The sequence below is a fragment of the Micromonospora sp. DT31 genome (assembly GCF_049841795.1).
In the GTDB taxonomy this organism is placed as follows: Bacteria; Actinomycetota; Actinomycetes; order Mycobacteriales; family Micromonosporaceae; genus Micromonospora.
In genome coordinates this window covers 110653-222611 of the sequence record NZ_JBNCKZ010000009.1, presented here as the reverse complement: position 1 = coordinate 222611, position 111959 = coordinate 110653, and the positions used below count along the sequence as shown (strand labels likewise).

Below are 111959 nucleotides of genomic sequence, written 5' to 3'. Positions count from 1 at the left end.
CCTCCGCCTCGGCGGCCTCGATCAGCGCCGAGGCGGCGTCGAACGCCGCGCCCACGCCGGTGAGCCGGCGCGGCACGGCGAGCACCGCGTCACGCCGCTGCCGGGCGTCCGGGTCGCGGGCCAGCCGCCGGGCCCGGCCCACGTGCCCCTGCGCGGCCGCCGCGGCCCATCCGGCCACCTCCGGCGTGACGCCGTCGCGGCGCACCAGCACCTCGACCACCGCGGCCGCCGAGGGCTGGCGCAACGGTACGACCCGGCACCGCGACCGGATGGTCACCGAGATGTCGTCCGGGTGGGTGGACGGGGCGCAGAGCAGGAAGACGGTACGCGGTGGCGGCTCCTCGATCGCCTTGAGCAGCGCGTTGCCGGCGGCCTCGGTGAGCCGGTCGGCATCCTCGATGATCACCACCTGCCACCGGCCACCGGAGGGCGCGCTCGCCGCCCGGAGCACCAGGGAGCGCATCTCGCCGACGCCGATGGACAGCCCGTCGGGCACCACGAGGCGAACGTCGGCGTGGGTGCCGGCCAGCGTGGTGTGGCAGCCGGGGCAGTGCCCGCACCCGGTGCCCTGCGCGCACTCCAGGGCGGCGGCGAAGGCGCGGGCGGCCACCGACCGGCCCGACCCGGGCGGCCCGGTGAAGATCCACGCGTGGGTCATCCCGGCGCCGGGATCGGGGGTCGCCGCCGGGCCCGGCCCGTGGAGGTCGTCGGCGAGCGCGTCAAGGTCGTCGTACCCGTCGGGGCCCTCGGCGCCGGTCGGCGCGCCCGCGGGGACCGCCGCCGCGGGGGCGGGGGCGCGCAGCAGCGCGGCGGCCGAGGCCGCGGCCCGCCGCAGCACGGCCACCGCCTCGTCCTGCCCGACCAGGTCGCTGAAGACGTCGGTCATCGGTGGGGTGGCTCCATCGTCACCAGCTCCGCGTCGGATAACTCGGGCTGGACCGAGGTGTCCGGGCCCTGCGCCGGACGGGGGTGCACGATTCCGGCCGGGTCGGCGAGGAACTCGCCCACCCGGCGGGCGATCGCGTCGGAGATCTCCCCGACCGGGCCGGACGCGTCGAGCACCAGGTAGCGCTTCGGGTCGCCGGCCGCCAGGTCGAGGAAGGCGTACCGGACGCGGTCGTGGAACGCGACCGACTCGGCCTCCAGCCGGTCGGCGCCCTCGTTGCGGGCCGCCACCCGGCTCAGGCCGGTGCGCGGCTCCACGTCGAGCAGCACCACCAGGTCGGGCTTCAGCCCACCGGTGGCCCAGGAGGAGAGCCAGGAAACCTCGTCCACCGGCAGCGTCCGGCCGGCCCCCTGGTAGGCCAGGGACGAGTCGACGTACCGGTCGCTGATCACCACCGCACCGCGCGTCAGGGCCGGGCGGACCACGGTGGCGACGTGGTGTGCCCGGTCGGCGGCGTAGAGCAGCGCCTCGGCGCGCGGTGACGGCGCCTCGTCGCCTGTGGTGCCCAGCACCAGCGAGCGGATCCGCTCACCGACCGGGGTGGCACCGGGCTCACGGGTGACCACCACCTCCCGGCCCTGCCCGCGCAGCCGCTCGGCGAGCGCGGCGAGCTGGGTGGACTTGCCGGCGCCCTCGCCGCCCTCGAAGACCACGAAGAGGCCGCTGGAGACGAACGGCTCGGACGGCATCAGCGGGCGACCCCGGATCGAGCCCCACAGGTCGGCGAGAACCGGAACGCCCTTCTTGTCGTCCATCTGGCCGAACGCGCTGACGCCGGCGATGATGCCGGCCGCGCCGGCGGCGAGCAGCAGCAGGCGGGTGGAGGAGACGGAGATGCCCAGGTCGGCGATGGCGAACTGGCGGGAGCCGCCGACGCCGACCAGGAGGCTGCTCAGTGCGATGGCCAGGATCAGCACCAGCCGGGTGCCGATCTGCACCACCGCGAAGACCCGGCCGCGCACCTCGTCGGCGATCTCGCCGCCGAGCAGCGTGGTGCCGGCCAGGAACGCCATGCCGGCGCCGGCGCCGACCAGGATCGCGCCGAGGATGGCCATGGACAGGTGGATGGCGAACGCGAGCACCAGCACCGAGGCGCTGGCCAGCACGATGCTCATGCCGAACCAGCGACGCCGGGACATGTCCCGCACGATCATCGGGCCGAGCCCGATGCCGAGCGCCAGGCCGACGAAGATCGCGCCGAACAGCAGCGAGAAGGCGGCGTCTCCGGCACCGAGGGAGTTGGCGAAGAACTTGGCCGTGCCGACCACGATGCCGCCGCCGGCGAACGCGCCGAAGATCCCCAGCACCAGGCCGCGTACCAGCGGGGTCTGGCCGATGTACTTCCAGCCGTCGGAGAACTGGCGGAGCATGCTCTGCTCGGCGCGCTCCGCCTCGCCGCGCTGGGCGTGGCTGATCTCCTTGATGCCGAACGCCACCACGAGCGCGGTGGCCAGCCGGGAGAAGGCGTTGAACCAGAGCGCGAGCTGTGCCGGTTCGGCCCAGCCGGGCAGGTCGCCGCCGACCGCGCCGCGTACGCCCCGGTCCAGCACCGCCAGGGCGATGGCGGCGGCCACCGGGGTCAGGCCGTACGTGGTGATCAGGGTGAGCTGGTTCGCCGCTTCCAGCCGGGTGCGCGGGATCAGGTTCGGGACCGCGGCCTCCTTGGCCGGGATCCACAGCAGCGTGAGCGACTCGATCAGGAAGGTGGCGATCAACGCCCAGCCGACCACCAGACCGCCCGCCGCGCCGGTGAGCGCGTAGAGCGGGATCGAGGCGAACAGCACGAAGCGCAGCACGTCGCAGATGACCATGGTCCACCGGCGGTCGAACCGGTCGGCGAAGACGCCGGCCACCGGCCCGAGGACCAGGGCGGGGAGCAGCCGGATCGCGGTCACGCCACCGAACGCGGCGCCCTGGGCAGTGCTGCCGGAGACCTGGGAGGCGGCGAAGAGCGCGGTGGCGAGCAGGCCGAGCCAGTCGCCGAAGGAGGCGGCGCTGAGCACGATCCACAGCCTGCGGAACGGCCGGATGCGCAGCACCGAGCGGATGGCGGCGATGCCGGAGTGGTCCGCCGTCGTCCCGGGCGACGACACGCCGGGCGACTCGCCGTTGTTCTGGCTTTCGATGGCCGTACCTCCACGTGCCTGTCCAGAGCTGGGCATTCCCGGTGGAACACTCTAGTCGCGCAGGAGGCGCCGCCCCCCGCGACATTCGCCTGCTCGCCGAGCCTAGGCCGCCGGTACCACCGTCCGCAGCCCAGACAGACGCGAGGGTGTTTCGCATTGCCGTCCCGAGAGTTAGCGTGCACACGTGGCCATCGACCGTGACGAAACTCGCGATCGCCTCGACCGGGCGACCGCTCACCTCGACCCGCCGTACGCGGTGGTCGACCTCACCGCCTTCGACGCCAACGCCGACGCCCTGACCGGCCGGGTCGGCGGCAAGCCGCTGCGCGTGGCGAGCAAGTCGATCCGGGTCCGGGCACTTGTCACCCGGGCGCTCGCCCGTCCCGGCTGGCACGGTGTGATGGCCTTCACGCTGCCCGAGGCGGTGTGGCTCGCCAGATCCGGGATCAGCGACGACGTGCTCGTCGCGTACCCGACCACGCACCGTGGCGGGCTCGCCGACCTGGCCGCCGACCCGGCGCTCGCCGACGCGGTGACGCTGATGGTCGACGACCCCGCCCAACTCGACCTGATCGACCGGGTGTGCCCGCCCGCGCGCCGGCCCGCGCTGCGCATCTGCCTCGACCTGGACGCCTCCTGGCGCCCGCTGCGCGGGCGGGTGCACGTCGGGGTCCGCCGCTCCCCGGTGCACAGCGCCGCCGCGGCCGGCGCGCTCGCCGCCACGGTCACCGGTCGGCCGGGCTTCCGGCTGGTCGGCCTCATGTCGTACGAGGCGCAGATCGCCGGTCTCGGTGACGCCCCGCCCGGGCAGGCGGTGCTCGGCTCGGCGATCCGGGTGGCGCAGCGCGGGTCGTACCGGGAACTGCTGACCCGCCGCGCCGCCGCGGTCGCCGCCGTGCGGGAGCACGCCGACCTGGAGTTCGTCAACGGAGGCGGCACCGGCAGCGTGGCCGCCACCAGCGCCGACCCCGCGGTCACCGAGGTCACCGCCGGCTCCGGCCTGTACGGGCCGACGCTGTTCGACGCGTACCGTGCGTGGCGGCCGACCCCGGCGGCGTTCTTCGCCTGCGCGGTGGTCCGCCGACCGGCCCCCGGGCTGGCCACCGTGCTCGGCGGCGGCTGGATCGCCTCCGGTCAGGCGGCGGGCAGCCGGCTGCCCCGGCCGTGGCTGCCGGCCGGGCTGAAGCTGCTCGGCGCGGAGGGCGCCGGTGAGGTACAGACCCCGCTCGCCGGGGCCGCCGCTGACGGCCTGCGCGTGGGCGACCGGGTGTGGTTCCGTCACGCCAAGGCCGGCGAGCTGTGCGAACACGTCAACGAGGTGCACCTGGTCGACGGGGACGCGGTGGTCGCGACCGTGCCCACCTACCGGGGCGACGGGCACGCCTTCCTCTGACCCTGGGCATGACGACGGCGGGCCCCGGCACCCGGGAACCCGCCGGTCGGCGTGCCGCTCAAGCCTTCTGGGCGACCTCGGTCGGGGCGTCGACCTGCCGGTGCAGGTATTCGCGGATCAGCGCCTTCGCCTCGACCAGCACCCGCTCGTCGCCGTCGGTCCGGCGACGGAAGGCCAGCTTGATCAGGGCGTCCGCGGCCTCCACCGCGACCTCCAGGTGGAACCGCAGGTCGGGCACGCCGGCCAGACCGAAACGCTCGGTGAGTACGCGGGCGAGTTGCTCCGCGATGACGCCGTTGTTGTCCCGCTGGTCGTCCAGCAGGTGCAGGTCGACCACGTCGCCGAAGTGCAGGGTACGGAAACCGGGGACGGTGCGGTGCATCGAGATGTACTCGTCGATCGCCGCGTCGACCCCGTCCCACCAGTGGGTCAGGTCGTCCGAGGCGAACCGCTCGTCGAGCCGCTGGAGGTAGGACTCCATGGTGCGCAGCGTCAACGCCTGCACGATGGCCCGCTTGTCCGGGAAGAACTGGTAGACCGACCCGATCGCCACCTCGGCGCGCTCGGCGAGCAGGGTCGTGGTCAGCCCCTCGTACCCCACCTCGTCGACGAGCTCGGCGCAGGCGTCCAGCATCCGCTGGACCCGCGCGACACTTCGACCCTGCACCGGTACCCGGCGCAGCGGCCCGGTCGTGGCGGCTGGTGTGGACACTCGGCGCCACCCCCCTTCGACGGATGAAGATATCTACACGTCACGTGCGTGTGACTACCGGTACAACGAGTCGGGCTCGATTGCGGTATTTACCACGAACAACGTTCCTGATATGAATTCACTTCATATTCATGTCGAGGAGTGGCCGCGATGACCGGTACCACCGCCGCCTGGTCCAACTGGGCCGGCAACCAGCACAGCACCCCACTGCACACCGTGCGCCCCCGCACCGTCTCCGACATCGCCGACGCGGTCCGCCGGGCCGCGACCGCCGGGCAGACCATCCGCGCCACCGGCAGCGGCCACTCCTTCACCGCCACCGCCGTCACCGACGGGCACCGCATCGACCTCGCCGACCTGGAAACCGACATCAGCGTCGATGTGGCACGCCGCCTGGTCACCGTACCGGCCGGGATGACACTGCACACGCTCAACGAACTTCTCGCCGGCCACGGGCTGGCCGTGCCGAACCTCGGCGACATCGACGCCCAGACCATCGCCGGTGCGCTCTCCACCGGCACCCACGGCACCGGGGCGACACTGGGCTGCCTGTCCACGTTCGTGGCCGGGCTGACGCTGGTGACCGGCACCGGCGAGGTGCTGCGCTGCTCGGCCGAGGAGAACCGCGACGTGTTCGACGCCGCCCGCGTCGGCCTCGGCGCGCTGGGCGTGCTCGTCGAGGTCACCCTGCGCTGCGTGGACGCGTTCGTGCTGCGCGCACACGAGCGCCCGGCGCCGCTGGCCGAGGTGCTCGACGACCTCCCCGGCCTGTACGGATCCCACGACCACGCCGAGTTCTACTGGTTCCCGTACACCGACCGGGTGCAGGTCAAGACCAACGACCGGGTGGCCGCCGACGACCGGCCGCTGCCCCGCTGGCGCGGCTGGCTCGACGACGAGTTCCTCGCCAACACCGTCTTCGCCGGCGCCTGCCGCCTGGGCCGCGCCGTGCCCGCCCTCGCCCCCCGGATCAGCGCCGTCTCCGCCCGCGCGCTCACCGAACGCACCTACACCGGCCGCTCCGACCACGTGTTCTGCACGCCACGCCGGGTCCGCTTCGTGGAGATGGAGTACGGGCTGCCCCGCGACGCCCTGCCCACCGCGCTGGCCGGGTTGCGCCGGATCATCGACCGGCTGCCGTTCAAGGTGCTGTTCCCGGTCGAGGTGCGGTTCACCGCCGCCGACGACATCTGGCTGTCCCACTCGTACGGGCGGGACTCCGCGTACGTCGCCGTCCACCAGTACGTCGGCATGCCGTACGAGCCGTACTTCCGGGCGTTCGAGCAGGTGGCCACCGAACTGGGCGGCCGGCCGCACTGGGGCAAACTGCACTGGCGCGACGCGGAGTCACTGGCCACGGCGTACCCGAAGTTCGCCGCCTTCCAGTCCCTCCGCTCCCGCCTGGACCCCGCCCGCCTCTTCCAGAACCCCTACCTGAGCCAGGTCCTCGGTTCCTGACGGTCTTGGAGGGAAAGGGCCCACAGACGGGCCATTTCCTTCCACGATCACTCCTTGGTGGAAGTCGCCTTCTTGGGGGCGGCCTTCTTGGCGGGGGCCTTCTTCGCGGCTGTCGCCTTCGCGGCCGTCGTCTTCTTGGCGGCCGTGGTCTTCTTGGCGGCCGTCGTCTTCTTGGCGGCAGTCGTCTTCTTCGCCGGGGCGGCCTTCTTCGGGGCAGGGCCCTTCGCGCGCTTCTCGGCGAGCATCTCGGACGCCTGCTCCAGCGTCAGTTCCTCCGGCGTCTGCCCGCGCCGCAGCGACGCGTTGAACTCGCCGTCGGTGACGTACGGCCCGAACCGGCCGTCCTTGATCACCAGCGGCTTCTCGGTCAGCGGGTCGGCGCCCATCTCCCGCAGCGGCGGCGCCGCGGCCCGACGCTGACGGGCCTTCGGGGCGGCCAGCAGCGCCAGCGCCTCGTCGAGCGTCACCGTGAACATCTTGTCCTCGGAGTCCAGCGAGCGGAACTCGTCACCGCGCTTGACGTACGGGCCGTAGCGGCCGTTGTTGGCGAAGACCTCGGTGCCGTCCGGCGCCAGCCCGACCAGCCGGGGCAGGCTGAGCAGTCGAAGCGCCTCGTCCAGGGTGAGGCTGTCCGGCGACTGCGAGCGCAGCAGCGACGACTTGCGCTCGCCGCTTGCCACGTACGGGCCGAACCGGCCGGACTTGAGCACGATCGGCTCGCCGGTCGACGGGTCGTCGCCGAGCTTGCGCTCACCCCCGCCGCCGAGGAACAGCCCGTGCACCTTCTCCGGGGTCAGCTCGTCGGGGGCCAGCCCTTCCGGGATGGGTGCCCGGTCGCCCTGGCTGCCGCCCTCCTCGCCCTCGGCGGAGGACGCCGGCTGCTCGCCACCCGGCAACTCCCGCTGCAGGTACGGCCCGTAGCGGCCGACCCGGACGACGACCTCGCGCCCCTCGTCGTCGGTGAACAGCGGGATGGAGTTGACGCTGCGCGCGTCGATCTCGCTGAGGTTCTCGGTGACCAGCTTCTTCAACCCGCCGGCGTGGGCGATGGCCTGGTCGCCGGTGCCGTTGGTGCTGCCGAAGTAGAAGGCGGTGAGGAAGTCGACCGCGGCGTGGTCACCGCCGGCGATCTCGTCCAGCTCGTTCTCCATGCTGGCGGTGAAGTCGTAGTCGATCAGGCGCGGGTAGTGCCGCTCCATCAACCCGATCACCGCGAACGCCAGGAACGACGGGATCATGGCCTGCCCACGCTTGACCACGTATCCGCGGTCCTGGATGGTCTGCATGATCGACGCGTACGTCGAGGGCCGGCCGATGCCCAGCTCCTCCAGCGACTTGACCAGCGACGCCTCCGTGTAGCGCGACGGCGGCTGGGTGTGGTGGCCCTGCGCGTTCAGCTCGTCGGCGGTCAGCGGCTGGTCCTTGACGAGCGTGGGCAGCCGGCGCTCGGCGTCCTCGGCCTCGGCGTTCTCGTCGTCGCTGGACTCGACGTACGCGCGCAGGAAACCCGGGTCTGTGATGGTCTTGCCGGTGGCCCCGAAGTCGGCCTCCTCCTGGGCGGAGGACACCGCGCGGATGCGCACCGAGACGCTGGAGCCGACCGCGTCGGTCATCTGCGAGGCGATGGTGCGCCGCCAGATCAGTTCGTAGAGCTTGAACTCCTCGGCGGACAGCTCCTTGGCCACGTCGCCCGGGGTGCGGAAGTTGTCCCCCGCGGGGCGGATCGCCTCGTGCGCCTCCTGCGCGTTCTTCACCTTGCCGGTGTAGCGGCGCGGCTCCGGCGGCACGCTGCGCTCGCCGTACAGCTCGACGATCTGCCGGCGGGCCGCCGTGATGGCGGTCTCCGACAGGTTGACCGAGTCGGTACGCATGTAGGTGATGTAGCCGTTCTCGTACAGCCGCTGCGCGGTGCGCATCGTCTGCTGGGACGAGAACCGCATCTTGCGGGCCGCCTCCTGCTGGAGGGTGGAGGTGATGAACGGCGCGTACGGGCGGCGGCGGTAGGGCTTCTCCTCGACCCGGGTGACCGTGAACGGCCGGTCCGCCAGACGGGCGGCCAGCCCACGGGCGCCACCCTCGTCGAGGTGGACCACGCCGGCGCCGGGCCGCACGCGACCGGTGGTCGGCTCGAAGTCCTTGCCGGTGGCGATCCGGTCGCCGTTGAGCGCGACGAGCGTGGCGTGGAACGTACGCGGGCCGTCAGCCGGCTTGCCCACCGCCAGCGTGGCCAGGATGTCCCAGTACTCGGCGGTGCGGAACGCCATCCGCTGGCGCTCCCGCTCGACCACGATCCGGGTCGCCACGGACTGCACCCGGCCCGCCGAGAGCTTCGGCATGACCTTCTTCCACAGCACCGGGGAGACCTCGTAGCCGTACAGCCGGTCGAGGATGCGCCGGGCCTCCTGGGCGTCGACCAGGTCGCGGTCGATCTCCCGGGGGTTGGCCACCGCGGCCTGGATGGCCGGCTTGGTGATCTCGTGGAAGACCATCCGCTTGACCGGCACCTTGGGCTTGAGCGTCTCCACCAGGTGCCAGGCGATCGCCTCGCCCTCGCGGTCCTCATCGGTGGCCAGGAAGATCTCGTCGACCTCCTTGGCCAGCTTCACCAGCTTGTTGATCTGCTGCCGGCGGTCGGCGGAGACCACATAGAGGGCGTGGAAGCCGTTGTCCACGTCGACGCCGAGCCGCGCCCACGGCTCACCCTTGTACTTCGCCGGCACGTCTGCGGCATTGCGGGGCAGGTCCCGGACATGGCCGAAGCTGGCCTCCACGACGTACCCCGGGCCCAGGTAGCCCGAGATCGTCTTGGCCTTCGCCGGTGACTCGACGATGACCAGACGGGTGGTTCCAGCTTTGCTCGGCACGTCTCTCCCCGACCTCACTTCCTCGCCATGCCCGCTCCGGGCCGTGTTGCGTCGCCCGGACCACGGGCGCTCCGGATGTCCAACGTAACGCGCCGTCCGCGTCCCCGGTTTCGTGGGCGGCAGAACGGGTGGTCTTCCGGCGACCGCCGGCCGCACCCTGCCGGACGGCGTCACCGTACACCGTGGGTAGGGCGGCAGGCGGGTCACTGTGACGATCGCGCGCACCCGGCGTAGCCGTCAGCGGGCGTTTCGCCGCGCGAACCGCCGCCGTCCGATGTCCGGCTTCGGACAGCAGGCGGTGCGGGTCGATCAGCCGGGCGCACCCGGCCACTCGCCCGCCGGCGCGGCCGCCGGCCGCTCCCCCACCAGCTCCGCGAGCCGGGTCACCCGCCGTCCGCCGATCCGGTACGCGGGACCGCCCTCGCCCGGCTCCACGAACGCGGCCGGCAGACCGACCGTGGCCAGCGCGGCGCGTACCGTCGGCCAGCATTGCTCGTCGGCCGGGCCGAGTCCCAGCCGGAACCCGGCCGGCTCGGCGGTTCCCGCGGTGGCCACCCACAGCCGCAGCCGCCGCCCGTCCAGGTGGAAGCGGGCCGGCGGCCGTTTCGCCGTGCCGCGCAGCCAGGCCCGCGCGAGCGGCGCCAGCATGCTCGTGTACGCGGTACGCACCCGGTGCCGCCCGTCCCCGGTCGGCTCCCAGCTCGCCGGCACGCCCCGGGCGCCCAGCTCGGCCACCAGCACGTGCACCCGCCAGGCGGCGTCCACCACCACGGAGAGCCGGGCCGTGCCGCCCATCCGCCCCACCTCACCCGGCCCGGCGAGCAGGCCGGCGAGGTCGGCCAACGCCGGGTCGGCCGCCTCGGTGGAGAACAACGAGGGCTGGCGGGCCGGGTTCGGGGATGCAGGCGTCAGCGACACTCCGGGACCTCGTCGAAGGCCTCTTTCAGCTCGGTCGAATTGAGTTTGCTGGTGTCCAGCGCACTCGCGTCGTACTCCTTGTTCAGCGTGGCCACGGCGGCGCGCACGCCGTCGTAGAACGGGCCGGCCTGTGCGGTGTCGAGCCCGTCGACGGTGTCCCGGGCCCGCCCGTACGCGTCGCGCATCTTGCTCAGCGAGCCGAGGAACCCGGCGGACACCTCGGCGCCACGCTCGGCCTCCGGCACCCCCGCCTCCTCGACCTTGCGCCGGGCCGTCTCGCTGGCCTGCTCGGCGCCGGCGAACAGCCGGACCAGATTCTCCTTGGCCTGCGCCGGGGTGGTCTGCGCGGTCATCTGCTGCTGGGTGCTGCTGGTCAGCTTGGAGATCTCCGCGCGCCACGGGGTGAGCGCCTGGCAGACCGACGAGGCCCAGGCACGAGGGCTGGGGCCGCCACCGCACCCGGCGACCGCGAGGACCAGCGTGGCCAGGACCACCGTGAGCTTTCCGGCGGTTGCCGCCCGGCGCGTACGCATGCGTTGCAGAGTACGACGTCCGGGCGGAACCGCCACCGTTCAGGCTTGTCACGCCGAGCCTCGACGGCACGGTTCCCGGTCGGCGACGGCCGACCGGGAACCGTGGCACCGATCAGGCGTTCACCGTCTCCGGCCGCTGGTCGGAGCTGCCGGCGTCGGTGTCCGAGTCGGTCATCACCACACCCTTGCGCTTGCTGAACACCACCGCCGCCGCGATGATCAGCGCGGCCGCCACGGCGATCGCGATCCGCAGCGGGTTGTTCTTGTCGTCGCCCACGCTCCAGGCCACCACGGCCGGCGCGATCAACAGCGAGACCAGGTTCATCACCTTGATCAGCGGGTTGATCGCCGGGCCGGCGGTGTCCTTGAACGGGTCGCCGACGGTGTCGCCGATGACGGTGGCCTCGTGCGAGGCGGAGCCCTTGCCGCCGTACGCGCCGTCCTCGACCAGCTTCTTGGCGTTGTCCCAGGCGCCACCGGAGTTGGACAGGAACACCGCCATCAGCGTGCCCGCACCGATCGCGCCGGCCAGGTACGCGGCGAGCGCGCCGGGGCCGAGGCCGAAGCCGACCGCGATCGGGGCCAGGATGGCCAGCAGACCGGGCGTCAACAGCTCGCGCTGCGCGTCCCGGGTGCAGATGTCGACGACCTTGCCGTACTCGGGCCGCTGGGTGCGGTCCATGATGCCGGGCAGCTCACGGAACTGGCGGCGGACCTCCATCACCACGGCCCCGGCGGAGCGGGACACGGCGTTGATGGCCAGGCCGGAGAAGAGGAAGACCACCGCCGCACCGATGATCAGGCCGACCAGGTTGCGCGGGTTGGCCACGTTCAGCGCGTTGAGGATCTCGTTGCCGATGTCGCCCACGCCCGCGTCCTCGTACGCGGTGCGGAGCGAGTCGGTGTACGAGCCGAACAGCGCGGTCGCGGCCAGCACGGCGGTGGCGATCGCGATGCCCTTGGTGATCGCCTTGGTGGTGTTGCCGACCGCGTCCAGCTCGGTGAGCGTCTGCGCCCCGTGCTCGTCGATGTCACCGGACATCTCGGCGATGCCCTGGGCGTTGTCGGAGATCGGCCCGAAGGTGTCCATCGCGACGATCACACCGACGGTGGTGAGCAGGCCGGTACCGGCCAACGCCACCGCGAACAGCGACAGCGTGATGGAGCTGCCGCCGAGCAGGAACGCGCCGAAGACGCCGGCACCGATCAGCAGTGCCGAGTAGACGGCCGACTCCAGGCCGATGCTGATGCCGGCGAGGATGACGGTCGCCGCGCCGGTCTGCGAACTCTTGCCGATGTCCTGCACCGGACGCCTGTTGGTCTCGGTGAAGTAGCCGGTCAGCGCCTGGATCGCGGCGGCCAGCACGATGCCGATCACGACCGCGCCGATGGCGACCATCCGCGGGTTGCGGTCGACGTCGGTCAGCCCGCCCTCAAGCTCGGCGAACGTGGCCGGCAGGTAGACGAACGCGGCGATCGACACCAGCACCGCGGAGAGCACCGCGGAGATGTAGAAGGCCCGGTTGATCGCGGTCAGGGCGTTGCGGTCGGAGGCGCGCAGCCGGGTGATGAAGACGCCGATGATCGCGACCAGCACACCGATGGTGGAGATGATCAGCGGGAAGACCAGGCCGGTCTCGCCGAACGCGGCCCGGCCCAGGATGAGCGCCGCGACGAGCGTGACCGCGTACGACTCGAAGAGGTCGGCGGCCATGCCGGCGCAGTCGCCGACGTTGTCGCCCACGTTGTCGGCGATGGTGGCGGCGTTACGCGGGTCGTCCTCCGGGATGCCCTGCTCGACCTTGCCGACCAGGTCGGCGCCGACGTCGGCGGCCTTGGTGAAGATGCCGCCGCCGACCCGCATGAACATGGCGAGCAGCGCGGCGCCGAAGCCGAAGCCCTCCAGCACGGTCGGCGCGTCGCCCTTGTAGAGCAGCACGACGAGCGCCGCCCCGAACAGGCCCAGGCCGACGGTGAGGAAGCCGACCACGCCGCCGGTCCGGAAGGCGATCTTCATGGCGCCCTCGCGGCCGCCTTCGCGCTCCCGGGCGGCGGCGGCCACCCGGAGGTTGGCGCGGGTGGCCAGCCACATGCCGGCCCCGCCGATGAACGCGCTGAACAGCGCACCGACCACGAAGAACGCCGAGCGGCCGACCTTCACCAGCGTCTCGTTGCCGTCGGTGTCGTGCACCGGCAGCAGGAACAGCAGCACGACGGCGATCACCACGAAGATCGCCAGGGTGCGGAACTGTCGCAGCAGGTACGCCGAGGCGCCTTCCTGCACCGCCCCGGAGATCTCCTGCATGTTTGTGGTTCCCGTACCGGCCGCCAGGACCGCCCTGGTGAGGGCGGCCGCGAAGACGAGCGCCACCAGCGCGATGACCGCGGCGATGACGACGTACGTCACGTTGGCTCCGGTAAGGGACAGTGCGCCGCCGTCGGCGGCCAAGGTCCCGGACATCTATGTCCTCCTGTACCGAACACTCGCGTCGGCTCGTGGAGACGCACGGCCGACGCCTGGATGCGAACTGCAAGCGCGCGCCGACCCACCGCGGCGGACCAGCGATGAACACCCGTTTCCGCTGGCTGCGGAACGCGATCACTTGCTGACAACCCGGGTACTGTAGCCGTCGCCCGTGGTGGAGGTCACATCGAGGGGCCACCCCGCCTCGATGATCTTCATAACTGTGTTATGAAAACAAATCTGATATAGAGGTCGGCCAACACGAAGAGGCCGCGCCCCTACGGGAACGCGGCCTCCACGAGCGCACAGGTCAGGCGCGGCCCGCCGGCCAGGACATCCGCACCTCGGTGCCGACACCGTCGTCGACCGGCCGGACCTGGAGGTCCTCCACGAAACCGGCGAGCAACGCGAAGCCGACGCCGGTGGTCAGCGCGTCCTCGCTGAGGGACTCCTTGGCCAACTCGTCCGGGCCGAGCGCGGCCAGGCCCAGACCCGCCTCGATCGGCGCCCGGTCCACCACCCGCACCGTGTAGCCGCCGCCGTCGGACATCTCCACGTACACCGGTTCGGCCACGCCGTACTGCCGGTGCAGGGCGACCGCCCGGGTGCACGCCTCACCGATGGCCAGGCGCACCTCGTCCAGCAGACCCTCCCGCACGCCGGCCCGGCGGGCCACCGCCACGCCGACCAGGCGGGCGGTACGCACGTGCACCGGAGCCGGGGAGAAGGACAGCTTGACGGTGGCCATCACGCGCCGGTGGAGTCGGCGGCGATGGCCGCGTCGACCGTCGGGTGCAGCGGGAAGACCTGGTCCAGCGCGGTGATCCGGAAGATCTTGAGCAGCGGCTCCTTGTCGCAGACCAGGGCGAACGAGCCCCCTGCCGCGCGCAGCCGCTTGAGCGCGCCGACCAGCACACCCAGCCCGGTCGAGTCCAGGAAGTCCACCCGGTCCAGGTCGACCACCACGCGCCGGGCCCCGCCGTCGATCAACTCCAGGAGCCGTTCCCGCAGGCGGGGGGCGGTGTAGACATCCACCTCACCACCGACCTCGAGCACCGTGTGCTCCCCCACCACGCGGGTCGCCAGCGACAGCTCCATCGGCCCCTCCTCGGTAAACTCTCCTGGGAATCTAACCATCCCCCCGTGTGGCCCTTCGGGTCACCGGTCGGACCCTCCCCATACCCCCACCCCGCGGTTCCCAATTCCGAACACCAGTGCGAGAGTGCAGAACGTGACCGACGACAGCTCCGGCCCGCGGCGTGCCCCGGTCGAGCTGCTGCGTCACCTGCGGCTGCGCCACCCCACCGACCCGGTCACCCACGTCGAACGGGTCCCGGCCCGCGTCGGCGAGCCCGTCGGGTGGCCCGACTGGGCCCCCGAGGACCTACGGGCGGCGTTCGCGCGGCGCGGCGTCACCGCGCCGTGGCGGCACCAGGCCGAGGCCGCCGAGCTGGCGTACGCGGGCCGGCACGTGGTGGTCGCCACCGGCACGGCGTCCGGCAAGTCCCTGGCGTACCAGCTGCCGGCACTGAGCACGCTGCTGGCCGACCCCCGCGCCACCGTGCTCTACCTCGCCCCGACCAAGGCGCTCGCCGCCGACCAGCTCCGCGCCGTCGCCGGCCTGGAACTGGACGGAATCCGCCCGGCCACCTACGACGGGGACACGCCACGCGCCGAACGGGAGTGGATCCGCCGGCACTCCCGGTTCGTGCTGACCAACCCGGACATGCTGCACCACGGCATCCTGCCCGGGCACGCCCACTGGTCCGGGTTCCTGCGCCGCCTCGCGTACGTGGTGGTCGACGAGTGCCACACCTACCGGGGCGTCTTCGGCTCACACGTCGCGCACGTGCTGCGCCGGCTGCGCCGGCAGTGCGCCCGCTTCGGGCGTACCCCCGGTCCGGCGGTCGCGGGCTCGCGCAGCAACCCGACGTTCCTGCTGGCCTCGGCCACGTCCGGCGACCCGGCGACGGCGGCCGGGCGGCTCACCGGCCTGCCCGTCACCGCCGTCACCAAGGACACCTCGCCGCGCGGGGGCGTGACCTTCGCGCTGTGGGAGCCGCCGCTGCTGCCGCCGCACTCCACCGACCCGGCGGTCGCCGACCTGGCCACGGTCCGCCGGTCGGCGCTGCGGGAGACCGCCGACCTGCTCGCCGACAGCGTGATCGAGGGGGTACGCACGCTCGCGTTCGTCCGGTCCCGCCGGGGCGCCGAGGTGGTCGCGGCGAACGCGCGCCGGGCACTCGACGAGGCGGTCCCCGGGCTCGGCGACCGGGTGGCCGCGTACCGGGCCGGCTACCTGCGGGAGGAACGGCGGGAGCTGGAACGGGCCTTGCTGCGCGGCGAGCTGCTCGGGCTCGCCTCCACGAACGCGCTGGAACTCGGCGTCGACCTGGTCGGGCTGGACGCGGTGCTGATCTGCGGCTGGCCGGGCACCCGGGCGTCACTTTGGCAGCAGGCCGGGCGGGCCGGACGCTCCGGCGACGAGGCGCTCGCCGTGCTGGTGGCCCGGGACGACCCGCTCGACACCTACCTGGTGCACCACCCCGAGGCGCTGTTCGGGCGGCCCGTGGAGGCCACCGTCCTCGACCCGGCCAACCCGTACGTGCTCGCGCCGCAGCTTGCCTGCGCCGCGCACGAGGCCCCGCTCACTCCGGCCGACCTGGAGCTGTTCGGCGACGGGGCGAAGGAGGCGGTGGACTCGCTCGTCGAGACGGGGGCGCTGCGGCAGCGGCCCACCGGCTGGTACTGGCGGCACCGGGAGCGTCCCGAGGTGGACCTGCGCGGCGAGGGCGGCGCCCCGGTCTGCGTGGTGGAGGAGTCCACCGGCCGGCTGCTCGGCACCGTCGACGGCGGCTCCGCGCACTTCCTGCTGCACACGGGCGCGGTCTACCTGCACCAGGGCGTCTCCTACCTGGTCGACTCGCTGGACCTGGCCGACGGGTGCGCGCTGGTGCACGCCGAGGAGCCGGACTGGTCCACCCACGCCCGCGACGTGACCTCACTGTCCGTGGTGGCCGTGCGCTCGTACGTGGACGCCGGGCCGGTCGGGCTCTTCCTCGGCGAGGTGGACGTGACCAGCCAGGTGGTGTCGTACCAGCGGCGGCGCATCGCCACCGGTGAGGTCATCGACACCCGTCCGCTGGACCTGCCGGCCCGGGAGCTGCGTACCGTCGCGGTCTGGTTCACGCTCTCCCCCGGGTCGTTGGCCGCCGCAGGTGTCGCGGCGGCGGACGTGCCGGGCGCGTTGCACGCCGCCGAACACGCCGCGATCGGCCTGCTGCCGTTGATGGCGACCTGCGACAGGTGGGACATCGGCGGCCTGTCGACCGCCCTGCACCCGGACACCGAGGCGCCGACCGTCTTCGTCTACGACGGGCACCCCGGCGGGGCGGGTTTCGCCGAGCGGGCGTACGCGACGGCCGCCGCCTGGCTGCGCGCCACCCGGGACGCCATCGCCGAGTGCGGGTGCGAGACCGGCTGCCCGTCCTGCGTGCAGTCGCCGAAATGCGGAAACGGCAACAACCCGCTGGCCAAGCCGGAGGCGGTCACGGTCCTCGACGTGGTGCTGGCCAACCTCGCCACGACCACGGCGGGCCCCGCCAGCGCGGTTCCGGGTGGCTCTGGTCCGGGTGGCTCTGGTCCGGGGCCGGGCGGTTCGGGAGCGTGCGCTGCGGACGGCCTGCCCGACGACTCCGGGGCGGACGACCGTCCCGATGAGGTCGACCCCGGCGCGGGGCCGGCCGGGGTGCTGCCCCGGCAGGGGGAACGGGCGGGCCGGGCGTCGACGACCGGCGCTTCGGACTGATCCGCTCGCCGGCACCCGAGTTGGGGCCGGCTCACCGGCACCCGAGTTGGCCGGCTCACGGCACCCGACTTGAGGGCCGGGCATGTCGGTCGTGTGGGGCCAGGTATCTGGCAGGTGAGAAGCGTGCATGACCATGGCACCGTTGGGGCATTGATGTATGGGAGCGCTTCCATGCATCATTTCGGTAGCGCAGAGGTGACCCAGATCCGTCCCTCCGGAGGTGCCGCCGTGGCCGACACGATCGCCGAGACCGTCGAACTGCTCTACACGATCGACCAGGAAAGCCTCACCCCCGACCAGCAGATCGCGCTGGGTACGGCACTGGCGAACCTGGCGCAGGCAGAACGACTGGAACAGATCAACGAGCGCCTGCGCGGCATCCATCAGGTGTTGAACAGCTGGGCCATGAAGGCGACAGTCGACGGACGTTGATCGTGTTCGCGCGGCGAACGCCCCGGGCGCGCCGGCTCGCCGAGACGGTGGTGCCCGCACCGCCCGAAAGCACCACCTCGGCGAGCCGGGCGCATTCCCGCCGCCGTCCCGGCGAGCCGGCGCACCTGGCCGGTGCCGGTTGCGGGCGGTCGGGTGCCGGGGGCGGGCGGTCGGGGTGCCGACCCCGCTCGTCCGGGCGGGGAATCGGGGTCGGCACGCCTGTGGTCTTGTGTGCGAGACTCCGGCGGACCCCTGAAGGAGATCGCATGTCGCTCGACAATTTGCAGGCCCAGCACCGTTTCATCGTCCGTCAGCGGCTCCGCATGATGGTCAACCAGTACGAGGTGCACGCGGTGGCACCCGACGGCTCGGAAGGCGGATTGCTGGCGTTCGCGCAGCAGAAGCGGATAGCCTTCAAGGAGCAGGTGACCATCTACACCGACGACACCAAGCAGTACCCCCTCCTCGGCTTCAAGGCCCGGCAGCGGCTCGACCTCGGCGCCACGTACGACGTGACGGACCACGCCGGCAACCCGATCGGCCTGTTCCGCAAGGACTTCGCCCAGTCGCTGCTGCGCTCGACGTGGCACGTCGAGCAGCCCGGCCTGCCCCAGGCGACCGGCCAGGAGCGCAACGTGCCGGTGGCAATCCTGCGCCGGTTCGTCGACTCGCTCTCCTGGCTGCCCTACCACTTCGACTTCGCAGCCGGCGGCCAGCCGTTCTTCTCGGTCGACAAGCAGTGGGGCCTGCGCGACAAGTACGTCGTCGACATCCAGCACCCGCAGATCGACCGCCGGCTGGTCATCGCCATGGCGGTGGGCCTGGACGCCCTCCAGTCCCGCTGACCGTCGGGCACCACACCGACAGCGCTCCGCCCGGCCCGGGGGCACCGGCCGGTGCCGTCGTTCGGTACCGGTCATCGGTCGGTCTCCCCGTCCGGTACCGGTCTTCGGTCGGTGTCCCGGCTCGGGCCGGCCCGGGAGGTCGCGGTGGCCTCCCGGGCCAGCCCGGGCAGCGGCACCACCCGTACCCGCGCGGTGACGATCACGTCGAGACCGTCGGCCCGGCAGTCGGTCATCCGGCCGCCGTTGGCCGACACCAGCGCCCCGGCACGTCCACACGCGTCGCCGGTGCCGCCGAGAATCCCGCGTGCACCGGCCAGCGCACCGAAGTCGGCCGCGTTACGCGCCTCGTGACGTGCGCACCGGGCCGCTCCCACCGCCGCACCGAAGCTCCCGACCAGCACGAACACCAGCCCGACGGCGAGCAGACACACGGTCGCTCCACCCCGGTCAGCCGACGTCGGTCCGCCCGTGCCCAGCCCTGACCGGGCAACCGGGCCCGTCGGCGTCATCTCGCCCGTCGGCGGCATCGCACCCGTCGCGGGGATATCGCCTCCAGGGGTCCTCCCGCGCCTCACGGCACCGGCCCCGGTGCGCCCGGCTCCACGGCGGCCACCGCCTCGGCCGACACGGTCAGCCGAGGCAGTCGGGCACCGCCGGTCCGGACGGGGGCTCGAACGGTCGCCGTCACCCGGTCGCCGTCGACCGTCACCGACACCTCCGCGCCGGCGGGGGCGTACCGGGTGCCGGCCACCGAGCCGGACTCACCCCGGGCCGCGGCGAGTGCCGCCTCCCGGGCCGCGTCGACACAGCCGACCCGGGTGGTCACCGCGTTCACCGCGGTGAGGCCGGCGAGGAGCAGCAGCATCAGCGCCGGCAGGCCGGCCGCCAGCTCGGCGGTGAAGGAGCCTCGTTCCCGGAGGTCTCCCCGGCGGTGCGCACCGGCGACACCGCCGCAGGCAGCCCAGGGGACCCACCGAACACGACCGGCCCACCGGCGCCCGGTCACTTCAGGGCCCGGTCGATGACGGCGGTCAGCGCGGACTGCACGTTGCCGGACGTGAGCACCTTCAGCAGGATGCCGGCGAAGGCGACCGCCGCGAGCGTGCCCACGGCGTACTCGGCGGTGTTCATTCCGGCGTCGCCCCGCAGGCGGGCGAGGACTTTACGCATCTCGTACGTCCCTTCTCGATGATTCACAGCACGTCGCCGAGGACGGCGACGATCACCGGCACCAGACCGGCGAGAATGAAGGCGGGCAGGAAACAGAGCCCCAACGGCAGCACGATGAGCACACCCGCGCGCCGCGCCGCCGCCTCGGCCGCGGTCGACCGTTCGGCGCGCAGGTCGTCGGCGAGCCGGGTGAGCGCGCGAGCCAGAGCCGCACCGCTGTTCGACGAGCGGACCGCCGCCCCGACCAGCGGGCCCGACCCGGGTACCGGCTCCAGGTGCGACCACGCCTCGGCGGCGGTACCGCCCAAAGCCAGCGTGCGGCCGACCCGGCCGAGCCGGTCGGCGAGCGGCCCGCCGAGCGCCTCGGCGACGGCAAGCGCCGACCGGTCCACCGGCGCACCCGCCCGCAACGCCGCGGCCAGCAGGTCGGCGGCGAGCGGCAGATCGGCGGTTTCCCGCAGCCGCCGATCCCGGACGGCACGGGGCTCGATCCGCCGGAGCAGACGGTCGGCCGCTACGCCGGCCAGCAGCCCGAGGCACAGGCCCGTCCCGCCGCCGACGACCACCGACACGGCCACCGCGGCCAGCGCCGCGCCCAGCCGTATCCGATCCGGCCACCATGCCGGCCGGCGCCGGTCAGGCGCCGGGGCGAGACGGCGTAACCGGCGTGCCGGGCGGACGACCGGCCTGGTGACGACCAGGAGCGACGCGGCGCCGCCGAGGCAGACCGCGGCCAGCACCTGGCGGGACATCAGGCCACCCGCCCCGGCGTGACGCCGAGTCGCTCGGCCCAGAGCAGCCCGCCGACCTGCAGGGCGACCGCTGCCGCGGCGCTGCCGCCACCCACCGGCGTGTGCAGGAGCACGGCCACCGGGTCCACCCCGATGCCGTAGCCCAGGCCGATCCCGCCCAGCGGCAGCGCGGCGAGCAGCCAGGCGGTCGCCCGGGCGCCGGCCGCCTGGGCGGCGGCAGCACCGAGGCCACGCTCTGTCGCGCGGGCGTCGGCCTCGATGCGCTCAAGCAGCTCGGCCAGGGGCGCACCGGTGCGGTCGGCCAGCTTGCCGGCGGCCCGGGCCAATCCGGCGAGCCGTCCCGGGCCGTCGGCCGGACTCCCGTCGGCCGGCAACCCGGCCCGCAGGTCGGCGGCGACCGCAGCCAACCGGTCGAGGTCACGGCGGTGCGCCAGCGCGGCGGCCCGGTGGTGACGCCGACGCAGCACCGCGCGGACCGCCAGCGCACCGTAGGCGGCCAGCACGAAGGCGGCCACCGGACCGCCCAACAGCGCCCCGAGCCCACCCGCGACCAGCACCGCCAGCGGCAGCGCACGCCGGACGGACCGCATCGAGCCGGCGTACAGCACGGACCCGACGGACCGCATGGATTCGACGGACAGCAAGGACCCGGCGGGCCGCATGCTTCGGGTGCCCGGCACAGGGCCGCGCCCAGCCTCCCGGCCCGTCCGGCCGGCGCCTTCCCCGCGTGTGCGGGGCGTCGAGGCCGCCGGCTCCAGCACCACCCGCCGCCTGGCCCGGCCGGCGCGTACCGGCCAGGCGACCACTGTGGCACCGGCCAGCAGCAGCACCGCCGGCCAGAGTTCGCCGGTCACGACGGCCGCACCTGATCGGACGGGACGGCCAGCAGGACCGGCGGCACCGGCACACCACGCTCCCGTAGCAGCGTGCCGAGCGCCCGGGCGGCCGGACCGAGGCCCCGCGCCCGGGTCCAGGCGGGAAGCACGGTCACCACCCGGTCCGGCCCCTCCGGCAGCAACAGGCCGACCGAGTCCAGTACCCGCCCCTGGCCTGTCCGGCGCAGCTGCAGGACGACCTGCAACGCGGCGGCGACCTGGGCGTGCAACGCGGGCCGGGGCAGACCGCCGAGCATCCCCAACGCCTCCAGCCGGGCCGGCACGTCACCCGGGGCGTTGGCGTGCAGCGTGCCCGCTCCGCCGTCGTGGCCGGTGTTCAACGCGGCGAGTAGATCCACCACCTCGGCACCCCGGCACTCGCCGACGACCAGCCGGTCCGGGCGCATCCGCAGCGCCTGCCGCACCAGGTCGCCGAGCCCGACCGTGCCGACGCCCTCGACGTTCGCGGTGCGCGCCTGCAACCCGATCACGTGCGGATGCACCGGGCGCAACTCGGCGGCGTCCTCCACCAGCACGATCCGCTCGGTGCCCGGCACCAGACCGAGAAGCGTGTTGAGCAGGGTCGTCTTGCCCGAACCGGTGCCGCCACTGACCAGGTACGCGAGACGGGCGGCCACCACGGCGGCGAGCAGCGGGGCGAGCGGCGCGGGCACCGTGCCCCGGGCCACCAACTCGTCCACGGTGAACGGCCGCTGACGGAAGGTGCGCAGCGACAGGTAAGGGCCGTCGGTCGCCACCGGAGGCAGCACGGCGTGCAGGCGGGTGCCGTCGGGCAGCCGCGCGTCGGCGTAGGGCGAGGCGTCGTCCAGTCGGCGACCGGCCGCGGCGGTCAGCCGCTGCGCCAACCGGCGTACGTCGTCGACCGTGCCTAGCGGAATGGCGACCTGGTGCAGCCCTTCCCCCCGGTCGACCCACACCCGCACCCCATTGACCAGCACGTCGGTGATCTGCGGGTCGGCCAGCAGCGGAGCGAGCGGACCGGCGCCGATCAGGTCGTCGTGCACCCGGTCGGCGATCCGCAGCAGCGTGGTGTCGCCGAGGACGGCCGTCGCCGGCTCGGCGCGTACGGCGGAGACGATCGCCGCGGGCGTGACCGGGGTCGCGTCGGCGGCGAACCGGTGCCGGACGCGGGCGACGAGCTCCTCGGGATCGGTCTGCCCGCTCACGCCGCACCCGCCGTCGACGGCCCGGTCAGCTCGTCGACGAGTCGCTGGCAGAGCACGGCGAGCGGCCCCTTGCCGCTCGCGCCGGGTGCCTCCCCGCGCTCCAGCCCTCGGCACAGGCCGGGCTCGGGTCGCAGCGTGCCGGCGAGCGGCAGCCCGAGCGCCCGGGCCACCTCGGCCGCGCGGAGGCGGCCGGGCGCCGGGCCGCGGACGATCACCGACAGGTCGACGCAGTGCGGCGCCGCGACCGCGGCGACCCGGGCCGCCGCGGCAGCCGCCCGCAGCTCAGCCGGTACGACGAGCAGGGCGCGGTCGGCGGCCTGGAGCGCCACCACGGCCGCGTCGTCGAGGTGTCGGGGCAGATCGAGCACGACAAGGTCCCGCCCCCGCCGGCCGGCGTCCACGGTGGCGGCCATCGCCTCGGCCGGCAGGTGCCGCAGATCGCCCCGATCCCAGGAGAGCACCACCAGGTCGCCTCGGCTGGGCAACGCACGGACCAGCGACGGCGGGTCGACCCGCCCGCCCGTGCCAGCCAGCTCGGGCCACCGCAGCCCGTCGAGCTGCTCCCACCCGAGCACCAGGTCGACACCACCGCCCAGCGGGTCGGCGTCGACAAGCAACGTGCGCAGCCGCGCCCGGGCGGCGCTGACCGCGAGCCCGCCGGCCAGCACACTGGCGCCGGCCCCACCGCGCCCGCCGAGCACCGCCACCACCCGGCCCGGCCCCGAGCCGGCGGGATCGGCCGTGCACTCGGCGAACCGGTCGACCAGCCACGGCTCCGCCGCCGGCAGCGTCGCGACATGCTCGGCGCCGATCAGCTCGGCCAACTCCGTACCCGGATCGAGCTGGCCGGCGCGACCCACCAGGACCGTGCGTGCGCGCCGGGGCAGGCGGGCCCGCAGGCAGGCCGCCGCCTGGTCGGCGCCGACCAGCACCAGCGGCGCCGGCGACCAGCGGGCCCGGGCGCCCGCCGGATCAGCGGCCAGCTCGACCTCGGTGCCGCCGGCCGCCGCGAGCCGCAACAGTTCGTCCAGGAGGTCACCGTCGGCGGTGACGAGCAGGGGCAGCCGACGGTACGGCGGGATCGGGGTGCGGGGCGCCATGGCGGCCTCCATCGGTCGGACTCGGACGTGCCGGGTGCAGCCTGCCCGGGTCGACCGGCCGAACGAGTCACCCAGCTGCCTGCCTGTGGACAACGGAGGTGGTTGTGGACAGACCTCGGCAACAAAGTCGATCTGCTATGCGCGCGCACCCGTCCCGTCCGGCGATCACGGCGCCAGCGCGGGCCGGGGAGGGTACGTCCGTGTTCACCGTCCTCACCGAGAATGGGTCGATGACAGCTGCCACGAGGACCGGTACGTGATGACCCGGAAGGACTCGACGCCGGACGGTCCCGTCCGCGAGCAGAAGTACGCGCGGGTCGAGCGGGAGAGACGGTTCCTGCTGGCCAGGTCGCCGTTGGCGTCGACCGCCGTCGCTCGCCGCCGCATCACCGACCGGTACCTGGCAGGGACCCGGCTGCGCCTGCGGCGTGTCGAGAGCCTCCCCGGCGGGGCCTGCGAACTCAAGCTCACCCAGAAGGTCCCCGCCCGGCGACCGGGCCACGTTCAAGGCCTGATCACGAATGTCTACCTGTCCCGGGCCGAATACGAACTGCTCGCCCACCTGCCCGCCGCGACGCTGTCCAAGACCCGCCTGAGCGTGCCTCCGCTGGGCATCGACGTGTTCGACCCGCCGCTTCACGGGCTGATCCTGGCGGAGGCCGAGTTCACCACCGACGAGGCGGCGCGCTCGTTCCTCCCACCCCCGCAGGTCGTCGCCGAGGTCACCGACGACACCCGCTTCACCGGCGGGTCACTGGTCCACGCGCACCGGGACGACGTGCTCACCTGGCTCGCCGAATACGGCATCACGCCAGCCCCCGGCATGCCACAGATTCCCTGAGCCACACCGCCGCTTCGCTGCCCGGCGGCTCGCCTGCAACCTCTGCGCGTCGTGTCCGCTCGTCTCCGGCGACGGTGGCGGCGGGGCCGGCGTCCTGGCCGGGCCGTCGGGGAGGTGCCGGGCTGGTCGCGGGAGCGGGATGCGTCAGGTCGCGGCGAGTGCTTTGGTGATGTGGTGCTCGGCCAGGTCCAGCATCCACTCGCGGTCCGGGAAGTCGGTGTCCGCGATCCGTAGTGGGCCCTCGACCAGGGACAGCGTCTGCGCGTACCGGTAGAGCTTCTTGCTGCCGCCCGTCACCCGCTCCAGGACGGCGACCCGCCGGTCGCCGCCGAACTGTTCCACCACCAGCGCGTGCAGATCACCCGGCCGCAGGAACACCCGCGGCATGGTCACCTCTCCTCAGGTCGAGCAGCGACGTACGTGTCAGTCCCCACCGCCTCCACCGCCGCCTCCGTCGCCGCCGGCCGCGTCCCCCAGGACGCTGTTCTCGACGATGGCACCGGAGTGCCGATCCGGCACACCACGGCCCCGCTCGAAGATGTCCCGGTTCGGGCGCAGTGCACTCCCTCGTATCGACCGCGCCGCCCGCGCCGCCTCCCGCCGCTGCTGTTCCCTGGTACGCGGCCGGTCTCGCCGGGCTCGCCGGAGCCACGCCATCGAGCCCGACGCGACGACGGTCGCGATGACGAGGCCTATCCACCCGTACGTCGACATGAGTCGATGCTATGGCCGGGGCGCAACCATGCTGCGGTCAGTCAGCCGGCTCAACCATCCCGCCCGTCGCGCGTGGCGGCACGCACCGGATCATCCGGCTCGGGCTCGCCGGCCCAGACCCGTAGCTCAAGTCCCGTCCTGGGCGGGTACGAGGAGGCCGGGACGCTGATCTGGTAGGTGGACGCGCCGGCTACCCGGCCCTGCGCATCCTGGTACGACTCGTTGTCGTCGCCGGCATCGCACCACACATCCCGCGCGTGGAAGAGGTTGAAGTCGACGCTCAGGGCAACGCGCTGCACGGCAAGGAGCTTCATGCCCCCAGAGGCTGGCACCACCGTCCGACATCTGGATGTGGTCGCGCATCCCGCCAAGCCCTCGCTCGCGCTTGCCGCCCCTCCGCCCGATCGGGCTCTACCGGAGAGGACGGTCTGGCAGGATCCGATCGTGGTCTCCAACGTTCATCGACTCCGGCGTGCCTTCGACGAGACCGAGGTAAGCGCGGATGTTGACATGCTGAACGCACTGCTCGCCGACGATTTTCGGTCCATTGGCGAGCAGGGCTATGTGCTTGACAAGGCACAGTGGATTGGCAAGTTCGCCGAGTTCGCCTACACCAGTTTGGAGAGCCGCGAAGTAGAGGTGTCCTTCTACGGCCACGCGGCCATCGTCCGGTGCGTGCAGCGCAGCCGATCGAGCTGGCGCGGTCAAGACTTGGCGTTGACCGTTCGCGTCAGCCAAACCTGGATCGAGTTGCCCGAGGGCTGGCGGCTGGCCGGCATCCAGTTCAGCTCCCTTGCCGGCGAGTGACGGCCACACTCCACGTGCTGCGATCGCGCGGCAGGCGCGGACTAGCTGCCGGACAACTGAACATGGTGTCCTGTGTCTCGGCCAGGTCGGGCAGCACCTGGTTGACGGGGTGCTGCGCTCAGACGCGCGCCAGGCGTTGCACGTCCTCGGCCCGTACGATCCGGCGATGACCGACGAGCGGGTGGAGCCCGGTCCGCTGGCCTCTGGGCGGGAGCCGCTGCGGCGGCCGTCCAGCGTCGTCGGGGCCGTACTGCTGCTGGCGTTCTGGTGGGCCTACACCCTTGCCGTGGATGTGGCGCTTCTCGCCGAGGTCGGAGGCGCGGGTAACTGGCTCGCCCTGGCCGGGTGCACGGTGGCGGTGGTGGCCGTGCTACGTGGGCTCTGGCACGGCAGCCCGACCGCCTGGTGGGTGGTGCACGGCTTCGCCGTGTCTTTCGCCCTCGCGTTCCTGGTCGGGGCCGGCGTCATGCTGCTCGTCGGACCGCGCCTCGGCTCCCTGATCACGACCCCGCTCGCCCCGGTTTTCGTGGTGGCGATCGCGGGCGGGCTGCTGGCGGTCCTGGCGCCGTTGGCCGGCGGCATCCTGGTCCGCACCGCGCCGGCCCGCGTCTGGTGCGGTCGCCCATCCACCCGCCGCCCGGCGCGCGTTCGGTGAAAACCGTCAGGTCAGGACCGTCGCCATCGCAACCGACGAGGACGGCGGGCTGCACACGGCCTTCATCCGCGCCGGTCACCCGCAAGACCAACCAGTGCCGGTGAGCGGGCGACCGGCGCGTCGCGGAAACCGCCGGGCCGTTGCCGGGCAGCGCCGGCCGGCAGATCAGCGTCGGCATGCCCCTTGCCGGCCGACGCGTCCGGATCCGCCTCGACGGCATCCTCCTGCACGTCATCGACGACGCCGGGCACCTACGCCGCACCCTGCGCTGCCCACTGCCGCCCACCTCGCTCGGCCGCATCCGCGACGCCCGACCCGCCTCCCCGCTCCCGTCACCCGCCGCCACGCCTGCGGTCGAGCGGGTCGTATCGATCACCGGAAGCATCCAAGTCGCCGGGCAACGCATCCAGGTCGGCGTCGTGCACGGCCGCAAGCTCGTCACCGTCGTCCTGGACGAACACACCGTCACCGTCTACGACGCCGACACTCCGATCAAGGCCGTCCCCCGGCGCAGCACCACCGACCTGAACCGCACCAAGGCCAAACACCAGATCACCACGAACGCTCAGCCATGAGGCCATCGAGCGGTGCTGCCGTCTTCCATCGAAACTGGTGGTCGGGCTCGTCGCGGTACTCCAGGACGCCAGCCTTCACCAACGCATGCAGCATGCCCCAAAGCGACTGACCGAGCAGATTGTTCGACCAGAACACCCACTTGACCTGCAAAAACGTGAGATCCGTAAACAAGCCCACCGCTCGGCCCAACTCGTACTGAGCGCCGTCCACGTCCGTCCACTCAGCGAGAGCATCCGCTAGGCCCATGGCCACATCCTCGCATGCGGACAGGGCCACGCCTGATACCTCTACGATCGCCTCAACACCAGGACACGACAAGTATTCGATCATGACCCGGTGTCAAGCGTCCTCCGACGCCGTTCCGTCAACCATCATGCGAGACCAGGCATGGTCGGTAGCCGGCTTGTCCTCCGTCGACTGATGCGCGACACGCGTCCGCCAACTGATCTGCGACACCTCCGCGCGCTGATAGCGGTGGAAAACGATGTCTGCATCGATCAGTAGAGCCACCGGTCGAGCACTCCGGGCCAGAAGTAGGTTGTATGGCCGCCGTCCCCGAACGCGGGCGGGTCAAGGGCCGTGATCCGCTCCAAAAGGTCGGCGAGCTCCGCGAGCGCTTGCTCTTCGGCCTGTCCGTCTTCGTCCCAGCGGTCGATAACGGTTGAGCTGGCCAGCCAGCTACCAACCATGTGCAGCGAACACAGCCAGTGGATGATCGTTGAGTTGACGAACCCCGCGCTGCCGTCCGACGACCATATCTGCACCTCACCGGTCCCCGGCGCGCCCCCGTACACCCAGTGCAGGTCGTCGAAGTTCGCCAGCCGGTACATCGTCGGCTCTGCGCGGAATGACACCGCGTTGACGAGGTCATCGATCAGCGGTACGCCAGAGGAGACCAGCGCGGCCTTCTGCGGCTCGGGAAGCCGCCACGTCGCCACGTCCAGCTCGGTAGCACGCACCACTCGCCCAGTACCAGCCCAGGCCGTGACCGCTTCAAATGCGGGAGGCAACGGAAGATCGTCAACGGGCACGCCGATGAAGGTAGTCCGGGCAAGCTTCCAGCACCACTGTTCGGATACCAGCAGGGCATCCGATCATCGGAAGATCAGCAGGTCGCGAGGCGCACTGATGAGCCCCTAGATTCATCGCGCTGTCGCGCATCACGTGGCGAAGATGTGTCGCACATCAGCTGCCGGATCACACGCAGCCGGCTGACCTGTGCCGGTTCCGGGTTGACACGTGGTCGTTGAGGAGGGACTACACGATCGCCACCACGACGCGATCCAGCGGCTTGAGCGGACGCTCATCCTCGTGACCCTGGCAGGTTCTTCTGTTCCTGGACTGTCGGGTATCCGGCAGCCAGCCCATCTGAACGCCTGACATCCTCCTGAATTGAAGAATGACCCAGCAACGCGAGCTTGGCAATGGACAGACGGCGGCTTCCAAGACGGTGGTTTCCGAGCAAGGACTCCTAGCCCTAGCCAGCCGCCGGACGGCCTTACCCTTAAAGGAGGCTCTTACCACCTTTCGAGAGCTTGTTTCCGCCGATATGGAATGGGCGGATTCTCGAAAGACACGTTTTCGTCGTCGTTCAACGTGGTCCAAGGGGCTATCGCTCGGTTTGACCGCCTTGTCGACGGTGGTTCTAGGGATTCCGCAAATCCCGTTTAATGCGTCGATCGCGTTGCCGATGGTCGCAGCAGTAACGCTACTGGGATCACTCGAATTGTTCCATAGCTGGCGATCGCGGTGGATTTTAATGGAGGAGACGCGCTACCGCCTCAATCGCCTGCGCGACGAAATTGACTACCTCCTCGTAGCTAATCCGTCGAACGAGATCACACGTGAGCGCATAGATCGGTTCTTTTCCGATCAGCAACAGATCTGGGCGGACGTTAGCCGGCAGTGGGTGGAGTTTAGACGGCAGGGCGATGCCCAACAGCCCGGCCCGATTTCCCAAGCAACTGTCGGGTAGCATCGCGGTGTCGCAGACGGATACGGCGGAGTTGATCGGGGACGGTAGCCGGGTAGACCAAGCGACGCCCGTCTAGCTCAATGCGAGACCAGATGCCGCCGGCAGCCGGCCCGTTAGAACTGTTCCTTCGAAGTGCCGGCGTTCGTGGGTAACCCGCGTCTCAGCCGGCAGCGGGTAGGTCGCCCTCTTCGAGGTAGGCGGTGTGGCGCTGCTTCCGGGCCTGCATGCTCGCTCGTAGCCGTCGCGCGAGTCTGGGGATTGTCAACTCGTCAAGCTGGTGGTCTTCCACGAAGGCCCACTCTGCGATCTCGCCATCTCGAAAGGCGACGGAGGCGAGCTGGTCAGCCGTGAGCGTTCCGCCATCGAAGACAAATAGCATCTTGTCCCCCTCGTCTGGCCTCGGAGCCCAGTCGACCGTCAGGAGAGCGCCGATCGCCACTCGCAGGCCCAGCTCCTCGTAGACCTCCCTGCCGCAGGCCGACAGCGGGCTCTCACCTACTCCGTCACCTTCCAACTCCTGCGCGACACCCGCGTCGCGTTCCGGCGCCACGAGCACCAGGACCACGAGCACCCCAGCGCCGGTGGACCACCCACCGGCCAGCTCGTCGAGGACACCACGCTCATCGTCGGCACCCTCACCTTCGCCGGAGTCGGCTGGCACACCTCAGGTGACGCGCTGCTCGCCAACACCGCCGCCGCCCTCGCCCGCGAGCGACGAACCACCGGCCGCGAAGAACTCGCCCACGAACTCACCATCACCCCGGCCGGCACCGTGCCGGTCGCCGCCTGACCCGACAGACCTGAGGAAGTCACCGTTCATGAACACCATCGCCCGCCCCAGCCCGGTCTCCGGCTCGTCCCTCGTACCGGCGCGACCGTCGTCGAACCGGTCACCTACACCGTCCGCGAGGTCGCCAAGCTCCTCGGCATCTCACTCGGCAGCACGTACGCCCTCGTCCGCGACGGCACCATCCCGGCGACCCGCCTCGGGGGCCGTTGGCTGATCCCCCGTGCCCGGTTCCACGCCTGGCTTGACGGCGTCACCGAGCAACCCGCCGCCACCGGTACCGAGCACGGTCGGAGGCGCTGAGGGGCTTCGTCCGTAAGACTCCGGCTGGCACCTTCCGCGCCTGCTGGCGTGACCCTGCCGGTGACCAGAAGTCCAAGAGCTTCCGCACGAAGCGGGAGGCCAATGCCTTCCTCGCCGAGGTCGAGGGAAGCCTCAATCGAGGCACCTATGTGAACCCGCACGCCGGTCGTACCCGTTTCGGTGATTTCGCTCAGCAGTGGCTCGCCACCCGGGCGGTCGAGGCGCGTACGACTGAGCGGACTGTCTCCATGCTCCGCACGCACGTCCTGCCGAAGTGGGGTGACTGGCCACTCGGGAAGGTCGACTTCATGTCGGTGCAGGAGTGGGTGACCGGTCTCGGTCGGGATCTCGCGCCCGCCACCGTGGCCAAGTGCTACCAACTGCTGTCGATGATCCTCAAGACGGCGGTACAGGCACGGCTGATCGCCACCAACTCCGCTGAGGGGGGGTGAAGCTGCCGCGTGATCGGTCCCGCGACGTCAAGCCGGTGACGATCAGCCGGGAGGACTTCTTCGGTCGGCTGCTTCCGGCGCTCCCACCTCGGAATCGGGGGATCGTCTCCGCTGCCGCTGGGGCCGGTCTCCGCTGGGGCGAGTGCGCCGGGCTCACGTGGTCGTCGGTCGACCTCGACCGGGCATCGCTGCGCGTGGTCCAGGTGGCCGAGGAGACGCACGGCGGCATCGTGCTGCGTCCGTACCCGAAGAGTCGCGCCGGGGTCCGGACCGTGCCGCTGCCCGACTTCCTCCTGGTGGCGCTTCGCGAGCTGCGCGCCGCCAGCGACAATCCGGATCCGCGAACCCTGGTCTTCCGCGACCGGGTCGGCCGGCCGCTGCGACGCTCGAACTTCCGTCGCCGGGTGTGGCGACCGTCGCTGGTCCGCGCCGGGCTGCTCGGCCAAGTCGCCAACACCGGGCGCACCGGTACAGCGCCACCTGGCCAGACCGGGAAGGCGTCGAGTGGTCCGCCGAGTTCACCACCGAGCGGGAAGCGGTCGCCTGCATCGCGGCCAAGGCAGCCGGCGGAATGCGGTTCCACGATCTGCGGCATGCCTACGCCACCTGGCTGGTCACCGACGGCGTGCCGATCAACCTGGTGCAGCGGGTCATGGGCCACGAACAGGCGTCGACGACGCTCAACCGCTACACCCACACCCCGGCCGACTACGCCGCCCGCGTCCTGGAGGCGTTCAACGGCTCTGCTGCCTTCCTGCTGCCTCCGGCCAAAGAATCGCCCTCGGGGAGCCTTCTCGACGGGGAGGGAGACGAGCTGTGACCTGCGGCGGAACGCTCATCCCGCAAAGGGACGACCCCCGTCGGGGGGAGACGGGGGCCGTCGTGTGGTTCGGCTCCGGGGGGGTCGAGCCGAACCGACTCAGCGGTCACGGGGGGTGCAACCGCCGAGGGCTGAGCGGCGACGAGAGGCGACTCCTATCGCGAGGACAAGCATGCCGCAGCGGACCCTTATACGTCGAGTGGTGTTCACTCCACGCAAAGCTAATTTCCGGCCCGTCGAGCGTGACGGGCATCACTCCCTCGGGTACGTCTCGTCGCCGGCAACCCGGGCGGTCACCTTGGAGCCGCCGGTCGGGCTAGACTTTCGCGCCGTGGGCCGCAGTGCCGCTTTCTTCGATCTCGACAAGACCGTCATCGCCAAGTCGAGCGCCCTGGCGTTCGGTCGGCCGTTCTACCGGGACGGACTGATCACCCGGCGTGACGTGGTCAAGTCGGCGTACGCGCAGTTGATGTTCCGACTGGGCGGCACCGACGAGCAGACCATGACCCGCACGCGGGACTACCTGGCCACGCTCTGCAAGGGCTGGCCGGTGGAGCAGGTCCGCCAGATCGTCGCGGAGACGCTGCACGAACTGATCAACCCCTACGTGTACGCCGAAGCGGCGGTCCTCATCGAGGAGCACCGGTCCGCCGGCCGGGACGTCGTGCTGGTCTCCGCCTCGGGCGAGGAGATGGTCCGGCCGATCGGCGAGCTGCTCGGGATCACCGACGTGATCGCCACCCGGATGAGGGTGGTGGACGGCCGTTACAGCGGCGAGGTCGAGTTCTACGCGGCCGGCCCGCGCAAGGTCGAGGCCGTCAGCGAACTGGCCCAGGAACGCGACTACGACCTGACCGACTCGTACGCCTACTCCGACTCGTACAGCGATCGGCCGCTGCTGGAGTGCGTGGGGCATCCCAGTGTGGTCAACCCGGACCGGACGCTGCGCCGGCTGGCGGTGGAGAACGGATGGCCGGTGCTGGAGTTCCGGCATCCGATTCCGCTGGGCCGGCGGCTGCGTGAGCGGCCGGCGGTGCCGGTCGCGGCGGCGGCGCTGGGCGTGGGTGTCGGCGTGGCCATCGGCATCGCCTGGTACGGCCGGCACCGGCGCACCCGCGCCACCGCGCCGGCCTGAACCGGCCCGGGCGCACGGTCGTGCCGTAGGCGCACCCGCCCCTGCCGTCGCGTGGTCGCCGTGAATGCGGCGCGTGCCCGCCCTTTCCTGATCCGGTGAGCATCGACGCGGCGCCACCCTCTTGAGCAATCGCTCAAATAGTTCTACGCTCCGTCCAGCAGTTTGAGCGACCGCTCAATACGGGGAGATCCGCATGACGTCTCTGGACGATCAACCACCACCGCAGCGGACCCGGGCACACCTGATCCTGGCCGCCCTGATCGGCCTCTTCGGGCTCGTCGTCTTCGTCGGAGTGGTCCGCGAGGGCCGCGCCGACAGCGCCGTACTCTTCGTGGCGCTCCCGGTGCTGCTGGCCGCCGCCATCGCACTCACACCCAGCCGGACGGCGCACGGCAGAGTCTTCGCGGCCACCACGGTCGCCCTGTTGCTGGCGGCGGTGGCACTGCACGAGGGCGCGATCTGCGTCATCCTGGCCGCCCCGCTGGTCTACGCGGTGGCGCACGGCACCACCGCGCTGATCCGTGCCCTGCGCGAGGCCAACCGGCCGTACGTGATCGTGGCCGTGCCACTGCTGCTCCTGCCCGGCCTGGAAGGCAGCGGCCTCGCTCCCCGGGTGGCCCCGGAGCAGACCGTCGAGGCGACCCGGGTCGTCGCCCTCCCCGCCGACCAGGTGGCCGAACGACTCGCCGCCGGCCCCCGTCCGACCGCCGTCCGGTCCGTGCCGCTGCGCCTGCTGGGCGTGCCCACGCCGGGCCAGGTCAGTGGGGACGGGCTCGATCCCGGCGACCGGTGGATGTTCGGCTACCACGGCAGCGCGCACGGTCCGGGAGGCCACCTGCTCGCCGAGGTGGACGAGGTCGCACCCGGCCGGCTCGGCTTCCGGTTCGCGGAGGACAGCTCCATCACCGGACGCTGGTTCACCTGGCGGCACGCAGAGCTGAGCTGGCAGGCCGTCGACCCGGAGCACACCGAGGTGCGGGTCCGGGTCGACTACACCCGCGGGCTGGATCCGTCCTGGTACTTCGGGCCGGTGCAGCAGGTGCTGCTCAGCGCCGGTGCCGGACATTTGCTCGACATGCTGGCGTTGAGATGACGGTCGCCCGCTGGCTGAGCCTGGCACTGCCCCTTGCCGCCGTGGTCGCCGCCGGGTTCCGCGAGCGGGGCCCGGCGGTGCGGGCTGCCGGGCTGCTGGCATTCGTCACCGCCGGCATCGGTATCGCCGCGCTGCACGAGGTCGCCGGCCTGGCCGGCTGGTACACCTTCGCGCCTGTGGACGGCGCGTACCGCGGGCTGCCGGTGGACCTGTGGATCGGGTGGGCCGTCCTCTGGGGTCCGCTGCCGGTGCTGCTGCGCCGAGTGCTGTCGGTGCCGGTCGCGTTGGGTCTGCTGCTGTGGGTCGACGCGGTGGCGATGCCGGCGCTGCACCCACTCGTGCGACTCGGCCCGCACTGGCTCGTCGGCGAGGTGGCAGGCCTGCTCGCGGTGGCGCTGCCCGCGCAACTGCTCGGCCGGTTCTGCGCGGACGGCCGGCGCCTGACCGCCCGGGGGCTGCTCCAGGTCGGCGTCTTCACCGCCCTGCTGCTCTGGTTCCTGCCCAGCCTGGCATTCGAACTCGGCGACGGCTCGTGGGCCGGGCTGACCGGGTTGGACCGCACAGGGCTGCTGCTGGTGGCGCAACTGGCCCTGCTGGTGGCCACGCCGGCGCTGGCCGCCGTCACCGAGTTCGTCGCCCGGGGCGGCGGCACGCCGTACCCGTGGGACCCGCCGAGGCGACTGGTGACCACCGGCCCGTACGCCTACCTGGCCAACCCGATGCAGCTCGTCGCGGTGGTGTTGCTGCTGCTCACCGCCGCCCTCGCCCGCAGCGTCACCCTGGCCCTCGCGGCCGTGTCGGCCGGGGCGTTCGCAGCCGCGGTGGCCGGCCCGCACGAGCGACACGACCTGCGGACACGGTACGGCGACTCCTGGCGCTCGTACCGGCGGCAGGTGCGCGACTGGTGGCCCCGCTGGCGGCCATACTCCGACGGCCCACCCGCGGTGCTCTGGCTGGACGACGACTGCGGACCCTGCGCGGCGACCTGGCTGATGCTGGCCCGGCGGCATCCGGTCGGGCTGCGGATACGGCCCGCACGAGAGCACGAGCGCGTGCTGTGGCGGGCGGAGTACGTGGGCGGCGACGGTCACACGGAACGGGGGGTGGCCGCCGTCGCCCGCGGCCTCGAACACGTCCACCTCGGCTGGGCGGTGGTCGGTTGGACACTGCGACTGCCCGGGGTCGCATGGTTCGCCCAACTGGTCACCGATGCGATGATCACCCCGCCGCACCCGGCCCGCGAGAGGCAAGAGCCATGTCCGACACCAAGCAGCGTCTCCTGGACGGCACCATCGCCGCCATCCGAGAGCACGGCATCGCCGGCGTCTCCGCCCGTACCATCGCCGCCGCCGCCGGGGTGAACCAGGCGCTGGTCTTCTACCACTTCGGTACGGTCGACGAGTTGCTGTCGGCGGCCTGCCGGGCGGCCACCACCGAGCGTGTCGCGCACTGGTCGGCGCGGTTGGCCTCGGCCGGGTCGCTGCGCGACCTGCTCGTGGTGGGTCGGGCCCTGCACGAAGAGGAACGCCAGCTCGGAAACGTCACCTTCCTGGCCCAGATGCTGGCGGGGGCGCAGGCGGACCAACGGATGGCCGCGCCCACGGCCGCTGCCCTCCAGCTCTGGGTCGACGAGATCGAGGTGGTGCTGCGCCGGCTGCTGGCCGGGTCGCCGTTCGCCGAGTTCGCCGACGTGCCGGGCCTGGCCCGGGCCGTCTCGGCGGCGTTCATCGGGCTGGAACTCTACGACGGCGTGGACCGGGCGGGCGCCGACCAGGCGATGGCCGCGCTCGATCAGCTCGCGCTGCTGATGGAGATCGTCGATGACCTCGGGCCGATCGCCCGCCGGGCGCTGCAAGCCAAGGTCAACCGGGCCACCCGGCGGGACTGACGACGGGTCACGCGGCGGGTCACGCGGCGGGTCACGCGGCGGCGAGGATCTCGTCGCCGATGACGGTGAGCTGGTCGGCGCCGACCTCCACGGCGCTCATGTAGTGCCGCAGCCAGGAACGCAGCCCGTCGGGGGTGCCGGTGGCGAACGCGCCGGCCGCGCCGACGTACTCCGGTTCCCGCTCGCGGTGCCCGACGTCCACGGCGACCAGACCGCGGGGGTCGAACCCGGTGGAGATCAACACCAGTCGGGCGGCGGCCCGGGCCACCACACCCGACGGGCCGGGGAACGGGCGCAGGTTCAGCAGCTCGCCGTGGACCACGGCGGCCAGCACCAGCGGTGGCACCTTCGTGCCGCCGGCGATCAGGGCGGCCAGCCCGTCGAGGCGGGCCGCCACCACCGGGTCGGCGACCGGGCGGCCCAGTTCGTCCTCGGTCACCACGTCCCGGGCGGCGAGCACGTGCAGCCGGGCGAGCACCTGCCGGGGCGCCTTCGGCCAGAGGTCGCTCAGTCCGGGCAGCGCCCCGGCCACCCGCAGCGCGCCCTGGAGCACCGGATCGGTGACCGTACCGGCGCGCACCTCCTCGCGGTCGTGGTCGCGGCCCTCCAGGGCGGCGCTGGCCACGGCCGAGCGGAGGCTCACCTCGGCGGCGACCTGGCCGCCCTGGCGGCGCAGCGCCCGGTGCCGGTGGGCCTGGTCGACCCGGTCGCGGGCCTGGTCGACGGCGGGTGCGACGTCGGCGAGCGCGAGCAGCGGGGCGAGCGGATCGGTGGTCACCCCGTCACGCTAGCGACCGTCGCCCCCGGCCCATGCCGGGGGTGTTAAGAAGGGGCCCTTCCTCTACCGGAAACGTTAATAAGGGGCCCCTCCTTACACCTCAGCGCGGGGGGAGGGCCGCTGGGCGCGCGGCGGTGAGCGACGGTCGCGGGCGAGATGCGTGCGGGACTAACCTTCCCCGGAGTAGGAGACGCAGGTCACGCGACGAAGGAGTCACCGCATGAGCGAGGCATTGGCCAATCTGCTGAACGAGACGCGCCAGTTCCCGCCGCCGGCCGAACTCGCCGCGAACGCCAACGTGACCGCCGAGGCGTACCAGGAGGCGGCCGGCGACCGGCTGGCCTTCTGGGAGCGCCAGGCCGGCCGGCTGGCCTGGGCGCAGCCGTGGGAGCAGGTGCTCGACTGGTCGAGCGCGCCGTTCGCGAAGTGGTTCACCGGCGGCCGGCTCAACGTGGCGTACAACTGCCTGGACCGGCACGTCGAGGCGGGCCTCGGCGACCGGGTGGCGATCCACTGGGAGGGCGAGCCGGGGGACACCCGCACCGTCAGCTACGCGGACCTGCACCGGCTCACCTGCCAGGCGGCCAACACGTTGACCGAGCTGGGCGTGACGGCCGGCGACCGGGTGGCGATCTACCTGCCGATGATCCCGGAGGCCGCGGTGGCGATGCTCGCCTGCGCCCGGATCGGCGCCACCCACAGCGTGGTGTTCGGTGGTTTCTCCGCCGACGCCCTGACCAACCGGATCCAGGACGCCAGCGCGAAGGTGGTCATCACCGCGGACGGCGGTTTCCGGCGGGGCAAGCCGTCGGCGCTCAAGCCGACAGTGGACGAGGCGGTGGCGAACTGCCCGTCGGTGGAGCACGTGCTCGTGGTCCGCCGCACCGGCGCGGAGGTCGCCTGGTCGGCGAAGGACCACTGGTGGCACGAGACGGTGGAGACGGCGTCCCCGCAGCACGAGGCGCAGCCGTTCGACGCCGAGCACCCGCTGTTCATCCTCTACACAAGCGGCACCACCGCCCGCCCGAAGGGCATCCTGCACACCACGGGTGGCTACCTGACCCAGGCGTCGTACACCACGCACGCGGTGTTCGACCTGAAGCCGGAGACGGACGTCTACTGGTGCACGGCGGACATCGGCTGGGTGACCGGGCACTCCTACATCGTCTACGGCCCGCTCTCCAACGGCGCCACCCAGGTCATGTACGAGGGCACCCCGGACACCCCGCACAAGGGCCGGTTCTGGGAGATCGTCGACAAGTACCGGGTGAGCATCCTGTACACCGCGCCGACGCTGATCCGCACCATGATGAAGTGGGGCGAGGACATCCCGGCCGGGTACGACCTGTCGTCGCTGCGGCTGCTCGGCAGCGTCGGCGAGCCGATCAACCCGGAGGCGTGGATCTGGTACCGGCAGTACGTCGGCCGGGGTGAGCTGCCGGTGGTGGACACCTGGTGGCAGACCGAGACCGGGGCCATCATGATCTCGCCGCTGCCCGGTGTCACCGAGGCGAAGCCGGGCTCGGCGATGACCGCGCTGCCGGGGATCGCCGCCGACGTGGTCGACGACCAGGGCCTGTCGGTGCCCAACGGCGGGGGCGGCTACCTGGTGCTGACCGAGCCGTGGCCGTCGATGCTCCGCACGATCTGGGGCGACGACAACCGGTTCATCGAGACGTACTGGTCCCGGTTCGGGGCCGGCGCGAACACCGGCGACAAGTGGGTCTACTTCGCCGGTGACGGCGCGAAGAAGGACGACGACGGGCACGTCTGGCTGCTCGGGCGGGTCGACGACGTGATGCTGGTGTCCGGGCACAACATCTCCACCACGGAGGTCGAGTCGGCGCTGGTCAGCCACCCGTCGGTGGCGGAGGCGGCGGTGGTCGGCGCGACCGACCCGACCACCGGGCAGGCGATCGTCGCGTTCGCCATCCCGCGGGGCAGCACGGAGATCTCGGGCGACGCGGGCGAGCGGCTCATCACGGAGTTGCGTAACCACGTGGCGAAGACGCTCGGCCCGATCGCGAAGCCGCGGCAGATCATGCTGGTCCCGGAGCTGCCGAAGACCCGCTCCGGCAAGATCATGCGCCGGTTGCTGCGGGACGTGGCGGAGAACCGGTCACTCGGCGACGTGACCACGCTCCAGGACTCCTCGGTGATGGAGCTGATCTCCTCGGGGATGAGCGGCGGCCGGTCCGACGAGGACTGACGAGGACAACGACGCAGGGGGCGGGCCGTAACGGGGCCCGCCCCCTGCGTCGCGCACGGGGGTCGATCCTGGTCGATCGGGGGACCCGGCACCGACCTGATCGGGCAGAGGGGACGCTCACCACTGTCGATGGCGTCGCACGTCGGTTACGTTCAGCCGCACCGGCGTATTTCGATGAGTGCCAGTGAGACGGCCGGTCCCTCACCATTCCCGACGAAACGGAGTGGCATGCTCCCCATTTCGCAGTCCCGGGCACGTCGACGTCTACTCGCCGCGCTGCCCGCCATCGCCCTCGTGGCCACGTCGCTGACCGTGACGGGCAGCGCGGCGGCCCAGCCGGCCCGATCCGCGCCCGCCACCATCGGCGCGGACGAGCACTACATCAACTACGCCGAGCCGGAGGTGCAGCCGGACACCGGCGGCAAGGAGACCAGGGGCAGGGACGGGGTCTTCTCCTCCCCCGCGGACGAGGCCCGCGCCTACGACCGCAAGTTCGCCGGCGGCAACCCGGTCACCGCCCGGGAACTGGCCAAGCTGGAGGCCAAGTCGATCCGGACCGGCCAGAGCCCCCGGAAGATCAAGAGGGCCAAGAAGACCCAGACCGCCAAGCTGCTCACGCTGCTCGTCGAGTTCAACGACAAGGCCAACGACGACTTCACCGGCGTGATGGTGCCCAAGACGGTCTTCGAGGACCGCACCTGCGTGCCCGGCACCGTGCAGAACGGTCCGCGGCACAACACGATCCCGAACCCGGCGACCCTGCCGCACAAGGACAACAACTCGATGTGGGTGCCGGACTTCTCACCGGCCCACTACGACAAGATGCTCTACAGCAAGACGGGCATCACCGAGCGGGTCCGCAAGGACCTCCGGGGGCCGGACGGCAGGCCGGGCGTCAACCTGGCCGGGCGGACCATGCACAACATGTACCTGGAGATGTCCAAGAACGCGTACACGGTGGACGGCCAGGCCAGCCCGTGGATCACGGTGCCGCACTCGGAGGGCTGGTACGCCGCGTCCCGCTGCTTCCAGGACGAGAACGGCAACTGGGTCGCCGGGCGGCAGCAGTCGATGAACGGCCACCCGGACAACCCGCAGGGCGCCGGCCGGCTCGCCACCGACGCGATCGACTCGCTGGCCGCCAAGGACCCGAGCTTCCCGTGGGCCGACTACGACATCGAGGACCAGAGCGACCGGGACGGCGACGGCAACTACCACGAGCCGGACGGCGTGATCGACCACCTGGTGCTGGTGCACGCCAACCAGGGCAAGTCCCGCGGCGGCGGGGACGTCGGCATCTACTCGGTCTGGGCGCACTCGTCGACCGTGACCGGCGGCTACACCATCCCCGGCACCAACCTGAAGGTGTCGAACTACATCGTGCAGCCGGAGGACGCCGGCGTCGGTGTCTTCGCCCACGAGTTCGGTCACGACCTGGGCCTGCCGGACCTCTACGACACCTCCGGCAACGCCGACTCGGACGTGGACTTCTGGGACCTGATGGCGTCCGGCTCGCACTCCGGTGAGATCTTCCAGGCGCTGCCCACCCACATGGGCCTCTGGGACAAGTGGGTGCTGGGCTGGGCCGAGCCGAAGACCTTCGGGCCGGGCGACCGGTCCAAGCTGGTCAAGCTCGGCCAGACCTCGCGTACGCCGGTGGGCACCGAGGACGGCATCAAGATCGACCTGCCGGACAAGGTGATCGCGCTGGCCGAACCGCACAGCGGCGCGAACATGTGGTACTCCGGCGCCGACCAGGGCTGGGCGGACGTCAAGCTGAGCCGCACGGTGACGGTCCCGAACGCCGCCGACGCGAAGTTCTGGATGTGGAACAACTACGTCATCGAGGAGGACTGGGACTACGGCTTCGTCGAGGTCTCCACCGATGGCGGCGCCACGTGGACCGAGCGGAAGGTGTACGCCGAGTCCGGTGACCTGGTCTCCACGGACGACGGCTACGCCGACCCGAACGGGCGGATGGTCGACTTCGGCAACAAGAAGTACGGCCTGACCGGCAGCACCGACGGCTGGCGGCACGACTACGTCGACCTGTCGGCGTACGCCGGGCAGACCGTGCAGGTGCGGCTGCGGTACGCCACCGACGAGGCGTTCCAGGAGCGCGGCTGGTTCGCCGACGACTTCTCGGTCACCGGCGGCGGCGCGACCACGTGGAGCGACGACGTCGAGGGCGGCACGGCGGGCTGGACCCAGACCGGTGGCACGTTCACCGACACCAGCGGCGCGGGTTGGCACATGGACTCGGGCACCCAGGTCAAGTCGCACTACTACCTGGCCGAGTGGCGGAACTTCGACGGCTTCGACAACGGGTTGAAGTACACCTACGACACCATCTACTCGCACGAGGCGTGGAAGGTCGACCGGGTCTCCTACAACGCGCCCGGCATGCTGGTCTGGTACCGGGACACCCAGCTCGGCGACGTCAACCACGTCACCGCGCAGATGACCGCCCTGCCCAGCTACGGCGCCAAGGGCGGTCTGCTGATCGTCGACTCGCACCACGACCCGCTGCGTCGCAAGGGTGTGGCGGCGGAGAAGGACCCGTCGGTGCTGGACAACCTGCCCAGCCGTCCGCAGTCGTCGAACGCGGCCTTCTCGCTCCGGCCGACGTACCCGTTCAAGGAGTGCCTGGAGGCGGCGGACGAGCCGTACAGCGAGTACTGCACGAAGTTCGGCGCGCAGGCGCCGGTGCGCGGCTTCACCGACTCCAAGGGCTGGTACCCGGGCATCGAGATCCGCGACGGCGCCGCGTACGCGCGGGACAACGACGCCTCGGTGGTCGTTCCGTCGCGGGGTAACCAGCAGTACACGACCCGGGTGGTGAACCCGGACGGTAGCCCGGCCAAGGACTGGTACGGCGAGGAGCTGGGTGGCGGGGCGATCGTGCTCGGCACCGGCAACCCGCGTGACTCGCGCGTCCAGTACGGCGTCTCGATCGGCATCGTGTGGGCCGCACGGGACAACGCGTACGCAATGGTGTACGTGGTTCCGGCGCGGAGCTGAACGAACCGACGGGGGCGGGCCGGGAGCGACAAACGCGCTCCCGGCCCGCCCTCGTCGCATTAATCCATGACTGTCACTGTAATTGTCGGTTCGCGCATCGCCGCAGGTCAGCCACCCGATGACAATCGATCATGTGACGGCAAAGGTCGCCGCGAACAAAAAGTTGCCACAAATCGACGCAGGCATCTTCCCACCGGTCTCAGCAGTGTCTATGTTCACCATTGGTCCCACTCGTGGGACGTTTCCGCCGGCCCGTACCCCCAGTCGGGCCGGTTCCCTCACACCGGAGGTACCACGTGCGCAAAGTCGCAGTGGGTCTGCTCGGGCTTTCGCTGACCGCGACGGGGCTGATGGCAGGCACGGCCGCCAGCGCCGCGCCGACGCCGACGTTGCCTACCGCCGCTCCGTCGGTGGCCGAGCCTGCGCAGGCTGAGCACGACCTGCCCAACCCGCTCGAGGAGAAGCGGCGCGCGCTGCGTCAGGAGGGCCTCAGCAAGGTCCTGTCCGGCAGGGCGAAGGCCCGAAAGATCAACGGCAGCACGGTCGTCAAGGTCGGCGAGCGGGCTACCAGCGGTGCCGCGGCGGGCAAGGCCGCCCGGAGCACCGCGACCGGCACCGGTCCGACCGAGGACCAGTACGTCGAACTCTCCCGCGAGCGGACTGACAAGATCTTCGTCATCCTCGCGGAGTTCGGTGACGAGCGGCACCCGAACTACCCGGACCAGGACACCGACCCGGACACCCCGGGCCCGACCCGGTTCGACGGTCCGCGCGTCAACCAGATCCCGCAGCCCAACCGGGCGGTGGACAACTCGACGGTGTGGCAGGCGGACTACAGCGCCGACCACTACCGGCAGCTGTACTTCGGCACCAACCCGGGTGACGAGTCGGTGAAGCAGTACTACGAGGCCCAGTCCTCGGGTCGGTACAGCGTCGACGGCGAGGTCACCAACTGGGTGAAGGTCAAGTACAACGAGGCCCGCTACGGTCGTTCCGACGGCTACCCGTGCGCCTCGAACGTCTGCAACAACACCTGGGCTCTGGTCCGCGACGCCGCCAACCAGTGGGTCGCCGACCAGAAGGCGCAGGGCCGCTCCGACGCGGAGATCGCCGCGGACGTCAAGGCGATGGACGAGTGGGACCGGTACGACTTCGACGGCGACGGCAACTTCAACGAGCCGGACGGCTACATCGACCACTTCCAGATCGTCCACGCCGGCGGCGACCAGGCCGACGGTGACCCGTACCAGGGCGAGGACGCCATCTGGAGCCACAGGTGGTACGCCTTCGCCAGCGACCAGGGCAACACCGGCCCGGAGAACTTCCCGGCCGGCGGCACCCAGATCGGCAACACCGGCGTCTGGATCGGTGACTACACGATCCAGCCGGAAAACGGTGGCCGCAGCGTCTTCTACCACGAGTACGGCCACGACCTCGGTCTGCCGGACGACTACAACGTGGTCAGTGGTGGGGACAACAACAACGAGCACTGGACCCTGATGGCCCAGAGCCGGCTCGGCGCCAAGAACGACGCCGGCATCGGCGATCGCGGTGGCGACCTGGGCGCCTGGAACAAGCTCCAGCTCGGCTGGCTCGACTACGAGGTGGTCGTGGCCGGTCAGCAGCGCACGATGCAGCTGGGCCCGCAGGAGTACAACTCCGACAAGGCCCAGGGTGCCGTGGTGGTGCTGCCGCAGCGGGAGTACACGTTCCAGAACGGCAAGCCGTTCGAGGGTACGAAGCAGTTCTTCTCGGGCAACGACGACGACCTGAACAACGCGATGACGCGCACTGTCGACCTCACCGGGAAGACCAGCGCCGCGCTGTCGATGAAGGGCCGTTACAGCATCGAGGCGGACTACGACTACCTGTTCTTCGAGGCGTCCACCGACGGTGGCCAGACCTGGGCCTCGCTGCCCGGTACGGCAAACGGCGCCCCGCTGAAGGAGATCTCCCCCGGGCGCTACGCCCTGGACGGCTCCAGCAACGGCCAGTGGGTCGACATCAACATCCCGATGGACGCGGTCGCCGGCAACGTCGTGCAGTTCCGGCTCCGCTACCAGACGGACGGCGGCGTCTCCGAGGGTGGCTTCTACGGTGACGCGATCACCGTGACCGCCGACGGTCAGACGCTCCTCACCGACGGCGCCGAGGCCGGTGCGAACGGCTGGACCCTCAGCGGCTTCAGCATCGTCGAGGAGACCTACACCCGTAAGTTCGACAACTACTACATCGCGGGCAACCGGTCGTACGTCTCGTACGACAAGTACCTCAAGACGGGCCCGTACTTCTTCGGCTACGCGAACACCCGCCCGGACTACGTGGACCACTACGCGTACCAGGAGGGTCTGCTGATCTCCTACTGGAACCTCCGGTTCGCGGACAACGACACGTTCGCGCACCCGGGTGAGGGTCGGAACATGATCATCGACGCGCACCCGCGGCCGATCTACAACCTGACGGGCCAGCCCTGGCGGGCCCGCGTCCAGGTCTACGACGCGCCGTTCAGCCTGAAGAAGGCCGACTCGTTCACGCTGCACCTCAACAGCCAGCCGCAGTACATCCGCGGCCAGGCGGCGCAGCCGCTGTTCGACGACACCAAGCAGTACTGGTACCCGGAGCTGCCGAACCACGGCGTCAAGCTCCCGGCCACCGGCACCAAAATCAAGGTTCTGGAGCAGAACGGCACCTCGGTGAAGGTCCGCTTCTCCTGATCCACTGATCGACGCACGACACGATGCCCGGGCGGTTCCCCCGCCCGGGCATCGCCCGTTCCGGGAACCCGACGTACCCCGCCCGCGTCCCATCCGCTCGACACCCGCACCACGCTGCCGGCCGCCCCGCGATGGCGCTGATCGCCGGCGCGGCCGAGACGGAGGATCCGTGTCCGACGACCACCAGCCGGCCGCGAGCGGCCCCGCCTCGCCCGCCGATCGCCCCACGCCGCTGTCCGCCACCGACCTGCCGACGCTTCGCCGGCCCACCGGGCCGCCGAAGACGCCGACCGACAACCGGCCGACGGGCGTCGTCGCCGGCTGGATCACCCGGGGCGGGTCCGGGCCGTGCTACGGGCTGATGGACGAGAACGGCACGGAGTACGCGGTGTACGGCCCGAACGCCGGCGAACTGCGCAAGGGCGACCTGGTCACGCTGCGGCTCACCGCGCGGGACCGCTCAGTCGACTGCGGGCCCGGCATGCCGATGCGGATCATCAACGACTGACGCCCGGTAGCGGCGTAGTCACCAGTCGATGAGCGGGGCGGCGTACGCGACCCTTGGTCCCCGCCCGGAGAAATCCCTGATCCTGGTCACCTGCGGGTCCGGTCTGCGACCGGCGGCCCTAGGCTGTGCCCCATGACCGACCAGCGCGGCGGGTTCGCCGACGAGTCCTGCGTCCTGCCCGAAGGGCCGTGGACGCACCGGTTCGTCGGCGCCAACGGCAGCCGGTTCCACGTTGTCGAGGCCGGCACCGGCCCGATGGTGCTGTTCCTGCACGGCTTCCCCGAATACTGGTACGCCTGGCACGAGATGCTCCCGGCCGTCGCCGACGCCGGCTTCCGCGCCGTCGCCGTCGACCTGCGTGGCTACGGGGCGAGCGACAAACCACCCCGGGGGTACGACGGTTACACGCTCGCCGCCGACGTCGCCGGCCTGATCCGCGCGCTTGGCGAACGCTCCGCCACGGTGGTCGGCACCGGCGCGGGCGGGCTCATCGCCTGGACCGCCGCGTCCTTCCACCCCACCCTGGTCCGGCGGCTCGTGGTGCTCGGCGCACCGCACCCGCTGCGGCTGCGCGCCGCCATCGTCGCCGACCCGCGCGGCCAGTTCGCCTCGGCCACCGCCACCCTGAAGTTCCAGCTCCCCCGCTACGAGCACGTGCTGACCCGGGACGGCGCCGCCGAGGTGGAGGAGATGCTGCGCCGGTGGGGTGGGCCCCGCTGGGTGTCCGGCCCCGACTTCGCCGACTACGCCCGCTGCTGCCGGGTGGCGATGCAGATACCGCAGGCCGCGTTCTGCGCACTGGAGGGTTACCGCTGGGCGTTCCGTTCGGTGCTGCGGCTGCACGGCTACCGGTTCGTGAAGCTGATGCAGAAGCCGCTCGTCACCCCGACCCTGCAACTGCACGGCGCGCTGGACCAGGCCTCGCTGCCCCGCACCGCGCAGGGCTCCGGCCGCTACGTCACCGCCCCGTACGAGTGGCGGCTGCTCGACGACGTCGGGCACTTCCCGCACGTGGAGGCCCGGGAGCTGGTGCTCGGCGAGATCCTGCGCTGGGCGAAGTCCTGACTCAGACCCGCTGCTCACCCAGGTCGGTCACCTCGGCCGCGGGTGCCCAACCCTGGTAGACGCCGAAGTCGAACGCCTCCAGCCCCATCGCCTCGGCCACCGGCCAACGCCCCCCGGTGTACTCCAGCCGCAGCCAGCCGTCGTGCTCGGCCAGCACGATGAACGGCTGCCCCTGCCACCTACAGGTGGTCCGCACGTACGCCAGGTCGTCGACCTCGACGGCCGGCACCACCCGGACGTGCCGTCCGGGGCGTACCTCGGTGAAGCCCGCACCCGGGTCGGGCTGGTAGAGGCGCACGTCGTCGCCATCCGGGCTGGCCTGGTACTCCCGGCCCTGCCAGCGGGCCACGTAGCCGTCGCGGCTCACGCCTCGTCCGCCTTCCGCCAGAGCAGCGCGTCGGTGTCCAGGACCGCGACCAGCCGGGTGCCGCCGTCCGCGCCGACGCGCCACAGCTCGGCACCGTGCGGGAGCCGGGCACTGTCCACCTTGAACTCGGCGATCACGTCGCTGCTCTCACCAGGCGCGAAGCCGTTGCCGCGGAACGGGGGGCGTTCGATCACCCAGCCCTCCATCGCCCGCATCGCGGACTCGTTCTGCCCGCCGTACGGGATCCGGTAGAGACTCGGCCGGTAGGCCGGCCAGCGCAGCAGGTAGATCTCCTCGGCGTCGCGGGAGAACGGCGAGCCCGGGTGGCCGAGCCCGAGCGCGTCGAACAACTGCGCCGGGGTACGCAGGTGCGCCAGCTCGCCGGCCCGGTGCACGAAGCCGGAGACCCGGTCGTAGCCCCGCTCCAGGTAGTAGGAGAGCTGGCTGGCCGGGATCGCCTTCTGCATGGCCACCGGCCGGTTCCCGCCGACCGGCGCCGCCGGCCTCGAACCCGCGGCCGGTTCGGGCGCGGCGGGCGCCGGCTCCGGCTCGACGTCGTCGCCCAGACCGACCTCGGCGGCCCAGTTGGCAAGCGCGAGGACCTGCTCCCCGGGGTAGGTGGCACCGACCGGGCTGCCCGGGTTCACCTGGAACGACCAGTTCACGTCCGGCCACCGGCGGATGAGCTGGACGAACTTGACCCGTACGGTCTCGACCGGGCCGGGGGCGTGTTCGGCGAGTCGCTGGGTGGAGGTGTAGACCGAGACGCACGGCTGCCCGTCGACCGGCTCGGTGCGCCAGACGAAGCCGGGGTCACCGAGCCGGCTGCCCGGAATCGAGTCCGCCGAGACCGGCAGCAACACCCGGGCCAGCAGCAGGGTGGTGAGGAAACCGTCGGTACGACCGCTGCCGGCCGCGGCCAGCAACTCCTCCTCCACCTCGTTCGCCGGCACGAACTCCGCCTCCTCGACGGGGGTGGACGGTGCGGGGTCGACGGGCGCGGGCTCCGGCGCGACCGGCCTCGGCTCCGGCGCCGGCAGCGACGCGGTCGGCGTCGGTTCCGAGGCGGTCGGCATCGGCTCGGGCAGCGGGGCGGTCGGTTCGCCGGACGCGAACCGCGTCGTGCGCTCCGATTCGGGCTGCGTGGTCGGTTCGAACAGCGACACGGTCGACTCGGCGGACTGCGACCTGGACGCCGTCGGCTCGAACAACGACATCGTCGGCGCGGTGTCCGGGGCCAGCGGCACGGTTTCCTCGTCCGCCGTCAGTGACGGGGCGAACAACGGCACCGTCGGCTCGACCGGCGACCCGAGCGGCACCGTCGGCTCGACCGGCGGCGAAGCGGGCTCGAACAGGGAGATCGTCGGCTCCACGTCCGACCTCGGCGGTGCCGACGCCTCCTCCGCGGGCTCGAACATCGACACCGCCGGCTCCGGCCCCGGGCTCAGGGGGACCGTCGGCTCGAACCGCGAGCCCAGTGGCACCGTCGGCTCCCCGAACCGGGTCGCCCTCTCGTCGGGTGGCGGTGCGGTGTCGAGCGGGCGGGTCGCGGCGCTGTCCGCGATAATCGGGTCTGCCCCGTACCCCCAGGAAGTCTGCGGTGGGCCCACCGGGACCGGCGCGGCCTGGTCGACGGACGCCGGAGGTTCGGTGGCCGGCGGCTCGGTCAGGTCACGCGCCTCGATGACGGTGCCCTCGATGACGATCGGGGTGAAGTCGCGGCGCGGCAGGGGCGGGGCGGACACCGGCTCGGCGACCGCCGGGGCTTCGACCACCGCGGTGTCGTCTAGCCCTGCCCAGCGGGAGGCGTCGGGGTCGGCAGCGTCCGCCGGGCTGGTCCACGCCTCCGGGGCGGGCACGGCCGGCGCCGGTACGACAGGTGGGGGCGCGGCCGGGGCGGTGTGCCGCCGGGGCAGTGTCCCGGCGGTGTCCTCAGGGCGGGTCGGTCGGAACGTCGTCGCCGGCTCGTCCGGCCGGGGTGCCGGAGCCGGTGCGGGCACCTCCGCGGGGAACGCCCGGGTCGGGTCCTCCCGTACCGGCTCGTTGAGGGGCCGGCGGCGCGGGAACGGCTGGCCGCCGGCGAACCGGGAGGGCAGGGCCGCCCGGTCGGCGGGTCGGTGGGGGTCGTCAAGCGGTGAGGCGCGCCGGGGCGAGCGTCCGGAGGAGGGTTCGAAGAAGGAACGCGCGGGTGCGGGCGGCACGGGCGTCGACTCGTCGGTCGGCGCGGACCCGGCGGCCGCGAAGGGATCCGGCTCGTCCGGCCGGCGACGCAGATCGGTCAACCACCCGTCGAGGGCGTCGGCGTCGGCGGCCCGGCCCGGGTCGCCGGTCTGCCGGTCCCGGCGGCGGGGCGGCGTGGTCGGCAGGCGCCGACCCAGGAGCGAACCGGTGCGTGACGGCACCGTCGCCGGCTCGTCCCCGTCGGCCGCCCGGCCGCCACGCGCCGGGGGCACCGCGGGCGGCGGAACAGCGGGTGGCGGCACCGCGAGTGGCGGAACAGCGGACGGCGGGACGGGCGGAGGTGGCAGCGGCATGCCGGGGACGGCGGGAGGTGGGCGGTCGGGCACCCCGTTGCGGGCCGCGGCCTCCACGCGTTCCAGACGAGCGCGGGCGCCCATCGTCCGGCCGGGCAGCCGCACCTCGCCCCGGGACAGCTGCGAGACGTACCAGGCGGGCAGGTAACCTTCGATCGGCAGGCCGGGGTTCACCGCCAACCACCACTCCGGGTCGGGCCAACCACCAGCCAGGTCCGGGTAGGGGACGCGGCGGGTCGCGCCCGCGTGCTCCCCCATGCTGGCCCGCAGCGCGGTGGCTGAGGTGAAGGCCAGCACGTGCGTACGACCGCCGGACGTCCAGGTGCCCCAACCGTCGGGCGACCCACCGGTGACCGGCAGGAGCAGGTCGACGCGCGTCAGGACGTGGAAGTATCGCTGCTGGTCCTGCGCGCGCAACGCGTCCCACATCGCCACCTCGGCCTCGGTGGCCGGTTCCCATCCGGTCACGGCCACCTCTCCTTCCGTGAACAGGCCACAGGCATCGGCTACAACCTACAAGGTGACGGCCAGATCGCGACCTCCGGCCATCGACGGACGCCCGCGAACCCGGCGAGGCGCTAACATCCCGTTCCGGAGTTGACACGTTACGGAGGTCGTCGATGTATCGGCCGGTCGCCCACCCCGCCCTGGCCGCCGTGGCGACGCTTCTCGTCGCCGCTGCCCCGGTCGCCCCGGTGGCGGCGGCGCCGGCCGGCTGCACCACGCCGCCCGCGCCGGCCCGCCCGGTGGCGGAGCAGCCGTGGCCCCAGCAACGGTACGCGCCGGACCGGCTCGCCCCGCTCGCCACCGGCGCCGGGGTCGTGGTCGCGGTGGTCGACTCCGGGGTGGACCGGTCCCATCCGCAGCTCACCGGCCGGGTGCTTCCCGGTGCCGACTTCCTCGACCCGGGCGGGGACGGCAGCCGGGACTGCGCCGGGCACGGCACCGGGGTGGCGAGCATCATCGCCGCCGCCACCCGGCCCGGCGTCGCGTTCCGCGGGCTGGCGCCGGACGCGCGCATCCTTCCGGTACGGGTCAGCGAACAACAGGTCGTCGACGGGCGGGAGTCGGGGCGCACGGTCGACGCCGCCGACTTCGCCCGGGCGATCCGCTGGGCGGTGGACCACGACGCCGACGTGCTCAACCTCTCGGTCGTGCTGTACGCGGACGACCCGGCCGTGCGGGCCGCGGTCGCCTATGCGGTACGGCGGGACGTGGTGGTGGTGGCCGCCGCCGGGAACCTGCACGACAACGGCGACCCCCGGCCCTACCCGGCGGCGTACGACGGGGTGCTCGGGGTCGGTGCGATCGGGCGGGACGGGGCCCGCTCCGTGTTCTCCCAGACCGGCCCGTACGTGGACCTGGTCGCCCCGGGCAGCGAGGTGCTGATGGCGGCTCCCGGGCAGGGGCACCACCGGGCGGAGGGGACCAGTTACGCCACGCCGTTCGTGGCCGGCACCGCGGCGCTTCTGCGGGAGTATCGGCCCCGGCTCAGCGCCGGCGAGGTGGCCGGGCGGATCGTGGCCGCCGCCGACCCGGCGCCGGGGCGCGCCGCGGCCTACGGGGCGGGGGTGCTTAATCCGTACCGCGCGGTGACCGAGTCACCCGGTGGCCCGGACGGTCGGCCCCGGCCCGGCGCGGCGCTTCCCGCCGACCGGCCGGACCCGGCCGCGCTCGCCCGGCAGTCCCGCCGGAGCACCGCCCGGTACCGGGCGGTGCTGGTGGCCGGCGTGACCGGCGGGGCGGTGGCGCTCGTGGCGGCGCTCGCCCTGGTGCTGCCGCGCGGGGCACGGCGACGCTGGCACCCGGCCGATCCCGCCTGAACGCCACGCGGCCCGGGTCGGACACCCGGGCCGCGTGGGTTCACTGGAACAGGTTGGTGTTGCGCTTCTCGGTGTCGAGGTAGTCGGCCGCGGAGTCGTCCACGGCCAGCTTGATGTCACGCAGCATCGCCTGCAGGTCCTGGGAGGCCGACCGCCAGCGGGCCTGCCGCATCTCGTACGCCTCTCGGGCCTCGCCGTTCCAGGTCGCCACCAGCGGGGCGGCGTCGCGTTCGAGCTGACCGAGCTGGCTCTCCAGGGTGGACAACGCCCGTTGGATGTCGCCGCCTGCCTGCTGCAGGGCGGCGAAGTTGACGACCAGCACACCGTGCTCCATGTGATCAATCCTTCCGGTAGTCAGAGCGGCAGCTGGATGCCGCGGTTGGTGCCCGCCACCCGACCAGCGGCCTCGGTGTCGGAGGCGTCGTAGTGCGCTCCGGCGGTGCGGATCGCGGTGGCGGTCTCACGCAGCGCACGCTGCAGCGTCGCCTGATCCTGCGCCCACTGCTGCTTGACCTGCTCGAACGAGCGCCCACCGGCGCCTCGCCAGGCCTGCTGCAACACCTCCAGCTCGGCCATCAGGCCGCTGAGCATGCTCTGCAGTGACTGGTCGACCTGTTCGAACTTCGCGGCGGTCTGCTGCATCACCGCTGCTTCTGCCTGGGTCTGGGACATCCCGGGCGTCACCTCGTCTCCTCGGTCGTGGCTGGCCACCTGGAGTGACCACCGTGGACTCGTCGGCGCACACCCCGCGGACGACGACGGGGAAAGCGGGGGCGGCGGGCGTGCGGGCTCAACGATTTCGTCGCTGACGGTAGCCGCCCTGGTTCGGTTCTGCTACCCCCCGGGCTCCCCTGTGGACAACCTGCACACTACGATGAGCCACTCTGATGCCACGGCGAGTCCGACGGGAGGTGCGGTGACCGCGACCACCACCGACCGGCCGGCATCCGATTCCGCACCCTCGGCCCGGTGGGCACGACGGCCGGCTCTCCGGCTGGGCGCCGGCCAGGTCGTGGCGACCCAGGCCGCGGCGGCTCTGCTGGTGGCGACCCTCGGGCGGGGGATGGTGGTGACCGCCGTCGCGCTGCTGGCCGCGGCGCTGCTGCTGCCCGCCACCTGGGTCCGGGTGCGGGGCCGGTGGCTCCACGAATGGCTCGCCGTCGCTGTCGCGTACCTGGCCCGTCGGCGCGCGCTGCCGGCGACGGCCGAGCCGACGGCCCTGCTGGAGCTGCTCCGGCCCGGCGCCGTGCTGGGCGCCACGGAACTGACCGGCGGTCCGGCCGCCGTGCTGCACGACGCCGCCGGCCTGACCGTGTTGCTGGAGCTGGGCGACCCGGACGACCTGCTGGGCGACCGCGCCGGTGAGCTGCCCGCACCGATGGACCTGCCGCCCCCGGTCGGCCCGGAGGCGCCGGCGATCCGGCTGCAACTCGTCTTCGCCGCCTCCGCCGCGCCCGTGCCGGCGGTCGCGGCCGGTCCGGTCGGCACGTCCTACCGGCAGCTCACCGACGGCGCGTTGGCCGGGCGGACGCGTGTGGTGCTGGCCGTGCGGGCGTTGCGGGCCGACGGCTGGTCGGAGGAGCAACTGCTGCGGGCGCTCTCCGGGACGGTCCGGCGGCTGGTCCGCCGGCTCGGTCCGCTCGCCACCCGGCCGTTGGGCGGCCCGGCGGCGCTGCGGGTGGTCGCCGAGCTGGCCCACCACGAGCCCGGCGCACCGGTCAGGGAGACCTGGCCGGTGCTCGCCGTGGGCGGGTTGACGCAGGCCACCTGGCGACTGCGCCGGTGGCCGGACGCGCGGGGCGAGGCCGCCCGCGGGCTGGTGTCCCGGGTCTTGGCCGTGCCGGCGGTCGCCACCACCGTCGCGTTGACCATCGGGCCCCGCGAGGACTCCACGCCGGCCCCGGCCGACCTGACCGTACGGGTGGCCGCCGGGAGCGCGGCGGAGCTGGCGGCGGCGGAACGCACGCTGCGCCGGGTCGTCGGTGACCTGGGCGGGGAGCTGCGCCGCCTCGACGGGGAGCACCTCCTCGGGCTGGCCGCCACGCTGCCGCTGGCGGTGCCCGGTGGGGCCACGCCGCCGGCCGGGTCGCCGCCGCCCGTCCTGGAACTGCCGGCGGGCGCGTCCGGCCTGATGGTGGGCGCCAATCGGCACGGTGCGGCGCTGGCCGTGCGCCTGTTCCGGCCGGCGCCGACCCGGGTGCTGTTGGTCGGTGGCGTGCGCACCGCCCAGCTGCTCGCGTTGCGGGCGTTGGCGTTGGGTGCGCGGGTGGTGGTGCAGACCGGCCGGCCCCGGGCCTGGGAGTCGTTCGTACGCGGGGTCGGTGCGGTGGGCGGCGGAGTGCCGCTGCTGCCGCCGGGGCGGCCGGTCGACGGTGGGCCCGGTTCGCCGTTGCACCCGTTGCTGCTGGTGGTCGACGTCGGCCCGGTGGCGCCGGAGGTGGGCGCGGGCCGGGCCTGGCAGTCGGTCCTGGTGGTGCGCGACGAGCTGACCCCGGCGGACACGCCCGCGCTGGCACGTGCCGATCTGGCGATCCTGCAACCGCTCGATCCGGCCGAGGCCACCCTGGCCGGCACGGCGCTGGGCCTCGGCGGCTCCGCCGACTGGCTGACCCGCATCCGCGAGGACATGGTGGCGGTGGTCAACCGGCGGGCGTTGCGGTGGGCTCTGCTCTCGCCGACGTCGATCGAGTCGCAACTGGTCGGTCGACCGGCGCGCCACTGAGCCACCGGCGTGGGTTTCGCCTGTCGAACCGGCGTGGCACGATCCCGGCCATGGATTTCCTGAAGGGTCTTCTGATCCGGGTGGCCTCGACGGCGGTGGCGTTCTGGCTCGCCACGTTGATCATCCCGGGTATCACGCTCGATTCCGAGTCGACCACCGAAACGGTGATCACGCTGGTGCTGGTCGCGGTGATCTTCGGGGTGGTCAACGCCGTGCTCCAACCGATCATCAAGAACGTGGGGTGCGGGTTCTACCTGTTGACCCTCGGCCTGATCGCGCTCGTGGTGAACGGACTGCTGTTCCTGCTGACCAGTTGGATCGCCGGCGAGGCCGGCCTGCCCTTCCACGTGGACGGTTTCTGGCCGGCCGCGGTGCTGGGTGCGCTCTTCGTCGGCATCGTCACCTGGATCCTCGGCGCCGTCCTGGACCGCGACTGAGGCTCCCCGTCGGTCCCGGCCGGTGCGCCCGGCCGGGACCGACGGGCCACATCGCGGGAATTGGCCGGTGAGCGGACCGGAGGGCGACGCTAGCGTCGGTCGGGTGTTCACTTTGACCCGCGCCGACGGCTACCAGATCAGCACCGACCCGGACCGCATCGACCTGGAGCGGGTGCACACCTGGCTCGCCACGGACTCGTACTGGGCGGTGGGGCGGGACCGGGAGACGATCGAGCGCTCCTTCGCCGGCTCGATCGGTTTCGGCGTCTACCGGCCCGGGGACGGCTGCCAGGTCGCGGTCGCCCGGGTGGTCACCGACCGGGCCACGTTCGGCTGGCTTTGCGACGTCTACGTCGACCGCGCCGAGCGGGGTCGAGGGCTGGGCACCTGGCTCGCCGGGGCCGCCCGCGACCACCTCGCCGAGCTGGGCGTACTCCGGCTCGTCCTGGCCACTGTGGACGCGCACGGGGTGTATGCGAAGCTCGGGTTCCAGCCGACCGCGCCGGATCGCTGGATGGAGCTGGACATGCGGGTGACGCCGGTCACCGGAAAGGATCCGCTCGCCGATTCGCCCCTTACGGTGGAGGGGTGAACCAGCTCCGGCTCGGCTACCTGTACGGCATCGGCGCATACCTGATCTGGGGCTTCTTCCCGATCTACCTCAAGCTGCTCCGGCCGGCCGGGCCGGTGGAGATCCTGGCGCACCGGATCCTCTGGTCGGTGGTGTTCGTGGCGCTGCTGCTGGCCGCGACGCGGCACGTCGCGTTCCTGCGGACGATGGCCCGACGGCCCCGCACCCTCGCCGCCATCGGGCTCGCCGCCGCACTGATCGCGGTCAACTGGGGCACCTACATCTACGGCGTGAACTCCGCCCGGGTGGTGGAGACCGCACTCGGCTACTTCATCAACCCGCTGGTGTCGGTCCTGTTCGGCGTCTTCCTGCTGCGGGAGCGGCTGCGCCCGGCGCAGTGGGTGGCGTTGGCCGTCGGCACGCTCGCGGTCGCCGTGATCGCCGTCGACTACGGCCGGCTGCCCTGGCTGGCACTCACCCTGGCGTTCAGTTTCGCCGGCTACGGCCTGCTCAAGAAGCGACTCGCCCTGCCCGCCGCCGAAGGGCTCTTCGTCGAGTCGGCGGTGCTGGCGCTGCCCGCCCTGGCATACCTGGGCTGGCTCACCACCCGGGGTGGCCTGACGTTCGGGCACGTGTCGGCGGGACACACCGCGTTGTTGGTGCTGGCCGGCGCCGCCACCGCGATCCCGCTGCTGATGTTCGCCGGGGCGGCGAACCGGCTGCCGCTGTCCACCGTCGGCATGTTGCAGTACCTCGCCCCGATCCTGCAGCTCGGCTGCGGCGTGCTCATCTTCCACGAGCCGATGCCGCCGGCTCGGCTCGCCGGCTTCGCGCTGGTCTGGCTGGCCCTGATGATCTTCTCCGCGGACGCCCTGCGCCACACCCACCGCACCCGCGCCGCCGCCCGCCACCCCGTACCCGCGCTCTGACCCCGCGCCTCGTCGCCGACCTTGCGCTATGCGCCCCGGCGAGACGGCAGGCAGCCCGCGTGCAGGGCCGAACCCGCACGATTCGCCGCAGCGGGGGTGGGGTCAGCGGAGGTCGTAGGCGAGGACGGGGGTGGCGTTGCCGCGCAGCAGTTCCAGGCGGACCAGTTCGCCCTTGGTGAACCGGGTGACGCCTGTGAAGCGCAGGTCGTCGCCGGGGGCCGCCAGCCAGGAGCCGATCTGCTCGGTGGCGCCGTCCGGGCCGTGCGCGACCAGCCGGAACGTGTACGCCTCCCGGTGCCCGGCCCGTCTGTCGTAGCCGCAGCGCATGGTGACCTCCGTGCCCCACGGCGTCTCGGTCAGCCCCACCTCGGCGTGCACCGGCGCCGGGCCGGCCACCGGACGCATGGCGGTCAGCGCCACCCGCGGCTCGGCCGGCTGAGCCGGCGGCTGCACCAGCGACACCCCGAGACCGGTCAGCACCGCGAGCGCGGCGGCGGCGAGCGCGGTCAACGCGTACCGGCGGCGGGAGCGCGACCGGTCCCGGAGCCGCCGTTCCCGCGCGGCGTCCAGCAGCGCGGGCACCCGTGACGTCTCCGGCCCGACGTCGAGGAACTGCTCCAGCCCGGCCGGGTCGAGGCGGCCCAGCAGGCCGGGCAGCACGGCGATCTCGGCCACCGCCTCCCGGCACCGCGCGCAGCCGCCCAGGTGCCGCTCGTAGGCCACCCGGTCGGCTGGGGCGAGGGCGCCCAGCACGTACGCCCCGTCGTCGTGCGCGAACTCGCAGCGGGTCATCCGGTCACCCCCATCTCCGCCAGCGCCAACCGCAGGGAGCGCAGCGCGTAGTGGGTGCGCGACTTCACCGTGCCGGGTGGCACGCCCAGCCGGGCCGCCGCCTCCGCCACCGACCGTCCCTGGTAGAAGCACTCGATCAGCACTTCCCGATGGGTCGGGCTGAGCCGGTTGAGCGCCTCGGCCACGGTCCACGCCTCCACCGCGCGCTCCGTCTCGTCCACCGCCTCGGCGTTTTCCGGCAGCTCGTCGGTGTACACCTCGCCGACCCGGGCGGAGCGGCGCCGCCAGGCATCGATGGCCAGGTTCCGGGCGGTGGTGAACAGCCAGGCGCGTACCGAGCCGCGCCGCGGATCCAGGGACTCCGGATGCCGCCAGGCCCGCAGCAGCGTCTCCTGCACCAGGTCCTCCGCCCGGCTCCGGTCGCCGTTGACCAGCCGCAGGGCGTGCGCGAACAGCGCGTCGGCGTGCTCGTCGTGCAGCGCGCGGAGCAGTTGGGCGTCGTGGTCGCTGATGGCGGTGCCTCGCTTCCGGCGGCGGGAACCGGCGATGCGTTCGCCCTTCCATACGTGCCGCGACGCCGAACGGTTCAGCCGCAGGTCAGCTCAGTTCTCGGTGGCGATCCCGTCGGCGATGGCCCGGGCTGCGGTGAGCAGCTTCGCCCGGACCACCCGGGCGGAGGTCATCATCTCGCCGGCCGGCAGCGCGCAGGCCAGCACCACCCGCCGCTCCATGTCCTTGTCCGGGGCGACGAGCACGGCGGCGCACGCCACGCCCTGCCGGAACTGCCCCAGCTCCAGCTGCATGCCACGCCGGTCACCGGCGGCCAGGTCGGCCTCGAACGCCTCGGTGGTGGTGAGGGTCGCGGTGGTGAACGGGCGCATGCCGTACTCGCGCAGGTAGCGGGAACGCTGCTCGGCGGTGAGCGTGGCGAGCAGGCTCTTGCCCAGGGCGGTGGCGTGTGCGCCCTCGTCGAAGCCGGGCACCAGGTCCTCCAGGTACGGCGACCTCGGCCCCTCGGCGGACGCGGTCACCGCCACCTGCCCGCCCACGAAGCGGCCCAGGTAGTGGCTCCAGCCGGTGTCGGCGGCGGCCCGCCGCAACGCCTCGCCGACCGCGGGCGGCCCGCGGAACGCGGTGACCAGCTCGCGGTAGCGGTCGGCCACCTCCAACCCCACGATGTACGTCCCGTCCTCCCGACGGATCACGTAACCCTCGTAGGCGAGCGTGCGCACCAGGTGGTAGGTGGTGGCGACGGTCAGCTCGCAGCGGCGGGCGATCTGCTTCACGGTGAGCCCTCTCGGCGCACGGCCGACCGATTCGAGCACTCGAAGCGCGCGGGAGACACTGCGGATCAGGTCCGAAGGCTCCGCCAGAGGGTCGCGCACAACCACCTCCGCCGCCGGGGACTTACACCATATGAAAAACAGGCCGAGTGCGAAATGCCTGTTCGGGTGGAGGATGCCAGATTGTCGGGCACAGACGGTACCGCCGCGGACACGATCAGCAGCGAAAACGTCCTGGCGTAGGTTTACCGGCGATGACCGAAACAACTTCACGGTCCGCCCCGCCCGCGGGCCGCCGCGCGGTCACCGTGGGCGCGGGCGCCACTGTCACCACGATCGCCTGCGTGCTGCCCGTCTTCATGGTCGGTGGCCTCGCCGTGCAACTCGGCGACGAACTCGGCTTCAGCCCCGCCGGTCTGGGCCTGCTCGTCTCCGTCTACTTCGGCGTGAGCGCGCTCACCTCGGTGCCCTCCGGGGCCCTGGTCGAGCGGTACGGGCCGGCGCCGGTCGCCCGGGTGGCCATCCTGCTCTCCGCCGGCTCGATGCTGGCCGTGGCCGGACTGGTCCGCTCCTACCCCGTGCTGATGACGCTGCTCGCGCTCAGCGCCGCCGCCAATGCCCTCGGCCAGCTCGCCAGCAACGCCGCGCTGGCCGAGCACGTACCGGCCCGCCGGCAGGGGCTCTCCTTCGGCGTGAAGCAGGCCGCGGTGCCGGTGGCCACGCTGCTGTCCGGCGTGGCGGTGCCCACGGTCGCGTTGACCGCCGGCTGGCGCTGGGCGTTCGTGGTGGCCGCCGGGGTGGCGCTGGCTGCGCTACCGGCCGTACCCCGCTCCGGGCGGGACCGGCGCACCCGGACCGCCTCCGGCGGCCGCTACGGCGGCACCGGACCACTCGTGGTGATCGGGGTGGCCGCCACGCTGGCCGCGGCCGCGGCGAACGCGCTGGGCACGTTCCTGGTCGACTCGGCCGCCGGGCGGGGTCTCTCCCCCGGCCTCGCCGGCCTGACGCTGACGCTCGGCAGCGCGGTGTGCGTCCTCGCCCGCGTCGGCGTCGGCTGGCTGGCCGACCGGCGGACGAGCGGACACGTCGGCCTGATCGCCGCGATGCTGCTGACCGGGTCGGTGGGGTTGGTCCTGCTCGCGGTGCCCGGCCCGGCGCCGCTGGTGGCGGGCGTGGTGCTCGGCTTCGGACTGGGCTGGGCCTGGCCCGGGCTGATGAACTTCGCGGTGGTCCGCCTGCACCCGCAGGCGCCGGCCGCCGCCACCTCGATCACCCAGACCGGCGTGTACGCGGGCGGCTGCCTGGGCCCGCTGGGACTGGGCGCGCTGGCCGGTGCCGCCGGCTACCCCGCCATGTGGCTGACGGCGGCCGCCGCCATGCTCCTGGCCGCCCTGCTCATGCTCCTGGGCGCCCGCCTGCTCGCCGGCACCCGCGAGGTGCGCGGCGGCGGGGATCAACTGGTGCGGTCGGCGATGTAGTCGCAGAGGGATTCCAGGGCGCGGCGGGCCGGACCCTCGGGAAGCGGAACCAGGCGGGCCCGGGCGTCCTCGGCATAGCTGCGCACCGTCTCCCGGGCGCGCTTGAGCGCCGGGGACTCGCGCAGTAGGCCGAGCGCCTCGGCGTGCAACGCGTCGTCGACGAGCGGGCCGGTCGCCAGGATCTCCCGCAGCCGCACGCTCGCCGCGTCCGCGTCGTCGGCCGCGAGCGCGTACAGCACCGGCAGGGTGGGCACCCCCTCCCGCAGGTCGGTGCCGGGCGTCTTGCCGGACTGCACCGACTCGCTGGCGATGTCGAGCAGGTCGTCGGAGAGTTGGAAGGCCACGCCGATGATCTCGCCATATTCGGCCAGGGCCTCGATGTGCTCCCTGGACGCGCCGCCGAACATGCCGCCGAAACGGGCCGAGGTGGCGATGAGCGAACCGGTCTTCTCGGCGATCACGTGCAGGTAGTGGGCCACCGGGTCGGTGTCGCGCGGGCCGACCGTCTCGGCGATCTGGCCGTGCACCAGCCGGGCGAACGTACGCGCCTGAAGGCGTACCGCCTCCGGGCCGAGGTCGGCGGCGATGTCCGCCGCCCGGGCGAAGAGATAGTCGCCGACCAGGATGGCCACCGAGTTGGTCCAGCGGGAGTTGGCGCTCGGCGCCCCCCGCCGCACGGCGGCCTCGTCCATCACGTCGTCGTGGTAGAGCGTCGCCAGGTGGGTGAGTTCCATCACCACGGCGGCCGGGACGACGTGGGCGGCTTCCGGATCGCCGAACTGGGCGCCCAGCGCCACCAGCAACGGGCGGAACCGCTTCCCGCCGGCCTCGACCAGATGCCGGGCCGCCTCGGTGACCAGCGGGTCCGCGCTCGCCACGCTGGCCCGCAGATCCACCTCGACCCGGTCGAGCACGCCCAGCACGGACGCTTCGACGCGCGGGTCGGCCAGGTGCAGGCCGAGCGCGCCGAACTGACCTGAACGCTCGCCAGCCGGGTTCACCACGTCCTCAACCATGCCACACCCGTTCGACCTGCTCGTCGAGGGGGATACGGGCCGAGGGCCGGCACGCCACGGCGTACCGGCCCCCGCAGAGATCACCTCTGTCATCGCACGAATTCGGCGGCACCCGTGGTCAGGTCGAGCAGCGGGCCGGGAACCACACCGAGCGCCAGCGTGGCCAGCACGCCGATGACCAGGGCCGCCGAGGTGAGCGCACCCGGCACGGTCACCGTCGGGGTCGCCTCACCAGGCTCGGACAGCCACATCATCACCACGACCCGCAGGTACGGGAAGGCCAGCACCATGCTGGTCAACACGCCGGCGATCACCAGCCAGGTCTGGTTCGCCTCCAGCGCCGGGCCGAAGACCGCGAACTTGCTGGTGAACCCGCTGGTCAGCGGAATACCGGCGAACGCCAGCAGGATGAAGGTGAAGATCGCCGCGAAGAACGGCGACCGGCGCCCCAGCCCGGCCCAGCGGGACAGGTGGGTGGCCTCGCCGTCGGCGTCGCGCACCAGCGTCACAACGGCGAACGCGGCGAGCACCGAGAAGCCGTACGCGGCCAGGTAGAACATCGTCCCGGACAGCCCCTCCCGGCTCGGCGCCAGCACCCCGACGAGCAGGTAGCCGGCGTTCGCGATCGACGAGTAGGCAAGCAGCCGCTTGATGTCCGTCTGGGTGACCGCGAGCACCGCGCCGACCAGCATGGTCAGCACCGCCACCGTGCCCAGCACCGGGGTGAAGTCCCACGACGCCCCGGCGAACGCCACGTGGAAGACGCGCAGCAGCGCGCCGAACGCGGCGACCTTGGTGCAGGCGGCCATGAAGCCGGTCACCGGCGTCGGTGCGCCCTGGTAGACGTCGGGCGTCCAGACGTGGAACGGCGCGGCGGCGGCCTTGAACAGCAGGCCGATGGAGAGCAGCGCCATGCCGGCGAAGAGCAGCACCGGGCTGGACGACGACTCGCTCACCGCGGCGTGCACGGTGGCGAAGTCCACGTCGGCCCCGCGACCCGGGATCCCGGACGTGAAGCCGTAGATTAGGGCCACGCCGAACAGGAAGAACGCCGAGGCGTACGCGCCGAGCATGAAGTACTTCAGCGCGGCCTCCTGGCTCAGCAGCCGTCGGCGGCGGGCCAGCGCGCAGAGCAGGTAGAGCGGCAGCGAGAAGACCTCGAGCGCGATGAACATGGTCAGCAGGTCGTTCGCCGCCACGAAGATCAGCATGCCGGCGATCGCGAACGACATCAGCGGGTAGACCTCGGTGGCCCCGCCGACGCCGTCGGCCTGCTTGCGGTCCTCCGCCGACTCGGCGGTGACCGCGGCGTGCGCCACGAACGCGCCACCCCGCTCCACCGTGCGCTCGCCGACCAGCAGCAGCGCCATCGCGGCCAGCACCAGGATGGTGCCCTGGAGGAAGAGCGTCGGCCCGTCCACCGCGATCGCGCCACCGGCGGTGATCAGCCGGTCGTCCGAGTTGAGGATCACCATGGTGGTCGCCGCGAGCACCGCCAGCAGCGCGAGCCCGAGCTGCACCGGGTTACGCAGGCGGCGCGGCACGAACGCCTCGACCAGGACCCCGAACAGGGCCGCGCCCAACATGATCAGGATGGGAGCGAGCGCCGCGTAGTCGATCGACGGCAGCTTGAGCTCGGTCATTTTGCGGCCTCCTGGACGCCGCCGACCTCAGGGGCGGGGTCGGACTTGCCGACGTCCTGCATGGTCGCCTGGACGGCGGGATTGATGACATCGGTGACCGGCTTCGGATAGAAGCCGAGCAGCACGATCAGCGCGATCAGCGGTGCGACGACGACCTTCTCGCGCAGGCTGAGGTCCCGACGCATGCCCTCGACCTCGGTCAGGGCCGGGTTCAGCGTGCCCTGGGTGGTGCGCTGCACCATCCACAGCACGTACGCCGCCGCCAGGATGATGCCGAGCGTGGCGATCACCGCGACCGGCTTGTTCACCGTGAACGTGCCGATCAGCACCAGGAACTCGGAGACGAACGGCGCGGTGCCCGGCAACGCGAGCGAGGCCAGACCGGCGAAGAAGAGCACACCGGCCAGCACCGGAACCAGCTTGCCGGCGCCGCCGAAGTCGCTGATCAGCGACGAGCCACGCCTGGCGATCAGCATGCCGACCACCAGGAAGAGCAGGCCGGTGGCCAGGCCGTGGTTGAGCATGTAGAGCACCGCGCCGGTGCCGGCCTGGGTGGTGAACGCGAAGATACCCACGCCGATGAACCCGAAGTGCGCGATCGAGGTGTACGACACCAACCGCTTCAGGTCGTTCTGGCCGACCGCCAGCAGCGCGGCGTAGATGATGCCGATCACGCCCAGCGCCAGCGCCCACGGGGCGAACCACTGCGCCGCCTCCGGGAACAGCGGCAGGCAGTACCGCAGGATGCCGAACGTGCCCACCTTGTCCAGCACGCCGACCAGCAGCGCGGCGGCACCGGCCGGCGCGGCACCACCGGCGTCCGGCAGCCAGGTGTGGAACGGGAAGAACGGCGCCTTGATCGCGAAGGCGACGAAGAAGCCGAGGAACAGCCAGCGGCCCGTGTCCGTGGCGAACTCCGCCTGGGTGAGCGCCTGCCAGTCGAAGGTCTTCCCGCCGACCACCCACAGGCCGATCACCGCGGCCAGCATGAACAGGCCACCGACGAGCGAGTAGAGGAAGAACTTCACCGCCGCGTACTGCCGCTGGTGGCCGCCGTAGCTGCCGATCAGGAAGTACATCGGCACCAGCATGACCTCGAAGAACACATAGAACAGGAAGATGTCGGAGGCCGCGAAGACACCGATCATCGTGCACTCGAGGACGAGCAGCAGCGCGAAGTATGCCGGCACGGACCGCTTCGACGCCTCGGCGTCGTGCCAGGACGCCAGGATCACCAGCGGCACCAGGATCGCGATCAGCATCAGCATGACGAGCGCGATGCCGTCCACCTCGAGGGTGAAGTTGACGCCCCAGTTCGGGATCCACGGGTACGACTCGCGGAACTGGAACCGGTCACCACCGGCGGAGAAGGCGAACCACATCACCACCGAGAGCACCAGCACCAGCAGCGACCAGCCGAACGCCACCAGCTTGGCCAGGTCCGGCCGGCTGCGTGGCAGCAGAGCCACCACCAGGGCGCCGACCAGCGGCGCCACGGTCAGCACCGAGAGGAACGGGAAGTTGGACATTATTCGGCCTTACCTCCGTCGTGACTGCGTGGCCCACCGGCGGGGGCGGCCGCGTTGAGGTCGATCACGCCAGCCACCCCGCCTGCACCGCCAGGAACGCCGCCACCACGAGCAGCGCACCGGCCAGGATCGAGGTTGCGTACGACCGCACGAAACCGGTCTGCAGCCGCCGGAGCCGGCCCGAGCCACCGCCCACCCCGGCGGCCAGGCCGTTGACCAGCCCGTCGATGCCCCGGTTGTCGAGGAAGACAAGCGCCCGGGTGAGGAAGATGCCCGGCTTCTCGAAGACCGCCTCGTTGAAGGCGTCCGTGTAGAGGTTGCGGCGGGCGGCGGTGACCACCACACCGGCCGGCTTCGGCTCGGTGGCCGTGCCGGTGCGGAACAGGAACCAGGCCAGCCCGGCCCCGAGCACGGTGATCAGGATCGACAGGACGGTGATCACGGTGTGCGAGAGCACGCCGTGCGCCTCACCGGTGGCCTCGTCACCGAGCACCGGGGTCAGCCAGGACACCACACTGTCGTTCAGGGTCATCAGACCACCGGCCACCACCGAGCCGACGGCGAGCAGGATCAGCGGGATCGTCATCAGCTTCGGCGACTCGTGCGGGTGCTCGATGTCCTCGGTCCACCGCTTCGGGCCGTGGAAGGTGAGCACGAACAGCCGGGTCATGTAGAACGCGGTGAGCCCGGCGCCGAGGAGCGCGGCGCCACCGAAGAGCCAGGCGGTCCAGCCCTCCCGCTCGAACGCGGACGCGATGATCGGCTCCTTCGAGAAGTAGCCGGACAGCGGTGGGATGCCGATGATGGCAAGCCACCCCATCATGAACGTCAGCCAGGTGACTTTCATGTACTTCGACAGCCCGCCGAATCGGCGGATGTCCACCTGGTCGTTCATGCCGTGCATGACCGAGCCGGCGCCGAGGAACATGTTGGCCTTGAAGAAGCCGTGCGCCAGCAGGTGGATGATGGCCAGCGCGTACGCGCCGCCACCCAGACCGACGCCCAGGAACATGTAGCCGATCTGGCTCACCGTCGACCAGGCCAGCACCCGCTTGATGTCGTCCTTGGCCGCGCCGATGATGCAGCCCATCAGCAGGGTCAGCGCGCCGACGCTGACCACCACGAGTTGCAGCGTCTCGTTGGCCGAGAAGATCGGGTTGGAGCGGGCGATCAGGTAGACGCCGGCGGTGACCATGGTGGCCGCGTGGATGAGCGCGGACACCGGCGTCGGGCCCTCCATGGCGTCCGGCAGCCACGCCTGCAGCGGGAACTGGCCGGACTTGCCGGCCGCGCCGAGCAGCAGCAGCAGACCGAGCACCAGCACGGTGGTCGAGGTCAGCGAGCCGACCCCGTTGAACACCTCGTCGTACTGGGTGGTGCCGAGCATGGCGAACAGGACGAAGATGCCGATGGCCAGACCGGCGTCGCCGACCCGGTTCATCAGGAACGCCTTCTTACCGGCCGTGGCCGCGCTCGGCCGCCCGTACCAGAAGGAGATCAGCAGGTACGACGCCAGACCGACGCCCTCCCAGCCGAAGTAGAGCATCACGTAGTTGTTGCCGAGCACCAGCAGGAGCATCGCGGCGACGAACAGGTTGAAGTACGCGAAGAACAGTCGCCGGCCCGGGTCGTGGGCCATGTACTCCACGGCGTAGAGGTGGATGAGGAAACCCACCCCGGTGATCAGCAGGACGAACACCGCGGCGAGCGGGTCGAAGAGCAGACCGAAGTCCACCCTCAGGTCGCCGACCGTGATGAAGTCCCAGAGGCTCAACTCGACCTGCTTGTTCTCCAAGCCGCGAAGCTGGAAGAAGTAGGTAAGCCCGAGCAGGAAGGCGGCACCGACGGACGCCACGCCCAGCCAGTGGCCCCAGCGGTCCGCCCGCTTGCCGAGCAGCAGCAGGATCGCCGCGCTGAGCAGCGGGATCGCCACCAGCAGCCAGACACTGCCCAGGAGTCCGTCCGCCGTCGCGAAGGTGACGGTTCCGGCCGGCTCAGCCTGGGCGATCGTCAGAATCTGTTCCACGACTGGCCCCTCAGTACTTCAGCAGGTTGGCGTCGTCGACGCTGGCCGAGCGCCGGGTCCGGAAGATCGACATGATGATCGCGAGCCCGACCACGACCTCGGCCGCCGCCACCACCATCACGAAGAACGCCATGATCTGGCCGTTCAGGTCGCCGTTGATCCGGCTGAACGTGACCAGTGTCAGGTTGGCCGCGTTGAGCATCAGCTCGATGCACATGAACAGCACGATCGCGTTGCGCCGGACCAGCACGCCGACTGCGCCGATGGTGAACAGCACCGCCGCGAGGATCAGGTAGTAGTCCGGGGTCATGGCTGCGCTTGCCTTTCGTTCGCGACTGCGGGGCTCCGCTCCGCTGCACTCCTCGCGCTCACCGTGCCGGCCTTTCGTTCGCGACTGCGGGGCTCCGCTCCGCTGCACTCCTCGCGCTCACCGATCAGTCCCCTTCAGTGCGGTCTCCTCAGCCGTCAACTCGCGCACCGGCATGATCTCCGGGATGCTGCGCTCGGTGAGCCGGCCGTCCGGCAGGCGGGCCGGGGTGGCCACCGAGGACGACGTGGCGAAGACACCCGGGCCGGGCTTCGGACCGGGGTAGTTGCCGGGGCGGAACCGGGCCTTCATGGTGGCGACCTGATCCATCCGGTCGGCCTTGCGGCGCTCCACGTGCGCCAGCACCATCGCACCCACCGCGGCCGTGATCAGCAGCGCCGAGGTCAGCTCGAAGGCCAGGACGTACTTGGTGAAGAGCAGCCGGGCGATGCCCTCCACGTTGCCTTCGGCGTTCGCCCGGTCCAGCCCGACCGGCTGGACACCGTCGAGCGCGCGGTAGAGACCGCTGCCGACCAGACCGGCGAAACCGAGCCCGAGGACCACCGCGGCGATCCGCTGACCGCGCAGCGTCTCGATGAGCGAGTCGGACGCGTCGCGGCCGACGAGCATCAGCACGAACAGGAACAGCATCATGATCGCACCGGTGTAGACGATGACCTGCACCATGCCGATGAACGGCCCGGCCTGGAGCACATAGAACACGCCCAGGCAGAGCATGGTCAGCACCAGCCACAGCGCGGAGTGCACCGCGTTGCGGGCCCACACCATGCCGACGGCCCCGAGCAGGGCCAGCGGGGCGAGGATCCAGAAGGTGACCTCCTCACCCCCGGAGACCTCGCCCGCCGCGGCGAGCACCGTAGCCGAGGTCATGACTTTCCTTCCTGGCCCGTCGCCGAGGCGGCGGCCCGCTGCTCGGCCTGCTCGGCGCCGGGGAAGGTGACACCTGGGTGTTCCTCCACCCGGTACCGCCCGGGGCCCATCGACGAGTGCTCCGCGCCGGCCGAGGTGCCCGGATTGGTCAGCGCACCGACGTAGTAGTCCTTCTCGCTGTCACCCAGCCGCATCGGGTGCGGCGGCTGCTCCATGCCCTCGAGCAGCGGTGCGAGCAGCTGCTCCTTCGTGAAGATCAGATCCTGCCGGTTGTCCCGGGCCAGCTCGTACTCGTTGCTCATGGTGAGCGACCGGGTCGGGCAGGCCTCGATGCAGAGCCCGCAGAAGATGCACCGGGCGTAGTTGATCTGGTAGGTGCTGGCGTACCGCTCACCGGGAGAGAACCGCTGCTCCTCGGTGTTGTCGCCACCCTCCACGTAGATCGCGTCGGCCGGGCAGGCCCAGGCGCACAGCTCGCAGCCGATGCACTTCTCCAGCCCGTCCGGGTGCCGGTTCAGGATGTGCCGGCCGTGGTAGCGCGGCGCCGAGACCGGCGGCTTGAACGGGTAGTCGGTGGTGACGACCTTCTTGAACATGTGCGAGAAGGTGACACCGAAGCCCTTGAACGTTCCGGTGATCGCGCCCACGTCACACCTCCCTGGAGTCCGAGCCGGCGGCGACGTTGGCCGGCTCCCGCTCGGCGACCACGCGCTTGGTACGCGGGCTCGGCGGAACCTGAAGATCCATCGGTGGCAGCGGGAAGCTGCCGTACGGCCGGCTGTCTGCCTGCTCCTGGAGCGACGGCTTGGGCTGCTTCTTGCGGCTCGGCCAGAACAGCGCGACCAACAACACCACGCCCGCGCCGACGGCGGTGACGAGCAGCCGGTCCCGGGTCTGCCAGTCCTCGATCGAACGCAGTCCGGCGAGCACCAGGATCCAGACCAGGTTCAGCGGCAGCAGCACCTTCCAGCCGAACCGCATGAACTGGTCGTACCGCAGGCGGGGCAGCGTGCCGCGCAGCCAGACGAAGACGAAGACCAGCATGATCACCTTGCCGAAGAACCACAGCATCGGCCACCAACCCTCGTTGGCGCCCGACCAGAGCGTGATCGGCCACGGCGCGTGCCAGCCACCGAGGAAGAGCGTCACGGTGAAGGCGGACATCGTCACCATCGCGACGTACTCGCTGAGCATGAACAGCGCGAACTTCAGCGAGCTGTACTCCGTCTGGAAGCCGGCCACCAGCTCCGACTCCGCCTCCGGCAGGTCGAACGGCGCCCGGTTCGTCTCGCCGACGATGGCGATGAAGAACATGACGAAGCTGGGGAGCAGCAGGACCGCGTACCAGCCCGGGGTCGGGATGTCGAAGCCGCCGATGCTCAACCGGGTGCCGTCACCCTGGGCGGCGACGATCCCGCTCGTCGACATGGTGCCGGCGGTCATGAAGACCGCGACGACGCTCAGGCCCATGGTGACCTCGTACGAGACCAGCTGGGCGGCGGATCGCAGACCGCCGAGCAGCGGGTACGTGGAGCCGCTGGCCCAGCCGCCGAGCACGATGCCGTACACGGCCAGCGAGGAGAAGGCCAGCACCACGAGCACCGCCACCGACACGTCGGTGACCTGCAACGGCGTCCGGTGCCCGAAGATGCTGACCATCGGCCCGAACGGCATCACCGACAGCGCGGTGACCGCGCAGACCACCGAGATGACCGGGGCGAAGAAGTAGACGACCTTGTCGGCCTTCTTCGGGAGGATGTCCTCCTTGAAGGCCAGCTTCACGCCGTCGGCGAGGGTCTGCAGCAGACCGAACGGGCCGGCCTGGTTGGGGCCGGGCCGCACCGCCATGCGACCCACGACCCGGCGCTCGAACCAGACGCCGAGCAGCGTGGCCAGCACGGCGACGACGAACGCGAAGAGGATCTTACCGAGTACCAGCCACCACGGGTCCTTGCCGAAGTCGGCCAGCGTCGGATCCTGCGCCGCGAGGATGACGGGGTTCACTGCACCCACCTTTCGTTCCCGACTGCGGAGACGCTCACCACGTCGCCGGACGTCGCGCCGAGGCTGCGCCGCACGGTGGAACCGGGTGAGTTGGTCGGCAGCCAGACGACGCCGTCCGGCATCTCGGTGATCGCCGCCGGCAGGGTGACCGCGCCGCGGTCGGTGCCGACGGTGATCGGGTCCCCGTCGGCGACACCCAGCGCCTCGGCGGTGCCCTTGCCCAGCCGGACCACCGGCGGGCGGGCGGTGCCGGCGAGGTGCTCGTCGCCGTCGATGAGGCTGCCCAGGTCGACCAGTTGGTGCCAGGTCGACAGCACGGCCTGCCCCGGGCCGGGCTGCGGCACGGCGGCCGGCTCGACCGAGGGGGCCGACGGGCGCTGCACCCTGGTCCGCGGCAGCGCGCCGAGTTCCCGGCGCACGCTCGTCACGTCACCGGTGCCCAGCCGCACGTCGAGCTGGGCGGCGAGCGCGTCGAGCACCCGGCCGTCGGTCATCGCGCCGGTGTCCAGCACCTTCTCGAACGGGCGCAGCCGGCCCTCCCAGTCCAGGAAGCTGCCGGCCTTCTCCACCACCGGGGCGATCGGCAGGACCACGTCGGCCCGCCGGGCCACCGCGCTCATCCGCAGCTCCAGGCTGACCAGGAACGGCACCGCGTCCAGGGCCGACTCGGCCAGGCGGGGGTCGGCCAGGTCGGCCGGGTCGACGCCGCCCACCACCAGCGCGCCGACCTGCCCGTTGGCCGCCGCGGCGAGGATGCCGTCGGTGTCGCGGCCGGCCTGGCTCGGGATCACCCCGGCCGGGATGTCCCACGCCTCGCCCAGCTCCGCGCGGGCCGCCGGCTCGGTGACCACCCGTCCGCCCGGAAGCAGGTTGGGCAGGCAGCCGGCGTCGACCGCGCCGCGGTCACCCGCGCGCCGCGGCACCCAGGCCAACCGCGCGCCGGTACGCCGGGCCACGTCCGCCGCGGCGGACAGCCCACCCGGCACCGCGCCGAGTCGCTCGCCGACGATCAGGATCGCGCCCGGCTTGCCCAGCGCCTCGGCCACCGTGGCGTGCTCGGCCAGCACGCTGGCCTCCTCGCCGGGCACCACGCGGGCCAGCTTGGCCCCGAGCTTCTCCAGGCCCCGGGTGGCGAACGGCGCGAGTGCGTACACCGTGAGCTTCTTCTTCAGGTACGCCTTGCGCAGCCGCAGGAAGAGGATCGGGCACTCCTCCTCCGGCTCCAGGCCGACAAGCACCACCGCGGGCGCGTTCTCCACGTCCGCGTAGGTCACGTCGGTGATCCCGGCGACGCTGCTGGCCAGGAAGTCGGCCTCCTCGCGGGAGACCGGGCGGGCACGGAAGTCGATGTCGTTGGTGCGCAGCGCGACCCGGGCGAACTTCGCGTACGCGTAGGCGTCCTCGACGGTCAGCCGGCCGCCGGTCAGCACCGCCGTGCCGGTCTGCGCGTCGCGGGCCGCACGCAGCCCGTCGGCGGCCCGGGTGAGCGCCTCGCTCCAGGACGCCTCGCGCAGCTCACCGGTCTTGTCGTCACGCACCAGCGGGGTGCTGAGCCGGTCGAACGCGCGAGCGTACTGGAAGCCCCAGCGGCCCTTGTCGCAGTTCCACTCCTCGTTCACCGCCGGCTCGTCGCCGGCCAGCCGGCGCTGCACCTTGCCGCGCCGCCAGTCGGTGCGCTGGGCGCAGCCGGCCGAGCAGTGCTCGCAGACGCTCGGCGTGGAGACCAGGTCGAACGGGCGGGCCCGGAACCGGTACTGGGTGCCGGTCAGCGCGCCCACCGGGCAGATCTGCACGGTGTTGCCGGAGAAGTACGAGTTGAACGGCACATCGCCGGCGTCGCCCTCCTCGCCGTACGCGTCGTCCCGGTAGATGTTGATCTCCTCGTGCGAGGAGCGTCCCATCAGGTCGATGAACTTGTCCCCGGCGATCTCGTCGGAGAACCGGGTGCACCGCTGGCAGAGCACGCAGCGTTCACGGTCGAGCAGCACCTGGGTGCTGATCGGCAGCGGCTTCGGGTACTCCCGCTTGTGCTCGTGGAACCGCGAGTCGGTGCGGCCGGTCGACATCGCCTGGTTCTGCAGCGGGCACTCGCCGCCCTTGTCGCACATCGGGCAGTCCAGCGGGTGGTTGAGGAGCAGCAGCTCCATCACCCCCTCCTGGGCCTTCTTGGCGACCGGGGAGGTGAGCTGGGTGCGCACCACCATGCCGTCGGCGACGGTCTGGGTGCAGGAGGCGACCGGCTTGCGCTGGCCCTCCACCTCCACCAGGCACTGCCGGCAGGCGCCGGCGGGGGCCAGCAGCGGGTGGTCGCAGAAACGCGGGATCTCCGTGCCCAGCTGCTCGGCGACGCGGATCAGCAGCGCCCCCTTGGGCGCGGTGACCTCGACGCCGTCGATGGTCAGCGTGACGGTCTCGGTCTGCTTGGCTACGTCGGTCACAGTGCTTGCCTTTCGCTCGCGACTGCGGGGCTCGCTTCGCTCACTCGCGCGCGCATCAGTGCGCTCCCACCAGCTGCTTGCCCGACAGCTTCGGCGCGGTACGTCCCTCGATGTAGTCGAGGTAGTCCTGCTTGAAGTACTTCAGCGACGAGGTCACCGAGCTGGTCGCGCCGTCGCCCAGGCCGCAGAACGAACGGCCGAGGATGTTGTCGCAGGTGTCGAGCAGGGTGTCCAGGTCCTCGTGGGTGCCCTGGCCGGACAGGATGCGCCGGTAGACCCGGACCATCCAGTAGTTGCCCTCCCGGCACGGGGTGCACTTGCCACACGACTCGTGGTGGTAGAACTCCAGCCACCGGTAGGTCGCGTACACCGGGCAGTCCTGGTCGGAGAAGATCTGGGTGGCCGTGGTGCCCAGGATCGAGCCGGCCGCCGCCACTCCCTCGAAGTCCAGCGGCACGTCCAGGTGCTCGGCGGTGAGCAACGGCGTCGAGGAGCCGCCCGGGGTCCAGAACTTCAGGTTGTGCCCGGGCTTCATCCCGCCGGCCAGCTCGATCAGCTCGCGCAGCGTGATGCCCATCGAGCACTCGTACTGGCCGGGGTCGACGATCCGGCCGGACAGCGAGTAGATCATCGGGCCGGACGACTTCTCCGTGCCCATGGTCTTCCACCAGTCCGCGCCGCCCAGCACGATGTACGGCACGCTGGCGATGGTGCCGACGTTGTTGACCACGGTCGGGCTGGCGTACAGGCCGTGGGTCGCCGGGAACGGCGGGCGCAGCCGGGGCTGGCCCCGGAAGCCCTCCAGCGAGTCCAGCAGCGCGGTCTCCTCGCCGCAGATGTACGCCCCGGCCCCGGAGTGCACCACCAGGTCGAGGTCGAACTTCGAGCCGAGGATGTTCCGGCCGAGGTAGCCCTTCGCGTACGCCTCCTGCACCGCGTTGCGCAGCCGGCGGGCGGCGTGCACGGCCTCACCGCGGATGTAGATGTAGGCCCGGTTGGCCCGGATCGCGTAGGAGGCGATGATGACGCCCTCGACCAGCGCGTGCGGGTCGTGGGTCATCAGCGGCAGGTCCTTGCAGGTGCCCGGCTCGCCCTCGTCGGCGTTCACCACGAGGTAGTGCGGCTTCCCGTCGCCCTGTGGGATGAAGCCCCACTTCAGGCCGGTGGGGAAGCCCGCGCCGCCCCGGCCGCGCAGCCCGGAGTCCTTGATCAGTTGGATCAGGTCGTCCGGGTGCGCCTTGAGGGCCTTGCGCAGGGCGGCGTAGCCGTCCAGGTTCTCGTAGGTGCCGAGCCGCCAGGCGTCCGGCGACAGCCAGCGCTTGGTGAGCACGGGCGTGAGCTTGGCCAGTGTCTCCGGCCGAGGCGTGGTCACTTCCGGACCCCCGTTCCGCTCGCGTCTGCCGGGTCGGCGCCGTCCGCGCCCGTACCGGACTCCGCATCCTTGAGGTTGCGCTCCTGCGCGTCGGCCGCGTCGCCGGCGGGCTTGCCGTCACCGGCCGGCGGGTTGGCGGCCTCGCCTGCCGCTTGCGCCGCCTGCGCGTCGCGGGGCCCCGGGGCCGGGCCGTCCGTCGGGACCTTGGTGCCCGGCGCCTCCGCCACCGGCGTCCGCGCGTCCGGCTGCCGGGTCTCCGCGGCACGCACCTCCGGCGACTTGTCGTCAGGCGCCTTGACGTCCGGCGCGGTGCTGCCGGTGGCCGCCTCCGGCTTCGCCGGCGCACCCGTGCCCGCGTTGCCGGCGGGTGCCGGGGCCGGCTTCTCGGCTTCGGCCTTCGCCTTCGCCTCGGCGGCGGCCCGGTCGGCCTCGGCCTTGCTGCGGATCGGCGTCTTCGGGTCGAAGCCCGGCACCGAGATGCCGTGCTGCTCGGCCAGGCGCAGCCCACGCAGGGTGGCCTCGCCCGGCCCGCCGTCGGCCACCGCGCCGTCGCGCTCGTCGGCGAAACCGGCGAGCTGCACGGCCATCTCCTTCAGCGTGCACAGCCGCGCGCCGCGGGTGGGCATCGGCCGGCCGCCGTTACGCAGTTCCTCCACCACGCCGAGCGCGCCCTGCGGCTCCACGTTGTCGTAGAAGTCGTAGTTGACGGTCATCACCGGGCCGTAGTCGCACGCCGCCAGGCACTCGGCGTGCTCCAGGGTGATCTTCCCGTCGGCGGTGGTCTCCTCGTGCCCGACACCCAGGTGCTCGGCCAGGGTGTCGTAGACCGCCTGCCCGCCGAGCACGTCGCACATCGTGTTGGTGCAGACGCTGACCAGGTATTCACCTGTGGGCTTGCGCTTGTACATGGTGTAGAAGGTGGCGACCGCGCCGACCTGGGCCTTGTTCAGCCCGAGCACCTCGGCGCAGAACTCGACACCGGCCGGGGAGACGTATCCCTCCTCGGACTGGACCAGGTGCAGCAGCGGCAGCAGGGCCGAGCGGGACCGGTCCGCGGGATAGCGGGCGATGATCTCCCGCGCCCGGTCCCGGGTCTCTTCGGTGAAAACACTCATCAGAGCCACCCTCCGTTCGCGACTGCGGTGCTCCGCTCCGCTGCACTCCTCGCGCTCACCTGTCACAACCACCCATCACGGGGTCCAACGAGGCGCCGCCGGCGATCACGTCGGCGATCAGGCCGCCCTCGGCCATCGCCGGGAGGGCCTGGAGGTTGACGAAGCTCGGCTCCCGGTAGTGCACCCGGTAGGGGCGGGTGCCGCCGTCGGACACCGCGTGCACGCCCAGCTCGCCGCGGGGCGACTCGACGCCGACGTACACCTGGCCCGGCGGGACCCGGAAGCCCTCGGTGACGAGCTTGAAGTGGTGGATCAGCGACTCCATCGACTGACCCATGATCTTGGCTACGTGCTCCAGCGAGTTGCCCATGCCGTCGACCCCGATGGCCAGCTGCGCCGGCCAGGCGATCTTCTTGTCGGACACCATCACCGGGCCCGGCTTGAGGCGGTCGAGCGCCTGCTCGACGAGCTTCAGCGACTCGCGCATCTCGGCCATCCGGACCAGGTAGCGGCCCCACACGTCGCCGTCGGTGTGGGTCGGGACGTCGAACTCGTACGTCTCGTAACCGCAGTACGGCATGGTCTTGCGCAGGTCCCAGGCCAGGCCCGCGGAGCGCAGCACCGGCCCGGTGACGCCGAGCGCCAAGCAGCCGGTCGCGTCGAGCACGCCCACGTTCTGGGTCCGTTCCAGCCAGATCGGCTGGCCGGAGAGCAGGTTCTCGTACTCCTTGAGCTTCTTCGGCATCAGCTTGAGGAAGTCACGGATCTTGCGGATCGCGTCGTCCGGCACGTCCTGCGCCACGCCGCCCGGACGGATGTACGCGTGGTTCATCCGCAGACCGGTGATGGTCTCGAAGATGTCGAGGACGTACTCCCGCTCGCGGAAGCCGTACAGCATCATGTTGATGGCGCCCAGCTCCATGGCCGTGGTGGCCACCCAGACCAGGTGCGACGAGATCCGGTTGAGCTCCATCATCAGCACCCGGATGGTGGCGGCCCGCTCGGTGATGTCGTCGGTGATGCCGAGCAGCTTCTCCACCGCGAGCGCGTAGCCGGTCTCGTTGAACAGCGGGGCGAGGTAGTCCATCCGGGTCACGAACGTCGAGCCCTGGACCCAGTTGCGGTACTCCAGGTTCTTCTCGATGCCGGTGTGCAGGTAGCCGACGACCGCACGGGCCTCCCGGACCGTCTCGCCCTCCAGCTCCAGGACCAGCCGCAGCACGCCGTGGGTGGACGGGTGCTGCGGACCCATGTTGACGACGATCCGCTCGTCGTTGATCGGGTCGGTGCCGGAGACGACGTCGTCCCAGTCCCCACCGGTGACGGTGAAGACCTTGCCCTCGGTGGTCTCGCGCTCGGTGGCGTAGTTCGGGGTGGTCACAGTGCCGGCCCTCCGTTCGCGACTGCGGGGCTCCGCTTCGCTGCAGTCCTCGCACTCACTGGTACGACCTCCTCCGGTCCGGCGGCGGGATCTCGGCGCCCTTGTACTCGACGGGCACACCGCCGAGCGGGTAGTCCTTGCGCTGCGGGTGTCCCTCCCAGTCGTCCGGCATGAGGATCCGGGTCAGGTTGGGGTGGCCGTCGAAGATGACGCCGAACATGTCGTACGCCTCCCGCTCCTGCCAGTCGGCGGTCGGGTAGACGGCGGTGACGCTCGGCAGGTGCGGCTCCTCGGCGGAGACCGCAGCCTCCAGCCGGACCGTACGCCGGTAGGTCATCGAGGTGAGCTGGTACACCACGTGCAGGCGGCGCTCGGCGCCCAGGTAGTCCACACCGGACACCGAGGAGCACAGCTCGAAACGCAGCGCCAGGTCGTCGCGCATCACCTGGCAGACCTCGGCGATCCGCTCCGGGCGCACGTGCAGGGTCAGCTCGCCCCGGTCGACCACCACCTTCTCGATGGCGTCGCCGAAGTCCGGGTACGCCTCCTCCAGCGCGTCGCGTACCTCGTCGAAGTAGCTCCCGTACGGCCGGGCGGCCTCCTCGATCGGCGTGCGCTTGCGGAGCAGGCCGCCGTAGCCGGACACGTCACCGGTGCCCTGGTTGCCGAACATGCCCCGGCCGGCCGGGCTGGCGGGCGGGTACTCGGCCGGTGCGGTGGAGCTGGCCCCGGCGGGGGTGGTCGGCACCGGCACCCCGCCGTCGTTGTTCCGGTCGTTCGGTGCGGTCATTTCGGGCCCCTATGCGACGCCTGGAGGTGGGTCTGCGCCTTCATCCAGTTCTCGATCCGCAGCTGCTCCTCGCGCCCCTCCAGGACCGCCTTCGTCCACTCGGCACGGCGGGCCTTGTCGCTGCGGTACGACGAGGGCATCGAGCCGTACGGCACGACGGGCACGTCACCGCGCTCCTTGCGGGCCTCGAGCATCTTGCGTCCGTTCGGGCCCAGCGGCTCGTACATGATCTTCTCGCGGAGCTTGAGCACCGCGTCGATGAGCATCTCGGGCCGGGGCGGGCAGCCGGGCAGGTACATGTCGACCGGGACGACGTGGTCGACGCCCTGCACGATGGCGTAGTTGTTGAACATGCCGCCACTGCTGGCGCACACGCCCATCGAGATGACCCAGCGGGGCTCGGCCATCTGGTCGTAGATCTGCCGCAGGACCGGGGCCATCTTCTGGCTCACCCGGCCGGCCACGATCATCAGGTCGGCCTGCCGGGGCGAGGCGCGGAAGACCTCCATGCCCCAGCGGCCCATGTCGTAGTGCGGGCCGCCGGCCGCCATCATCTCGATGGCGCAGCAGGCCAGGCCGAACGTGGCGCCCCAGAGGGAGGTCTTGCGGGTCCAGTTCACCAGCTTCTCGACGCTGGTGAGCAGGACGCCGGAGGGGAGTTTCTCCTCGATGCCCATCTGCTACCTCCTCAGTCCCAGTCCAGGCCGCCGCGCCGCCAGACGTAGGCGTAGGCGACGAAGACCGCGACGATGAACAGGACCATCTCCACGAAGCCGAAGATCGGCAGGGCGTCGAAGGAGACCGCCCAGGGGTAGAGGAAGATGATCTCGATGTCGAAGACGATGAAGAGCATCGCCGTCAGGTAGAACTTGATCGGGAACCGACCGCCGCCGACTGGCTGCGGGCTCGGTTCGATGCCACACTCGTACGCCTCGAGCTTGGCCTTGTTCAGACGCCGCGGGCCGGCGAGTCGGGCGGCGGCCACGGAGAACAGCGCGAACGCCGCGGCGATGGCGAACAGCCCGATGATGGGTGCATAGGGAGAGAGCGTCATCGTTGTCCCCTGCTCGTCCTTCCCGGACCTCGGTGGTTGGCCGAAATCACACTATTCACGTCCCTCGCGACCTCGCATCTCGGGGTCGGTCCCTGTCCGGCTCGTGGTTGTTTCGCCCTCGGGCCGGCCGTCTCCTACACCGCCGGTGCCACCTTCGTCATCGCGTTGATGACCCGGTCCATCGCGTCCCCGCCGCGCGGGTCGGTCAGGTTCGCCAGCAGCTTGAGCACGAAGCGCATCAGCATCGGGTGCGGCATCCCGTGCTTGGTGGCCATCCGCATCACCTCGGGGCGACCGATGAGCTTCACGAAGACCCCGCCGAGGCGGTAGTAGCCGCCGAAGCGCGCCTTCAGCTCCTGCGGGTAGGCCATCAGCGCCCGCTCCCGCTCCGCGCCCTCCGGCCGGGCAAGCGCCTGCACCAGGATCTCCGCGGCCATCTCACCGGACTCCATCGCGTACGCGATGCCCTCGCCGTTGAACGGGTTGACCATGCCGCCGGAGTCGCCGACGAGCAGGGCACCGCGGGTGTAGTGCGGGACCCGGTTGAAGCCCATGGGCAGCGCGGCGCCGAGGATCGGACCCTCCGCGTTGGACTCGTCGGTCATCCCCCAGTCCTCCGGGGTGTTGGCCAGCCAGTCGGTGAGCAGTTTGCGGTAGTTCGTCTTGCCGAACGCCGAGGAGGAGTTGAGCACGCCCAGGCCGACGTTCACCCGGCCGTCGCCGAGGCCGAAGATCCAGCCGTAGCCGGGCAGCAGCGCGTCGCTGCCCTTGGCCCGCAGCTCCAGCCAGGACTCCAGGTAGTCGTCGTCGTGCTTGGCCGGCGAGTGGTAGTAGCGGCGCACGGCCACGCCGATCGGGCGGTCCTCGCGCTTGGCCAGCCCGAGGGCCAGCGGGAAGCGACCGGAGACACCGTCCGCGGCGACCACGAGCGGGGCGTGGAAGGTGGCGGGTTCCTTGTCCGGGCCGACCTCGGTCTGCACGCCGATCACCCGGTCGTCGGCGCCGAGCACCGGACCGAGGACGTTGACGCTGGTCCGCAGCTTCGCCCCGGCGGCGACGGCACGCTGGGCGAGCAGGTCGTCGAAGTCGAGCCGGGTCCGCACCAGGCCGTAGTTGGGGAAGCTGGCCAGGTCGGGCCAGTCCAGCTCCAGGCGCACCCCGCCACCGATCACCCGCAGGCCCTTGTTGTGCAACCAGCCGGCCTCGGGCGAGGTGTCCACGCCCATCCGGATCAGTTGCCGCACGGCGCGAGGCGTGAGCCCGTCGCCGCAGACCTTCTCCCGAGGAAACTCCGTCTTCTCGAGCAGCAGCACGCGTACGCCGTGCCGCGCCAGGTGGTACGCCGTGGCCGATCCTCCGGGACCGGCGCCAACGACGATGACGTCGGCGTCGTTCTCCACCGCGGTCATCCGCGCCTCCTCCCGCACGCTCGTGAAATGCTTCACAAGCCCATCCGGAAGGAGTCTATGACCGGGGTAGCACCTGCTCGCGCTGAGGGGGGCCTAACCTCTCGGAGGCCCGGCGGGGAGGCTATTCGGACCGGTCACGGGCGCGACGGCGCGGCCGGTCCCAGGCCGGCGTCGAGCCGGATCGCCTCGGGCAGGTGGTCGCGCAGTGCGCCCCCGGCGGCGCGGTCCAGGGCCGCCAGCACCTCGGCCACGACCTGACGGACGTCCGCGGGATCCGCGCCGGCCAGCTCGCGGAGCTGCGCGATCAGCTCGGCGGCGTCGTCGTCGGTGGCGGCCTGGTCTGGTCCCGTCATGGAAGCGAGCGTACCGGACAAAGTAGACCAGAAAAGGATATTAGCGAAAGGGGAGGTTAGTGCCGGCCGCCGGATCAGTTCCGGACAGCCCGGTGCAGCGCGACCACGCCCCCGGTCAGATTGCGCCACCCCACCCGGCCCCAACCCGCCGCGCCGATCCGCGCCGCCAGGGCCGCCTGGTCCGGCCAGGCCCGGATCGACTCCGCGAGATAGACGTAGGCGTCGGGGTTGCTGGACACCGCCCGCGCCACCGCCGGCAACGAGCGCATCAGGTACGACAGGTAGACCGTGCGGAACGCCGGATTGACAGGCGTACTGAACTCGCAAACCACAAGCCGCCCGCCGGGCCGGGTCACCCGGGCCAGTTCACGCAGCGCCGCGTCGGTGTCGTTGACGTTGCGCAGCGCGAAGGAGATGGTCACCGCGTCGAAGCTCGCGTCGGCGAACGGCAGCCGCAGCGCGTCCCCGGCCAGCAGCGGCACCGCCGGACGGGTGCGCTTGCCGGCGTGCAGCATGCCCAGCGACAGGTCCGCGCCCACCGCGTACGCCCCCGAGTGGGCCAACTCCTCGGTCGAAACGCCGGTGCCGGCCCCCACGTCCAGCACCCGCTCGCCCGGCCGCAGCCCGAGCGCCGCCCGGGTGGCCCGCCGCCACGACCGGTCCTGCCCGAAGGAGAGCACGGTGTTGGTCAGGTCGTAGCGGGCCGCCACGCCGTCGAACATGGCGGCGACCTCGTGCGGCTGCTTGTCCAGGCTGGCGCGCTGGCCCTGCGGGGTACGGCTCACCCCTCCACTCTGCCAGCCGCACCGCCCCCGGCTCTCCCCGGGTACGCGAGCGGGCGGGGTGGTCGCCCACCCCGCCCGCGTCGTGCGTCCGCCCGCCGGTCAGTCAGTCCCCGGCCGGCTCCTCGTGCGGTGCGACCAGGACCACCTTGCGGCGGCGGGCCAGCATCACCAGTGCCGCGCCGGCGGCGAGCACGACCGCGCCGATCCCGCCGATCAGGCCGACCTGCATGCCGGTCACCGGCAGGCCGCCGTCACCGGAACCGCCACCCGCGCCACCACCGGCGGTCGGGGTCGGCACCGGGGTCGCGCCGCCGGTCGGGGTCGGCTCGACGGTGGGCGTGGGCTGGACCGTCGGGGTCGGCTGGGGCGTCGGCTGCGCGCTCGGGTCGACGAAGACGTCGAACTGGGCGGTGTTGTCACCGTCGTCGGTCTCGGTGAACTCGCGACGCTGTGCCGAGCTGGCGACCCGTGGCTCCTCCTCCGGCGTGCCGGAGGCGGCGTCCAGGCCGGCGGCCCAGACGAAGCCCGGACGGAGCAGCGTCTCGGTCACGTCCGCGCCGACCGTCACCCGCACGTCGGCGGTGTAGTACTGGCCGGGCTTGAGCACCGTGCCCAGGTCCTCGCAGTAGGCGTTGGCGACACCCCCCAGGTCCTGCTCGACGCAGCTCTCGGGCAGCTTCGCGAAGGTGACACCGGCCGGCAGCGTGATGCCGTACTTGACGCCGGTGGCGCGCTTGCTGCCGCCGTTGAACACGACCCAGTCCAACGGCGCGGTCTCACCCGGCCGGACCGGGCGCAGGCCCGACTCGCCGGCGTCGTCCCCGTCGACCCGCACGCCGGCGTACACGTCCTGGACCCAGGTGGTGAGGTCGTAGCCGGGCTCGGTGACGGTGATGTCGTGCTCGACCGAGTCGAGCACGCCGTCGCCGTTGGCCGCGCTGATCGACACCTCGAGCGTGCCGGCCGCGCCCTCGTTCCCGGTGGAGAACAGCGGGATACCGAAGTCCTCCGTGGTGCCGGCGGCCAGGTCGCCGATCAGGCAGGAGAAGGTGGTGCCGCGAACCTCGCAGCCCGCCGGTTTCAGCACGCCGACCTTGTCCCGCTTGAGCCCCTTCGTCTCCACGGTGACCCGGACGCCCTTCGCGTCCACCGCACCGGCGGTGTTGTCCACCTGGAACTTGAACGGCTTGGCCTTCGCCTCGCTGACGCCCTTGGCGAGCTGGTAGCTGAGCGGGATGAGGTGGAGGTCGGCCTTCTCGGCCGCGTACGCCGGCGCGGCCGCGCCGAGGCCGACGGTGCAGAGCAGCGCCACCACGCCGGCGCGGGCCAGTGTGGAGCGGTGGCGGAAGGTCATGGTTCCCCCGGGGGATAGGGATGTGCCGATCACGACGGAACGAACGGACGGTACCGGAGCGGCGCGGCGCGGCACCACCCCCGCACGGGGCCGAATCGAGTCGCCCTTACCGACAACTGGGGCGGGATGGTCACCCATCCCGCCCCAGCCGCGGTGCGTTATGTGGACGGCCCTCATGGGCCGATGGAGGACGACGGTCCGACGGACGCCGCCAGCGTAATGGCGTCGTCGGCGCACCGGGCCGCGCTCGCCCGGGTCGCCGCCGACCTGTTACCTGCCAGCTCGCGGCCCGGATCGGTGGTGTCGCGCCGGCAGGTTAGCCGCCGGCGATCACGCGGGTGAAGACCCGCCGCGGAAGCTTCACCGGAACCGCGCCGACCTCCGGCCGCACGACGTCCGCCAACCGGCCGAACGGGGGAACGTGGTCAGTTGACCTCGACAAGCGGCAGCGACTTCCCGGCCCCGCCACCGGGCAGGGCGATCGACGAGAAGTGCGAGACCACCCGGTCGTCGGTCGGGTCGTCGGCCGGCGTGTGGTGCACCGCGAGCCGGCGGTAGAGCGTGTCCCGCTGCGCCGGGATCCGGTCGGCCGACCGGATCATGCCGATCAGGTCGTGCAGGTTGGACCGGTGCCGGGCACCAGCCGAGGAGATGACGTTCTCCTCCAGCATGATCGAGCCGAGGTCGTCCACGCCCATGTGCAACGCCAGCTGCCCGACGTCCTTGCCGGTGGTCAGCCAGGACGCCTGCAGGTGCGGCACCGTCTCGAAGAACAGGCGGGCCACCGCGACCAGGCGCAGGTATTCCAGCGTGGTCGCCTGGGTGCGGCCCTTGAGGTGGTTGTTCTCCGGCTGGTACGTCCACGGGATGAACGCCCGGAAACCGCCGGTACGGTCCTGCACGTCGCGGATCATCCGCAGGTGCTCGATCCGCTCGGCGTTGGTCTCGCCGGTGCCCATCATCATGGTCGCGGTCGACTCCAGGCCCTGCCGGTGCGCCAGCTCCATGACCTCCAGCCAGCGCGCGCCGGACTCCTTCAGCGGAGCGATCGCCCTGCGGGGCCGTTCCGGCAGCATCTCGGCGCCGGCGCCGGCGATCGAGTCCAGGCCGGCGGCCTTGATCCGGGCGATGGCCTCGTCCAGGCTCACCCCGGAGACCTTCGCCATGTGCAGGATCTCGCTCGGGCCGATCGAGTGGATGGCGAGCTGCGGGTATGCCTTCTTGACCGAGGAGAACAGCTCCTCGTAGTACTCCACGCCGTAGTCCGGGTGGTGCCCGCCCTGGAGCATGACCTGGGTGGCGCCCAGCTCGACCGCCTCGCCGCAGCGGCGCAGGATCTCCTCGGTCGGGTGCGTCCAGCCCTCCCGGTGCTTGGGGGCCCGGTAGAACGCGCAGAACTTGCACGCCGTCACGCAGACGTTCGTGTAGTTGATGTTGCGATCGATCAGGTACGTGACGATGTTGTCCGGGTAGCGGCGCCGCCGTACCGCGTCGGCCGCCTCGCCGAGCGCGTGGAAGGACGCGTCGGTGTAGAGCAGCAGGGCCTCCTCGGGCGTGATCCGCCCGCCGTCCGCGCCGCGTTGCAGGATGTCGTCGATCTCCCGGTTCGCCGTCACACCCCGAGCGTACGCCGACCGCACCGGGCACCACCTCGCGGTCCGGCACGGAAAGCCCGGTGACGACCGCCACTCCCCCACGACAAGCCATCGATATACTACGATTAATCGATGACTGACGAACCCGCACCACGCACGAGGCGCGTGCTACGCCGTCGTGCCGTCCTGGCCCTGGCCCCCCTCGCGGCCGGCGGCCTGGCCCTCGCCGCGACGGCCACCCCCGCCGCGGCGGCTACTCCCACCCCGGAATGCCTCGCCGACCTGTTGGAACGTTGATGGCCACCATTCCCTGGCTCGCCGACGTGCTCCGTGCGGCCGGCGTCACGGTGGTGGAGGAGGGCAACTGGCTCGGCCGCGTCGCCGGCAGCTCGTTCAACCCGATCGGCGTGCTCTGGCACCACACCGCCGCCACCTCAAGCGCGGCCAACCCGCATCCCGCCCTGGGCATCTGCATCAACGGCCGGTCCGACCTGCCCGGCCCGCTGTGCCACGCGCTCGTCGACTACCACGGTGTCTTCCACGTCATCTCCGGCGGGCGGGCCAACCACGCCGGATCCAGTCGCGGCAGCGGTCCGATCCCGGCCGGCGACGGCAACACGCTGATGGTCGGCTGGGAGATCGACTACAACGGGGTCAACCAGCAGATGACACCCGCCCAGTACTCCGCCTCGGTGCTCGCCACCGCCGCCGTGCTACGCCGGCTGGGCCGCGACGCCAGCCATGCGCGCGGCCACCGGGAGACCAGCACCACCGGCAAGATCGACCCCTCCTTCATCGACCTGAACACGATGCGCGCCGACGTCGCCGGCCAGCTCGGCGGCACCCCACCCCTCGAACTCTGGAAGGACGACATGAAACTCATCCAGTCCACCAACCGGGGCATCGCCCTGGTCGGCCCCGGCTACTTCCGACCGCTCAGCAACAACGAAGAGGTCTACGCCGCCGTCGCGCTCGTCGGCAACCCGATCGTCGGCAACGACCGCCAGTTCGACCTGTGGCGCAGCATCGCCTTCGACGGCCAGGTCAAGGCGCCGAGCTGACCCGCGACGGGCGCCGGACGCGCGGCGGCAGCCTCGCGTCCGTCGCCTAGGCTCGCGGCGTGTCCGTCACCTCACATCCACCCACGCCGGTGGTCGTCGCCAAGGGCCGCCCCGCCCTCTGGTCCGTCGCGGCGACCGCCGCGTTGGCCGGCCTCGGCCTCGCCGTGATCGCGGTGAGCACGGCGGTCGGCTACCTCACGGTGGGACTGCCGATCGCGGTGCCGATCGGCGTGAGCCTGGTCGGTTGCTTCGTCTTCACAGTCGCCCTGCGCCTGCTGCACCGGGGCTGGTGGCTGGCGCTCCTGTCGGTGGTGCCGACGCTGTTCGTGCTGGTGGGCACCGTGCAACTCGCCCCGGAGTCGGTGCTTCAGCGGCGCGGCGTGGCCCAGCAGGTGACAATCGCCGAGGTGCAGACCGCTGGCAAGCGACACGAGTTCGTCCTCCAGAGCGACACGGGCCGGCTCGACGAGCCGCTGGTCTACCGGGGCAGTTCCCCCGGCTACCGGGTCGGGCAGCGGCTGACCGTGCTCGTCGACCCGCAGGGGAAGGTGGAACTGGCCGACGCACAGAATGTGGACGCGGCCGGGAAGCAGGGCATGCTCGTGCTCGGCGCGGCCGGATGGACCGTGTTCGCGCTCGTTGCCGGGTGGCGCGGTCACGTCAACCGGGCCCGGGGCCGCGCCACCGCACCGCCAGTGTTGCTCTGACCGACGCGACCGGCCCTACGCGTCGTAGTCGACCGTCAGCTCGTCGGTCACCGGGCTGGACTGGCAGGTCAGCACGTAACCGGCGGCCACCTCGTCCGGCTCCAGCGCGTAGTTGCGCGCCATCGTCACCTCACCCGAGGTCACCCGCCCCCGGCAGGTCGAGCAGACCCCGCCCTTGCAGGCGTACGGCAGCTCGCCGCGCACCCGCAGGGCAGCGTCCAGCACCCGCTCGTCCCGGCCCATCGTGAAGCGCGACGAACGCCCGTCCAGCACGATCGTCACCTCGGTGCCGGCACCGGGCCGGTCGGTCTCCCGGCGTACCGGCTCCGGCGGGGCGTCCACGTGGAAGAGCTCGGTGTGCACCGCCGCGTCCGGAACCCCCCGACCGGCCAGCACCGCCTTGGCGTCCACCACCATGCCGTACGGGCCGCAGAGGAACCACTCCGCGATGTCGTCCCCCGGCACGACGGTGTCCAGCAGCCGGGTCAGCCGGTCGGCGTCGACGCGCCCGGACAGCAACGCCGACTCGCCCATCTCGCGGGACAACACGTGCACCAGGTGCAGCCGGGTCGGATAGCGGTCCTTCAGGTCGGCCAACTCCTCGGCGAACATCACCGAGTTCGCCGTGCGGTTGCCGTACACCAGGGTGAACGTGCTCCCCGGCTCGACGGACAACGCGGTCGCGACCAGACCGAGCACCGGCGTGATGCCCGAGCCGGCGACCACCGCGCCGTACCGGCGGACCCGGTCCGGGGCGAACGCGGAGGTGAAGTGCCCCAGCGGGGGCAGCACCTCGACGGTGTCGCCGCCGCGCAGCGCCCCGCAGGCGTACCCGGAGAACGCACCGCCCGGGACCTCGCGCACCCCGATCCGCAACCGGCCGTGCCGGGCCAGCTCGCCAGGGGTGGAGCAGATCGAGTACGACCGCCGCACCTCCCCGCCGTCGCCGTCCGGAAGGCGGACCGTGAGGTGCTGCCCGGCGGAGAACGCGAACGTCTCCCGCAGCTCCTCCGGCACCGCGAACGTGATCGCCACCGAGTCGTCGGTGAGCCGGTCCACGGCGGCCACGGGCAGCGGGTGGAAGGCCGGCCGGCGGCGAACCGGCCGGGAGATCGTGACAGTCACAGCGCCTTCAGGTGGTCGAAGGGTTCGGAACAGGAACGGCAGCGCCACAGAGCCTTGCACGCGGTGGAACCGAATCGGCTGATCTGGCTGGTCTCCGGCGACCCGCAGCGGGGACAGCGGACGGCCAGGGTCAACGACACCACCCGGTCGTCGCCGCGCGGCGCCGGTGGGGCGATGCCGGCGGCGGCGAGCTTGGCCCGGCCGGCGTCGGAGATCCAGTCGGTGCTCCACGCCGGGCGGTACACCGTGCGGACCTCGGCGTCCGGGTGGCCGGCGGCGGCCAGCGCGCGACGGATGTCCGCCCGGATCACGTCCATCGCCGGGCAGCCCGTGTAGGTGGGAGTGATGGTGACCACGACCCGTCCGGTGCCGGGCTCCTCGTCGACGGCGCGCAGGATGCCCAGCTCGTCGATGGTGATGACGCGGATCTCCGGGTCCACCACCGCCGCCGCGGCTTCTCTCGCGCTACTCACCAGCGGGCTCCCGGGTGGGCGCGGTGCAACACCTGCATCTCGGCGAGCAGGTAGGAGAGGTGTTCGGTGTGCAGGCCGTCCCGGCCGCCACCCGGCGTCCAGGACACCTCGGGGCGGGTCAGCGTCGCCTCGTCGAGCACCGCGGTCACGGTGGCGTCGAAGTCGGCCCGCAGGGTGGCCGGGTCGACAGGCGCCGCCGGGGCCGGGGTGAACAACTCGTGGACGTACGGCCACACCTGGTCGACCGCGTCCTGCATCCGTCGGTGCGACTCCTCGGTGCCGTCACCGAGCCGCCTCACCCACAGCGAGGCGTGGTCCAGGTGGTACGCCGACTCCTTGCGCGCCTTGCCACCGATGGCGGCCAACCTGTCGTCGGCGCACTCGGCGAGCGCGGTGTACAGCGGCAGCTGCCACGCGGCCAGGAAGAACAACTTCGCCATGGTCACGCCGAAGTCGCCGTTGGGCAGCTCCACCAACAGGCAGTTGCGGAACTCGCGGTCGTCGCGGAGGTAGGCCAGGTCGTCCTCGTCCCGGCCCGCGCCCTCCCACTCCCCCGCGTACGTCAGCAGCAGGCGGGCCGCACCGAGCTGGTCGAGGGCGATGTTCGCCAGCGCGATGTCCTCCTCCATCTCCGGCGCGCGGGACGTCCACTCGCCGAGGCGCTGCGCCGCGATCAGTGCGTCGTCCCCGATGGCCAGCGCGAAGTCGAACCGACTCATAGGTGGGCCACCCCTTCGGGGACCTCGTAGAACGTGGGGTGTCGGTAGACCTTGTCGGCGGCGGGGTCGAAGAACGCGTCCTTCTCGTCCGGGCTGGACGCGGTGATCGCGCCGGCCGGGACCACCCAGATGGAGACGCCCTCCTGGCGGCGGGTGTAGAGGTCGCGGGCGTTGCGCAGGGCCAGCTCGGCGTCGGGGGCGTGCAGGCTGCCGACGTGGGTGTGCGACAGGCCACGCCGGGCCCGCACGAAGACCTCCCACAGGGGTGAGGGCTGACTGCTCATGCGGCCACCGTTTCCTTCCGCTCCGCCCGCTTCGCGGCGTACGCCGTAGCGGCCTCCCGTACCCAGGCGCCCTCGGTGTGGGCCCGCTGCCGGTGCGTCATGCGCTCCCGGTTGCACGGACCGTCACCCTTGATGACCCGCATCAGCTCGTCGTAGTCGGGCTGGGTGTAGTCGTACGCCTGCCGTTCGTCGTTCCAGCGCAGGTCCGGGTCGGGGAGGGTCAGGCCGAGCACCTCCGCCTGGCCGACGCACATGTCCACGAAACGCTGGCGCAGCTCGTCGTTGGAGAAACGCTTGATCTTCCAGGCCATGGACTGGCCGCTGTGCGTCGAGTCGCCGTCCGGCGGGCCGAACATCGCCAGTGACGGGTACCACCAGCGGTCCACCGAGTCCTGGGCCATCGCCTTCTGCGCCGGGGTGCCGTGCGCCAACGTGTGCAGGATCTCGTAGCCCTGCCGCTGGTGGAACGACTCCTCCTTGCAGACCCGGATCATCGCCCGCGCGTACGGGCCGTAGGAGCAGCGGCACAGCGGCACCTGGTTGACGATCGCGGCGCCGTCGACGAGCCAGCCGATGGCCCCCACGTCGGCCCAGGTCAGGGTGGGGTAGTTGAAGATCGAGCTGTACTTCTGCCGCCCGTTGAGCAGCAGCTCCACCAGCTCGTCGCGGCTGATCCCGAGCGTCTCGGCCGCCGCGTAGAGGTAGAGGCCGTGGCCCGCCTCGTCCTGCACCTTGGCCAGGAGGATGGCCTTGCGCTTGAGCGACGGCGCCCGGCTGATCCAGTTGCCCTCCGGCTGCATGCCGATGATCTCGGAGTGGGCGTGCTGGGCGATCTGCCGGATCAGTGTCTTGCGGTACGCCTCCGGCATCCAGTCCCGGGGCTCGATCTTCTGGTCGGCCTCGATCACGTCCGCGAAGTAGGACTCCAGGTCCTCGTCGGGCCCCGGGCCGCCGCGCCGGGCGCGGGCCGCCGCCTCACGCAGTGCGGCCTCGGCCGCCTCCACCTCGCCGAGCAGGCCGCCGCCCGGAGCGTCCTCGGGCGGGGCGAAGTCGTTGCCATACATGGAGCCAGTGTTACAGCTCGCCGCGATGTGCACCAGGGGCTGTAACAGGAATCGGAGCAACCTTCCGTTACCGGTCACGCACCTACGGTGGTGAATGTCAAGCAAGGACACGCCTGTGAGGTCGATCACTCTGCTGAGGAGGAACGCCTCAACGCGGTCATACCCGCTCGATACGGTGCCCACCCGACGCGTTGACGAGTGTCGAGAACTGGCGGAAGGTCGGTCCGGAAGTAGACTTCCCCGAGCAAGACGTTCGGCTGCCCAAGATCGTCAAGTTCGGCCACTTCCCCCGGCCGTCCGGCGATCTGGCCGAGCCATGCAGAAGCGCCGGTCCCCCCGGCCAGACATCTGGAGTTCACCACTCATGCGACCCCGCGTGACCCTGGTGCTGGCCATCGTGGCGATCCTCGTTGGCGGCGCCATGCTCGTGCCGGCTGCGTCCGCCACGCTCTCCGGCAGAGGTGACACCGGCGGCGCCGGCGGAGGCCAGCAGGTCCCGGCCCCGAGCCCGACCGCACCGGCACCTCCGACGCTGGCCGACGCGCCGGTGTCGGTGAACTTCAGGGGCGAGTTCTTCTCCTGGGCCCTGATGGACCACGCGACCGGCACGGTCACCGGCGCGAGCAACATGAGCCAGACCAGCTCCACGGAGTCGATGCTCAAGGCCTGGATCGTCGCGGACTACCTGCGCCACTTCGGCGACAAGAAGGTGCCCGCGGAGATGCAGAGGAACGCGAGCCTGGCCATCCGACTCAGCGACGACGACGGCGCGAACCGGGTCTACCGGGCAGCCGGTGGCTCCTACACGGCGCAGCCCGGCGGCCGACTCGACCCGGTCATCGCGCGGGCCGTCCGGATCTGCGGCCTCACCGACACCAGGCCCGGCAACGTGGCCTCGTACAAGGGCTGGTGGAGTTTCACCCAGATGTCCCCCCGCGACGCCGTCCGACTCGGCAACTGCATCGCCGACGGCCGCGCCGCCGGACCGAAGTGGACCCCCTGGCTACTCACCGAGATGAGCAAGGTCAGCGGCAGCGTCAAGGACCAGCAGGCGCGGTCGGGCGGTGGCCGGTGGGGGATCATCGACGGCCTGCCCCCCGCCATCAAGGCCCAGGGCCCGGTGAGCATCAAGAACGGCTGGACCCAACTCGCCTACGACGGCAACTGGCACGTGAACTGCCTGGCGGTCACGGAGAAGTGGAGCCTCGCGGTGATGATGCGGTACCCGGGCGCGGCGGGCCTGTCGTACGGCGCGAAGGTGTGCGCCGGCGTCGCCACCCAACTCGTCACGCCGCAGCCCGGCGCCGCGCTCAAGGTTCCGCAGCAGCCGGTCGGCAAGCTCTGATGGCCGGCACCCGGCGTCGACCCGGCAGCAACCGGCGTCCGCTCGCGTTCGGCGCCGTGGCCGTGGCCCTCGTCGGGCTGCTCGTGCTGTCCCTGCGGTTGGTTCCCGGTGCGCCGTTGCAACCCACCGCGAACTCGCGCCCCGCTCCGACGGCCGACCGGGGGGCGGCCCCGCCCACCGACCGCAACAGTCGGCCCACTCCCAGCCCGTCGTTGGAACCGCTGCCGTTCCAGGCCAGGGATCTGGACGACCTCGACATCGAGGGCTGGTATGCCTGGGCGGTCCTGGACAAGCGCACCGGCAAGGTCATCGGCTCGGCCGACATGGGCGAGACCAGCACGACCGCGTCCCTGATCAAGGCGTGGGTGGTCGCCGACTACCTGCGCCGCAGCGCCGAGGCGGGCAAGACCCCGGGCGCCGCGAAACTGGCCGACGCCACGAAGATCATCCGAGACAGCGACAACGCCCGCGCCCAGGACTTCTACGAGAGCGTGGGCGGCGTCGCGTCGATCAAGCGGCTGATCTCGATGTGCGGTCTGACCGACAGCAAACCCGCCGCGGACGGCGGCTGGAGCCGGACCGCGTTGTCCTCGCGGGACACCGCCCGACTCGGCCTCTGCATCGACAACGGCCGGGCCGCCGGGCCGAAGTGGACGAAGTGGCTGCTCGGCGAGATGCGCGAGGTACGCGGTGTCGGCGACTTCGGCATCCGCAAGGCGTTCCCGGCGGCCGAGCAGAAGAAGATCGCCATCAAGAACGGGTGGATCGACAGGCAGAAGGAAAAGGAATACCACGTCAACTGCCTGGCCGTCGGTGACACCTGGACGATGGGCGTGATGGTCCGCAGCCCGTTCGGCGTCGACGGTGGCTGGGAGTACGGCATGGACGCCTGCGAGCGGATCACCAAGGCGCTGCTGCGCCCGGCGGCCTGACCGCGTCCGCCCTCGATCAGCCCTGGAAGAACTCCGGGCCGCCGTCCGGCAGCGCCGGCACCTCCCCGTACGCGGCCGCCCGCCGGGCGAACTCGCGCAGACCGGCCACCTGCCGCTCACCGAGTGAGAAGTCGAGCGCCCGGAAGTAGGTCGCCAGCGTCGCCGCGTCGAACGGCTCCCAGCGGGCCGCCGCCTCGGCCACCTGGTCCAGCTCGGCCAGGCACAGGTCACGCGAGCGCAGGAACGCCTCGTGCACCTCCTTGACCAGCCCGGGGTGGGCGGCGGCGAAGTCGCGGCGTACCGCCCAGACGGCGAACACCATCGGCAGGCCGGTCCAGTCGTGCCACGCCTGCCCGAGGTCGGTCACCGCGAGTCCCTTGCCGGGCGCCTCGTACAGCGCGCGCAGCGCCACGTCGCCGATCAGCACACCGGCGTCCGCCTCCAGCAGCATCTGGGTCAGGTCCGGCGGGCAGCGGAAGTATTCCGGGTGTACACCGTGCCGCTCGGCCAGCAGGATCTGGGCCAGCAGCACCCCGGTACGCGAGGTGGAGCCCAGCGCCACCCGGGCGCCGTCCAGCTCGCCGAGCGGCCGGGTGGACACCACGTTCACCGAGAGCACCGGCCCGTCGCTGCCGACCGCCAGGCCGGGCAGGAGCAGCAGCTCGTCGGCGTGCTTGAGGAACTCCACGAGCGTGATCGGGCCGATGTCGAGGTCACCGGCGACCAGGTCGGCGCTGAGCCGGTCCGGTGAGTCCTTGTGCAGGTCCACGTCGATCAGCGCGCCGGACCGCATCAGCCCCCAGTAGATGGGCAGGCAGTTGAGGAACTGGATGTGCCCCACCCGAGGGCGGGCGATGCTGTCGACCATGCCCCGACCGTATCCCCGCCGCCGCCCCCGCGCTGCGCAGGGAGCCCTGCGAGTGGCCAACCCCGCACCCGAACGGCAAGGAAGGGCCCCTTCTTAACGCATTCGGTAGAGGCGGGGCCCCCTTTTAACACCGGCCGGTCCGAACGCGGCCCGCTCGACGCCCACCGGCCGGACGCGGGGACCGCCGACTCCCACCGGCCGGACGGGGACCGCCTAACCGCTCGCCGCGGGTGCGGGTGCGGGCTCGGCTGCGGGGGCGGGCCGGGCGGCGGCGCGGTCGGCGCGTACCGCACGGCGGACCGGCCAGACCAGCGCCACCACCGCCAGAAGGCCGACCACGCCGCACCCGGCGATCAGCGGCCGCGGGCCGGCCAGTTCCAGCAGCAGGCCGCCGACCAGGTAGCCGCCCATCGCCGCGCCCTGCGCAGCCGCGCCGAAGGCCGCGAAGGCGCGTCCCCGGGCGGCCTCCGGCACCCGGCGGGCCAGCAGCAGGTTGTTGAACACGTTGTCGCCGCCGTTACCCACGCCGCCGAGCAGCCAGATCGGCACGAGGAGCGACGCCGACGGCACCGCCGCGGAGGCGAGCACCGCCACGCAGCAGCCGCCGAGCAGCACCAGCCCGGCGCCGAGCAACGCACCGTCGTCGGCGAGTCGTCGAGCGACCGGCGCGAACAGCCACGCGCCGATCACGACGCCGAGCGTCCATGAGCCGGTGACCAGCCCGTACATGGTGGTGGAGCTGCCCAGGGTCTCCCGGATGAAGAACACCTCGATCACGTTCACCGCCCCGACCGCGCCGATGACCGCGGCCACACTGCCGACCATGGCCGTCAGCAGCGGGTCGCGCCGCAGCCTCCACGGGGGCGCCACGGCGGCGGCGGTGCCGACCGTCGCCCGGCGGCCGCCCCTGCGGGTACGGACGAACAGTCCGGCCGCCACCAGCGAGAGATAGCTGAGGGCGCCGAGGAGCAGCGGCGCCCGGGTGCCGAACTGGCCGACGAGCAGCCCGGCGAGTGCCGGTCCGGCGAGTGCGCCGAGCGTGCCCGCGGTCTGGTTCAGCGCGCCCGCCCTGGGCAGGTCCTCGGGCCGCACCATGACCGGCACCAGCGCGGAGATCGCCGGCTGGGTCACCGCGAGGCCGACGGCCAGCAGCGCCACCAGTGCGATCACCAGCATCGGGTCCGGGGCGTACGCGAGCGCCACACATGTCATGCCCTGGCCGGCCCCGGCCGCGATCAGCAGGACCCGGCTGTCCACCCGGTCGGCGAGCCGGCCGGTCAGCGGGGCGAGCGCCACGAGCGGCAGGGTCGCGGCGAGCAGCAGCCCGGAGACGGCGAGTCCACCGGCCCCGGCGGACTGGAGCGCCAGCGTGAGGGCGCTGGCGACCAGGAAGTTCCCGCAAGTGGAGATGCCGCGCGCGGTGGCCGCGAGCCAGACGTCCGGCCAACGCGAGGACCCAGATGCGAAAGACATACTTCGAAAATATTCCTTCACACCTCGCGGGCGCAACCCATCAGTCGATGGGCATCGCCCGGTACTGCGCCGCCACCGGGCGGACCCCGGCCGGCGGATCGGTGCGATTCCGTCGCCGGTACGGCTCCATCAGCGCCTGGACCGCCTGGTTCAGCTCGGCCAACTCCTCGGCGGTGACGAGCAGCATGCTGTCGCTGAACCAGGTCGCCTCGTACCACTCCTGCGGCTCGTCCCGTGCGCGACGCAACCAGTCCCGGACCCGCTGCGCGTCGCGGACCAGGTGTGCCTCGACCAGGGCCGCCTCGGCGGCACGCGCCTCCGGGTCGGCGTCCGGACCCACCTCGAACTGGTACGACGGGTTCACCGCCTGCCACACCCGCTCCCGCGCGTCACCCCGGCCCGGCGCCTGCCGGACCAGACCGAACTTCGCCAGCTCACGGAGGTGATAGCTGGTGGCACTCGGCGAGAGCCCGGCGATCTCGGCGCACTCCGTGGCCGTCGCACCGCCCTCCAGCGTGCCGAGATGTTCCATGATCGCCATGCGGGCCGGATGAGCCAGTGCCCGCATCACCTGCGGGTCGCTGATGGTCACCCGACGCTGGTGGGGCCGCGCCTCGGTCATGGCCCCATGATCCCGCCTCGGCGGCGACCGACGGCCATCGGCCAGGTCCCGGTCTGGAATCGCCCCCAGGAGAACGCCGCTTACCAGGATTCTCGTGGCGCTGGCATATTCGGTGGTACCGGCCATCGGATGGCCGTAGAGTCGAGGGCCGCCCGACGGCCGCGGTGAGCATGCACCGCAGCGGACGTCCCCGCGCCGGAGCAGGCCAACCGCCCCGGATACGCGAGCGAGTCACCTGTTGAGCCATCGGAGTTCACCGTGCCCGCAACCGAAGTTGACACCACCCCCGATCTCGACGCCGAACTGGCCGCCGAGCGCGCCCACCTCACCGCCTCCCGCGCCGCGCTGACCCGGATGCGGGAGCGCGCCGAGGCGCTGTTCGCCACCGGCGACAAGGTGGCCGGCGACTCGTACACCGCCGAGCAGCTCGGCCGGCACATGGCCCGGCGGGTCAAGGAACTGGCCGACGACCCCACCACGCCGCTGTTCTTCGGCCGACTGGACTTCGGCGGCAGCGCCGACTGCCCACCCGGCGGGCACACCGACCCGGACCACGCCGGGCGGGAATACCACGTCGGGCGGCGGCACGTCACCGACGAGCGGGGCGACCCGCTGGTGCTGGACTGGCGGGCCCCGGTCTCCCGGTCGTTCTACCGGGCCAGCGCACGGGACCCGCAGGGCGTCGCGGTGCGCCGCCGGTTCGGGTTCAGCGCCGGCACGCTGACCAGCTTCGAGGACGAGCACCTGGCCCGGGGCGAGGAACTCGGCACGGCCAGCCGCATCCTCACCGCCGAGATCGAACGCCCCCGCGTCGGCCCGATGCGCGACATCGTCGCCACCATCCAGCCCGAGCAGGACGAACTGGTCCGGGCCGACCTGGCCGACTCGATCTGCGTCCAGGGTGCCCCCGGCACCGGCAAGACAGCGGTCGGGTTGCACCGCGCCGCATACCTGCTCTATCTGCACCGGGAACGGCTGCGCCGCTCGGGCGTGCTTATCGTCGGACCGAACCGGGCATTCCTGTCGTACATCGCCGCGGTGCTGCCCGCGCTCGGCGAGGTCGAGGTCGCGCAGGCCACGGTCGAGGACCTGGTCGCGCGGGTGCCGGTGCGCGCGGTCGACGACCCGGCCACCGCCGCGCTCAAGCACGACATCCGGATGGCCGAGGTCCTGCGCCGGGCGGTGGACGCCCACATCGGTACGCCCACCGAGCCGATCATGGTGTCGGACGGCTCGTACCGGTGGCGGATCGGGCTCGACCCGCTGCACCGGCTGGTCACCGAGACCCGGCGGGAAGGACTGCCGTACGCCATCGGCCGGGACCGGGTCCGCGCCCGGGTGGTGGGGCTGCTGCAACGCCAGGCCGAGGCCCACCGGGCGGAGTCCCCCTCCGACGCCTGGCTGCGCCGGATGAGCCGGGCGAAACCGGTCACCGACCTGCTCGACCGGGTGTGGCCGGCGCTCACCCCGGACGGCCTGCTGCACCGGCTGCGCACCGACGCCGACGCGCTCGCCGCCGCTGCCGCCGGGCTGCTCACCGCCGAGGAGCAGGACCTGTTCCGCGCCGGCAAGGTGGGCCGCACCGCGAAGGCGACCCGGTGGACCGCCGCGGACGCGATGCTCGTCGACGAGGTCGCCGGGCTGCTGGACCGGCCCGCCGGCTTCGGCCACGTGGTGGTCGACGAGGCGCAGGACCTCTCCCCGATGCAGTGCCGAGCCATCGCCCGGCGCAGCGAACACGGCTCGATCACGCTCCTCGGTGACCTGGCGCAGGGCACCGCGCCCTGGGCCACGACCGACTGGCGGGCGTCCCTGACCCACCTGGGCAAGCCGGACGCCGTGGTGGTGCCGCTGAGCGTGGGCTTCCGGGTGCCGGCCGCCGTGGTGGCGTTCGCGAACCGGCTGTTGCCGGCGCTCGCCGTCGACGTGCCGCCGGCCCGGTCCCTGCGCCACGACGGCACGCTCGACGTGCGTACCGTCGAGGACCTGACGGCCGCGACGGTGGCCGAGGTGCGGGCGGCGCTGGCGTACGACGGTTCGGTCGGGGTGATCGCCGCCGACGACACGGTGGACCGGCTCCGCGCGGCGCTGGCCGAGGCGGGCGTCGACACCGCGACCGCCGACGACGTCGAGGCGGCGGCGCGCGTCACCGTGGTCCCGGCGACGCTGGTCAAGGGCCTGGAGTACGACCATGTGGTGGTCGTCGAACCGGCCGCGATCGTGGCCGCCGAGCCGCGTGGGCTGCACCGCCTCTATGTGGTGCTGACCCGGGCGGTGTCCCGGCTGACCGTGCTGCACCGCACGCCGCTGCCCGTACCGCTGGCCGGCTGACGCGGGTGGACCGCGGCGGCCGAGCGCGACACCTGTCGGCCGCCGCGACGCCGGTCAGCGGGTCAGCGCGGCGGCGACGTCCCGCAGCGGGCGGCCGGACTCGGCGATCGGCACGGTGAACGTCAGCCAGGAGCCGTCGGTGAAGTCGATGCGCAGCCGCTTCGGGTTGAGCCGGTGCCACCCGACCCGGGCCGACGCGATCTCCGCCCGCGACGCCGACCAGGCCACAGTGGTCTCGGCCAGCGCCCGCTCCTCGTCCGCGCGCCGGGCGAGGAGCTTGACCGGGCCGCTGCGGCAGACCACGAGCCGCCTGTCGGTCGCCGCGAGCACCGTGTGCCGGAGCACCACGTCAGGCGTGATCGCCCGGTGCATGCGGGAGGCTGCGGAGCCGGCGGCGCCACGACCGGCGATCCCCCAGCCGATCAGGTCGACCAGGCGGTCACCGGCGTCCCAGGTGACCACCGGCATGAGCACGTTCAGCAGCACCGACCCGACTGTCGGGCGGCCCGGGTCGGCGGTCGGCGTCGGCTCCGGTGGCGGTGGCGGGGTAAGGCCCCCGCCCACGTTGGCCTTGGCGTAGGCGAGCACACGCTCGCCCGGCCCGACGAGTCGGCTGATCGGTTCGGCGTACCCGCTTTCGTCCATCGGCTCAGTACCGGCCGTAGTCGTGACCGTCGTCGGCGGGGCGCTCCGCGGCCGGCGCGTTGCCCATCACCTCGCCGACGATCTCCCGCACCCGGGCGGCGGCGGCCTCCTGGGCCCGGTTCGCCGCCGAGGTGATCTCCTCAGCCAGCGTGTAGGAGTCGAGCCGCATGGCCCGCGCGTTGAGGTCGGTGGAGAGGATCTTGCCGTCGGCGGCGGCCACGACGGTGACCAGGCCGGAGTCGCTCACCCCTTCGGCGCTGCTCTGCTCCAGCTCGGCCATCCGCGCGCCGAGTTCGCGCTGCCACCCGTCCAGGTTGCGGGCCAGCGCCTCGATCCGGTCCAGGGCCGGGAACGTCATTGCCACCTCTCAGTTCAGAATCGAGTCAGGACAGAATCGAGTCGAAGACGTTCTGCACGCCCTTGGTGTACGGGCCGAGGTCGTCGCGGTAGGTGCCGTCGACCAGGTAGTTGCGGTCCTTGCGCCCGTCGGAGACGTCGTGCAGACCGACCCCGGTGTCCAGCAGCGCGCCGCCGATGCCGGGGATGTTCACCGGGGACGTCTGGTTGATGGCGAACTTGCCGGGGAACAGGATGGCGGCGCGCTTGGCCTTGAACAGCATCGCCTCCCTCGTGTAACCGGCCTTCTTGAACGCGCCGTACGCCTTCTTCATGTCCTTCACGTCCATCACCAGCCGGCGGTACTTCTGGAGCAGGTGGGCAACCTGGTACAGCCGGGTCGCCAGCGTGTGGAGGATGTCGGCGAACCGGGCGACGATCTTGACCATCCGGCCGACGACGGTGGCCAGCCGGGCCAGCACCCGCACGACCGTGGCGGCAAGCGTGACGCCGGCGCTGAGCACGGCCGCGACCGCGGCGATGATGACCTCGGTCAGGAACCAGAGCAGGAACTCCAGGATCAGCTCCACCAGCAGGTTGAACGCGTCGACGGCCGCGTTCGCCGCGTCGACGAGCACCTCCTTGGTGCCGTCCAGCCCTTCGGCCAGCTCATCCATCGCCGCCTCGATCGACGCCATCGTGGCGTGGAACTTCTCGGCCGCGTCGCCGTCCCAGGCGCCACGCAACCGGGCCCGATCGGCGACCTGGTCACCGGCGATCCGCCGGACCGCCTCCCCTGTGGTCAGCGCGAGCTGAGCCGCCTTCATCAGGTCGTCCGGCTCACCGGCGACCAGTTCCAGCAACTGCTCGAACGGCCACAGCACCGCGTTGGAGAGCGGCTTGAACGGGTCGGGGGTGCCGGACACGATCTGCTCGAAGTAGGTCTTGTTGCGCTGGAGCGCCTCGGTGCTCATCCCGCTCCCCCTCAGTCGCCCACGGTGAACATGCCGGTGTTCACACCGTCGGTGCCGTCGTAGGCGTCCGCGGTGTCGCTGATCCCCTCGGCGATCGTCAACATCATCTCGGTGCCGTCCAGCAGCCCTTGCAGGCACTCCTCGAACTGCTCCGCGTACGTGGCGGCGAGGCTGAACGACGCGGGCATCACACCGAAGGAGTGCCGGGCCACGTGGCCGTCGCTGAACAGCCGGTGCAGCTCACGGAACCGGCCGGCCCGGGCCCGGGAGGCGGCGGCGAACGCCCGCAACGCCTCCGGCTGAACGTCCAGATTCCTGCTCGGACTGGTCACAGGCCCTCCCCAGTGGCCGGTTGGAACTTCCACCGTCCGCGACGGCGGCCACCAGACTAGGGGATGCGCGCAGCTCTCACGGGGGTGATCGAACCGCCGGTGCCCGCCGCGACCGTCGGCCGGCGTACCGGCGGGGCGGGAATGCCGTTTCCGCCGACCGCCCGGCCCGGCGCCGGCCCTGCCTTTTGCCCGGTTTCGGCCCGGCGGTCGGCCCGGCGGTGCCACGATGCCGGCAGGGCGGGCCATCGGGTCCACCCCCGGTGGAAGGGGTCATCCGTGAACGGCGTCGAGCCCGGCACGCCCTGCTGGACGGACCTCGCCACCCCCGGCCTGCCGGACGCGCGACGCTTCTACCCCGAACTGTTCGGCTGGACCGGGGAGGTCTCCGCCGAACCGGACGCCGGCGGTTACACCGTCTTCCGCAAGGACGGCAGGACCGTCGCCGGCGCCGGGCCCCCGGCCACCCCGGACCAGGTGCCGGTCTGGTCCACCTACGTGGCCACCGACGACGCCGACCTGGCCGCGACCCGGGTCGAGGCCGCCGGCGGGCAGATCGTCGTCTCCCCCTTCGACGTCGCCGGGCAGGGCCGGATGGCGGTGCTCGCCGACCCGGCCGGCGCGGTGTTCAGCGTCTGGCAGCCGATGGCGACGCGCGGGGCCGAGCTGTACAACGCCCCCGGCGCGATGTGCTGGAACGAGCTGATCACCCCCGACCCGGACGGGGCCAGGGAGTTCTACGCGCTCGTGTTCGGCTGGCAGTCGGAGGAGCGCCCCACCGGGTCGGTGCCGTACACCGGGTGGCGGTGCGGCGCCCGCATCGTCGCCGGCATGGTGCCGCGGGCGCAGGCGCTGCCCACCGACCTGCCCGCGTACTGGGCGGTCTACTTCGGGGTGGACGACACCGACGTCGCCGCCGCCCGCACCGTCGAGCTGGGCGGCACTGTCCTCGTACCGCCCAGGGACAACCCGGCCGGCCGCAGCGCCGCGCTGCGTGATCCGCAGGGCGCTCTCTTCTCCGTCTCGACCCTGCGCTGACCGGCGCCCCGCCCGGCCGCACCACCGCGGCGGGGAGGCCGGGCGGGTGGACCGGGTCAGGACGGGCGGACGGGGACCACGAGGGGGCCGTGGTCACCGGGGATGACCCGCACCCGCGCCCGGTAGTGGCGCGCGAGCAGCGCCTCGGTGAGCACCTCCCCCGGTGGGCCGGCCGCCGCGACCCGGCCGTCGGCGAGCAGCACCAGGCGGTCGGCGTACTCGCCGGCGATGGAGAGGTCGTGCATGGTCGCGAGCACGGTGAGGCCGTGTGCGCGGCGAAGCTGGTCGACCAGCTCCAGCACCTCCTGCTGGTGGCCGATGTCCAACGCGCTCGTCGGCTCGTCGAGCAGCAGCAGGGTGGCGCCCTGGGCCAGCGCGCGGGCGAGGAAGACCCGCTGCCGTTCGCCGCCGGAGAGGGTGACCAGCTCGCGGCGGGCGAACGGGACCAGGTCGAGCCGTTCCAGCACCTCGTGCGCGGCGGTCAGGTCGGCGGCGGACTCGCGACCCAGCGGCGGACGGTACGGGGTGCGGCCGAGCAGCACGTAGTCGAAGACCGACATGCCGGCCGGCACCACCGGGGACTGGGCCACGGTGGCCACCACCCGGGCCCGGTCGCGGCGGCGGAGCGCGCCGATCGGCGTACCGAAGAGGTCCACCTCGCCCGGGCCGGTGAGCAGGCCACCGACGGCGCGCAGCAGGGTCGACTTGCCGGCGCCGTTGGGCCCGATGACGGTGACCCACTCGCCGGCGGCGACGGTCAGGTCGACGCCGGCCAGGACCGGGCTGCCCCCCAGCTCGATGCGCAGGTCGTGGACCCGCACCGCAGGGGCGTTCACATCGTCACCCGGCGGGCGGTACGCAGGATGAGGACGAAGAACGGGCCGCCGAGCAACGCGGTGACCACGCCGATCGGGATCTCGGCGGGCGCGGCGGCGGTGCGCGCGACCACGTCGGTGAGCGCCAGGAACGCGCCCCCGAACAGCATCGACAGCGGCAGGATCACCCGGTGGCTGGCCCCGGCGAGCAGCCGGATCGTGTGCGGCACGATGATGCCGACGAAGCCGATCAGCCCGGAGGCGGACACCGCGGCGGCGGTGCCCAGCGAGGCGGCGGCGATCAGCAGGTAGCGGGAGCGCTGCGGGTGCAGGCCGAGGCTGGTGGCCTCGTCGTCGCCGACGGAGAGCACGTCCAGCTCGCGGCGGTGCAGCAGCACCAGCACGGCGGTGAGCAGGAAGTACGGCAGGACGAGCCGGACGTCGTGCCAGCCGGCGGTGGCCAGCCGCCCGAGCAGCCAGGAGTAGACCTGCTGGATGTTGTCGGAGTGCTGTTGCAGCAGGTACGTCTGACCGGCGGCGAAGAACGCCGAGACGGCGACCCCGGCGAGGATCAGGGTGGCCGGGGACCTGTCGCGTCCGCCGGCCGCGCCGAGCAGGTACGTCAACGCGACGGCGCCGAGGGAACCGACGAACGCGGCGAGCGGGATGGTGATCGGCAGCCCGGTCAGCGCACCGCCCGCCCCGGCGCCGAGGACGATCGCCGCGGTGACCGCGAAGCCCGCGCCGGCCGCCACCCCGAGCAGGTACGGGTCGGCCAGCGGGTTGCGGAAGACGCCCTGGTAGCAGCCGCCGGCCAGGGCGAGGAGCGCGCCGACGAGCAGGCCGAGCACGACCCGGGGCAGCCGCAACTCGGTGATGATCGCGATCTCCCGCTCGGTGAGCCCGCTGTCCAGGTGTACCCCGGGCAGCAGGTTGAGCAGTTCAGCCGCGACGCTGCCGGCGGGCAGGCTGACCGGGCCGAGTGAGACGCCGGCCACCAGCGCGACGAGCACCGCCACCACACCGGCGAGCAGCCAGCGTTTGCGCAACCCGGCCGGCCGGGGCGGGGCGGCGGCGCGCGGGCCGGGCCCGGGCGGCCGGGCGCCCGGCCGGGACGCGTCGGGCGTCCCGGCCGGGTGCGGGGCGGGCTGCGCCTCTCGCGGGGCCACGGTCAGGCCGGGACCTTGGCGGTGGCGTCGACGATCACCCTGAGCAGGTCGACGACGCGCGGGCCCCAGCGGGAGGCGATGTCGTCGTCGAGCGCCACGATCTGGTTGTTCCTGACGGCGGTGATGCCGGCCCAGCCGGTGCGCGCCTTGACCGTGTCGGAGTTCTGCTTGCAGCACTTGGTGTCGGCGAGGAAGACGAAGTCGGGGTTCGCCTTGACGATGACCTCCTGGGAGAGCTGCGGGTAGCCGCCGTTCTTCCCGTCGGCGTCGGACGCGTCGGCGATGTTCGTCAGGCCGGCGAGGGCGTAGATGGTGCCGATGAACGTCTTGCTTGTCGCGCTGTACAGCTCCGGGCCCAGCTCGTGGTAGTAGGTCAGCTTTTCGGTGCGCTTGGGCAGGTCCTTGGTCAGCGCGGCGATGTCGTCCTTCATCTTCCGCACCACGGCGTCCGCCTCGGCCCGGTGGCCGGTGAGCGTGCCCAGGTCGGTGAGCTGCCGGTACGTGTCGTCGAGCGTGGTCGCGGCGGGGACCTGCAGGACCGGGATCTTCAGCGCGACGAGCTGTTCGGCGATCTTGTTGAGGTTGTCGGAGATGACCACCAGGTCGGGGTTCCTGGCGGCGACCGCCTCGGCGTTCGGCTGGTAGCCGGACAGGTCGGTGCGCGGCGCCTCCGGCGGGTGGTTCGACTGGTCGTCGACGGCGGTGACCTGCTTGCCGGCACCGACGGCGAAGAGCATCTCGGTCGGGGTCGGCCCGAGCGAGACGATCCGTTCCGGTCGCTTCTCCAAGGTCAGCTTGCCGACGCTGGCCGGGAAGCCGGCGCCGGAGCCACCGTCGGCGGGGGTGCCGGTCGAGGTCTTCTCGGCACAGCCGCCGAGAAGCAGCGCGCCGACCGCGAGCGCGGCGGCGAAGAGCCGGGGGGTACGTCGGGACATGGAACCTCCTGTCGGTCGAGGAGCGTGGTGCTTCGCCGACAGGAGAGAGGCCCGTCCGCGAGGCGCCCTTCCTCGAGAGCGCGTGTCGCGACCTGCCGCAGGCGACCTGGCTCGTCCCACGCACGTCGGCACCGGCGGGAGGCCGGTGCCGCGCGTACGGGGCATCACAGTTGCGGGACAGCGCCGGTTTCACACCGGCTTCGCTGTGGCACGGTCCGTGTCACCGTAGCGCACGACCAGCGGTGATCGCCCGGACGGGAGGGGTGGGTGGGGACCACGGCGGGGGTGGAACCGGGGTCCCCACCCGGGATGGGGGTCAGCAGTACTGGCTCTGCTTGCCAATCGCCCGGTACGGGCAGTCGGCGTACTCGACCAGCAGGAGCACGGCCTCCCGGTTGCGCGAGGTCTGCGCCGGGATCACCTCGTCCGGCGGGTAGAAGCCGCCGCCGGAGGCCGAGCCGGGGTACATCTCGAAGGTGTAGGCCCAGATCTTGTGGGCGCCCCACATCCAGTCGATGCTGGTGCCGTCGGCGATGTAGAGGTCGCTCGACTGTTCCGGGGTGTAGTTGTTCGTCGCCGCCATCTGCCGGCCGATGGTGGCGAAGGTGTTGTACTGGTCGGTGTTCATCCCGGTGGCGGTGTTGTTGTACGTGTAGCCGTACGGCCAGAGCACCAGCTGCGAGTAGGTGTGGAAGTCGATGTTCGCCTTGATCTGCTGCACCCCGCCGACGACCCGGCTGTTGACGAACGTGCGCAGCGCCGCGGTTTCCGGGGCGGAGAAGGCGGACGGGCCCCGGTAGGTCTCCGACGACTTCGAGGTCGACGAGCCGCCGCAGCAGCCCCACTGGTAGCCCCAGTTGCGGTTCAGGTCGGTGCCGACGGCGGTGGAGCCGCTGTTGGGTTGCCGGTTCTTGCGCCAGGAGCGGTACGAGCCGGTGGCGATGTCGTACTCGCTGCCGTCCGGGTTGACGGTGGGCACGATCCAGATCTCCCGGGAGTTGACGATGTTGGTGATCCGGGAGTCGCTGCCGTAGTTGTCGGTGAACAGGTTGAGCAGGTAGATCGCCATCTCGACGGTGAGGTGCTCACGGGCGTGCTGCTGGGCGTTGAACAGGATCTCCGGTTCGCCCTCGTCGGTGCCGACGTTGTCGGAGATCTTCACGGCCATCAGGTCGCGGCCCTGGTAGGACGTGCCGATGCTGAGCTTGCGGGCGATGCTCGGGTGGTCGGCGACGACCTTGTTCACAAGCGTGGTCAGCTCGGCGTAGTCGTGGTAGTTCGAGTCGGCGGACGGGAAGGCGTACGTGGTGAGACCGCTGGTGGGGGCGGGGGCGACGTCCTTCTCCAGCCGGAAGCCGAGCCGGGTGATCGCGTTCGCCTCGGCCGCGGTCGCCGTGACGTGCAGCACGCCGTGTTCGGAGAAGTCGATGGCGGCGCCGGTGCCGGCGACGGCGGTGCGGTCGGCGGCGGTGCGTGGGCCGAGGACCCGGTAGGCGACGGAGGCCGGTTCGCCCGCGGGTTCCGGAGCGGGCCGGGCGACTGCGGGTGAGGCGGCGGCGGTGACGACGGTCAGGCCGACGGCGGCGGCGAGCGCCAGTCGACGGCGGAGCGAGGACGCGCGGAAGGCCATGGACAACTCCTCCTGTACGGGAGATCCCGTTGTCCGGACACTTCACCAGGACTCACATGGTCATATCAATATCTATCTCTATCTTGGCCCATCCCGACCGGATCCTCACGTCGGCAATCATTTTCCATGCCGGAACATCTGGCGAAAATTCCCGCCGAGCGCGACAGTGAACGGCAACGATGCCGTTTCCCCGTGGAGCTGCCATGTTCGGAAGACCCCTGCGCGCGGTCGCCCTCGCCGGCCTCACCGCGCTCACCCTCCTCGCCACCACCGCACCAGCCCAGGCGCACGGCCCCCGGCCCGGCGTCACCCACGACGAGCAGATCACCTTCCAGGAGTTCTCCCGCTACCCCGACTGGCGTGGCGGCACCCACCAGGGCACCCGGGCCGTGCCCGGCCGCCAACCCGCGCTGACCATCGACCGACCGGCGGGCACCACCGAGTTCACCGACGAGCACACCGGCACCACCCGCACCTGGGAGTACGCCACCTGGACCGCGCCGGAGCGGCAGATCGGCTTCGACGCCACCGAACTGGTCGCGTCCTGGAACGCCACCACCCCGCCCGGCACCTGGATCCAGGTCGAGCTGCACGGCACCTACAACACCGGGGAACACACCCCGTGGTACGTGATGGGCCGCTGGGCCTCCGGCGACCAGGACATCAGGCGGGCGACGCTTGACGGCCAGGGCGACCCCTGGTCCAGCATCTGGACCGACACGTTCTCCATCGACGACGCCTCGGCCGGGGTGCTGCTGCGCTCGTACCAGTTGCGGCTGACCCTCTACCGCGCCCCCGGGCAGGCCGCCGCCCCGCAGGTGCGGATGCTCGGCGCGATGACCTCGAACGTGCCGGACCGGTTCACCGTCACGCCGAGCCGTGGCGGCATCGCCTGGGGCACCGAACTGGCCGTGCCGCGCTACTCGCAGAACGTCCACATCGGCGAGTACCCGGAGTACAACGGCGGCGGTGAGGCCTGGTGCTCCCCCACCTCCACCGAGATGGTGGTCGAGTACTGGGGCCGCAAGCCCTCGGCCGAGGACACCTCCTGGGTCGACCCCGCCTACCCCGACCCGACCGTCGACCACGCCGCCCGGATGACCTACGACTACGAGTACGAGGGCGCCGGGAACTGGCCGTTCAACACCGCGTACGCGGCGAGCTTCCCCGGCCTGGAGGGGCGGGTCACCCGGCTGCACTCGCTGGACGAGGCGGAACGGTTCATCAAGGCCGGCATCCCGGTGGTCACCTCGCAGTCGTTCCTCGCCAGCGAGCTGGACGGCGCCAACTACGGCACGGCCGGGCACCTGTTCGTGATCGTCGGCTTCACCGCCGACGGCGACGTCATCGTCAACGACCCGGCGTCGTCGTCGAACGACGCGGTGCGCAACGTCTACCCGCGGGAGCAGTTCGAGCAGATCTGGCTGCGCACCAAGCGCTACCGGGCCAACGGCACCGTGGCTTCCGGCTCCGGCGGCATCGCGTACCTGATCAAGCCGATCAACCGGCCGTGGCCGGTGGTTCCGGGCTCGACCAACTGGTAAGCGACGGGGGGCCCGGCGCGAGGTGCGCCGGGCCCACCGCTCAGCCCTCGCGGCGCTCGCCGTCCGGCTCGGCCAGGTCGTCACCGGCGAGCGCGGAACGCAGCCGGTCCTTCTCGGCGCGACGCCGCTGCGCCGCCTCCGCCATTTCCTCGGCCATGTCGTCCCGCAGCCCCTTGAGCAGGAAGAACGACAGCGTGGCGGAGAACAGCAACGCCAGCATCAGCCGTAGGAACATGTTCATCTCGACGAACCAGAGGGCCGCCAGCACCGCGGCGAACAGCCCGATCCGGCCCAGCGTGTACTTGACCGCCGCGCTCATGCCCGCATTCCCACTCTCTCCACGTCTCAGCCCGTCCGCCGGTCCAGCCAACGCACGCCATGAAACCAGACCACCGCGTAGACGACGGTCAACACCGCCGCGGCCAGCGCGCCGGTGAACAACGCGGGCAGCCCTGCGGCCAGTCCGGCGGCCAGCAGGCCGGAGAGCACGCCGAGCGCGAGGCCGACAAGCGCGGCCAGCACCCGGGGCGCACCGAACTCCCAGGCCCGGAAGTCGTCCCAGAACAGCCACAGCGGCAGGATCACCGCCAGCCAGCCGTTGGTGTCGCCGAACCGGCCGTCACCCAGGGAGACGAACACCCCCTCGAACAGCAACAGCGCCAGCACCCCGATGACCAGACCGGCGAGGGACACTCCGAGCAGGTCACCCAGGGTGCGGATACGCCCCTCGGCGTCCCGCCGGGGAAACGTGGCCTGCTGCTGCTGTTGCTGTGCGCCGCTCATCGCCCGGTCAGGCCCAGACCTGCTGCGGCTCGGCGCGACGCTCGGCCATCGACGGCGCGGCGTCGTACTCGCGGACGGTCTCGTACCGGGTGTTCCGCTCCACCGGGCGGAAGCCGGCGTCCCAGATCATGTGCAGCAGGTCGTCCCGGTGCATGGTGTTCGGCGTGCCGTACGAGTCGGCGTCGTGGGTGATCTTGTATTCGACCACCGAGCCGTCCAGGTCGTCCACGCCGAAGTTCAGCGAGAGCTGGGCCACCGACAGCCCGTGCATCACCCAGAAGCACTTCACGTGCGGGACGTTGTCGAACAGCAGCCGGGAGACCGCGAACGTCTTCAGCGACTCGGCCGGCGAGGCCATCGTGGTGCCGGCCTGGATCCGGTTACGGACCTTGCCGTCCGCCGAGTCGACGAAGTCGTGCTGGTAGCGCAGCGGGATGAAGACCTGGAAACCGCCGGTCTCGTCCTGCAACTCCCGCAGCCGCAGCACGTGGTCGACCCGGTGCCGGGGCTCCTCGATGTGGCCGTAGAGCATCGTCGACGGGGTCTTCATGCCCTTGGAGTGGGCCAGGCGGTGGATGCGCGACCAGTCCTCCCAGTGGCAGTTGTGGTCGACGATGTGCTGCCGGACCTCCCAGTCGAAGATCTCCGCGCCGCCGCCGGTGAGCGACTCCAGCCCGGCGTCCATCAGCTCGTCGAGGATCTGGTCGGCGGACAGCCCGCTGATCTTCTCGAACCACTGCACCTCGGTCGCGGTGAACGCCTTGAGGTTGACCTTCGGCAGCGCGGCCTTCAGCTCACGCAGCACCTTCGGGTAGTAGCGCCAGGGCAGCGTCGGGTGCAGGCCGTTGACGATGTGCAGCTCGGTGAGCTGCTCGTCCTCCATCTCCTTGGCCTTGCGCACCGCCTCGTCGATCCGCATCGTGTACGCGTCCTTCTCGCCCGGCTTGCGCTGGAACGAGCAGTACGCGCACGACGCCGAGCAGACGTTCGTCAGGTTCAGGTGCCGGTTGACGTTGAACATCACCCGGTCGCCGTTGAGCTCGGTACGCCTGTGGTGCGCCAACCGACCCAGCCAGGTCAGGTCGTCACTGGCGTAGAGGGCGATGCCGTCCTCGCGGGTCAGCCGCTCCCCCGCGTACACCTTCGCTTCGAGCTCGCGCTTGAGTCCGGCGTCCATCCGAAAGCCACGTCCTTCCACCTGGGGTTCCGATCGAGCGTACGTCGCGGGCCGGACGCGTCGCCGACGTGGTCGACCGCGCCGGCCCGGGTTCGCCCACGGTCACGCTCCGCACATCGACATCGTTGCCTCGGTGAGGTAAGACAGGGTGGGGCGGAACACACACCAGGGCCGCCCTGTCCCGACACGCCCCACCACGCGTGGCGGGCACCAGACCGGACGGGGAGCGGCATGGCCCACAGCACCAAGACCGGACGGCGACGAGGGCGGCAGCCCGTGATCTCGCCGGTTCTGCGCCCGGCGCTCTGGTCGGCCCTCCTCGGGGCCGTCGCGGCCGCGGCGCTCGCCACTCCCGCCTGGGCCGACCCGCTGCCCGACACCGTTCCGCACACCGGCTCCCGCCCGCAGGCCGCCGGCTCCCTCCAACTGCCCACCGCGCCGGGCGCCGTCCCGGGCCTGCCCGGCGGCGCCGCCGTGACCGGTCCGGGCAGCACGGCCGGGCTCCCCGGCAGCACGACCGGGCTCCCCGGCACCGCGCCCGTCGTCCCCAACCCGGCCGACGGTCCGCTGATCGCGCAGATCAACCTGCTCGACACCCAGGTCGCCCAACTCGGCGCGGACCTGCTCCGGGTCAAGGGCGAGCGGGACACCACCCAGGCCGAGCTGATCCAGGCCGCGGCCCGGCTCAAGGAAGCCCAGGAGGCGCTCACCCGCGCCCAGGAGAACGCGAAGAGCGCCGCCGCCGCTGCGGTCAAGGCCGACGCCGCGCTGCCACCCGGCGAGTTCGGTGCCAGCCTGCGCGAGCTGGCCAACCTCCAGCGGATCACCCGAGGCGACAAGGCGGAGGGCGCCACCACCGCGACGACGGGTGAGCTGCTGCGGGCCACGAGCGCCGAGCAGGTGGCCCGCGAGGCGCACGCCTCGGTGCAGCGCCGGGTCACCGAGCGGACCACGGAGTTCACCCGCATCGAGACCGACCTGCGCAAGCAGGAAACCTCGCTGCTCAAGCTGCGCCGCCAGAACGCCGCGCTGCTGCTGGAGATCGAGCGCCGCAACGAGGCCGCCGAGCAGCGTCTGGGCGACTCGTACCTCGCCCAGAGCATCGACGGCCTGGTCTCCGACCCGAAGGCGCTCGCCGCGGTGCGCTACGCGCTCGCCCAGCTCGGCGACCCCTACCTGTGGGCGGCGGAGGGCCCGGACCGGTTCGACTGCTCGGGCCTGATGCTCGCCTCCTACCAGGCGGCCGGCTACCAGGGCCTTCCGCGGGTGGCCAAGGACCAGTACTTCGCCACCCGTGGGCGCTCGGTCGCCCCGACCGCCCTCCTCCCCGGTGACCTGCTCTTCTTCGCCTCGGGCAGCAGTTGGCGCAGCGTCCACCACGTCGCCATGTACATCGGCAACGGCAAGATGGTGGAGGCCCCGCGCAGCGGCGACGTGGTCAAGATCTCAGTGGTCCGCTGGTCCCGCCTCTACGCCGCGACCCGGGTGATCGGGGCGGTGCCCGGCTCGACGATGCCGGTGCCGGTGGTGCCGAGCCCGCCGCCCTCGGCCAAGCCGTCGCCGTCGCCGAAGCCGACGAAGACCGCCAAGCCGAAGCCGGACCCGACCACGCCGAAGCCGCGGCCGACCAGCCCGAAGCCGGCGCCGAGCACGTCGAGCCCGGCACCCGACCCGACGCCGAGCAGCCCCTCGCCCAGCCCGTCGCCCAGCCCGTCCGACACGCCGGAGCCGACACCGAGCCGCACCGAGAGCGCCGCCCCGAGCAGCAGCGCCGCGCCGGCCAGCAGCAGCGCCGCGCCGTCGGACAGCAACTCCGCCAGCCCGAGCGGCAGCGCCGACTGACCCGACTCTCCGCTCGGCTGTGCTCACGGGCCGGAATGTGGCACGGTGAGATCCAGGCAGTTCCGGCCGCGCCACGGTCGGCGGCGAGCGTGGGTGCGGAGGGCAACATGGGTGAGCACGAGGTTGCGGCGGAGAAGGTTGATCCGGGACCGACGTCCGACCCCGCCGACCCGGCCGGCGACCCCGCCGACCCGGCCGGCGACCACGCCGGCCCGGCCGCCCCGACGGCCGTCGCCCGGGCGCGGGTAGCCGTCGCCGGCTCCGCCGTGCCACCGCCCACCGGCGTCGAGCGGTCCCTGCCGGCCTCCCGTGCCACGACGTACCGCGCGGGTGCTCCGGCGGACGCCCCGCCTCTGGACCGGCGGCTCCCCGGCTCCACCGTCCCCCCGACCAGTTGGTCCGCCTTCGCCCCGGCCCAACGCCCCGCCGTCCAGGCCGAGACGGCCGGTGACGCCGCGCCCGGCGGTACCCCCGCGGTGAGCATCCCGGCCCCCCGCGTGTCCGGTTCCGCCCGGGTGCCCCTCACCACCGACACCCCGACCGGCGACCCGGCCCCGGCGGCCGACCGGCACGACGGCGACGACACGCCCGACCCGGCCGGCACGACCACCCCCGAGCCGGCCCGGGAGGCCGGGTCGGCCGAGGTGTCCGGGAAGCCCGAGCCGGCGAATACCTCCGAGCCGGCGCAGCAGGCCGGGCCCGCCGGGTCGGGCGACGCCACCCCGCCGGGCGAGGTGGCGCAGGTCCGGGCCAGCGTCGCGGTTCCCGGCATGAGCCGGGCCACCGCCGAAGAGGTCGCCGCATCGGTGCCGACCGCGCCCGCCGCCGCGACGGTCTACCGGACGGGCCCGGTGACCCCGGAGCCGCCCGAGCCCGCGCAGCCGCCGGAGCCCGCGCAGCCGCCGGAGCCGCACGGTCCCGAGCCCGAGCCGGCGCCCACCCCGGTCCCCGGTCCGTCCACCCCACCGGCACCCGAGCCGGAACCTCCGCTCCGGCCGACACCGCCCACGCCCACCCCGCCGCTGCCGTCGCCACCGGCGCCGAGCCCGCCGGCGCCGATGCCGCCCGGGCCGGTGCCGCCGGTACCCGGACCGCCGGTTCCCCCGCCCGGCCCGGCGGTGCCACCGCCCCCACCACCACCCGGCCCGATGCCCGCACCGCCGTTCCCGCCGCCGCCGGCGATGGCCGGCGCCGGCCCGTCGGCCGGGTCGCCGTTCCCGTCGGAGCCGGGCGGCACGCCCCGCCACCTGCCGCCGACCACCCGCACGTCGGATCCGCCGTCCGCGCCGCCGACCTGGACGGCGGCACCCGTCTCGGCGCCGCCGGCGCCCGTGGTGCCGCCACCGGCGCTGCCCGCCTGGCCGCCACCGGGCGCCGGCACCCGGGACTCCGAGCCGGCCCGTCCGATCCGCCCCCAGCCCGGCAGGCCGGGCCCCACCGGCACCATGTACGGCGGCACCGAGGGCCCCGGGTTCGCCACGATCTCGTTCCCGCAGGGCAACCCGTTGGAAAACTCCGGTTCCCTGACCGGGCACATCCTGGCCCAGGGGTGGTCCGAGGACCCGCCGGCCGCCCGGAAGAGCAACACCAAGGTCGTCATCGTGCTGGGCGTCGCACTGCTGGTACTCATCGCGATCAGCCTGCTTGTCGTCTTCCTGGCCAACGACGCGTTGAGTGGCCTGACCGGGGCACGCTGAGCGGGTGACGGGGTGAGCCCGCACACTACGGTCGCGCACCGGCGTGGCCGATACGGCCCGACGGCCGTACACTTGTCGGGATCACTGACCCGGCGCGCCCTGACTGCGCGCCCATGGGCGATCTTGCGGGCGATTCGGCGGCTGACGGCCGCGGCGGGCCATCGCGGATGCGCCCCGCTCGAAAGGCATTTCTTGACCACCTTCGCTGCCTCCGGCACGTCCCCGTCCGTCGACCCGACCCCCGACACCTTCGACTTCGCCTCGCTCGGCCTGCCCGGGCCGCTGGTCGAGGTGCTCGCCCGGCAGGGCATCACCACTCCGTTCGAGATCCAGCGGGCCACCGTGCCGGACGCGCTCGCCGGCCGGGACGTGCTCGGCCGGGGCCAGACCGGCTCGGGCAAGACGCTCGCCTTCGGCCTGCCGATGATCGCCCGGCTCACCGAACGCAACCGGGCCCGGCCGCTGCACCCCCGCGCGCTCGTCCTGGTCCCCACCCGAGAGTTGGCCATGCAGGTCAACGACGCCCTGGTGCCGCTGGGCAAGTCGGTGGGCATCTTCCTGAAGACCGCCGTGGGCGGTGTGCCGTACGACCGGCAGATCGACGCGCTGCGCCGGGGCGTGGAGATCGTCGTGGCCACCCCGGGACGCCTCGGCGACCTCGTCAACCGGGGCGTCTGCCGGCTCGACGACGTCGAGATCACCGTGTTGGACGAGGCCGACCAGATGGCCGACATGGGCTTCCTGCCCGAGGTCACCGAACTGCTGTCGAAGACCCCGGCGAACGCGCAGCGGCTGCTCTTCTCGGCCACCCTGGACAAGGACGTCGACTCGCTGGTCAAGCGGTTCATGACCGACCCGGTCACCCACTCGACGTCGCCGGCGACCGCAGCCGTGTCCACGATGGACCACCACCTGCTGCTGATCCCGCCGCACGACAAGTTCGCGGTCGCGGCGTCCATCGCCGCCCGCGAGGGCCGCACCATGCTGTTCGCCCGTACGCAGCTCGGCGTCGACCGGCTGGTCGAGCAGCTCGCCGCGGTGGGCGTACGGGCCGGCGGCCTGCACGGCGGCAAGACCCAGCGCATGCGCACCCGGACGCTCGCCGAGTTCCGCGAGGGCCGGACGAACGTGCTGGTCGCGACCGACGTGGCGGCCCGGGGCATCCACGTCGACGGCGTCTCGCTGGTGCTGCACATCGACCCGCCGAAGGACCCGAAGGACTACCTGCACCGGGCGGGGCGTACGGCGCGCGCCGGTGAGTCGGGCGCGGTGGCGACGCTGGTCCTGCCGAAGCAGCGCCGCACCACGCTGGCCATGATGGAGAAGGCGGGCGTCGCGCCGGCCGAGGCCCGGGTCCGGGTGGGCGACGCCGCGCTGGCCGAGCTGACCGGCGCCCGCGAGCCCAGCGGCGTACCGGTGCGGGAAGAGCCGGAGCCGCGCCGGGGCGGCCCGCGTCGCTTCGGCGACCGGGACGGCCGGGGCTACGACCGGGGCGGACGCGGTTTCGACCGGGGCGCCCGAAGCTCCGGCGGTGACCGGGACAGCCGCGGCTTCGGCGGCGACCGGGACAACCGGAGCTTCGGCGGCGACCGGGACGGGCGGGGCTACGCCGACCGGTCCGGAGCCGGTGAGCGGCGTTTGGGCGACCGGCCGGTCCGCGACGACAGGCGCTTCGGCGACCGGCGGCCCGACGACCGGAGCGACCGCTTCGGTGACCGGGGCTCCGCGGACCGCGGCTTCGGCGAGCGCGGTCGGTCCGGCGGGGACCGCCCGTTCGGGGAGCGTCGCGGGCCGGTGGCCGGCGGCGGGGACGACAGGCGGTACGACGACCGGGCCGGTAGCCCGCGCGGCTTCGGTGACCGTCGCCACGAGGACCGGCCGCAGGGCGAGCGGCGCTTCGGTGACCGGGCCGACACCCGGCCGACCGAGCGTCGGGCCGGTTTCCGGGCCGACGGGCGGGGCCGGGACGACAGGCGCGGCTTCGGCGGACGCCCGCCGGCGCGTACCCACTGATCGACGGACTGACCACGGACGCCGGGGCCGCGCACCCCCCGGCCGGCCGGCGTGGGGCCAGCCCTGCCGGGGACGCTCCCGGGGCGGCAAGTGCGGGGCCAGACCC

104 protein-coding genes, 5 pseudogenes and 1 riboswitch (1 of these 110 running past the window's edge) are annotated in these 111959 nt (G+C 72.2%); of the genes and pseudogenes, 41 read left to right on the top strand and 68 right to left on the bottom strand.

The window, feature by feature from the left end:
• A protein-coding gene (locus ACLQ2X_RS17850) for a DNA polymerase III subunit delta' (protein ID WP_425682154.1) crosses the window boundary here: on the bottom strand, positions 1 to 886 show its 5' portion. The gene continues 419 nt to the left of window position 1, outside the view; only the first 886 of its 1305 coding nucleotides appear in the window; its start codon is at positions 884 to 886; its stop codon lies off the left edge, out of view.
• A complete protein-coding gene (tmk, locus tag ACLQ2X_RS17845) occupies positions 883 to 2949 on the bottom strand; it encodes a dTMP kinase (RefSeq protein ID WP_425682173.1) in 2067 nt (688 codons plus the stop codon). Before tmk ends, ACLQ2X_RS17850 begins: the two co-directional genes overlap by 4 nt.
• Before the next feature lie 307 nt (positions 2950 to 3256).
• On the opposite strand from tmk, the gene ACLQ2X_RS17840 reads away from it, so the two are divergent.
• Positions 3257 to 4465 carry an amino acid deaminase/aldolase gene (locus tag ACLQ2X_RS17840; RefSeq protein ID WP_425682153.1) on the top strand — a complete coding sequence of 403 codons (1209 nt, stop codon included), beginning with the start codon at positions 3257 to 3259 and terminating at the stop codon, positions 4463 to 4465.
• Between the two features lie 58 nt (positions 4466 to 4523).
• Here ACLQ2X_RS17840 and ACLQ2X_RS17835 read toward each other — a convergent pair whose 3' ends face one another.
• Positions 4524 to 5099, bottom strand: coding sequence for a TetR family transcriptional regulator (locus tag ACLQ2X_RS17835; protein ID WP_425682172.1), 576 nt, complete (start codon positions 5097 to 5099; stop codon positions 4524 to 4526).
• Between the two features lie 219 nt (positions 5100 to 5318).
• On the opposite strand from ACLQ2X_RS17835, the gene ACLQ2X_RS17830 reads away from it, so the two are divergent.
• Complete coding sequence (locus tag ACLQ2X_RS17830; RefSeq protein WP_425682152.1) at positions 5319 to 6635, top strand: D-arabinono-1,4-lactone oxidase; 1317 nt, start codon at positions 5319 to 5321, stop codon at positions 6633 to 6635.
• A gap of 47 nt (positions 6636 to 6682) precedes the next feature.
• Here the strand turns inward: ACLQ2X_RS17830 and topA are convergent, their stop codons facing one another.
• The 6 genes from topA to ACLQ2X_RS17800 form a co-directional block, all read right to left on the bottom strand.
• On the bottom strand, positions 6683 to 9499 hold the full coding sequence (topA, locus tag ACLQ2X_RS17825) for a type I DNA topoisomerase (protein ID WP_425682151.1): 2817 nt from the start codon (positions 9497 to 9499) through the stop codon (positions 6683 to 6685).
• A gap of 309 nt (positions 9500 to 9808) precedes the next feature.
• Complete coding sequence (locus ACLQ2X_RS17820; protein ID WP_425682150.1) at positions 9809 to 10417, bottom strand: hypothetical protein; 609 nt, start codon at positions 10415 to 10417, stop codon at positions 9809 to 9811.
• Positions 10408 to 10950 carry a hypothetical protein gene (locus ACLQ2X_RS17815; RefSeq protein ID WP_425682149.1) on the bottom strand — a complete coding sequence of 181 codons (543 nt, stop codon included), beginning with the start codon at positions 10948 to 10950 and terminating at the stop codon, positions 10408 to 10410. The genes ACLQ2X_RS17820 and ACLQ2X_RS17815 overlap by 10 nt, the downstream gene beginning before the upstream one ends.
• A 112-nt stretch (positions 10951 to 11062) precedes the next feature.
• Positions 11063 to 13411: a sodium-translocating pyrophosphatase gene (locus ACLQ2X_RS17810; protein ID WP_425682148.1), complete on the bottom strand. Its 2349-nt coding sequence runs from the start codon at positions 13409 to 13411 to the stop codon at positions 11063 to 11065.
• A 313-nt stretch (positions 13412 to 13724) separates the two neighbouring features.
• On the bottom strand, positions 13725 to 14162 hold the full coding sequence (locus tag ACLQ2X_RS17805; protein WP_425682147.1) for an ATP-binding protein: 438 nt from the start codon (positions 14160 to 14162) through the stop codon (positions 13725 to 13727).
• Positions 14162 to 14512, bottom strand: coding sequence for an STAS domain-containing protein (locus ACLQ2X_RS17800; RefSeq protein WP_425682146.1), 351 nt, complete (start codon positions 14510 to 14512; stop codon positions 14162 to 14164). The genes ACLQ2X_RS17805 and ACLQ2X_RS17800 overlap by 1 nt, the downstream gene beginning before the upstream one ends.
• A 124-nt stretch (positions 14513 to 14636) precedes the next feature.
• Here ACLQ2X_RS17800 and ACLQ2X_RS17795 point away from each other — a divergent pair, with 124 nt between their 5' ends.
• From ACLQ2X_RS17795 to ACLQ2X_RS17785, 3 genes are all read left to right on the top strand, one after another.
• The gene (locus ACLQ2X_RS17795) at positions 14637 to 17222 is read left to right on the top strand and encodes a DEAD/DEAH box helicase (RefSeq protein ID WP_425682145.1); all 2586 of its coding nucleotides are present in this window, start codon (positions 14637 to 14639) and stop codon (positions 17220 to 17222) included.
• Positions 17223 to 17450: 228 nt separating this feature from the next.
• The gene (locus ACLQ2X_RS17790) at positions 17451 to 17654 is read left to right on the top strand and encodes a hypothetical protein (protein WP_425682144.1); all 204 of its coding nucleotides are present in this window, start codon (positions 17451 to 17453) and stop codon (positions 17652 to 17654) included.
• 266 nt (positions 17655 to 17920) lie between these two features.
• Complete coding sequence (locus tag ACLQ2X_RS17785) at positions 17921 to 18499, top strand: hypothetical protein (RefSeq protein ID WP_425682143.1); 579 nt, start codon at positions 17921 to 17923, stop codon at positions 18497 to 18499.
• A 71-nt stretch (positions 18500 to 18570) separates the two neighbouring features.
• On the opposite strand, the gene ACLQ2X_RS17780 is transcribed toward ACLQ2X_RS17785, so the two are convergent.
• The 7 genes from ACLQ2X_RS17780 to ssd all read right to left on the bottom strand — a co-directional run bounded on the left by ACLQ2X_RS17780 (position 18571) and on the right by ssd (position 23583).
• The gene (locus ACLQ2X_RS17780) at positions 18571 to 19008 is read right to left on the bottom strand and encodes an Rv3654c family TadE-like protein (RefSeq protein WP_425682142.1); all 438 of its coding nucleotides are present in this window, start codon (positions 19006 to 19008) and stop codon (positions 18571 to 18573) included.
• 62 nt (positions 19009 to 19070) lie between these two features.
• Positions 19071 to 19388: a TadE family type IV pilus minor pilin gene (locus ACLQ2X_RS17775; protein ID WP_425682171.1), complete on the bottom strand. Its 318-nt coding sequence runs from the start codon at positions 19386 to 19388 to the stop codon at positions 19071 to 19073.
• A 113-nt stretch (positions 19389 to 19501) separates the two neighbouring features.
• Positions 19502 to 19669, bottom strand: coding sequence for a DUF4244 domain-containing protein (locus tag ACLQ2X_RS17770; protein ID WP_425682141.1), 168 nt, complete (start codon positions 19667 to 19669; stop codon positions 19502 to 19504).
• A 23-nt stretch (positions 19670 to 19692) separates the two neighbouring features.
• Complete coding sequence (locus ACLQ2X_RS17765; RefSeq protein WP_425682140.1) at positions 19693 to 20421, bottom strand: type II secretion system F family protein; 729 nt, start codon at positions 20419 to 20421, stop codon at positions 19693 to 19695.
• On the bottom strand, positions 20421 to 21275 hold the full coding sequence (locus tag ACLQ2X_RS17760; RefSeq protein ID WP_425682139.1) for a hypothetical protein: 855 nt from the start codon (positions 21273 to 21275) through the stop codon (positions 20421 to 20423). Before ACLQ2X_RS17760 ends, ACLQ2X_RS17765 begins: the two co-directional genes overlap by 1 nt.
• Complete coding sequence (locus ACLQ2X_RS17755) at positions 21272 to 22483, bottom strand: TadA family conjugal transfer-associated ATPase (RefSeq protein ID WP_425682138.1); 1212 nt, start codon at positions 22481 to 22483, stop codon at positions 21272 to 21274. The genes ACLQ2X_RS17760 and ACLQ2X_RS17755 overlap by 4 nt, the downstream gene beginning before the upstream one ends.
• Complete coding sequence (gene ssd, locus ACLQ2X_RS17750; RefSeq protein WP_425682137.1) at positions 22480 to 23583, bottom strand: septum site-determining protein Ssd; 1104 nt, start codon at positions 23581 to 23583, stop codon at positions 22480 to 22482. Before ssd ends, ACLQ2X_RS17755 begins: the two co-directional genes overlap by 4 nt.
• A gap of 256 nt (positions 23584 to 23839) precedes the next feature.
• On the opposite strand from ssd, the gene ACLQ2X_RS17745 reads away from it, so the two are divergent.
• A complete protein-coding gene (locus ACLQ2X_RS17745) occupies positions 23840 to 24424 on the top strand; it encodes a hypothetical protein (protein WP_425682136.1) in 585 nt (194 codons plus the stop codon).
• Between the two features lie 144 nt (positions 24425 to 24568).
• Here ACLQ2X_RS17745 and ACLQ2X_RS17740 read toward each other — a convergent pair.
• Both ACLQ2X_RS17740 and ACLQ2X_RS17735 read right to left on the bottom strand, forming a co-directional pair.
• Positions 24569 to 24703, bottom strand: a pseudogene (locus ACLQ2X_RS17740) (aminoglycoside phosphotransferase); the annotation flags it as partial.
• Positions 24704 to 25188: 485 nt separating this feature from the next.
• The gene (locus tag ACLQ2X_RS17735) at positions 25189 to 25452 is read right to left on the bottom strand and encodes a hypothetical protein (protein ID WP_425682135.1); all 264 of its coding nucleotides are present in this window, start codon (positions 25450 to 25452) and stop codon (positions 25189 to 25191) included.
• Between ACLQ2X_RS17735 and ACLQ2X_RS17730 the strand changes: the two genes are divergently transcribed.
• The 3 genes from ACLQ2X_RS17730 (at position 25451) to ACLQ2X_RS17720 (ending at position 27175) form a co-directional block, all read left to right on the top strand.
• A complete protein-coding gene (locus ACLQ2X_RS17730) occupies positions 25451 to 25945 on the top strand; it encodes a nuclear transport factor 2 family protein (RefSeq protein ID WP_425682134.1) in 495 nt (164 codons plus the stop codon). The two genes, ACLQ2X_RS17735 and ACLQ2X_RS17730, sit on opposite strands and share 2 nt — an antisense overlap.
• Before the next feature lie 166 nt (positions 25946 to 26111).
• Positions 26112 to 26600, top strand: coding sequence for a hypothetical protein (locus ACLQ2X_RS17725; RefSeq protein ID WP_425682133.1), 489 nt, complete (start codon positions 26112 to 26114; stop codon positions 26598 to 26600).
• Positions 26601 to 26740: 140 nt separating this feature from the next.
• On the top strand, positions 26741 to 27175 hold the full coding sequence (locus ACLQ2X_RS17720) for a hypothetical protein (protein WP_425682132.1): 435 nt from the start codon (positions 26741 to 26743) through the stop codon (positions 27173 to 27175).
• On the opposite strand, the gene ACLQ2X_RS17715 is transcribed toward ACLQ2X_RS17720, so the two are convergent.
• Entirely contained in the window at positions 27153 to 27452 is a 300-nt protein-coding gene (locus ACLQ2X_RS17715) for a hypothetical protein (protein WP_425682131.1), read from the bottom strand. The two genes, ACLQ2X_RS17720 and ACLQ2X_RS17715, sit on opposite strands and share 23 nt — an antisense overlap.
• Before the next feature lie 221 nt (positions 27453 to 27673).
• Positions 27674 to 28207 (bottom strand): SUKH-4 family immunity protein, encoded by a 534-nt coding sequence (locus tag ACLQ2X_RS17710; RefSeq protein WP_425682130.1) that lies wholly within the window; start codon positions 28205 to 28207, stop codon positions 27674 to 27676.
• Positions 28208 to 28575: 368 nt separating this feature from the next.
• On the opposite strand from ACLQ2X_RS17710, the gene ACLQ2X_RS17705 reads away from it, so the two are divergent.
• Positions 28576 to 29151, top strand: coding sequence for an SLATT domain-containing protein (locus ACLQ2X_RS17705; RefSeq protein ID WP_425682129.1), 576 nt, complete (start codon positions 28576 to 28578; stop codon positions 29149 to 29151).
• A 160-nt stretch (positions 29152 to 29311) separates the two neighbouring features.
• Here the strand turns inward: ACLQ2X_RS17705 and ACLQ2X_RS17700 are convergent, their stop codons facing one another.
• Positions 29312 to 29590 carry a hypothetical protein gene (locus ACLQ2X_RS17700; protein ID WP_425682170.1) on the bottom strand — a complete coding sequence of 93 codons (279 nt, stop codon included), beginning with the start codon at positions 29588 to 29590 and terminating at the stop codon, positions 29312 to 29314.
• A gap of 57 nt (positions 29591 to 29647) precedes the next feature.
• Between ACLQ2X_RS17700 and ACLQ2X_RS17695 the strand changes: the two are divergent.
• The 9 genes and pseudogenes from ACLQ2X_RS17695 to ACLQ2X_RS17655 form a co-directional block, all read left to right on the top strand.
• Positions 29648 to 29941, top strand: a pseudogene (locus tag ACLQ2X_RS17695) (replication initiator); the annotation flags it as partial.
• Between the two features lie 114 nt (positions 29942 to 30055).
• Positions 30056 to 30241 (top strand): annotated as a pseudogene (locus ACLQ2X_RS17690) (helix-turn-helix domain-containing protein); the annotation flags it as partial.
• Between the two features lie 149 nt (positions 30242 to 30390).
• Positions 30391 to 30693 (top strand): phage integrase central domain-containing protein, encoded by a 303-nt coding sequence (locus ACLQ2X_RS17685; protein WP_425682128.1) that lies wholly within the window; start codon positions 30391 to 30393, stop codon positions 30691 to 30693.
• A pseudogene (locus ACLQ2X_RS17680) lies at positions 30690 to 31040 on the top strand (site-specific integrase); the annotation flags it as partial. The gene ACLQ2X_RS17685 and the pseudogene ACLQ2X_RS17680, both read left to right, overlap by 4 nt.
• Positions 31041 to 31264: 224 nt before the next feature.
• A complete protein-coding gene (locus ACLQ2X_RS17675) occupies positions 31265 to 31513 on the top strand; it encodes a tyrosine-type recombinase/integrase (RefSeq protein ID WP_425682169.1) in 249 nt (82 codons plus the stop codon).
• 331 nt (positions 31514 to 31844) lie between these two features.
• Positions 31845 to 32648: an HAD family hydrolase gene (locus ACLQ2X_RS17670; RefSeq protein ID WP_425682168.1), complete on the top strand. Its 804-nt coding sequence runs from the start codon at positions 31845 to 31847 to the stop codon at positions 32646 to 32648.
• A gap of 193 nt (positions 32649 to 32841) precedes the next feature.
• Positions 32842 to 33741, top strand: a complete 900-nt coding sequence (locus ACLQ2X_RS17665) for a hypothetical protein (RefSeq protein ID WP_425682127.1) — start codon at positions 32842 to 32844, stop codon at positions 33739 to 33741.
• Positions 33738 to 35102 (top strand): methyltransferase family protein, encoded by a 1365-nt coding sequence (locus tag ACLQ2X_RS17660; RefSeq protein ID WP_425682126.1) that lies wholly within the window; start codon positions 33738 to 33740, stop codon positions 35100 to 35102. Before ACLQ2X_RS17665 ends, ACLQ2X_RS17660 begins: the two co-directional genes overlap by 4 nt.
• Complete coding sequence (locus ACLQ2X_RS17655) at positions 34997 to 35629, top strand: TetR/AcrR family transcriptional regulator (RefSeq protein ID WP_425682125.1); 633 nt, start codon at positions 34997 to 34999, stop codon at positions 35627 to 35629. Before ACLQ2X_RS17660 ends, ACLQ2X_RS17655 begins: the two co-directional genes overlap by 106 nt.
• Before the next feature lie 31 nt (positions 35630 to 35660).
• On the opposite strand, the gene ACLQ2X_RS17650 is transcribed toward ACLQ2X_RS17655, so the two are convergent.
• Positions 35661 to 36407 carry an oxidoreductase gene (locus ACLQ2X_RS17650; protein ID WP_425682124.1) on the bottom strand — a complete coding sequence of 249 codons (747 nt, stop codon included), beginning with the start codon at positions 36405 to 36407 and terminating at the stop codon, positions 35661 to 35663.
• Between the two features lie 220 nt (positions 36408 to 36627).
• Here ACLQ2X_RS17650 and acs point away from each other — a divergent pair, with 220 nt between their 5' ends.
• From acs to ACLQ2X_RS17625, 5 genes are all read left to right on the top strand, one after another.
• Entirely contained in the window at positions 36628 to 38616 is a 1989-nt protein-coding gene (gene acs / locus ACLQ2X_RS17645) for an acetate--CoA ligase (protein WP_425682123.1), read from the top strand.
• A gap of 228 nt (positions 38617 to 38844) precedes the next feature.
• Positions 38845 to 41637, top strand: a complete 2793-nt coding sequence (locus ACLQ2X_RS17640) for an immune inhibitor A domain-containing protein (RefSeq protein WP_425682122.1) — start codon at positions 38845 to 38847, stop codon at positions 41635 to 41637.
• 311 nt (positions 41638 to 41948) lie between these two features.
• Positions 41949 to 44351 (top strand): immune inhibitor A domain-containing protein, encoded by a 2403-nt coding sequence (locus ACLQ2X_RS17635; RefSeq protein WP_425682167.1) that lies wholly within the window; start codon positions 41949 to 41951, stop codon positions 44349 to 44351.
• Between the two features lie 169 nt (positions 44352 to 44520).
• Positions 44521 to 44859 (top strand): hypothetical protein, encoded by a 339-nt coding sequence (locus tag ACLQ2X_RS17630; protein WP_425682121.1) that lies wholly within the window; start codon positions 44521 to 44523, stop codon positions 44857 to 44859.
• Between the two features lie 132 nt (positions 44860 to 44991).
• Complete coding sequence (locus tag ACLQ2X_RS17625; RefSeq protein WP_425682120.1) at positions 44992 to 45924, top strand: alpha/beta fold hydrolase; 933 nt, start codon at positions 44992 to 44994, stop codon at positions 45922 to 45924.
• A 1-nt stretch (position 45925) separates the two neighbouring features.
• Here the strand turns inward: ACLQ2X_RS17625 and ACLQ2X_RS17620 are convergent, their stop codons facing one another.
• A complete protein-coding gene (locus ACLQ2X_RS17620; RefSeq protein WP_425682119.1) occupies positions 45926 to 46291 on the bottom strand; it encodes a hypothetical protein in 366 nt (121 codons plus the stop codon).
• The gene (locus ACLQ2X_RS17615; RefSeq protein WP_425682118.1) at positions 46288 to 49293 is read right to left on the bottom strand and encodes an SseB family protein; all 3006 of its coding nucleotides are present in this window, start codon (positions 49291 to 49293) and stop codon (positions 46288 to 46290) included. Before ACLQ2X_RS17615 ends, ACLQ2X_RS17620 begins: the two co-directional genes overlap by 4 nt.
• Before the next feature lie 152 nt (positions 49294 to 49445).
• On the opposite strand from ACLQ2X_RS17615, the gene mycP reads away from it, so the two are divergent.
• A complete protein-coding gene (gene mycP / locus ACLQ2X_RS17610) occupies positions 49446 to 50648 on the top strand; it encodes a type VII secretion-associated serine protease mycosin (protein WP_425682117.1) in 1203 nt (400 codons plus the stop codon).
• A gap of 40 nt (positions 50649 to 50688) precedes the next feature.
• Here the strand turns inward: mycP and ACLQ2X_RS17605 are convergent, their stop codons facing one another.
• Together ACLQ2X_RS17605 and ACLQ2X_RS17600 are read right to left on the bottom strand one after the other, a co-directional pair.
• Entirely contained in the window at positions 50689 to 50982 is a 294-nt protein-coding gene (locus tag ACLQ2X_RS17605; RefSeq protein ID WP_425682116.1) for a WXG100 family type VII secretion target, read from the bottom strand.
• 20 nt (positions 50983 to 51002) lie between these two features.
• A complete protein-coding gene (locus tag ACLQ2X_RS17600) occupies positions 51003 to 51320 on the bottom strand; it encodes a WXG100 family type VII secretion target (protein WP_425682115.1) in 318 nt (105 codons plus the stop codon).
• Positions 51321 to 51522: 202 nt separating this feature from the next.
• Between ACLQ2X_RS17600 and eccE the strand changes: the two genes are divergently transcribed.
• The 4 genes from eccE (at position 51523) to rarD (ending at position 55307) form a co-directional block, all read left to right on the top strand.
• On the top strand, positions 51523 to 53370 hold the full coding sequence (eccE, locus tag ACLQ2X_RS17595; RefSeq protein WP_425682114.1) for a type VII secretion protein EccE: 1848 nt from the start codon (positions 51523 to 51525) through the stop codon (positions 53368 to 53370).
• 50 nt (positions 53371 to 53420) lie between these two features.
• Entirely contained in the window at positions 53421 to 53807 is a 387-nt protein-coding gene (locus ACLQ2X_RS17590) for a phage holin family protein (RefSeq protein ID WP_425682113.1), read from the top strand.
• A gap of 103 nt (positions 53808 to 53910) precedes the next feature.
• Positions 53911 to 54399, top strand: a complete 489-nt coding sequence (locus tag ACLQ2X_RS17585) for a GNAT family N-acetyltransferase (RefSeq protein ID WP_425682112.1) — start codon at positions 53911 to 53913, stop codon at positions 54397 to 54399.
• Positions 54396 to 55307 carry an EamA family transporter RarD gene (gene rarD, locus ACLQ2X_RS17580; protein WP_425682111.1) on the top strand — a complete coding sequence of 304 codons (912 nt, stop codon included), beginning with the start codon at positions 54396 to 54398 and terminating at the stop codon, positions 55305 to 55307. Before ACLQ2X_RS17585 ends, rarD begins: the two co-directional genes overlap by 4 nt.
• 102 nt (positions 55308 to 55409) lie before the next feature.
• Here rarD and ACLQ2X_RS17575 read toward each other — a convergent pair whose 3' ends face one another.
• From ACLQ2X_RS17575 to ACLQ2X_RS17565, 3 genes are all read right to left on the bottom strand, one after another.
• A complete protein-coding gene (locus ACLQ2X_RS17575; protein WP_425682110.1) occupies positions 55410 to 56099 on the bottom strand; it encodes an anti-sigma factor family protein in 690 nt (229 codons plus the stop codon).
• Positions 56096 to 56590: a sigma-70 family RNA polymerase sigma factor gene (locus ACLQ2X_RS17570; RefSeq protein WP_425682166.1), complete on the bottom strand. Its 495-nt coding sequence runs from the start codon at positions 56588 to 56590 to the stop codon at positions 56096 to 56098. Before ACLQ2X_RS17570 ends, ACLQ2X_RS17575 begins: the two co-directional genes overlap by 4 nt.
• A gap of 111 nt (positions 56591 to 56701) precedes the next feature.
• On the bottom strand, positions 56702 to 57484 hold the full coding sequence (locus ACLQ2X_RS17565; protein WP_425682109.1) for an IclR family transcriptional regulator: 783 nt from the start codon (positions 57482 to 57484) through the stop codon (positions 56702 to 56704).
• Between the two features lie 152 nt (positions 57485 to 57636).
• Between ACLQ2X_RS17565 and ACLQ2X_RS17560 the strand changes: the two genes are divergently transcribed.
• Positions 57637 to 58860 carry an MFS transporter gene (locus tag ACLQ2X_RS17560; RefSeq protein WP_425682108.1) on the top strand — a complete coding sequence of 408 codons (1224 nt, stop codon included), beginning with the start codon at positions 57637 to 57639 and terminating at the stop codon, positions 58858 to 58860.
• Here ACLQ2X_RS17560 and ACLQ2X_RS17555 read toward each other — a convergent pair.
• The 20 genes from ACLQ2X_RS17555 to mqnC form a co-directional block, all read right to left on the bottom strand.
• Positions 58836 to 59876, bottom strand: a complete 1041-nt coding sequence (locus ACLQ2X_RS17555; RefSeq protein WP_425682107.1) for a polyprenyl synthetase family protein — start codon at positions 59874 to 59876, stop codon at positions 58836 to 58838. The two genes, ACLQ2X_RS17560 and ACLQ2X_RS17555, sit on opposite strands and share 25 nt — an antisense overlap.
• 89 nt (positions 59877 to 59965) lie before the next feature.
• Positions 59966 to 61519 carry an NADH-quinone oxidoreductase subunit NuoN gene (nuoN, locus tag ACLQ2X_RS17550; RefSeq protein WP_425682106.1) on the bottom strand — a complete coding sequence of 518 codons (1554 nt, stop codon included), beginning with the start codon at positions 61517 to 61519 and terminating at the stop codon, positions 59966 to 59968.
• Positions 61516 to 63048: an NADH-quinone oxidoreductase subunit M gene (locus ACLQ2X_RS17545; RefSeq protein ID WP_425682105.1), complete on the bottom strand. Its 1533-nt coding sequence runs from the start codon at positions 63046 to 63048 to the stop codon at positions 61516 to 61518. Before ACLQ2X_RS17545 ends, nuoN begins: the two co-directional genes overlap by 4 nt.
• A 64-nt stretch (positions 63049 to 63112) precedes the next feature.
• Positions 63113 to 65074, bottom strand: a complete 1962-nt coding sequence (gene nuoL, locus ACLQ2X_RS17540) for an NADH-quinone oxidoreductase subunit L (protein ID WP_425682104.1) — start codon at positions 65072 to 65074, stop codon at positions 63113 to 63115.
• A gap of 10 nt (positions 65075 to 65084) precedes the next feature.
• Positions 65085 to 65384, bottom strand: coding sequence for an NADH-quinone oxidoreductase subunit NuoK (nuoK, locus tag ACLQ2X_RS17535; RefSeq protein WP_319459737.1), 300 nt, complete (start codon positions 65382 to 65384; stop codon positions 65085 to 65087).
• A gap of 117 nt (positions 65385 to 65501) precedes the next feature.
• Entirely contained in the window at positions 65502 to 66272 is a 771-nt protein-coding gene (locus tag ACLQ2X_RS17530) for an NADH-quinone oxidoreductase subunit J (protein ID WP_425682103.1), read from the bottom strand.
• Positions 66269 to 66919: an NADH-quinone oxidoreductase subunit NuoI gene (gene nuoI, locus ACLQ2X_RS17525; protein WP_425682102.1), complete on the bottom strand. Its 651-nt coding sequence runs from the start codon at positions 66917 to 66919 to the stop codon at positions 66269 to 66271. The genes ACLQ2X_RS17530 and nuoI overlap by 4 nt, the downstream gene beginning before the upstream one ends.
• Before the next feature lies 1 nt (position 66920).
• Complete coding sequence (gene nuoH / locus ACLQ2X_RS17520) at positions 66921 to 68276, bottom strand: NADH-quinone oxidoreductase subunit NuoH (RefSeq protein WP_425682101.1); 1356 nt, start codon at positions 68274 to 68276, stop codon at positions 66921 to 66923.
• Complete coding sequence (locus ACLQ2X_RS17515; protein ID WP_425682100.1) at positions 68273 to 70714, bottom strand: NADH-quinone oxidoreductase subunit G; 2442 nt, start codon at positions 70712 to 70714, stop codon at positions 68273 to 68275. The genes nuoH and ACLQ2X_RS17515 overlap by 4 nt, the downstream gene beginning before the upstream one ends.
• 55 nt (positions 70715 to 70769) lie before the next feature.
• Positions 70770 to 72086: an NADH-quinone oxidoreductase subunit NuoF gene (gene nuoF / locus ACLQ2X_RS17510; RefSeq protein WP_425682099.1), complete on the bottom strand. Its 1317-nt coding sequence runs from the start codon at positions 72084 to 72086 to the stop codon at positions 70770 to 70772.
• A complete protein-coding gene (gene nuoE, locus ACLQ2X_RS17505) occupies positions 72083 to 73201 on the bottom strand; it encodes an NADH-quinone oxidoreductase subunit NuoE (RefSeq protein ID WP_425682098.1) in 1119 nt (372 codons plus the stop codon). Before nuoE ends, nuoF begins: the two co-directional genes overlap by 4 nt.
• 55 nt (positions 73202 to 73256) lie before the next feature.
• On the bottom strand, positions 73257 to 74582 hold the full coding sequence (locus tag ACLQ2X_RS17500) for an NADH-quinone oxidoreductase subunit D (RefSeq protein ID WP_425682097.1): 1326 nt from the start codon (positions 74580 to 74582) through the stop codon (positions 73257 to 73259).
• A 55-nt stretch (positions 74583 to 74637) separates the two neighbouring features.
• Entirely contained in the window at positions 74638 to 75372 is a 735-nt protein-coding gene (locus ACLQ2X_RS17495) for an NADH-quinone oxidoreductase subunit C (RefSeq protein WP_425682096.1), read from the bottom strand.
• Positions 75369 to 76049: a NuoB/complex I 20 kDa subunit family protein gene (locus ACLQ2X_RS17490; protein WP_425682095.1), complete on the bottom strand. Its 681-nt coding sequence runs from the start codon at positions 76047 to 76049 to the stop codon at positions 75369 to 75371. The genes ACLQ2X_RS17495 and ACLQ2X_RS17490 overlap by 4 nt, the downstream gene beginning before the upstream one ends.
• Before the next feature lie 11 nt (positions 76050 to 76060).
• Positions 76061 to 76426 carry an NADH-quinone oxidoreductase subunit A gene (locus ACLQ2X_RS17485; protein WP_425682094.1) on the bottom strand — a complete coding sequence of 122 codons (366 nt, stop codon included), beginning with the start codon at positions 76424 to 76426 and terminating at the stop codon, positions 76061 to 76063.
• 134 nt (positions 76427 to 76560) lie between these two features.
• On the bottom strand, positions 76561 to 77835 hold the full coding sequence (locus ACLQ2X_RS17480; RefSeq protein ID WP_425682093.1) for a geranylgeranyl reductase family protein: 1275 nt from the start codon (positions 77833 to 77835) through the stop codon (positions 76561 to 76563).
• 134 nt (positions 77836 to 77969) lie between these two features.
• Complete coding sequence (locus ACLQ2X_RS17475; RefSeq protein WP_425682092.1) at positions 77970 to 78188, bottom strand: hypothetical protein; 219 nt, start codon at positions 78186 to 78188, stop codon at positions 77970 to 77972.
• A gap of 74 nt (positions 78189 to 78262) precedes the next feature.
• Entirely contained in the window at positions 78263 to 78973 is a 711-nt protein-coding gene (locus ACLQ2X_RS17470) for a demethylmenaquinone methyltransferase (RefSeq protein ID WP_425682091.1), read from the bottom strand.
• 103 nt (positions 78974 to 79076) lie between these two features.
• Positions 79077 to 80327 (bottom strand): cell wall anchor protein, encoded by a 1251-nt coding sequence (locus ACLQ2X_RS17465; RefSeq protein WP_425682090.1) that lies wholly within the window; start codon positions 80325 to 80327, stop codon positions 79077 to 79079.
• A 425-nt stretch (positions 80328 to 80752) separates the two neighbouring features.
• Positions 80753 to 81943: a cyclic dehypoxanthinyl futalosine synthase gene (gene mqnC / locus ACLQ2X_RS17460; protein WP_425682089.1), complete on the bottom strand. Its 1191-nt coding sequence runs from the start codon at positions 81941 to 81943 to the stop codon at positions 80753 to 80755.
• Positions 81944 to 82054: 111 nt separating this feature from the next.
• Between mqnC and ACLQ2X_RS17455 the strand changes: the two genes are divergently transcribed.
• From ACLQ2X_RS17455 to ACLQ2X_RS17445, 3 genes are read left to right on the top strand one after another with little or no spacing between them, the layout of a single operon-like run.
• Positions 82055 to 82219 carry a hypothetical protein gene (locus ACLQ2X_RS17455; protein ID WP_425682088.1) on the top strand — a complete coding sequence of 55 codons (165 nt, stop codon included), beginning with the start codon at positions 82055 to 82057 and terminating at the stop codon, positions 82217 to 82219.
• A complete protein-coding gene (locus tag ACLQ2X_RS17450) occupies positions 82219 to 82983 on the top strand; it encodes a peptidoglycan recognition protein family protein (protein WP_425682087.1) in 765 nt (254 codons plus the stop codon). Before ACLQ2X_RS17455 ends, ACLQ2X_RS17450 begins: the two co-directional genes overlap by 1 nt.
• A gap of 59 nt (positions 82984 to 83042) precedes the next feature.
• Positions 83043 to 83690 (top strand): hypothetical protein, encoded by a 648-nt coding sequence (locus ACLQ2X_RS17445; RefSeq protein WP_425682086.1) that lies wholly within the window; start codon positions 83043 to 83045, stop codon positions 83688 to 83690.
• Between the two features lie 15 nt (positions 83691 to 83705).
• Here ACLQ2X_RS17445 and paaE read toward each other — a convergent pair whose 3' ends face one another.
• From paaE to paaA, 5 genes are read right to left on the bottom strand one after another with little or no spacing between them, the layout of a single operon-like run.
• Complete coding sequence (gene paaE / locus ACLQ2X_RS17440) at positions 83706 to 84815, bottom strand: 1,2-phenylacetyl-CoA epoxidase subunit PaaE (RefSeq protein WP_425682085.1); 1110 nt, start codon at positions 84813 to 84815, stop codon at positions 83706 to 83708.
• Positions 84812 to 85288: a 1,2-phenylacetyl-CoA epoxidase subunit PaaD gene (paaD, locus tag ACLQ2X_RS17435; RefSeq protein WP_425682084.1), complete on the bottom strand. Its 477-nt coding sequence runs from the start codon at positions 85286 to 85288 to the stop codon at positions 84812 to 84814. The genes paaE and paaD overlap by 4 nt, the downstream gene beginning before the upstream one ends.
• Positions 85285 to 86007 carry a 1,2-phenylacetyl-CoA epoxidase subunit PaaC gene (gene paaC, locus ACLQ2X_RS17430; RefSeq protein WP_425682083.1) on the bottom strand — a complete coding sequence of 241 codons (723 nt, stop codon included), beginning with the start codon at positions 86005 to 86007 and terminating at the stop codon, positions 85285 to 85287. The genes paaD and paaC overlap by 4 nt, the downstream gene beginning before the upstream one ends.
• Positions 86004 to 86291 (bottom strand): 1,2-phenylacetyl-CoA epoxidase subunit PaaB, encoded by a 288-nt coding sequence (gene paaB / locus ACLQ2X_RS17425; protein WP_425682082.1) that lies wholly within the window; start codon positions 86289 to 86291, stop codon positions 86004 to 86006. The genes paaC and paaB overlap by 4 nt, the downstream gene beginning before the upstream one ends.
• Positions 86288 to 87355, bottom strand: coding sequence for a 1,2-phenylacetyl-CoA epoxidase subunit PaaA (paaA, locus tag ACLQ2X_RS17420; protein WP_425682081.1), 1068 nt, complete (start codon positions 87353 to 87355; stop codon positions 86288 to 86290). Before paaA ends, paaB begins: the two co-directional genes overlap by 4 nt.
• A 364-nt stretch (positions 87356 to 87719) precedes the next feature.
• Here paaA and ACLQ2X_RS17415 point away from each other — a divergent pair, with 364 nt between their 5' ends.
• Positions 87720 to 88700, top strand: coding sequence for a hypothetical protein (locus ACLQ2X_RS17415; protein WP_425682080.1), 981 nt, complete (start codon positions 87720 to 87722; stop codon positions 88698 to 88700).
• The gene (locus tag ACLQ2X_RS17410; RefSeq protein ID WP_425682079.1) at positions 88700 to 89632 is read left to right on the top strand and encodes a hypothetical protein; all 933 of its coding nucleotides are present in this window, start codon (positions 88700 to 88702) and stop codon (positions 89630 to 89632) included. The genes ACLQ2X_RS17415 and ACLQ2X_RS17410 overlap by 1 nt, the downstream gene beginning before the upstream one ends.
• Positions 89633 to 89648: 16 nt before the next feature.
• Here ACLQ2X_RS17410 and ACLQ2X_RS17405 read toward each other — a convergent pair whose 3' ends face one another.
• From ACLQ2X_RS17405 to ACLQ2X_RS17395, 3 genes are all read right to left on the bottom strand, one after another.
• Entirely contained in the window at positions 89649 to 90500 is an 852-nt protein-coding gene (locus tag ACLQ2X_RS17405; RefSeq protein ID WP_425682078.1) for a menaquinone biosynthetic enzyme MqnA/MqnD family protein, read from the bottom strand.
• 213 nt (positions 90501 to 90713) lie between these two features.
• The gene (locus ACLQ2X_RS17400) at positions 90714 to 91973 is read right to left on the bottom strand and encodes an MFS transporter (RefSeq protein ID WP_425682077.1); all 1260 of its coding nucleotides are present in this window, start codon (positions 91971 to 91973) and stop codon (positions 90714 to 90716) included.
• Between the two features lie 40 nt (positions 91974 to 92013).
• Positions 92014 to 92595, bottom strand: a complete 582-nt coding sequence (locus ACLQ2X_RS17395) for an ArsR/SmtB family transcription factor (protein WP_425682076.1) — start codon at positions 92593 to 92595, stop codon at positions 92014 to 92016.
• 258 nt (positions 92596 to 92853) lie between these two features.
• On the opposite strand from ACLQ2X_RS17395, the gene ACLQ2X_RS17390 reads away from it, so the two are divergent.
• Positions 92854 to 94926, top strand: a complete 2073-nt coding sequence (locus tag ACLQ2X_RS17390; RefSeq protein ID WP_425682075.1) for a HelD family protein — start codon at positions 92854 to 92856, stop codon at positions 94924 to 94926.
• A 54-nt stretch (positions 94927 to 94980) separates the two neighbouring features.
• On the opposite strand, the gene ACLQ2X_RS17385 is transcribed toward ACLQ2X_RS17390, so the two are convergent.
• Genes ACLQ2X_RS17385 through ACLQ2X_RS17370 form a run of 4 tightly spaced genes read right to left on the bottom strand, consistent with a single transcriptional unit; the run spans position 94981 to position 97213 of the window.
• Positions 94981 to 95571, bottom strand: coding sequence for a hypothetical protein (locus tag ACLQ2X_RS17385; RefSeq protein ID WP_425682074.1), 591 nt, complete (start codon positions 95569 to 95571; stop codon positions 94981 to 94983).
• A gap of 4 nt (positions 95572 to 95575) precedes the next feature.
• A complete protein-coding gene (locus tag ACLQ2X_RS17380; protein ID WP_425682073.1) occupies positions 95576 to 95929 on the bottom strand; it encodes a YbaB/EbfC family nucleoid-associated protein in 354 nt (117 codons plus the stop codon).
• A 25-nt stretch (positions 95930 to 95954) separates the two neighbouring features.
• Positions 95955 to 96881, bottom strand: coding sequence for a WXG100 family type VII secretion target (locus ACLQ2X_RS17375; RefSeq protein WP_425682072.1), 927 nt, complete (start codon positions 96879 to 96881; stop codon positions 95955 to 95957).
• Between the two features lie 11 nt (positions 96882 to 96892).
• The gene (locus tag ACLQ2X_RS17370) at positions 96893 to 97213 is read right to left on the bottom strand and encodes a type VII secretion target (RefSeq protein WP_425682071.1); all 321 of its coding nucleotides are present in this window, start codon (positions 97211 to 97213) and stop codon (positions 96893 to 96895) included.
• A 276-nt stretch (positions 97214 to 97489) separates the two neighbouring features.
• On the opposite strand from ACLQ2X_RS17370, the gene ACLQ2X_RS17365 reads away from it, so the two are divergent.
• A complete protein-coding gene (locus ACLQ2X_RS17365; protein WP_425682070.1) occupies positions 97490 to 98248 on the top strand; it encodes a VOC family protein in 759 nt (252 codons plus the stop codon).
• A gap of 56 nt (positions 98249 to 98304) precedes the next feature.
• On the opposite strand, the gene ACLQ2X_RS17360 is transcribed toward ACLQ2X_RS17365, so the two are convergent.
• The 4 genes and pseudogenes from ACLQ2X_RS17360 to ACLQ2X_RS17345 form a co-directional block, all read right to left on the bottom strand.
• Positions 98305 to 99084 (bottom strand): ABC transporter ATP-binding protein, encoded by a 780-nt coding sequence (locus ACLQ2X_RS17360; protein ID WP_425682069.1) that lies wholly within the window; start codon positions 99082 to 99084, stop codon positions 98305 to 98307.
• Entirely contained in the window at positions 99081 to 100232 is a 1152-nt protein-coding gene (locus ACLQ2X_RS17355) for a FecCD family ABC transporter permease (protein ID WP_425682068.1), read from the bottom strand. Before ACLQ2X_RS17355 ends, ACLQ2X_RS17360 begins: the two co-directional genes overlap by 4 nt.
• Before the next feature lie 2 nt (positions 100233 to 100234).
• Positions 100235 to 101167 carry an ABC transporter substrate-binding protein gene (locus ACLQ2X_RS17350; protein WP_425682067.1) on the bottom strand — a complete coding sequence of 311 codons (933 nt, stop codon included), beginning with the start codon at positions 101165 to 101167 and terminating at the stop codon, positions 100235 to 100237.
• Between the two features lie 105 nt (positions 101168 to 101272).
• A riboswitch (cobalamin riboswitch) is annotated at positions 101273 to 101366 on the bottom strand.
• A gap of 120 nt (positions 101367 to 101486) precedes the next feature.
• Positions 101487 to 102797: pseudogene (locus tag ACLQ2X_RS17345) on the bottom strand (M14 family metallopeptidase); the annotation flags it as partial.
• A 203-nt stretch (positions 102798 to 103000) separates the two neighbouring features.
• On the opposite strand from ACLQ2X_RS17345, the gene ACLQ2X_RS17340 reads away from it, so the two are divergent.
• On the top strand, positions 103001 to 104341 hold the full coding sequence (locus ACLQ2X_RS17340; protein WP_425682066.1) for a C39 family peptidase: 1341 nt from the start codon (positions 103001 to 103003) through the stop codon (positions 104339 to 104341).
• 40 nt (positions 104342 to 104381) lie between these two features.
• On the opposite strand, the gene ACLQ2X_RS17335 is transcribed toward ACLQ2X_RS17340, so the two are convergent.
• From ACLQ2X_RS17335 to mqnE, 3 genes are read right to left on the bottom strand one after another with little or no spacing between them, the layout of a single operon-like run.
• On the bottom strand, positions 104382 to 104660 hold the full coding sequence (locus ACLQ2X_RS17335; RefSeq protein WP_425682065.1) for a DUF4229 domain-containing protein: 279 nt from the start codon (positions 104658 to 104660) through the stop codon (positions 104382 to 104384).
• Between the two features lie 26 nt (positions 104661 to 104686).
• The gene (locus tag ACLQ2X_RS17330; protein ID WP_425682064.1) at positions 104687 to 105124 is read right to left on the bottom strand and encodes a hypothetical protein; all 438 of its coding nucleotides are present in this window, start codon (positions 105122 to 105124) and stop codon (positions 104687 to 104689) included.
• A 7-nt stretch (positions 105125 to 105131) separates the two neighbouring features.
• Entirely contained in the window at positions 105132 to 106301 is a 1170-nt protein-coding gene (gene mqnE / locus ACLQ2X_RS17325) for an aminofutalosine synthase MqnE (RefSeq protein ID WP_425682063.1), read from the bottom strand.
• Positions 106302 to 106532: 231 nt separating this feature from the next.
• Here mqnE and ACLQ2X_RS17320 point away from each other — a divergent pair, with 231 nt between their 5' ends.
• The 3 genes from ACLQ2X_RS17320 (at position 106533) to ACLQ2X_RS17310 (ending at position 111853) form a co-directional block, all read left to right on the top strand.
• A complete protein-coding gene (locus tag ACLQ2X_RS17320) occupies positions 106533 to 108143 on the top strand; it encodes an NlpC/P60 family protein (RefSeq protein ID WP_425682062.1) in 1611 nt (536 codons plus the stop codon).
• A gap of 107 nt (positions 108144 to 108250) precedes the next feature.
• Positions 108251 to 109840: a hypothetical protein gene (locus ACLQ2X_RS17315; protein WP_425682061.1), complete on the top strand. Its 1590-nt coding sequence runs from the start codon at positions 108251 to 108253 to the stop codon at positions 109838 to 109840.
• Positions 109841 to 110032: 192 nt separating this feature from the next.
• Entirely contained in the window at positions 110033 to 111853 is a 1821-nt protein-coding gene (locus tag ACLQ2X_RS17310) for a DEAD/DEAH box helicase (RefSeq protein WP_425682060.1), read from the top strand.
• The last annotated feature ends 106 nt before the right edge of the window (positions 111854 to 111959 follow it).

What these genes read in the sequence shown, in the direction of transcription:
- ACLQ2X_RS17835 (WP_425682172.1), bottom strand. Translation starts at nt 5,099, where the DNA reads ATGCTGGACGCCTGCGCCGAGCTCGTCGACGAGGTGGGGTACGAGGGG.
- ACLQ2X_RS17815 (WP_425682149.1), bottom strand. Translation starts at nt 10,950, where the DNA reads ATGCGTACGCGCCGGGCGGCAACCGCCGGAAAGCTCACGGTGGTCCTG.
- ACLQ2X_RS17810 (WP_425682148.1), bottom strand. Translation starts at nt 13,411, where the DNA reads ATGTCCGGGACCTTGGCCGCCGACGGCGGCGCACTGTCCCTTACCGGA.
- ACLQ2X_RS17805 (WP_425682147.1), bottom strand. Translation starts at nt 14,162, where the DNA reads ATGGCCACCGTCAAGCTGTCCTTCTCCCCGGCTCCGGTGCACGTGCGT.
- ACLQ2X_RS17800 (WP_425682146.1), bottom strand. Translation starts at nt 14,512, where the DNA reads ATGGAGCTGTCGCTGGCGACCCGCGTGGTGGGGGAGCACACGGTGCTC.
- ACLQ2X_RS17785 (WP_425682143.1), top strand. Translation starts at nt 17,921, where the DNA reads ATGTCGCTCGACAATTTGCAGGCCCAGCACCGTTTCATCGTCCGTCAG.
- ACLQ2X_RS17780 (WP_425682142.1), bottom strand. Translation starts at nt 19,008, where the DNA reads ATGACGCCGACGGGCCCGGTTGCCCGGTCAGGGCTGGGCACGGGCGGA.
- ACLQ2X_RS17770 (WP_425682141.1), bottom strand. Translation starts at nt 19,669, where the DNA reads ATGCGTAAAGTCCTCGCCCGCCTGCGGGGCGACGCCGGAATGAACACC.
- ACLQ2X_RS17765 (WP_425682140.1), bottom strand. Translation starts at nt 20,421, where the DNA reads ATGTCCCGCCAGGTGCTGGCCGCGGTCTGCCTCGGCGGCGCCGCGTCG.
- ssd (WP_425682137.1), bottom strand. Translation starts at nt 23,583, where the DNA reads ATGGCGCCCCGCACCCCGATCCCGCCGTACCGTCGGCTGCCCCTGCTC.
- ACLQ2X_RS17730 (WP_425682134.1), top strand. Translation starts at nt 25,451, where the DNA reads ATGCCCCCAGAGGCTGGCACCACCGTCCGACATCTGGATGTGGTCGCG.
- ACLQ2X_RS17735 (WP_425682135.1), bottom strand. Translation starts at nt 25,452, where the DNA reads ATGAAGCTCCTTGCCGTGCAGCGCGTTGCCCTGAGCGTCGACTTCAAC.
- ACLQ2X_RS17725 (WP_425682133.1), top strand. Translation starts at nt 26,112, where the DNA reads ATGACCGACGAGCGGGTGGAGCCCGGTCCGCTGGCCTCTGGGCGGGAG.
- ACLQ2X_RS17705 (WP_425682129.1), top strand. Translation starts at nt 28,576, where the DNA reads ATGACCCAGCAACGCGAGCTTGGCAATGGACAGACGGCGGCTTCCAAG.
- ACLQ2X_RS17675 (WP_425682169.1), top strand. Translation starts at nt 31,265, where the DNA reads ATGCGGTTCCACGATCTGCGGCATGCCTACGCCACCTGGCTGGTCACC.
- ACLQ2X_RS17665 (WP_425682127.1), top strand. Translation starts at nt 32,842, where the DNA reads ATGACGTCTCTGGACGATCAACCACCACCGCAGCGGACCCGGGCACAC.
- ACLQ2X_RS17660 (WP_425682126.1), top strand. Translation starts at nt 33,738, where the DNA reads ATGACGGTCGCCCGCTGGCTGAGCCTGGCACTGCCCCTTGCCGCCGTG.
- ACLQ2X_RS17655 (WP_425682125.1), top strand. Translation starts at nt 34,997, where the DNA reads ATGTCCGACACCAAGCAGCGTCTCCTGGACGGCACCATCGCCGCCATC.
- acs (WP_425682123.1), top strand. Translation starts at nt 36,628, where the DNA reads ATGAGCGAGGCATTGGCCAATCTGCTGAACGAGACGCGCCAGTTCCCG.
- ACLQ2X_RS17640 (WP_425682122.1), top strand. Translation starts at nt 38,845, where the DNA reads ATGCTCCCCATTTCGCAGTCCCGGGCACGTCGACGTCTACTCGCCGCG.
- ACLQ2X_RS17625 (WP_425682120.1), top strand. Translation starts at nt 44,992, where the DNA reads ATGACCGACCAGCGCGGCGGGTTCGCCGACGAGTCCTGCGTCCTGCCC.
- mycP (WP_425682117.1), top strand. Translation starts at nt 49,446, where the DNA reads ATGTATCGGCCGGTCGCCCACCCCGCCCTGGCCGCCGTGGCGACGCTT.
- ACLQ2X_RS17605 (WP_425682116.1), bottom strand. Translation starts at nt 50,982, where the DNA reads ATGGAGCACGGTGTGCTGGTCGTCAACTTCGCCGCCCTGCAGCAGGCA.
- ACLQ2X_RS17600 (WP_425682115.1), bottom strand. Translation starts at nt 51,320, where the DNA reads ATGTCCCAGACCCAGGCAGAAGCAGCGGTGATGCAGCAGACCGCCGCG.
- eccE (WP_425682114.1), top strand. Translation starts at nt 51,523, where the DNA reads ATGAGCCACTCTGATGCCACGGCGAGTCCGACGGGAGGTGCGGTGACC.
- ACLQ2X_RS17590 (WP_425682113.1), top strand. Translation starts at nt 53,421, where the DNA reads ATGGATTTCCTGAAGGGTCTTCTGATCCGGGTGGCCTCGACGGCGGTG.
- ACLQ2X_RS17575 (WP_425682110.1), bottom strand. Translation starts at nt 56,099, where the DNA reads ATGACCCGCTGCGAGTTCGCGCACGACGACGGGGCGTACGTGCTGGGC.
- ACLQ2X_RS17560 (WP_425682108.1), top strand. Translation starts at nt 57,637, where the DNA reads ATGACCGAAACAACTTCACGGTCCGCCCCGCCCGCGGGCCGCCGCGCG.
- ACLQ2X_RS17555 (WP_425682107.1), bottom strand. Translation starts at nt 59,876, where the DNA reads ATGGTTGAGGACGTGGTGAACCCGGCTGGCGAGCGTTCAGGTCAGTTC.
- nuoN (WP_425682106.1), bottom strand. Translation starts at nt 61,519, where the DNA reads ATGACCGAGCTCAAGCTGCCGTCGATCGACTACGCGGCGCTCGCTCCC.
- ACLQ2X_RS17545 (WP_425682105.1), bottom strand. Translation starts at nt 63,048, where the DNA reads ATGTCCAACTTCCCGTTCCTCTCGGTGCTGACCGTGGCGCCGCTGGTC.
- nuoK (WP_319459737.1), bottom strand. Translation starts at nt 65,384, where the DNA reads ATGACCCCGGACTACTACCTGATCCTCGCGGCGGTGCTGTTCACCATC.
- ACLQ2X_RS17530 (WP_425682103.1), bottom strand. Translation starts at nt 66,272, where the DNA reads ATGACCTCGGCTACGGTGCTCGCCGCGGCGGGCGAGGTCTCCGGGGGT.
- nuoE (WP_425682098.1), bottom strand. Translation starts at nt 73,201, where the DNA reads ATGAGTGTTTTCACCGAAGAGACCCGGGACCGGGCGCGGGAGATCATC.
- ACLQ2X_RS17495 (WP_425682096.1), bottom strand. Translation starts at nt 75,372, where the DNA reads ATGACCGCACCGAACGACCGGAACAACGACGGCGGGGTGCCGGTGCCG.
- ACLQ2X_RS17490 (WP_425682095.1), bottom strand. Translation starts at nt 76,049, where the DNA reads ATGGGCATCGAGGAGAAACTCCCCTCCGGCGTCCTGCTCACCAGCGTC.
- ACLQ2X_RS17485 (WP_425682094.1), bottom strand. Translation starts at nt 76,426, where the DNA reads ATGACGCTCTCTCCCTATGCACCCATCATCGGGCTGTTCGCCATCGCC.
- ACLQ2X_RS17480 (WP_425682093.1), bottom strand. Translation starts at nt 77,835, where the DNA reads ATGACCGCGGTGGAGAACGACGCCGACGTCATCGTCGTTGGCGCCGGT.
- ACLQ2X_RS17475 (WP_425682092.1), bottom strand. Translation starts at nt 78,188, where the DNA reads ATGACGGGACCAGACCAGGCCGCCACCGACGACGACGCCGCCGAGCTG.
- ACLQ2X_RS17465 (WP_425682090.1), bottom strand. Translation starts at nt 80,327, where the DNA reads ATGACCTTCCGCCACCGCTCCACACTGGCCCGCGCCGGCGTGGTGGCG.
- ACLQ2X_RS17455 (WP_425682088.1), top strand. Translation starts at nt 82,055, where the DNA reads ATGACTGACGAACCCGCACCACGCACGAGGCGCGTGCTACGCCGTCGT.
- ACLQ2X_RS17450 (WP_425682087.1), top strand. Translation starts at nt 82,219, where the DNA reads ATGGCCACCATTCCCTGGCTCGCCGACGTGCTCCGTGCGGCCGGCGTC.
- paaC (WP_425682083.1), bottom strand. Translation starts at nt 86,007, where the DNA reads ATGAGTCGGTTCGACTTCGCGCTGGCCATCGGGGACGACGCACTGATC.
- paaB (WP_425682082.1), bottom strand. Translation starts at nt 86,291, where the DNA reads ATGAGCAGTCAGCCCTCACCCCTGTGGGAGGTCTTCGTGCGGGCCCGG.
- paaA (WP_425682081.1), bottom strand. Translation starts at nt 87,355, where the DNA reads ATGTATGGCAACGACTTCGCCCCGCCCGAGGACGCTCCGGGCGGCGGC.
- ACLQ2X_RS17415 (WP_425682080.1), top strand. Translation starts at nt 87,720, where the DNA reads ATGCGACCCCGCGTGACCCTGGTGCTGGCCATCGTGGCGATCCTCGTT.
- ACLQ2X_RS17410 (WP_425682079.1), top strand. Translation starts at nt 88,700, where the DNA reads ATGGCCGGCACCCGGCGTCGACCCGGCAGCAACCGGCGTCCGCTCGCG.
- ACLQ2X_RS17405 (WP_425682078.1), bottom strand. Translation starts at nt 90,500, where the DNA reads ATGGTCGACAGCATCGCCCGCCCTCGGGTGGGGCACATCCAGTTCCTC.
- ACLQ2X_RS17400 (WP_425682077.1), bottom strand. Translation starts at nt 91,973, where the DNA reads ATGTCTTTCGCATCTGGGTCCTCGCGTTGGCCGGACGTCTGGCTCGCG.
- ACLQ2X_RS17395 (WP_425682076.1), bottom strand. Translation starts at nt 92,595, where the DNA reads ATGACCGAGGCGCGGCCCCACCAGCGTCGGGTGACCATCAGCGACCCG.
- ACLQ2X_RS17385 (WP_425682074.1), bottom strand. Translation starts at nt 95,571, where the DNA reads ATGGACGAAAGCGGGTACGCCGAACCGATCAGCCGACTCGTCGGGCCG.
- ACLQ2X_RS17380 (WP_425682073.1), bottom strand. Translation starts at nt 95,929, where the DNA reads ATGACGTTCCCGGCCCTGGACCGGATCGAGGCGCTGGCCCGCAACCTG.
- ACLQ2X_RS17375 (WP_425682072.1), bottom strand. Translation starts at nt 96,881, where the DNA reads ATGAGCACCGAGGCGCTCCAGCGCAACAAGACCTACTTCGAGCAGATC.
- ACLQ2X_RS17350 (WP_425682067.1), bottom strand. Translation starts at nt 101,167, where the DNA reads ATGTCCCGACGTACCCCCCGGCTCTTCGCCGCCGCGCTCGCGGTCGGC.
- ACLQ2X_RS17340 (WP_425682066.1), top strand. Translation starts at nt 103,001, where the DNA reads ATGTTCGGAAGACCCCTGCGCGCGGTCGCCCTCGCCGGCCTCACCGCG.
- ACLQ2X_RS17335 (WP_425682065.1), bottom strand. Translation starts at nt 104,660, where the DNA reads ATGAGCGCGGCGGTCAAGTACACGCTGGGCCGGATCGGGCTGTTCGCC.
- ACLQ2X_RS17330 (WP_425682064.1), bottom strand. Translation starts at nt 105,124, where the DNA reads ATGAGCGGCGCACAGCAACAGCAGCAGCAGGCCACGTTTCCCCGGCGG.
- mqnE (WP_425682063.1), bottom strand. Translation starts at nt 106,301, where the DNA reads ATGGACGCCGGACTCAAGCGCGAGCTCGAAGCGAAGGTGTACGCGGGG.
- ACLQ2X_RS17320 (WP_425682062.1), top strand. Translation starts at nt 106,533, where the DNA reads ATGGCCCACAGCACCAAGACCGGACGGCGACGAGGGCGGCAGCCCGTG.
- ACLQ2X_RS17315 (WP_425682061.1), top strand. Translation starts at nt 108,251, where the DNA reads ATGGGTGAGCACGAGGTTGCGGCGGAGAAGGTTGATCCGGGACCGACG.